At 69.4% G+C, this 113,589-nt stretch carries 105 protein-coding genes; 56 read left to right on the top strand and 49 right to left on the bottom strand.

What is annotated here, in order from left to right; translation table 11 throughout:
- Positions 1-163 precede the first annotated feature (163 nt).
- Genes AB0J09_RS00525 through AB0J09_RS00515 form a run of 3 tightly spaced genes read left to right on the top strand, consistent with a single transcriptional unit; the run spans position 164 to position 2,304 of the window.
- Positions 164-619 carry a MarR family transcriptional regulator gene (locus tag AB0J09_RS00525; RefSeq protein ID WP_360682923.1) on the top strand — a complete coding sequence of 152 codons (456 nt, stop codon included), beginning with the start codon at positions 164-166 and terminating at the stop codon, positions 617-619.
- Between the two features lie 46 nt (positions 620-665).
- Positions 666-1,484, top strand: coding sequence for an ATP-binding cassette domain-containing protein (locus tag AB0J09_RS00520; RefSeq protein WP_360682921.1), 819 nt, complete (start codon positions 666-668; stop codon positions 1,482-1,484).
- Positions 1,444-2,304: an ABC transporter permease gene (locus tag AB0J09_RS00515; protein WP_360682919.1), complete on the top strand. Its 861-nt coding sequence runs from the start codon at positions 1,444-1,446 to the stop codon at positions 2,302-2,304. Before AB0J09_RS00520 ends, AB0J09_RS00515 begins: the two co-directional genes overlap by 41 nt.
- 361 nt (positions 2,305-2,665) lie before the next feature.
- On the opposite strand, the gene AB0J09_RS00510 is transcribed toward AB0J09_RS00515, so the two are convergent.
- From AB0J09_RS00510 to AB0J09_RS00490, 5 genes are all read right to left on the bottom strand, one after another.
- The gene (locus AB0J09_RS00510) at positions 2,666-4,075 is read right to left on the bottom strand and encodes a DUF234 domain-containing protein (protein WP_360682917.1); all 1,410 of its coding nucleotides are present in this window, start codon (positions 4,073-4,075) and stop codon (positions 2,666-2,668) included.
- 149 nt (positions 4,076-4,224) lie between these two features.
- Positions 4,225-5,850, bottom strand: coding sequence for a phospho-sugar mutase (locus AB0J09_RS00505; RefSeq protein WP_360682915.1), 1,626 nt, complete (start codon positions 5,848-5,850; stop codon positions 4,225-4,227).
- A gap of 67 nt (positions 5,851-5,917) precedes the next feature.
- A complete protein-coding gene (locus AB0J09_RS00500; RefSeq protein ID WP_360682913.1) occupies positions 5,918-6,721 on the bottom strand; it encodes a purine-nucleoside phosphorylase in 804 nt (267 codons plus the stop codon).
- Between the two features lie 3 nt (positions 6,722-6,724).
- Positions 6,725-8,029 (bottom strand): M20/M25/M40 family metallo-hydrolase, encoded by a 1,305-nt coding sequence (locus tag AB0J09_RS00495; RefSeq protein WP_360682911.1) that lies wholly within the window; start codon positions 8,027-8,029, stop codon positions 6,725-6,727.
- Positions 8,026-9,018 (bottom strand): Lrp/AsnC family transcriptional regulator, encoded by a 993-nt coding sequence (locus AB0J09_RS00490; RefSeq protein WP_360682909.1) that lies wholly within the window; start codon positions 9,016-9,018, stop codon positions 8,026-8,028. Before AB0J09_RS00490 ends, AB0J09_RS00495 begins: the two co-directional genes overlap by 4 nt.
- Positions 9,019-9,129: 111 nt before the next feature.
- Between AB0J09_RS00490 and AB0J09_RS00485 the strand changes: the two genes are divergently transcribed.
- On the top strand, positions 9,130-10,431 hold the full coding sequence (locus AB0J09_RS00485; protein ID WP_360682907.1) for an MFS transporter: 1,302 nt from the start codon (positions 9,130-9,132) through the stop codon (positions 10,429-10,431).
- Here AB0J09_RS00485 and AB0J09_RS00480 read toward each other — a convergent pair.
- Positions 10,428-10,916, bottom strand: a complete 489-nt coding sequence (locus tag AB0J09_RS00480; RefSeq protein ID WP_360682957.1) for a gamma-glutamylcyclotransferase — start codon at positions 10,914-10,916, stop codon at positions 10,428-10,430. The genes AB0J09_RS00485 and AB0J09_RS00480 overlap by 4 nt on opposite strands.
- A 198-nt stretch (positions 10,917-11,114) precedes the next feature.
- On the opposite strand from AB0J09_RS00480, the gene AB0J09_RS00475 reads away from it, so the two are divergent.
- Positions 11,115-12,503, top strand: coding sequence for an NAD(P)H-quinone dehydrogenase (locus tag AB0J09_RS00475; RefSeq protein WP_360682905.1), 1,389 nt, complete (start codon positions 11,115-11,117; stop codon positions 12,501-12,503).
- A gap of 38 nt (positions 12,504-12,541) precedes the next feature.
- Here the strand turns inward: AB0J09_RS00475 and AB0J09_RS00470 are convergent, their stop codons facing one another.
- The 3 genes from AB0J09_RS00470 to AB0J09_RS00460 are packed head-to-tail and all read right to left on the bottom strand — an operon-like array spanning position 12,542 to position 14,767.
- Complete coding sequence (locus tag AB0J09_RS00470) at positions 12,542-13,027, bottom strand: GyrI-like domain-containing protein (RefSeq protein WP_360682903.1); 486 nt, start codon at positions 13,025-13,027, stop codon at positions 12,542-12,544.
- Positions 13,028-13,037: 10 nt separating this feature from the next.
- Positions 13,038-13,949 (bottom strand): sigma-70 family RNA polymerase sigma factor, encoded by a 912-nt coding sequence (locus AB0J09_RS00465; RefSeq protein WP_360682901.1) that lies wholly within the window; start codon positions 13,947-13,949, stop codon positions 13,038-13,040.
- Positions 13,949-14,767, bottom strand: a complete 819-nt coding sequence (locus AB0J09_RS00460; RefSeq protein WP_360682899.1) for a MerR family transcriptional regulator — start codon at positions 14,765-14,767, stop codon at positions 13,949-13,951. The genes AB0J09_RS00465 and AB0J09_RS00460 overlap by 1 nt, the downstream gene beginning before the upstream one ends.
- A gap of 82 nt (positions 14,768-14,849) precedes the next feature.
- Between AB0J09_RS00460 and AB0J09_RS00455 the strand changes: the two genes are divergently transcribed.
- The 3 genes from AB0J09_RS00455 to AB0J09_RS00445 are packed head-to-tail and all read left to right on the top strand — an operon-like array spanning position 14,850 to position 17,717.
- Positions 14,850-15,572, top strand: a complete 723-nt coding sequence (locus tag AB0J09_RS00455) for a TetR/AcrR family transcriptional regulator (protein ID WP_360682897.1) — start codon at positions 14,850-14,852, stop codon at positions 15,570-15,572.
- Positions 15,532-16,992 (top strand): AMP-binding protein, encoded by a 1,461-nt coding sequence (locus AB0J09_RS00450; protein ID WP_360682895.1) that lies wholly within the window; start codon positions 15,532-15,534, stop codon positions 16,990-16,992. Before AB0J09_RS00455 ends, AB0J09_RS00450 begins: the two co-directional genes overlap by 41 nt.
- Entirely contained in the window at positions 16,989-17,717 is a 729-nt protein-coding gene (locus AB0J09_RS00445) for an enoyl-CoA hydratase/isomerase family protein (RefSeq protein ID WP_360682893.1), read from the top strand. Before AB0J09_RS00450 ends, AB0J09_RS00445 begins: the two co-directional genes overlap by 4 nt.
- Here the strand turns inward: AB0J09_RS00445 and AB0J09_RS00440 are convergent.
- From AB0J09_RS00440 to AB0J09_RS00425, 4 genes are read right to left on the bottom strand one after another with little or no spacing between them, the layout of a single operon-like run.
- Positions 17,707-18,318, bottom strand: coding sequence for a PH domain-containing protein (locus AB0J09_RS00440; RefSeq protein WP_360682891.1), 612 nt, complete (start codon positions 18,316-18,318; stop codon positions 17,707-17,709). The genes AB0J09_RS00445 and AB0J09_RS00440 overlap by 11 nt on opposite strands.
- Positions 18,315-19,388, bottom strand: coding sequence for an adenosine deaminase (locus tag AB0J09_RS00435; RefSeq protein WP_360682889.1), 1,074 nt, complete (start codon positions 19,386-19,388; stop codon positions 18,315-18,317). Before AB0J09_RS00435 ends, AB0J09_RS00440 begins: the two co-directional genes overlap by 4 nt.
- Before the next feature lie 32 nt (positions 19,389-19,420).
- Complete coding sequence (locus AB0J09_RS00430) at positions 19,421-19,771, bottom strand: cupin (RefSeq protein ID WP_360682887.1); 351 nt, start codon at positions 19,769-19,771, stop codon at positions 19,421-19,423.
- 4 nt (positions 19,772-19,775) lie between these two features.
- Entirely contained in the window at positions 19,776-20,354 is a 579-nt protein-coding gene (locus tag AB0J09_RS00425) for a hypothetical protein (protein ID WP_360682885.1), read from the bottom strand.
- A gap of 112 nt (positions 20,355-20,466) precedes the next feature.
- Here AB0J09_RS00425 and AB0J09_RS00420 point away from each other — a divergent pair, with 112 nt between their 5' ends.
- Positions 20,467-22,092: a hypothetical protein gene (locus AB0J09_RS00420; RefSeq protein ID WP_360682883.1), complete on the top strand. Its 1,626-nt coding sequence runs from the start codon at positions 20,467-20,469 to the stop codon at positions 22,090-22,092.
- Positions 22,093-22,135: 43 nt separating this feature from the next.
- Here AB0J09_RS00420 and AB0J09_RS00415 read toward each other — a convergent pair whose 3' ends face one another.
- Positions 22,136-23,545, bottom strand: a complete 1,410-nt coding sequence (locus AB0J09_RS00415; protein WP_360682881.1) for an MFS transporter — start codon at positions 23,543-23,545, stop codon at positions 22,136-22,138.
- A gap of 87 nt (positions 23,546-23,632) precedes the next feature.
- Here AB0J09_RS00415 and AB0J09_RS00410 point away from each other — a divergent pair, with 87 nt between their 5' ends.
- Complete coding sequence (locus AB0J09_RS00410) at positions 23,633-24,019, top strand: MarR family transcriptional regulator (RefSeq protein WP_360682879.1); 387 nt, start codon at positions 23,633-23,635, stop codon at positions 24,017-24,019.
- A 242-nt stretch (positions 24,020-24,261) separates the two neighbouring features.
- On the opposite strand, the gene AB0J09_RS00405 is transcribed toward AB0J09_RS00410, so the two are convergent.
- From AB0J09_RS00405 to AB0J09_RS00380, 6 genes are all read right to left on the bottom strand, one after another.
- The gene (locus AB0J09_RS00405; protein WP_360682877.1) at positions 24,262-25,539 is read right to left on the bottom strand and encodes a thymidine phosphorylase; all 1,278 of its coding nucleotides are present in this window, start codon (positions 25,537-25,539) and stop codon (positions 24,262-24,264) included.
- Positions 25,539-25,937, bottom strand: coding sequence for a cytidine deaminase (locus AB0J09_RS00400; protein ID WP_360682875.1), 399 nt, complete (start codon positions 25,935-25,937; stop codon positions 25,539-25,541). Before AB0J09_RS00400 ends, AB0J09_RS00405 begins: the two co-directional genes overlap by 1 nt.
- Positions 25,934-27,214, bottom strand: coding sequence for an ABC transporter permease (locus AB0J09_RS00395; RefSeq protein ID WP_360682873.1), 1,281 nt, complete (start codon positions 27,212-27,214; stop codon positions 25,934-25,936). Before AB0J09_RS00395 ends, AB0J09_RS00400 begins: the two co-directional genes overlap by 4 nt.
- Positions 27,211-28,353 (bottom strand): ABC transporter permease, encoded by a 1,143-nt coding sequence (locus tag AB0J09_RS00390; RefSeq protein WP_360682871.1) that lies wholly within the window; start codon positions 28,351-28,353, stop codon positions 27,211-27,213. Before AB0J09_RS00390 ends, AB0J09_RS00395 begins: the two co-directional genes overlap by 4 nt.
- Positions 28,353-29,921, bottom strand: a complete 1,569-nt coding sequence (locus AB0J09_RS00385; RefSeq protein ID WP_360682870.1) for an ABC transporter ATP-binding protein — start codon at positions 29,919-29,921, stop codon at positions 28,353-28,355. Before AB0J09_RS00385 ends, AB0J09_RS00390 begins: the two co-directional genes overlap by 1 nt.
- 84 nt (positions 29,922-30,005) lie before the next feature.
- Positions 30,006-31,076 carry a BMP family ABC transporter substrate-binding protein gene (locus tag AB0J09_RS00380; RefSeq protein WP_360682868.1) on the bottom strand — a complete coding sequence of 357 codons (1,071 nt, stop codon included), beginning with the start codon at positions 31,074-31,076 and terminating at the stop codon, positions 30,006-30,008.
- 277 nt (positions 31,077-31,353) lie between these two features.
- Here AB0J09_RS00380 and AB0J09_RS00375 point away from each other — a divergent pair, with 277 nt between their 5' ends.
- Positions 31,354-33,240 carry a Xaa-Pro dipeptidyl-peptidase gene (locus tag AB0J09_RS00375; RefSeq protein WP_360682866.1) on the top strand — a complete coding sequence of 629 codons (1,887 nt, stop codon included), beginning with the start codon at positions 31,354-31,356 and terminating at the stop codon, positions 33,238-33,240.
- 139 nt (positions 33,241-33,379) lie between these two features.
- Here the strand turns inward: AB0J09_RS00375 and AB0J09_RS00370 are convergent, their stop codons facing one another.
- Entirely contained in the window at positions 33,380-34,603 is a 1,224-nt protein-coding gene (locus AB0J09_RS00370) for a M20 family metallopeptidase (protein WP_360682864.1), read from the bottom strand.
- A gap of 494 nt (positions 34,604-35,097) precedes the next feature.
- On the opposite strand from AB0J09_RS00370, the gene AB0J09_RS00365 reads away from it, so the two are divergent.
- Positions 35,098-36,489 carry a peptide ligase PGM1-related protein gene (locus AB0J09_RS00365; protein WP_360682862.1) on the top strand — a complete coding sequence of 464 codons (1,392 nt, stop codon included), beginning with the start codon at positions 35,098-35,100 and terminating at the stop codon, positions 36,487-36,489.
- On the opposite strand, the gene AB0J09_RS00360 is transcribed toward AB0J09_RS00365, so the two are convergent.
- Complete coding sequence (locus tag AB0J09_RS00360) at positions 36,461-36,709, bottom strand: hypothetical protein (protein WP_360682860.1); 249 nt, start codon at positions 36,707-36,709, stop codon at positions 36,461-36,463. The two genes, AB0J09_RS00365 and AB0J09_RS00360, sit on opposite strands and share 29 nt — an antisense overlap.
- Before the next feature lie 83 nt (positions 36,710-36,792).
- Between AB0J09_RS00360 and AB0J09_RS00355 the strand changes: the two genes are divergently transcribed.
- Positions 36,793-37,902, top strand: coding sequence for a D-alanyl-D-alanine carboxypeptidase (locus AB0J09_RS00355; protein WP_360682858.1), 1,110 nt, complete (start codon positions 36,793-36,795; stop codon positions 37,900-37,902).
- Here the strand turns inward: AB0J09_RS00355 and AB0J09_RS00350 are convergent.
- Both AB0J09_RS00350 and AB0J09_RS00345 read right to left on the bottom strand, forming a co-directional pair.
- Positions 37,891-38,934 (bottom strand): YihY/virulence factor BrkB family protein, encoded by a 1,044-nt coding sequence (locus AB0J09_RS00350; RefSeq protein WP_360682857.1) that lies wholly within the window; start codon positions 38,932-38,934, stop codon positions 37,891-37,893. The two genes, AB0J09_RS00355 and AB0J09_RS00350, sit on opposite strands and share 12 nt — an antisense overlap.
- A 30-nt stretch (positions 38,935-38,964) precedes the next feature.
- A complete protein-coding gene (locus AB0J09_RS00345) occupies positions 38,965-40,245 on the bottom strand; it encodes an amidohydrolase family protein (RefSeq protein WP_360682855.1) in 1,281 nt (426 codons plus the stop codon).
- Positions 40,246-40,306: 61 nt separating this feature from the next.
- Here AB0J09_RS00345 and AB0J09_RS00340 point away from each other — a divergent pair, with 61 nt between their 5' ends.
- Entirely contained in the window at positions 40,307-40,813 is a 507-nt protein-coding gene (locus AB0J09_RS00340; RefSeq protein WP_360682853.1) for a MarR family transcriptional regulator, read from the top strand.
- 43 nt (positions 40,814-40,856) lie between these two features.
- Here the strand turns inward: AB0J09_RS00340 and AB0J09_RS00335 are convergent, their stop codons facing one another.
- On the bottom strand, positions 40,857-41,765 hold the full coding sequence (locus tag AB0J09_RS00335) for a haloalkane dehalogenase (protein WP_360682851.1): 909 nt from the start codon (positions 41,763-41,765) through the stop codon (positions 40,857-40,859).
- 43 nt (positions 41,766-41,808) lie between these two features.
- Between AB0J09_RS00335 and AB0J09_RS00330 the strand changes: the two genes are divergently transcribed.
- The 3 genes from AB0J09_RS00330 to AB0J09_RS00320 all read left to right on the top strand — a co-directional run bounded on the left by AB0J09_RS00330 (position 41,809) and on the right by AB0J09_RS00320 (position 43,823).
- Positions 41,809-42,288 carry a MarR family transcriptional regulator gene (locus AB0J09_RS00330; protein ID WP_360682849.1) on the top strand — a complete coding sequence of 160 codons (480 nt, stop codon included), beginning with the start codon at positions 41,809-41,811 and terminating at the stop codon, positions 42,286-42,288.
- A 72-nt stretch (positions 42,289-42,360) separates the two neighbouring features.
- A complete protein-coding gene (locus AB0J09_RS00325; protein ID WP_360682847.1) occupies positions 42,361-43,551 on the top strand; it encodes a helix-turn-helix transcriptional regulator in 1,191 nt (396 codons plus the stop codon).
- A gap of 77 nt (positions 43,552-43,628) precedes the next feature.
- Positions 43,629-43,823 (top strand): hypothetical protein, encoded by a 195-nt coding sequence (locus AB0J09_RS00320; protein ID WP_360682845.1) that lies wholly within the window; start codon positions 43,629-43,631, stop codon positions 43,821-43,823.
- Positions 43,824-43,835: 12 nt separating this feature from the next.
- Here AB0J09_RS00320 and trpS read toward each other — a convergent pair whose 3' ends face one another.
- Together trpS and AB0J09_RS00310 are read right to left on the bottom strand one after the other, a co-directional pair.
- On the bottom strand, positions 43,836-44,840 hold the full coding sequence (trpS, locus tag AB0J09_RS00315) for a tryptophan--tRNA ligase (RefSeq protein ID WP_360682843.1): 1,005 nt from the start codon (positions 44,838-44,840) through the stop codon (positions 43,836-43,838).
- 14 nt (positions 44,841-44,854) lie between these two features.
- A complete protein-coding gene (locus AB0J09_RS00310; protein WP_360682841.1) occupies positions 44,855-46,168 on the bottom strand; it encodes a hemolysin family protein in 1,314 nt (437 codons plus the stop codon).
- Between the two features lie 86 nt (positions 46,169-46,254).
- On the opposite strand from AB0J09_RS00310, the gene galE (AB0J09_RS00305) reads away from it, so the two are divergent.
- Positions 46,255-47,205 (top strand): UDP-glucose 4-epimerase GalE, encoded by a 951-nt coding sequence (gene galE, locus AB0J09_RS00305; RefSeq protein WP_360682839.1) that lies wholly within the window; start codon positions 46,255-46,257, stop codon positions 47,203-47,205.
- A 220-nt stretch (positions 47,206-47,425) separates the two neighbouring features.
- Here the strand turns inward: galE (AB0J09_RS00305) and AB0J09_RS00300 are convergent, their stop codons facing one another.
- Both AB0J09_RS00300 and AB0J09_RS00295 read right to left on the bottom strand, forming a co-directional pair.
- Positions 47,426-48,397 carry a malate dehydrogenase gene (locus AB0J09_RS00300; protein WP_360682837.1) on the bottom strand — a complete coding sequence of 324 codons (972 nt, stop codon included), beginning with the start codon at positions 48,395-48,397 and terminating at the stop codon, positions 47,426-47,428.
- A gap of 56 nt (positions 48,398-48,453) precedes the next feature.
- Positions 48,454-50,388: a transporter substrate-binding domain-containing protein gene (locus tag AB0J09_RS00295; RefSeq protein WP_360682835.1), complete on the bottom strand. Its 1,935-nt coding sequence runs from the start codon at positions 50,386-50,388 to the stop codon at positions 48,454-48,456.
- Between the two features lie 180 nt (positions 50,389-50,568).
- On the opposite strand from AB0J09_RS00295, the gene AB0J09_RS00290 reads away from it, so the two are divergent.
- Positions 50,569-51,696: a saccharopine dehydrogenase NADP-binding domain-containing protein gene (locus AB0J09_RS00290; RefSeq protein ID WP_360682833.1), complete on the top strand. Its 1,128-nt coding sequence runs from the start codon at positions 50,569-50,571 to the stop codon at positions 51,694-51,696.
- 22 nt (positions 51,697-51,718) lie between these two features.
- On the opposite strand, the gene AB0J09_RS00285 is transcribed toward AB0J09_RS00290, so the two are convergent.
- The 4 genes from AB0J09_RS00285 to AB0J09_RS00270 form a co-directional block, all read right to left on the bottom strand.
- Positions 51,719-52,750: a polysaccharide deacetylase family protein gene (locus AB0J09_RS00285; RefSeq protein WP_360682831.1), complete on the bottom strand. Its 1,032-nt coding sequence runs from the start codon at positions 52,748-52,750 to the stop codon at positions 51,719-51,721.
- 140 nt (positions 52,751-52,890) lie between these two features.
- Positions 52,891-54,108: an NADP-dependent isocitrate dehydrogenase gene (locus AB0J09_RS00280; protein WP_360682829.1), complete on the bottom strand. Its 1,218-nt coding sequence runs from the start codon at positions 54,106-54,108 to the stop codon at positions 52,891-52,893.
- A gap of 53 nt (positions 54,109-54,161) precedes the next feature.
- Positions 54,162-54,464 carry a DUF3017 domain-containing protein gene (locus tag AB0J09_RS00275; protein WP_360682827.1) on the bottom strand — a complete coding sequence of 101 codons (303 nt, stop codon included), beginning with the start codon at positions 54,462-54,464 and terminating at the stop codon, positions 54,162-54,164.
- A 9-nt stretch (positions 54,465-54,473) separates the two neighbouring features.
- The gene (locus tag AB0J09_RS00270) at positions 54,474-55,595 is read right to left on the bottom strand and encodes a citrate/2-methylcitrate synthase (RefSeq protein ID WP_360682825.1); all 1,122 of its coding nucleotides are present in this window, start codon (positions 55,593-55,595) and stop codon (positions 54,474-54,476) included.
- A gap of 237 nt (positions 55,596-55,832) precedes the next feature.
- Here AB0J09_RS00270 and AB0J09_RS00265 point away from each other — a divergent pair, with 237 nt between their 5' ends.
- Positions 55,833-56,483, top strand: coding sequence for an FHA domain-containing protein (locus AB0J09_RS00265; protein WP_360682823.1), 651 nt, complete (start codon positions 55,833-55,835; stop codon positions 56,481-56,483).
- A gap of 169 nt (positions 56,484-56,652) precedes the next feature.
- On the opposite strand, the gene AB0J09_RS00260 is transcribed toward AB0J09_RS00265, so the two are convergent.
- The gene (locus tag AB0J09_RS00260) at positions 56,653-58,182 is read right to left on the bottom strand and encodes a family 10 glycosylhydrolase (RefSeq protein WP_360682821.1); all 1,530 of its coding nucleotides are present in this window, start codon (positions 58,180-58,182) and stop codon (positions 56,653-56,655) included.
- 88 nt (positions 58,183-58,270) lie between these two features.
- On the opposite strand from AB0J09_RS00260, the gene AB0J09_RS00255 reads away from it, so the two are divergent.
- Both AB0J09_RS00255 and AB0J09_RS00250 read left to right on the top strand, forming a co-directional pair.
- Positions 58,271-59,707 (top strand): glycoside hydrolase family 3 protein, encoded by a 1,437-nt coding sequence (locus AB0J09_RS00255; RefSeq protein WP_360682819.1) that lies wholly within the window; start codon positions 58,271-58,273, stop codon positions 59,705-59,707.
- Positions 59,692-60,564: a MurR/RpiR family transcriptional regulator gene (locus AB0J09_RS00250; RefSeq protein ID WP_360682817.1), complete on the top strand. Its 873-nt coding sequence runs from the start codon at positions 59,692-59,694 to the stop codon at positions 60,562-60,564. The genes AB0J09_RS00255 and AB0J09_RS00250 overlap by 16 nt, the downstream gene beginning before the upstream one ends.
- 8 nt (positions 60,565-60,572) lie before the next feature.
- Here AB0J09_RS00250 and AB0J09_RS00245 read toward each other — a convergent pair whose 3' ends face one another.
- Positions 60,573-61,343: an IclR family transcriptional regulator C-terminal domain-containing protein gene (locus AB0J09_RS00245; RefSeq protein ID WP_360682815.1), complete on the bottom strand. Its 771-nt coding sequence runs from the start codon at positions 61,341-61,343 to the stop codon at positions 60,573-60,575.
- Positions 61,344-61,444: 101 nt separating this feature from the next.
- Between AB0J09_RS00245 and AB0J09_RS00240 the strand changes: the two genes are divergently transcribed.
- From AB0J09_RS00240 to AB0J09_RS00215, 6 genes are read left to right on the top strand one after another with little or no spacing between them, the layout of a single operon-like run.
- Positions 61,445-62,386, top strand: a complete 942-nt coding sequence (locus AB0J09_RS00240) for an ABC transporter substrate-binding protein (protein ID WP_360682813.1) — start codon at positions 61,445-61,447, stop codon at positions 62,384-62,386.
- Positions 62,383-63,162, top strand: a complete 780-nt coding sequence (locus AB0J09_RS00235) for an ABC transporter permease (RefSeq protein WP_360682811.1) — start codon at positions 62,383-62,385, stop codon at positions 63,160-63,162. Before AB0J09_RS00240 ends, AB0J09_RS00235 begins: the two co-directional genes overlap by 4 nt.
- Positions 63,159-63,908 carry an ABC transporter permease gene (locus AB0J09_RS00230; RefSeq protein WP_360682809.1) on the top strand — a complete coding sequence of 250 codons (750 nt, stop codon included), beginning with the start codon at positions 63,159-63,161 and terminating at the stop codon, positions 63,906-63,908. Before AB0J09_RS00235 ends, AB0J09_RS00230 begins: the two co-directional genes overlap by 4 nt.
- Complete coding sequence (locus AB0J09_RS00225) at positions 63,901-64,671, top strand: ABC transporter ATP-binding protein (RefSeq protein WP_360682807.1); 771 nt, start codon at positions 63,901-63,903, stop codon at positions 64,669-64,671. Before AB0J09_RS00230 ends, AB0J09_RS00225 begins: the two co-directional genes overlap by 8 nt.
- On the top strand, positions 64,668-66,254 hold the full coding sequence (locus AB0J09_RS00220) for a thiamine pyrophosphate-dependent enzyme (protein ID WP_360682805.1): 1,587 nt from the start codon (positions 64,668-64,670) through the stop codon (positions 66,252-66,254). Before AB0J09_RS00225 ends, AB0J09_RS00220 begins: the two co-directional genes overlap by 4 nt.
- A 10-nt stretch (positions 66,255-66,264) precedes the next feature.
- Positions 66,265-67,725 (top strand): benzaldehyde dehydrogenase, encoded by a 1,461-nt coding sequence (locus AB0J09_RS00215; RefSeq protein ID WP_360682803.1) that lies wholly within the window; start codon positions 66,265-66,267, stop codon positions 67,723-67,725.
- A 118-nt stretch (positions 67,726-67,843) separates the two neighbouring features.
- On the opposite strand, the gene AB0J09_RS00210 is transcribed toward AB0J09_RS00215, so the two are convergent.
- The gene (locus AB0J09_RS00210; RefSeq protein WP_360682801.1) at positions 67,844-68,692 is read right to left on the bottom strand and encodes a bifunctional methylenetetrahydrofolate dehydrogenase/methenyltetrahydrofolate cyclohydrolase; all 849 of its coding nucleotides are present in this window, start codon (positions 68,690-68,692) and stop codon (positions 67,844-67,846) included.
- 224 nt (positions 68,693-68,916) lie between these two features.
- Here AB0J09_RS00210 and AB0J09_RS00205 point away from each other — a divergent pair, with 224 nt between their 5' ends.
- The 3 genes from AB0J09_RS00205 to AB0J09_RS00195 all read left to right on the top strand — a co-directional run bounded on the left by AB0J09_RS00205 (position 68,917) and on the right by AB0J09_RS00195 (position 75,201).
- Positions 68,917-73,215, top strand: a complete 4,299-nt coding sequence (locus AB0J09_RS00205) for an NEW3 domain-containing protein (protein WP_360682799.1) — start codon at positions 68,917-68,919, stop codon at positions 73,213-73,215.
- A 262-nt stretch (positions 73,216-73,477) separates the two neighbouring features.
- Positions 73,478-74,299, top strand: coding sequence for a hypothetical protein (locus AB0J09_RS00200; RefSeq protein ID WP_360682797.1), 822 nt, complete (start codon positions 73,478-73,480; stop codon positions 74,297-74,299).
- Positions 74,299-75,201, top strand: a complete 903-nt coding sequence (locus AB0J09_RS00195) for an ROK family protein (RefSeq protein ID WP_360682795.1) — start codon at positions 74,299-74,301, stop codon at positions 75,199-75,201. The genes AB0J09_RS00200 and AB0J09_RS00195 overlap by 1 nt, the downstream gene beginning before the upstream one ends.
- A 212-nt stretch (positions 75,202-75,413) precedes the next feature.
- Here AB0J09_RS00195 and AB0J09_RS00190 read toward each other — a convergent pair whose 3' ends face one another.
- Complete coding sequence (locus AB0J09_RS00190; RefSeq protein ID WP_360682793.1) at positions 75,414-75,536, bottom strand: hypothetical protein; 123 nt, start codon at positions 75,534-75,536, stop codon at positions 75,414-75,416.
- Here AB0J09_RS00190 and AB0J09_RS00185 point away from each other — a divergent pair, their 5' ends adjacent.
- Complete coding sequence (locus AB0J09_RS00185; protein WP_360682791.1) at positions 75,537-75,713, top strand: hypothetical protein; 177 nt, start codon at positions 75,537-75,539, stop codon at positions 75,711-75,713.
- Between the two features lie 339 nt (positions 75,714-76,052).
- Here AB0J09_RS00185 and AB0J09_RS00180 read toward each other — a convergent pair whose 3' ends face one another.
- The 3 genes from AB0J09_RS00180 to purN form a co-directional block, all read right to left on the bottom strand.
- On the bottom strand, positions 76,053-76,229 hold the full coding sequence (locus AB0J09_RS00180) for a hypothetical protein (RefSeq protein WP_360682789.1): 177 nt from the start codon (positions 76,227-76,229) through the stop codon (positions 76,053-76,055).
- Positions 76,230-76,958: 729 nt separating this feature from the next.
- Complete coding sequence (gene purH / locus AB0J09_RS00175) at positions 76,959-78,497, bottom strand: bifunctional phosphoribosylaminoimidazolecarboxamide formyltransferase/IMP cyclohydrolase (RefSeq protein ID WP_360682787.1); 1,539 nt, start codon at positions 78,495-78,497, stop codon at positions 76,959-76,961.
- A 17-nt stretch (positions 78,498-78,514) separates the two neighbouring features.
- Positions 78,515-79,123 (bottom strand): phosphoribosylglycinamide formyltransferase, encoded by a 609-nt coding sequence (purN, locus tag AB0J09_RS00170; protein ID WP_360682785.1) that lies wholly within the window; start codon positions 79,121-79,123, stop codon positions 78,515-78,517.
- A gap of 74 nt (positions 79,124-79,197) precedes the next feature.
- Between purN and AB0J09_RS00165 the strand changes: the two genes are divergently transcribed.
- Positions 79,198-79,617 (top strand): hypothetical protein, encoded by a 420-nt coding sequence (locus tag AB0J09_RS00165; RefSeq protein WP_360682783.1) that lies wholly within the window; start codon positions 79,198-79,200, stop codon positions 79,615-79,617.
- A 159-nt stretch (positions 79,618-79,776) separates the two neighbouring features.
- Here the strand turns inward: AB0J09_RS00165 and AB0J09_RS00160 are convergent, their stop codons facing one another.
- Positions 79,777-81,402, bottom strand: a complete 1,626-nt coding sequence (locus AB0J09_RS00160; RefSeq protein WP_360682781.1) for a DUF6350 family protein — start codon at positions 81,400-81,402, stop codon at positions 79,777-79,779.
- A gap of 309 nt (positions 81,403-81,711) precedes the next feature.
- Between AB0J09_RS00160 and galE (AB0J09_RS00155) the strand changes: the two genes are divergently transcribed.
- Genes galE (AB0J09_RS00155) through AB0J09_RS00140 form a run of 4 tightly spaced genes read left to right on the top strand, consistent with a single transcriptional unit; the run spans position 81,712 to position 83,775 of the window.
- Complete coding sequence (gene galE / locus AB0J09_RS00155; protein ID WP_360682779.1) at positions 81,712-82,689, top strand: UDP-glucose 4-epimerase GalE; 978 nt, start codon at positions 81,712-81,714, stop codon at positions 82,687-82,689.
- Positions 82,690-82,748: 59 nt separating this feature from the next.
- Entirely contained in the window at positions 82,749-83,180 is a 432-nt protein-coding gene (locus AB0J09_RS00150; protein ID WP_360682777.1) for a MarR family transcriptional regulator, read from the top strand.
- Complete coding sequence (locus AB0J09_RS00145) at positions 83,177-83,428, top strand: zinc ribbon domain-containing protein (protein ID WP_360682775.1); 252 nt, start codon at positions 83,177-83,179, stop codon at positions 83,426-83,428. The genes AB0J09_RS00150 and AB0J09_RS00145 overlap by 4 nt, the downstream gene beginning before the upstream one ends.
- Positions 83,425-83,775 carry a VOC family protein gene (locus tag AB0J09_RS00140; RefSeq protein WP_360682773.1) on the top strand — a complete coding sequence of 117 codons (351 nt, stop codon included), beginning with the start codon at positions 83,425-83,427 and terminating at the stop codon, positions 83,773-83,775. The genes AB0J09_RS00145 and AB0J09_RS00140 overlap by 4 nt, the downstream gene beginning before the upstream one ends.
- A gap of 57 nt (positions 83,776-83,832) precedes the next feature.
- Here the strand turns inward: AB0J09_RS00140 and AB0J09_RS00135 are convergent, their stop codons facing one another.
- Positions 83,833-84,630 carry a hypothetical protein gene (locus AB0J09_RS00135; RefSeq protein WP_360682771.1) on the bottom strand — a complete coding sequence of 266 codons (798 nt, stop codon included), beginning with the start codon at positions 84,628-84,630 and terminating at the stop codon, positions 83,833-83,835.
- 391 nt (positions 84,631-85,021) lie between these two features.
- Between AB0J09_RS00135 and sucC the strand changes: the two genes are divergently transcribed.
- The 8 genes from sucC (at position 85,022) to AB0J09_RS00095 (ending at position 91,653) form a co-directional block, all read left to right on the top strand.
- Positions 85,022-86,203: an ADP-forming succinate--CoA ligase subunit beta gene (gene sucC, locus AB0J09_RS00130; protein ID WP_360682769.1), complete on the top strand. Its 1,182-nt coding sequence runs from the start codon at positions 85,022-85,024 to the stop codon at positions 86,201-86,203.
- A 3-nt stretch (positions 86,204-86,206) separates the two neighbouring features.
- On the top strand, positions 86,207-87,082 hold the full coding sequence (gene sucD, locus AB0J09_RS00125; protein WP_360682767.1) for a succinate--CoA ligase subunit alpha: 876 nt from the start codon (positions 86,207-86,209) through the stop codon (positions 87,080-87,082).
- 493 nt (positions 87,083-87,575) lie between these two features.
- On the top strand, positions 87,576-88,976 hold the full coding sequence (locus AB0J09_RS00120; RefSeq protein WP_360682765.1) for a glutamate--cysteine ligase: 1,401 nt from the start codon (positions 87,576-87,578) through the stop codon (positions 88,974-88,976).
- A gap of 6 nt (positions 88,977-88,982) precedes the next feature.
- On the top strand, positions 88,983-89,618 hold the full coding sequence (locus AB0J09_RS00115; protein ID WP_360682763.1) for a neutral zinc metallopeptidase: 636 nt from the start codon (positions 88,983-88,985) through the stop codon (positions 89,616-89,618).
- Positions 89,619-89,739: 121 nt separating this feature from the next.
- The gene (locus AB0J09_RS00110; protein ID WP_360682761.1) at positions 89,740-89,997 is read left to right on the top strand and encodes a WhiB family transcriptional regulator; all 258 of its coding nucleotides are present in this window, start codon (positions 89,740-89,742) and stop codon (positions 89,995-89,997) included.
- A 97-nt stretch (positions 89,998-90,094) separates the two neighbouring features.
- The gene (locus tag AB0J09_RS00105; RefSeq protein WP_360682759.1) at positions 90,095-90,778 is read left to right on the top strand and encodes a CPBP family intramembrane glutamic endopeptidase; all 684 of its coding nucleotides are present in this window, start codon (positions 90,095-90,097) and stop codon (positions 90,776-90,778) included.
- Between the two features lie 249 nt (positions 90,779-91,027).
- Complete coding sequence (locus AB0J09_RS00100; protein WP_360682757.1) at positions 91,028-91,243, top strand: type II toxin-antitoxin system VapB family antitoxin; 216 nt, start codon at positions 91,028-91,030, stop codon at positions 91,241-91,243.
- Entirely contained in the window at positions 91,225-91,653 is a 429-nt protein-coding gene (locus AB0J09_RS00095; protein WP_360682755.1) for a PIN domain nuclease, read from the top strand. Before AB0J09_RS00100 ends, AB0J09_RS00095 begins: the two co-directional genes overlap by 19 nt.
- Positions 91,654-91,669: 16 nt before the next feature.
- On the opposite strand, the gene AB0J09_RS00090 is transcribed toward AB0J09_RS00095, so the two are convergent.
- Positions 91,670-92,389: a PIG-L deacetylase family protein gene (locus AB0J09_RS00090; protein ID WP_360682753.1), complete on the bottom strand. Its 720-nt coding sequence runs from the start codon at positions 92,387-92,389 to the stop codon at positions 91,670-91,672.
- 125 nt (positions 92,390-92,514) lie between these two features.
- Between AB0J09_RS00090 and pcrA the strand changes: the two genes are divergently transcribed.
- Positions 92,515-94,737 carry a DNA helicase PcrA gene (pcrA, locus tag AB0J09_RS00085; protein ID WP_360682955.1) on the top strand — a complete coding sequence of 741 codons (2,223 nt, stop codon included), beginning with the start codon at positions 92,515-92,517 and terminating at the stop codon, positions 94,735-94,737.
- Positions 94,738-94,786: 49 nt separating this feature from the next.
- Here pcrA and AB0J09_RS00080 read toward each other — a convergent pair whose 3' ends face one another.
- The 3 genes from AB0J09_RS00080 to AB0J09_RS00070 all read right to left on the bottom strand — a co-directional run bounded on the left by AB0J09_RS00080 (position 94,787) and on the right by AB0J09_RS00070 (position 98,143).
- The gene (locus AB0J09_RS00080) at positions 94,787-95,740 is read right to left on the bottom strand and encodes a L,D-transpeptidase (RefSeq protein ID WP_360682751.1); all 954 of its coding nucleotides are present in this window, start codon (positions 95,738-95,740) and stop codon (positions 94,787-94,789) included.
- A gap of 565 nt (positions 95,741-96,305) precedes the next feature.
- Positions 96,306-96,938, bottom strand: coding sequence for a response regulator transcription factor (locus AB0J09_RS00075; protein WP_360682749.1), 633 nt, complete (start codon positions 96,936-96,938; stop codon positions 96,306-96,308).
- Entirely contained in the window at positions 96,935-98,143 is a 1,209-nt protein-coding gene (locus AB0J09_RS00070; protein WP_360682747.1) for a PspC domain-containing protein, read from the bottom strand. The genes AB0J09_RS00075 and AB0J09_RS00070 overlap by 4 nt, the downstream gene beginning before the upstream one ends.
- A gap of 113 nt (positions 98,144-98,256) precedes the next feature.
- Here AB0J09_RS00070 and AB0J09_RS00065 point away from each other — a divergent pair, with 113 nt between their 5' ends.
- From AB0J09_RS00065 to AB0J09_RS00030, 8 genes are all read left to right on the top strand, one after another.
- On the top strand, positions 98,257-99,792 hold the full coding sequence (locus tag AB0J09_RS00065; protein ID WP_360682745.1) for a PspC domain-containing protein: 1,536 nt from the start codon (positions 98,257-98,259) through the stop codon (positions 99,790-99,792).
- Positions 99,793-99,906: 114 nt separating this feature from the next.
- On the top strand, positions 99,907-100,095 hold the full coding sequence (locus AB0J09_RS00060; protein WP_360682743.1) for a hypothetical protein: 189 nt from the start codon (positions 99,907-99,909) through the stop codon (positions 100,093-100,095).
- A gap of 71 nt (positions 100,096-100,166) precedes the next feature.
- Entirely contained in the window at positions 100,167-100,649 is a 483-nt protein-coding gene (locus AB0J09_RS00055) for a (2Fe-2S)-binding protein (RefSeq protein WP_360682741.1), read from the top strand.
- Positions 100,646-103,060, top strand: coding sequence for a xanthine dehydrogenase family protein molybdopterin-binding subunit (locus AB0J09_RS00050; RefSeq protein WP_360682739.1), 2,415 nt, complete (start codon positions 100,646-100,648; stop codon positions 103,058-103,060). The genes AB0J09_RS00055 and AB0J09_RS00050 overlap by 4 nt, the downstream gene beginning before the upstream one ends.
- Positions 103,057-103,911, top strand: a complete 855-nt coding sequence (locus tag AB0J09_RS00045; RefSeq protein WP_360682737.1) for a xanthine dehydrogenase family protein subunit M — start codon at positions 103,057-103,059, stop codon at positions 103,909-103,911. The genes AB0J09_RS00050 and AB0J09_RS00045 overlap by 4 nt, the downstream gene beginning before the upstream one ends.
- Before the next feature lie 77 nt (positions 103,912-103,988).
- Positions 103,989-104,693, top strand: a complete 705-nt coding sequence (locus tag AB0J09_RS00040) for an SRPBCC family protein (protein WP_360682735.1) — start codon at positions 103,989-103,991, stop codon at positions 104,691-104,693.
- Positions 104,694-104,785: 92 nt separating this feature from the next.
- Entirely contained in the window at positions 104,786-107,401 is a 2,616-nt protein-coding gene (locus tag AB0J09_RS00035) for a CDP-glycerol glycerophosphotransferase family protein (protein WP_360682733.1), read from the top strand.
- Positions 107,398-108,420, top strand: a complete 1,023-nt coding sequence (locus tag AB0J09_RS00030) for a glycosyltransferase (protein WP_360682731.1) — start codon at positions 107,398-107,400, stop codon at positions 108,418-108,420. The genes AB0J09_RS00035 and AB0J09_RS00030 overlap by 4 nt, the downstream gene beginning before the upstream one ends.
- Here the strand turns inward: AB0J09_RS00030 and AB0J09_RS00025 are convergent.
- From AB0J09_RS00025 to AB0J09_RS00015, 3 genes are read right to left on the bottom strand one after another with little or no spacing between them, the layout of a single operon-like run.
- Entirely contained in the window at positions 108,417-109,454 is a 1,038-nt protein-coding gene (locus tag AB0J09_RS00025; RefSeq protein WP_360682729.1) for a sulfotransferase, read from the bottom strand. The genes AB0J09_RS00030 and AB0J09_RS00025 overlap by 4 nt on opposite strands.
- Positions 109,455-109,475: 21 nt before the next feature.
- Positions 109,476-110,294 (bottom strand): CDP-alcohol phosphatidyltransferase family protein, encoded by an 819-nt coding sequence (locus tag AB0J09_RS00020; protein WP_360682727.1) that lies wholly within the window; start codon positions 110,292-110,294, stop codon positions 109,476-109,478.
- Between the two features lie 48 nt (positions 110,295-110,342).
- Positions 110,343-111,788, bottom strand: a complete 1,446-nt coding sequence (locus tag AB0J09_RS00015; protein ID WP_360682725.1) for a glycosyltransferase family 2 protein — start codon at positions 111,786-111,788, stop codon at positions 110,343-110,345.
- Between the two features lie 147 nt (positions 111,789-111,935).
- Here AB0J09_RS00015 and AB0J09_RS00010 point away from each other — a divergent pair, with 147 nt between their 5' ends.
- Positions 111,936-112,427: a GNAT family N-acetyltransferase gene (locus AB0J09_RS00010; protein WP_360682723.1), complete on the top strand. Its 492-nt coding sequence runs from the start codon at positions 111,936-111,938 to the stop codon at positions 112,425-112,427.
- Positions 112,424-113,467, top strand: a complete 1,044-nt coding sequence (gene pseI, locus AB0J09_RS00005; RefSeq protein WP_360682721.1) for a pseudaminic acid synthase — start codon at positions 112,424-112,426, stop codon at positions 113,465-113,467. Before AB0J09_RS00010 ends, pseI begins: the two co-directional genes overlap by 4 nt.
- Positions 113,468-113,589: the final 122 nt, after the last annotated feature.

Below are 113,589 nucleotides of genomic sequence, written 5' to 3'. Positions count from 1 at the left end.
GGGCGATGAGCGCTCCAGACGGCCGCCTCCACGAAACTGGAGCCGCCAGGCGACCGGCCGGCAGCGCGCGCAGGCGGTCGATGGCGCGGGGCAGGCGGCGGATGCGCCGCAGGTAGGGGGGACCTTATGGCTATAACTCGTTAGCAGAGGTAATATTCTAGGCGTGAGCCTATCGGATCTACCAGAGTCCTTGATCTCCGTCATATCCGGCATCCAGCGGCTTGTCCGGCGCAAGCTGCGCCCCGGTGTGACAGGCCCGCGGCTGTCCGGCGCCCAGGTCGAGCTGCTGCGCCTGGTCGCCGCCACGCCCGGCATCGGGGTGTCCGCCGCGGCCAAGGAGCTGTATCTGGCGGGCAACTCCGTGTCCACGATGGTCAACCAGCTCACGGCCGCCGGGCTGCTGCACCGCGAGCCCGGCCACGAAGACCGCCGCTCCGCGCGGCTGCTGCCGACCCCGCAGGGCGAGGCCCGGCTGCGCGACTGGCGCGAACGCCGCGCCGCGCTCGTCCGCGCGCACGTCGACCGGCTCGACGAGACCGACCAGCAGGCGCTCGCCGCCGCGGTCCCCGCCCTCCGCAGGCTCGCCGACGGCTTGCGCGAGGAGGTGGCCCGGCCATGAGAGACGCCCTGACCTGCGGCGGTCTACGAAAGGAGGTTGGCGAGCCATGAGTGACGCCCTGACCTGTGACGGCCTGCGCTACTCCTTCGGCCAGACCAGAGCCGTCGACGATCTGGACCTCTCGGTCACGTCCGGCGAGATCTTCGGCCTGCTCGGCCCGAACGGCGCCGGCAAGACCACCGCCATCCGCTGTGTGACCACGCTCCTGCCGGTCCAGCCCGGCATGGTCCGGGTCTTCGGCCGCGACGCGGCCACCGAGCCGATGGCCGTGCGCCGCCTGCTCGGCTACGTTCCGCAGCAGCTGTCGGCGGACGGCCGCCTCACCGGCCGCGAGAACGTGTCCCTGTTCGCCCGGGTCTTCGACATCCCCCGACGCGAGCGCGCCGCCCGCGTCGCCCAGGCGCTGGAGGCGGTCGGGCTCGCCGACGTCGCCGACCGGCTCGCCGAGACGTACTCCGGCGGCATGGTGCGCCGGCTGGAGTTGGCCCAGGCGCTGGTCAGCGCGCCGCGGCTGCTCATCCTGGACGAGCCGACGATCGGGCTCGACCCCATCGCCCGCGCCGGCGTGTGGGAGCACATCCAGGCGGTGCGCGCGGCCGTCGGCATGACGGTCCTGGTCACCACCCACTACATGGACGAGGCCGACCAGTACTGCGACCGGGTGGCGCTCATGCACCAGGGACGCGTCCGGGCGGTCGGCACGTCCGAACAGCTCACCGAGGAGCTGCGCGCCCGTCGCGGCGACGATTCCACGCCGACGCTGGAGGACGTCTTCAGGGACGTCGCCGGCAGCGGCCTCCACGAGGAAGGAGGTGAGTTCCGCGATGTCCGGCGTACCCGCAACACCGCCTCCCGCGTCGGCTGACCGCCCACGCGGCACGGGGCTGGACCTGCTCACCACCCCACCGCCCGAGCGCGCGCGATGGCGCGTCCTGCCCGCCAGGGTGGTCGCGATGTGCGTGGTGGAGTTGCAGAAGCTCCGTCACGACCGCACCGAGCTGTACACCCGCGCGATCCAGCCGGCCCTGTGGCTGCTGGTCTTCGGCGAGACCTTCACCCGCATCCAGGCGATCCCGACGAACGGCGTGCCGTACCTCGACTACCTGGCTCCCGGGATCATCGCGCAGTCCACGATGTTCATCGCCATCTTCTACGGCATCCAGATCATCTGGGAGCGCGACTCGGGTGTCCTGACGAAGCTGCTGGTCACGCCCACCCCGCGGTCGGCGCTGGTCACCGGCAAGGCGTTCGCGGCCGGGGTGAAGGCGGTGATCCAGGCCGTCGTGGTGATCGCCATCGCGGCGCTGCTGGGTGTGGCCATGACGTGGAACCCGCTGCGGCTGGCCGGGGTGATCGTCGTCGTGGTGCTCGGCTCGGCGTTCTTCTCCTGCCTGTCGATGTCGATCGCCGGGATCGTCCTGACGCGCGACCGCCTGATGGGCATCGGCCAGGCCATCACCATGCCGCTCTTCTTCGCCTCCAACGCCCTCTATCCCACCACCGCCATGCCCGCCTGGCTGCAGGCCATCAGCACGGTGAACCCGCTCAGCTACCAGGTCGACGCCCTGCGCGGCCTGCTGCTCGGCACCCCCGCGCACCTACCGCTGGACGCCGCGGTCCTGCTGGCGGCCGCCGTGCTCGGCATCGCGGCCGCCTCCCGCCTGCTACGCCGCCTCGCCCGCTGATCCACCGAGATCTGCTGGGCGGCGTGGTCCGGACCGTCCGGGCCGCGAACGACCTGCCCAACCCCCCTTTGACCTGGGCACCTTCCAAGGGCACCTGGACGACCTCACCGTCCCTCCCGACGCTCCTGACCGGCTGCGCGCCATCCTCCAGGCCCCGCGCAAGCAGGCGCTGCGACTACAGCTGGACCTGCTCGCACTGGTCGAACCCCACCTGCCGCTCGCTCCCGGACCGCGCCACGCGTAGGCCACGCGGTCTCTCGCAGGGTCTCATCGTTGAGACTAATTAAAGAAGCTGGTCTCAAGACACTCACTTCGCGGACCTCGCCCGAGCTTGGTCTCATTGATGAGACCAGGACTGTGCTTATCGCCAGACGTCGAGCAGTTCCTCCGGGGCGATGTGCCGGACGCCGTCCACGCTGCATCCGCTGCGGGAGATCGCATAGAGAGGCGTGGAAGAGTCCGCTCCAGGCGTCTTGGAGCGGTGGACGATGAGTTGGCTCAGGTCGTGATGGTCAAACGGTCGGTCCTCGAGCCATTTCACAGAGCCCACCATGGTGATCGTCTTCGCAACCGACTCCCGATCGGCACCTATGATGTCGATCTCGGGGTCATTGGTCCTGGTCCAGTATCCGCCGATTGCCCCAGTTCGCTCAGGTAGGTCGTCCATGCGGCGGAAAGACTCCTGGATCAAGGGCTCGATGGCCATTCCTCGCCACGATGTCCATGACAGGCGGATCCGCTCCAGGACTTTGTCTCCGCGGCCGCGTTCGATGTCGGTCAGCCGGGATCCGATGAAGGGAATCCAGAACCGCAGATGCGAGTCGATCACGCGATATCGCGAGTCCCGCGATGGGCGCGTCGACAGCGGTCTGTCCACGGCGATCATGCGCTTTTCCAGGAGGAGTTGGAGTGCGCGATTCATCGTCGCACGGGGGATGTCCTGGGTGGCGGTCGCGATATTGGAGTGCGTGCGCTGCCCGGAGCCGATGGCGTTGAGGACTTGATGAGCGTGCGCTTCAGGCGGGCACTCAGCAGCCAGGGCGCGCTCTCCGCTGACTATCAAGGCCGAGAGCGGGTCATCGAGTGCCTGCTCCAAGTACGTCCAGAGAGAACCGCCCTTGGGCCACTCTTCACAGATCATCGGCAGTCCGCCCCAAACCAGATGTGCGTCGAACGCCTCTGCGGGAGGAAGGTCGAGCGCCTGTCCGACGTCATATGGCGTCAGAGGGTTGACCACGAAATCGGCGGCCCGCTGGTAGAAGGGGCGGCTATAGGTGTTGATCGCCTCCATCATGGATAGATCGGAGCCGATGAGGAGCAACAGGACAGGCCGTCTGGAGAACTCCTTGTCGAAGAGCTTCTGGAGCACGCCCTCCAATGTGGGGTCCGCCTTGATGAGGTAGGGCAGCTCGTCGATGACCACGATGCTGGGAGAGCCCTCTGGCAGGGCCCGGGCCAGGAGGGAGAGAGCGTCATGCCATGAGCTGGGTTGCTTGTCATCGAAGACGGACGCAGCGGGCAGGCTCGACGCGCGCACCTCCTCGATGAAGGTGCGAAGTTCCTCGCCGAGCGTCTGGCCGGTGGCTGTGTAGTAGACGTAGGGCAACTGTGCTTGCCGGATGAACTCCTCTGCCAGCCTGGACTTCCCGACTCGGCGGCGCCCCCGTATGAGCAGCGCGCGCCCAGGTCGGTCGAACCGCTGACGCTTCGTCTTCTCGAGGGCCCGCCGGAGGACGGTGAGCTCTCGTCGCCTGCCGATAAACGGTTCCATCGATCCTCCAGAAAGTCTCATGAATGAGACTAACTGAAGCGCTGGTATCAGCACATGGCCTTCATGGCCCTCATCCGTGTATTAGTCTCACGAATGAGACTTAAGGAGCCGTGTCCCGGGGGCCGCGGCCAGGACGCCTCGAGAACGGGCTACAGACCCAGAGAGGCGGAAAGGTCGGCCTTCAGGGCGTCGAGGTCGCGGGCGGCCTGTGCCCGGGCCTCCGCCACCTCACCAGTCACCGGAACGACGACCTCCAGGTAGCACTTCAGCTTGGGCTCCGTGCCCGAAGGGCGGACCACCACGCGGGCGTCGCCCGCCAGCCGGTACCGCAGCCCGTCCGTCGGCGGCAGCCCCCCGTCGCCCTTTGTCAGGTCGTCCGTACGCACGACCGCCCGGCCGCCCAGTTCGGACGGGGGACGGGTGCGCAGGCGGTTCATGGCGTCGGCGATCAGGGTCAGGTCGCTCACGCGGAAGGAGAGCTGCGAGGTCGCGTGGAGGCCGTAGCGGCGGGCCTGGTCGTCCAGGAGGTCCAGCAAGGTACGGCCCGAGCGCTTGGCCGCCGCGGCGATGCCGGCCACCGTGAGGGCGGCCCCGATGCCGTCCTTGTCGCGGACAGGGAGGCCCGCGTCGGAGCCGATGCTGTAGCCGATGGCCTCCTCGTAGCCGAAGACCAGCCCAGGACCCGCCTTGATGATCCACTTGAAGCCGGTCAGCGTCTCGCCGTAACGGACCCCGTGCGCTTGGGCGATCTTGCTCAGGAGGGTCGAGGAGACGATGGTGGTGGCGACCATGCGGTCGCCGGTGGTGTGGGTGATCACGTGCTCGGCCAGCAGGCCCCCGACCTCGTCCCCGGTCAGCATGCGGCACGTCCCGTCCGGCAGCGGCACCCCCACCGCGCACCTGTCGGCGTCCGGGTCGTTGGCCAGGACCAGGTCCGCGTTCAGCTTGGCGGCCAGCGCGATGGTCAGGTCCATCGCCCCGGGCTCCTCCGGGTTGGGGAAGGAGACCGTGGGGAAGTCGGGGTCGGGGTTGCGTTGTTCCTCGACGGCCACCGGGTTCTCGAAGCCGGCGGCGAGGAAGGCGCCCGTGAGCGTGGCGCCGCCGACCCCGTGCAGGGGCGTGTACGCCACGCGCAGGTCGCGGGCATCGCCCAGGGGCAGGGAGGTCACCGCGGAGATGTAGTCGTCGACGATGCTCTCGCCCAGCTCCGTCAGCGTGCCGGGACCGTGCAGGGGAAGCAGGTCGACGCGGCCCACGGTGTCGATGGCGGCCGAGATCTCGCGGTCGATGGGGGACACGATCTGGGAGCCGTCGCCCCAGTAGACCTTGTAGCCGTTGTCCCGCGGCGGGTTGTGGCTGGCCGTGACCGTCACCCCGGCGTCCGCGCCGAGGTGACGTACGGCGAAGGCCAGGACGGGGGTGGGCAGCGGGCCGGGCAGGAGAGAGGCGTGCAGTCCGGCGCCCGTCAGCACGGCGGCCGTGTCGCGGGCGAAGACGTCGGACTTGTGGCGGGCGTCGTAGCCGATGACCACGTGCTTGCCCGGCCCCAGCACCTTAGCCAGGCCGGCGGCGGCGCGCATGACGGTGACGCGGTTCATCCGGTTGGGGCCCGCCCCCAGCTCGCCGCGCAGGCCCGCCGTGCCGAACTCCAGCTTCGCCCCGAAGCGGTCCTGCAGCGCGGGAAGGTCCCAGCGTTCGAGCAGGTGGGAGAGCTCCGCCCGGGTCTCCGGGTCCGGGTCCTGGGCCAGCCACTCCCTGACGGCCCTCTCCAACATCACAGGCCTTCCTTCGTCAGGCCTGTGATGAACATGCTGTGTCCATTGGTTCGCTCGCTACGCTCACTCACAGCGAGTCCACCACCTTGGCCAGGAGGACCCCCATGCGGGCCGCCGTGGCGCGGCCGACCTCCAGGACCTCCTCGTGGTTGAGCGGCTCGCCCGACAGCCCCGCGCCCGGATTGGTGACCAGGGAGACGCCGAGCACCTCCAGGCCGGCCTCGCGGGCGGCGATGGCCTCCAGGACGGTGGACATGCCCACCATGTCGCCGCCCAGCGTGCGCAGCATGCGGATCTCGGCCGGCGTCTCGTACGTGGGCCCGCGGAAGGCCACGTAGACCCCCTCGGCCAGGCTCGGGGCGATCTCGTGCACCAGCGCCCGCAGGCGGCGCGAGTAGACCTCGGTGAGGTCGATGAACGTGGTGCCGGTGATCGGGTTGGCCCCGGTCAGGTTGATGTGGTCGCTGATCAGGACCGGGTCGCCGACGTTCTGCGTCTCGGGGCGCAGGCCGCCGGCGGCGTTGGTGAGCACGAGCGTGCGCACGCCGGCCGCCGCCGCCGTGCGTACGCCGTGCACGACCGCGTCCACCCCGAGCCCCTCGTACAGGTGCGTGCGCCCGAGGAACACAAGCGCGTGCCGCTCCGCCGAGGTGCGCACGACGCGGATCTTGCCGCCGTGCCCCGCCACGGCGGGCGCGCGGAAACCGGGCAGGTCGGTGAACGGCACCTCGCTCACCGTCTCACCGATCGCGTCGGCGGCGGGCACCCACCCCGACCCCATGACGAGCGCCACGTCGAAGGTGTCGAGGCCGGTCGCGTCCCGAAGAGCCGCGGCCGCCTCGGAGGCCAGGGTGTATGCGTCGATGGTCACAGCTCAGTAGTTTAGGAGGAGCCTGTCCAGCACCCGCACCCCGAACTGCAGGGCGTCCACCGGCACCCGCTCGTCCACACCGTGGAACATCGAGGCGAAGTCCATGTCCGCGGGAAGCCGCAGCGGCACGAACCCGAACCCGCGCACCCCGAGGTCGGCGAAGAACGTCTTGTTGTCGGTGCCGCCCGACATGCAGTACGGGATCGCCCGCGCCGCCGGGTCCTCGGCCTTCAGCGCCGCGATCATCGACTCGACCAGCGCCCCGTCGAACGAGGTCTCCAGCGCGATGTCGTGGTGCACGAACTCCCGCCGCACCTTCGGCCCGAGCAGCGAGTCGACCGTCTTGAAGAACTCCTCCTCGAACCCCGGCAGGAACCGCCCGTCGATAACCGCCGTTGCCTGGCCGGGGATGACATTCGACTTGTAGCCGGCGTTGAGCTGGGTCGGGTTGACCGTGTTGCGCAGCGTCGCACCGACGAAGCGCACGAGCGGCCCGATCTTGTCCAGGACGGGCTGCGGGTCGTCCTCGTCGAACGGGATCCCGAACGCGTCCGCGACCTCGGTGAGGAACTGCCGCACGGTCGGCGTGTAGGTGAGCGGCCAGTCGTGGTCGCCGATCCTGGCCACCGCCTTGGCGACCTCGGTGACGGCGTTGTCGGAGTTCAGCATCGAGCCGTGCCCTGCCGTGCCGTCGGCGATGAGCTTCATCCAGGCCAGGCCCTTCTGGGCGGTCTCGATGAGATAGAGCCGCAGCGACGGGTCGACCTCCAGCGAGTAGCCGCCGACCTCGCTGATCGACTCGGTGACGCCCTCGAACAGCTCGGGGTGGTTCGCGGTGAGGTACTTGGCGCCGTACACGCCGCCGGCCTCCTCGTCGGCCACCCACGCGAACACGATGTCCCGGCGCGGCTTGCGCCCCTCGCGCTTCAGCTGGCGCAGCACGGCCAGCATCATCGCGTCCATGTCCTTCATGTCCACGGCGCCGCGGCCCCAGATGTAGCCGTCGCGCACCTCACCACCGAAGGGGTCGACGGACCAGTCGTCGGCGTTGGCGGGCACCACGTCCAGGTGCCCGTGTACGAGCAGCGCGGGCAGTGAGGAGTCGCTGCCCTCGACGCGGGTGATCACGTTGCCGCGGCCGGGCTCGCTCTCGATGTACGTGGACTCGATCCCGACCTCGGCCAGCCTGGCCATGACGACCTCGGCCGCGGCCCGCTCGCCGGGTCCGCTGCCGTCCCCGTAGTTGCTGCTGTCGGCGCGAATCAGCTCCACGCAGAGGTCGGCGACTTCCTTCTCGGCGGGTGTCATGGCGTTTTCTCCCAACGGTGATCCAACGTGAGCAGTCCGGACTTATGGAGATGACCGCGCTTGTAGGCGCGGGTGATCAGGGTGAGGTCGCTGTCGGTGATCTCGTCGTACTGTCCGACGACGCGGGTCATGAAGCGGTAGAGGTCGGCCTCGTGCGCGGCCACGACCTGCACGATCAGGGAGTGGTTGCCCGAGGTGGCGGCGCAGTAACGTACGTCAGGGTGCGCGGCCAGCCGCTGGCCGACCAGGTCCAGCGCGTACGGCCGGACCTTCAGCCAGAGCATGGCCTCGACCTCGAGCCCGAGCAGCGCGGGCTCCACCTCGGCGCGGGGCAGCAGCAGCCGCCGCTCGATCAGCGAGGTCACCCGCCTGCGCGCGGTCGGCACGGAGATGTCGAGGCGCTCGGCGACGGTGGTGAACGCGATCCTGCCGTCGGCGGCGAGCAGCTGGGCGATCTCCTCCTCCAGAGGTGACAGGCCCTCCTCGTCGGGCAGGCCCTCGGGGGGCGGCGCCGGCCGCAGCTCGGCCACCTCCTGCTCGCTGAGGTACGGCGCGTGCCACTCGGCCACGGTCCTGAACGTGTGGAGCACGACTTGAGCCTGCGTCTGCCGCACACCGTCGATCTCGGAGACCTGCGCGGACAGGATGTGGTGCAGCTGCTCGCGGGACGGCGAGACCAGCTCGCAGCCGATGTCGGCGGCCCCGGTCAGCGCGTAAACCGATCGCGTGTCGGGCCGGTCGGCCAGGGCCTCGGCCACCTTGCCCGCCGTGCCGGGGCGCACCTGGACGTGGAGGTGCACCGGACGCCCGTGCCCGGTGCGCAGGTCGTCGTAGATGGCCGTGACCCCCACGATCCCCTCGGAAATCAGGCGCTGCAGCCTCCTGGCGACCGTGCGCTCATGCTCGCCGACAGCCCTGCCGATCTCGCCCCACGAGGCGCGCGGGCTGACTTGGAGCGCGGCGACGAGGCGCCGGTCGAGAACATCCACCTGCAACCTGTTCTATGTCGGGTTTGTAAATATCTGGCCAGAGATTTGACTGTTTCGGTCGTCCAACTGCACAGTAAGCCATCTCCGCACTTTGCAGCAAAGGAGCCCCCCGTGGCGACCTCCCCCGTGACACATTCGCCAGTCGGCATCCCCAAGAGCCGCGTCCGCCAGCTCATGGCGGCCAGCATCGGCAACGTCGTCGAGTGGTACGACTGGTACGCCTATACGTTCCTCGCGACGTACTTCTCCGCCCAGGTCTTCCCCAAGAGCGTCGGCGGCCTGGTGGCGCTGCTGAGCGCCTACGGCGTGTTCGCGGTGGGCTTCTTCATGCGCCCGCTGGGCGGCCTGCTGGTCGGCGCGTTCGCCGACCGGTTCGGGCGCAAGGCCGCGATGACGTTCACGATCGTGCTGATGGGCGCGGGGTCGCTGCTGCTGGGCGTGACTCCGACATACGAGTCCGTGGGCATCCTGGCGCCGATCATCCTGACCCTCGCCCGCCTCATCCAGGGCCTGTCCGTCGGCGGCGAGTTCGCCGCCGCGACCACGTTCCTGGTGGAATCGGCCCCGCCCGGGCGGCGCGGCCTGTTCTCGAGCTTCCAGTACGTCAGCACCACCATCGGCCAGCTCGTGGCCTCCGGGCTGGCCGCGCTGCTCGCCTCGGGCCTCGCCAAGGAGGACATGGGCTCGTACGGCTGGCGCATCCCGTTCATCGTGGGCGCGGTCATCAGCCTCGTGGGCCTGTGGATCCGCAAGGGCGCCGACGAGACCTCGGCCGTGGCGGAGGAGATCCAGCGCGGCGAGGTCAAGCGGCCGCGCCTGTTCGAGTTCCTGGTGAGCTACCCCAAGGCGGCCGCCACGATCGTCGGGATCACGATCGCGGGCACCGTGGCGTACTACACCTGGACGAGCTTCCTGCCGATCTACGCGCAGATCACGGTCAAGTTCGACGTGGCGGAGTCGCTCCAGGTCGGCACGATCTCGCTGTTCTTCTTCATGCTGCTCCAGCCGCTGCTCGGCCTGCTGTCGGACCGCATCGGCCGCAAGCCCATGCTGATCACCTTCGGCGTCGCCTTCGTGGTGCTGCCGGTGCCGCTGCTCGGCATGCTGTCCAACTCGTTCGCCAGCCTGCTGGTCGTGCAGCTGATCGGCATGCTGTTCCTCGGCTGCTTCACCTCGATCTCCGCCGCGGTGAACTCCGAGCTCTTCCCGACCAGGGTGCGCGCGGCCGGGGCGGGCTTCCCGTACTCGCTGACCGTGGCGCTCTTCGGCGGCACCGCGCCGCTGCTCGGCACCGCGCTCAAGGACGCCGGGAACGTGCAGGTGTTCCCGTACTACATGTCGGCGCTGGCGCTGATCTCGACGCTGGTCTACATCTTCGTGCTCAAGGAGACCAAGGATCAGCCGCTGAGCTAACCGCCGTAAGAGGTGCAGGGGCGCTCCCGCAGCTCCTTGACGTAGTCGTCGGGGGCGCCCGCCCGCTCGGCCGCCTCGGCCAGGCTGCCGAGGTAGCGGGCCGAGGGCAGGCCGCCCTCGTAGCCGTCGAGCACGTAGAACCAGGCCACTACCTCGCCCTCGAGGGTCTGCACGCGCAGCCGCACCTTGTGGTAGGCCCCGCGCACCGCGCCCTCCCACTGGTCGAGCGAGGTCTCCTCCCAGTCGGGCACGTCGTAGAGCACCACGAACACGTGCTCGTCGGGATCCTCCACGATCGTGGCGAGCGCGCCGTCCCAGGCGAGGTCATATCCGCCGAACGTCAATCGCCAGCCGGTCAGCCAGCCGATACCCCAGATCGGAGAGTGCGGGGCACGCATGGCCATCTGCTCCGGGTCCATGTTCGAGCCGTACGCGGCATAAAGCCGAAGCTCACTCGGCTTGCCTGAAGGACCTGAAAGCCACACCACGATCCACCCCTCTCACCGGGTGCCGCTCGCCATCCAGCTACCGCGCCATCCTGTCACGCTGGACAGCCGTCTCCGTCCATCGGCCTCAGACCGAAGGACGACGTGTCATCCTTCGTCACCAAAGCTCCATGCCCTCTCTTGACACCCGATGGGCCAGTTGCAGCCTTACCGAGCTCATGCGGAACAATGGGTTATGTGACGAGGATCGTGATCATTGGTGGCGGACCAGGCGGCTACGAGGCGGCGCTGGTGGCCGCCCAGCTAGGCGCGCAGGTCACGATGGTCGAGCAGGACGGCCCGGGTGGCGCGTGCGTGCTGACCGACTGTGTGCCGTCCAAGACGCTGATCGCGACCTCGGTCCGTAAGCAGGCCCTGCTCGACGCGCCGTCGCTGGGCATCTCCTTCGACGGGGGGCCCGACGGCGAGGCAGGCACGGTCGGGATCGATCTTCCCCTGGTCAACAAGCGAGTGAAAGAGCTGGCCCAGGCCCAGTCGGCCGACATCGCCACCCGGGTGGAGGCCGAGGGCGTCGAGATCATCAGGGCGCGCGGCCGGCTGGTCGATCCGCAGGTGGTCAAGGCGGGCGACCGTACGATCAGAGCCGATGTGGTGATCGTGGCCACCGGTGCGACGCCGCGTGTGATGCCCACCGCCGAGCCCGACGGCGAGCGCATCCTCACCTGGCGCCAGCTTTATGACATCGAGGAGCTGCCCGAGCACCTGATCGTGGTCGGCTCGGGCGTGACGGGCGCGGAGTTCGCGGGCGCGTACCGCTCGCTGGGTTCGGAGGTCACGCTGGTCTCCAGCCGCGACCGGATGATGCCCAACGAGGACGCCGACGGCGCCGAGGTGCTCGAAGAGGTCTACCGCCGCCGCGGCATGAACGTCATGGGCCGCTCGCGTGCCGCCGGCGTCAAGCGCACGGCCGACGGCGTGGTCGTGACCCTGGAGGACGGCCGCACGGCCGAGGGGTCCCACGCGCTGATGACGGTCGGCATGATCCCCAACACCACGGGCATCGGCCTGGAGGAGGCCGGGATCCAGCTCGACAAGGGCGGCTTCGTCAAGGTCGACAAGGTCTCGCGCACGTCCGCGCCCGGCGTCTACGCGGCCGGTGACTGCACGGGCGTGCAGATGCTGGCCTCGGTGGCCGCCATGCAGGGGCGCATCGCGGTCTGGCACGCGCTAGGGGAGGCCGTCCAGCCGCTGCGGCTGGCCACGGTGGCCTCCAACATCTTCACCGACCCGGAGATCGCGGCGGTCGGCGTCGCGCAGCGGGTGATCGAGGCGGGCGAGGTCGAGGCGAACGTGGTCAAGCTGCCGCTGGCCACCAATGCCCGGGCGAAGATGCAGGGGTTCAACGACGGGTTCGTCAAGCTGTTCTGCCGGCCGCACACCGGGATCGTGCTGGGCGGCGTGGTCGTGGCGCCGCGGGCTTCCGAGCTGATCCTGGCGGTGTCGGTGGCGGTGCAGCAGCGCCTGACCGTCGACCAGCTCGCCCACACGTTCGCCGTTTACCCGTCGATGTCCGGGTCGATCACTGAGGCGGCCCGCCGCCTGATGCAGCCGGGCGTGGCCATCTGACGGCGCCGAGGCCCCGGGGGCCCCGGCGCCGCTGAACGTCAGGCCAGGCGGAACTGCAGGTCGATGTCCCAGTTGTTCATGTCGGGCTCCACCAGCGGGTTGGTCTTGTAGAACTCCAGGCGGCAGCCCCAGTGCTCCGTCCCGTCCTTCTCGGTCATGTCCCAGGTCAGCCCCTGCTCCTCCGCCCACTTCAGCAGCGAGGAGATGACGCCGGCCAGCTGGTCAGGGTGGCCGTGGTGGGAGACCGTGACGTAGCGGCCCGCGGGGAGGACATCGGTGAAGATCTCGCCCTCCCCCTCCACCGTCGCACCGACCGGCACTCCGGCCTGCACCACGAGCCGGTCCTCGGCCATGTTGATGCTGTCGTACCTGAAGAACGGGGCTTCGGCGGGGGCTGCCCCGCGTTCGGCGAGCCAGCCGATCAGGCCCGCGATGCGGTCTCCGACCAGGCCGAAGCTGGTCATGGTGATGGTCTTGCGGATCCCGATGTAAGGACGGTCCGGGAATTCAATGATTTGTGGCATGTTTCCTCCTTCACCCCTCAGTACGAAGCGCGTGCGCGAAACTCATCGGCAGGTCGAAGAAGGGGAACAGGCCGGGGTCCAGGTACGTGGTCGTGCCCGCGATGCGACCATCCACGATGTCCAGGATGACCAGGGCGAACGGCTTGCCGTCCATGTACTGGCCGAAGGCCGGGGAGCCGTTGGCCCAGGCCGGTAGGAGGCGGGTGCCGGCGCACGGCGCGTCCGACGCGAGCAGGACCGCCCGGATGCTCTCGCGGCCCCGCAGCCACCATGTGAACGGCGGCATCGACATCGTGGCGTCCTCGTGCAGCAGCGACACCAGGGCGTCCACGTCGTACCGCTCGAAGGCCGACACGTAGCGGGACAGCATTTCCTCGTCCACCTCCAGGTCGCTGGGTCCCACAGCGGGGAGCTTGGCGCGGGCCCGTTGCAGAGTGCTGTTGACGGACGTGACCGTGGTCGACAGGAGGCTTGCGGTCTCGGCGGCGCTCCATTTGAGGACGTCGCGGAGGATGAGAACGGCGCGCTGCCGGGGCGGGAGGTGCTGCAGGGCCGCCACGAAGGCCAGGCGGATGGTCTCGCGGGTCACCGCCAGGTCCTCGGGGCTGACGCGGCTGTCCGGGATGGGGTGGATCCAGCGCTCGGGAGGGAGTGGCGCGCCCAGGTCGGCCCCCGGTGTGGCGGCGGGGCCGAGGTCCATGGCGCGGGCGCGGCGTTGCGGACCGCGCAGCATGTCGAGGCAGATGTTCGTGGCCAGGTGGAACAGCCACGAGCGCAGGGGGCCGCGCGCGGCATCGTACGTGCGCCACGCCCTGACGAACGCCTCCTGCACCGCGTCCTCGGCCTCGAACCCCGAGCCCAGCATGCGGTAGCAGTAGCCGGTCAGCTCGCCCCGGTGCCACTCCAGCTCCGTCGCGTCCACTATGCCGACGTCACCTCGATCTGCAGCTCGGTGACCCATTCGTCCTTGTTCTCCGGGCAGTGCAGGGAGATCTCCCTCGCCAAGCCCAGGGACTGGTAGCCGTTCTCCTCGATCCAGTGGGCCAGCGCCTGGAACGTCGGCAGCGCCGAGTCCATCGACCCATGGTGGATGATCGTTGCCGCCGTCGGCATCGCGGGCAGGTCCACGATCTGGAAGTCGTACGAGTCGCCGGGCGGCGCGGCGACCGGCATGCAGGCGTGGATGATGACGGAGCCGTCATCCTCCGCCTGGTAGTAAGCGAGCCCGGGGCCGGTGATCCGCACGGCGGCGGCCTCCACACGCCGGCAGAGCTCGCCGAAGAGCGGCGTGATCACGGGGCCGATGTGCTCGCCCTCATAGCCGGCCGCCCGGGCGCTCAACTCCCCGACCCGGACCGGGCTCACGGCCTTCAGGACAACCTCCGCCGTCTGCAAGTGACCCTCCCGCTCGATGGTGCGCAATCGCGCCTCGACGCCTCGGAGCCTGGCCAGGTCGGCGTTGATCTGGGCCTCGAGCTGGGCACGGCGCAGCCGTACCATGCCGTGCAACTCCTCCGCGCTCACCTTCTCGTCCAGGATCGCCCTGACCTGCTCCAGAGTGAAGCCGAGGTCCTTGATCGCGACGATCCGGTTGAGCCTGGCCAGCTGCGCGGCCTGGTAGGAACGGTAGCCGGTGGCCGCGTCCACGTGCGCAGGGCGCAGCAGGCCGATGGCGTCGTAGTGGCGCAGCATGCGCACGGACACCAGCCCGAGCCTGGCGAAGTCTCCGATGTTGAACATGACGCCTCCAGGTGTGGGGCCTGACACGGTGTCAGGGTCAACCTAATGGCGATTTAGGGATTCATGAGGTATTTTTTCAGGCATGGGCGACCGAACGTTCGGTAGGTCCGTTCTGGACCTCACTGACCGGGACGCGGATGCGAGCCGGCGGATCAGGACGGCGGCGGTGCTGCTGTTCGCCCGGCAGGGCTACGCGGCCACGAGCATCCGCGACCTGGCCAAAGCCGTCAACATGACTAATGCCGGGATTTATCACCATGTGTCGAGCAAGGAGGCCCTGCTCGCCGACCTCATGCGCGTCGCCCAGCAAGGGCTGATCGACGCCACGGAGCACATGCTGCGCGACGTCGAAAGCCCCGCCGACCGCCTCGCCCTGCTGATCAGCTCGCTCACCGCCGTCCATGCCCTCAGCCCCATGACCACGCGTGTCATGGACGACGAGCTGCGCTCTCTGACGCCCGGCTCAGCCGGCCGCGACGAGATCATCGCCCTGCGCGACGCGTACGAGGACTACTGGAAGGACACCCTCGCGCGAGGCGTCGAGACCGGAGCGTTCCGCGTCGCCGACCAGAAGCTGACCCGCCTGGCCCTGATGTCCATGTGCACCGGCACCAGCGAGTGGTACCGCCCCGATGGGGACTCCTCGCTGGAGCAGGTGTGCGCCGAGTTCGTCACGATCGGCCTGGCCGCCGTCCGCGCGCCCGCCCAGGCCACGACAGCCCTCGATCTCTCACTGCTGCCCGACTTCCCGTGGGAGCCGCCGGATGCGCCAAACGATCCCCGACCTGATGAGGCACGCCGCTAGCACGTACGGCACGCGCGAGTTCCTCCGTTTCCCCGACACCTCGCTCACCTTCGAAGACGCCGACGCCCGGTCCGACGGCCTGGCCGCCGCCCTGATCGACAAGGGCGTCCGGCCCGGCGACCGCGTGGCGATCATGATGGACAACGTCCCGGACTGGCCGCTGAGCTGGCTGGCGATCCTGAAGGCGGGCGCGATCACCGTGCCGGTGAACGTCCGGTATCGGGCCGCCGACCTGGAGCACGTCCTGCGCGACTCGGGCGCCGTGGCCACGCTGACCACCGAGGACCACGCCCCGCACATCCCGGGTACGGTCTACGTCCTCGATTCGGCCACACCCGCAAGAACCCCGGCCAGGACCCACGATGTCGCGAATTTTCAGTACACGTCGGGGACGACCGGGTTTCCCAAGGCCTGCATGCTCACCCACGACTACTGGCTCAGGACCGCCCAACTGGTCGCCGACCAGGTCCGCCTGCGCGACGACGACGTCATGCTGATCGCCCAGCCCTACTCCTACATGGACCCGCAATGGGTCACCCTCCTCTGTCTCATCGGCGGCATCCCCCTCGTGGTGCTCCCCCGCTTCTCCGCCTCCGGCTTCTGGGCCTCGGCCAGGGAGCACGGCGCCACGCTCACGTACGTGCTGGGCTCGATGCCTCTCCTGCTGCACAAGCAGCCGCCACACGCCGACGACGGCGCCGGCCGGATGCGTCTCGTGCTCTGCTCGGGCATCCGGCCGGACCTGCACAGGGCGTTCGAGGAGCGCTGGGGCGCGCCGTGGCGCGAGCTGTACGGCTCCACGGAGAGCGGCCCCGACCTGGGGGTGCCCATCGACGCCGAAGAGACGGTCGGCACCGGCGCCATGGGCCTGCCGTACCCGGGCAAGGAGGTCACGCTGGACGATGAGACCAGCGAGATCCTGGTCAGAGGCGAGCCCATGATGAAGGGCTACTGGAACCATCCGGAGGCCACCGCTCATGCCTTCAGAGGCGGCTGGTACCACACCGGCGACCTGGGCTTCCGCGATGAGCACGGCTACATCCATCACGCCGGTCGATTGAAGGACATGGTGCGCAGGGGCGGCGAGAACATCTCGTGCGCCGAAGTGGAGAGCGTGCTCACCCAGCACCCCGCGGTTCTCCAGGCGGCCCTGGTGCCCATCCCCGACGACCTGTGGGGCGAGCTGCCGAAGGCGTTCCTCCAGCTCCGCCCTGGCCACGCCGCCGACGCGGACACGGCCATGAGCGTGATCGAGCATGCCAGGGAACACCTGGCCCGCTTCAAGATCCCGGAGTACGTGGAGTTCGTCGTGGAGTTCGCGCTCACCCCGTCGGCCCGCGTCGAGAAGCGCCACCTGCTCCACCCGGACCGCGACCAGCGCGCCGCCCCAGCCATCGCAATCCCCAAGGAGAGACCGTGATCGAAGTGACCGAACGCGACGAGGTGGCCGTGATCACGCTCGCGCGTCCCGAGAAGCTCAACGCCCTCACCGCCGGCATGCGCAGGGACCTGGCGGCGGCCATCCGCGCACATGGCAGGAGCGTCAGGGGCATCGTGGTCACCGGCACCGGCCGGGCGTTCTCGGCCGGTGAGGACATCCACGAGGCGGCCGGCAAGTCGCTGGTCGAGGAGGTCGAGCTCTTCCACGACATGACCAGGGCAGTCCTGGAGACGCAGGTCCCGGTCCTGGCGGCGGTCAACGGCCTGGCCGTGGGCGGGGCCGCCGAGTGGACGCTGAGCTTCGACGCCCGCATCGGCACCCCGGCGGCCGAGTACTTCCTCCCGGAGAACCACATCGGCCTGTCGATCTCCAACGCCTCCAGCTACCTGCTCCCCCGCCTGGCGGGCGCCAAGGCGCTGAGGCTGGTGCTCGACTCCACCCGCATGACCGCCGAGCAGGCCCTGGCCACGGGCCTGCTGGACGAGATCGTCGCCCCGGAAACGCTCCTGGACACGGCGATCGAGCGCGTGCACCACTGGACGCGGCCGGGCTCCGCCACTGCGGTGCACCTGGGGCTGCTGCGGCCGCCCGTCGACGAGGTCGAGCGGGCCTTCGCAAGGGAGACGGAGGCCGCCAAGCAGGTGGAGGAGTCGGGGATCGCCCAGGCGGGCATGTCCCGCTTCGTCAACAGGCCTAGGCGATGACGATCGCCGCGACCACCAGCACCACGGCCGCCACCAGCACCGCGATCGAGTCGTAGGACCACGTGACCCGGCCCGGCGCCGCCTCCTGCTCACGGTGCCTGGCCGACTCGGCGCGCTCGCGGATCTGCTCGCCCACCCAGTCGGCGTGCGTCTTGCCCGCGAACGCCTCCACCGCCGCCTGCTCCGCCTTCGACAGCGTGGGCTCGGCGCTGAGGCGCCCGCGCTGCTGCCTGGGCATCCCGCGCCGCTGCGCCCTGGCCCGCTCCCGAGCGCTGCTCATCGGCGTCCAGAGCCGCAGCACCTGCCCGTCGCCGTACTGGACGTTGATCGAGTGGGACACCGTCACATCCTCGACCGAGGCCCACGGCAGGAACGTGGTGCGGAGCGGGTTGCGACCCACCAGCCCCTCCTCCGTGAACACGGTGGCGGGGCGCAGCGCGATCACGTAGACCAGCGCCGTGATCGCGCCCAGCACGGCCAGGGCCACCAGCGACGACTTGCCGGTGTAGTGGGCGATCAGGTCCCACACGTTGAAGGCGACGAAGGCCAGCCACACCCACGCCAGCACGAACGCGGTCCTGGACCGGTAGGTCTGCTTCACGGCTGCCACTTGAGCTGCGCGAACCCCGGCTTGATCACGCCGTTGATCAGCGCCAGCCGCTCGTCGAACGGGATGAACGCCGACTTCATCGCATTGACCGCGAACCACTGCAGGTCATCCCAGCCGTAGCCGAACGCCTCGACCAGTTTGGCGAACTCCTGCGACACACTGGTCGAGCTCATCAGCCGGTTGTCGGTGTTGACCGTGACCCGGAAGTGCAGCCGCCGCAGCAGCCCGATGGGGTGCTCGGCGATCGACGCGGCGGCCCCGGTCTGCAGGTTGGAGGTGGGGCACATCTCCAGCGGGATGCGCTTGTCACGCACGTACGCCGCCAGCCTCCCCAGCTTGGCGGACCCGTCCCCGGACACGGAGATGTCGTCGATGATCCGCACACCGTGCCCGAGCCGGTCGGCGCCGCACCACTGGATCGCCTGCCAGATCGACGGCAACCCGAACGCCTCGCCCGCGTGAATGGTGAAGTGGGCGTTCTCCCGCTGGAGGTACTCGAACGCGTCGAGATGCCGCGTGGGCGGGTAACCCGCCTCGGCCCCCGCGATGTCGAACCCCACCACGCCGACGTCGCGGTAGCGCACGGCCAGCTCGGCGATCTCCATCGAGCGCGCCTGGTGCCGCATGGCCGTCAGCAGCGTGCCGACCCGGATGCCGCGCCCCTCGGAGCCCTGCCTGAACCCTTCGAGCACCGCCTCCACCACCTCGTCGAGACTCAGCCCCGTGGTGGTGTGCTGCTCGGGTGCGTAGCGCACCTCGGCGTAGACGACGCCGTCGTCCGCCAGGTCCTGAGCGCACTCGGCGGCCACGCGCACGAGCGACTCGCGCGTCTGCATGACCCCGACGGTGTGCTCGAACGTCTCCAGATAGCGCTCGAGAGAGCCCGAGTCGGACGCCTCCTCGAACCACTGGCGAAGGTTGTCGGGGTCGGTGGTGGGCAGCCGATCGTAGCCGGTCTCCCTGGCCAGCTCGACGATCGTCTCGGCGCGGAGCCCGCCGTCGAGGTGATCGTGCAGCAGCACCTTGGGAGCCCGCCGGATCTCGTCAAGCGTGGGACTCATCTCGCCATGATAGGGCGTCCGTCCCGTACGGCTCAGTCGCGACCGGCGCTCTCCGGTGAGAAGGCGGGCAGGCACACCGCGATGTACTCGGCACCCTCGGGACCCACGCTGTAACGGACCTTCTCCCCCGGCGACGTCACCACCGACTGCCCGGCCGCGACCTCCGTCGTGCCCTCGGCGTGCTCCACCAGCACCAGGCCGCGCAGGACCACGGTGTACTCGGTGAACCGCGGCGTCTGCGGCGGCTCCTCCCACCCGGGCGGGGCCGTCATGTGGGCTATGGAGATCGCGTCGTCACCGCTGCTGACGCGTCCGATGTGCTCGTCGATGAGCTTGCCGCCGGGAACGGGTATGCGGGCCGGGGCCTCGATCTTTCTCACCACGAGGTCAGTGTGCCACGTCGATGATCAGGCGGCTGGGACCGCCCTGCTCGTTGAGCTGGAACGCCGCCTGCCTCGCCAGCACCAGGCCGACGCCGACGTGGCCCTCGAAGTCGCCGGTCCTGACCACCTCGGTGAGGTTGCCCAGGTCCGCGGAGAAGACGGGGCCGCCGGCCCATGTGGGCTTGCCGTTGTCGTCGTGCGCGTTGGCCGGGGAGAGCATGACCTGGAGGTACGCGCCGCCGCGCACGTCGATGGGCTTGCCCGAGCCCTCCTCCAGGAACTGCTCGACCCACCTGACGTTGTATCCGGGAACCTCGCCCTTGAGGTCGACGACCACACGGTCGTACGTGTCGTGGCCGGCCCACCGCACCCCGGTCACGATGGCGGGCTCCATGCCGTCGCGCTGCACGTCCACCTCGGCGGTGCTCGTCGGCGTGCCGGAGTCATGCCGGGTGGCGGACGGGGTGTCCGTCAGAACGGCCCGGGTGCCCGTGCCGCAACCGGTCAACAGGGCCAGGCAGACGAGCGGGACGACGGCGCGGCAGCGCGGCCAACGGCGCGCGGGCGGGGATGACGAGCGCATGCCCGGTAGATGCCCAGGTTACGGGCCTGCAAGCGGCGGATCGGCGCGGTTTCCCGGCCTTCCGCGGAACCGAGGCGCCCTCTACGCTGAACTGCCACAAGGAGTCATATACGTGAAAAAATCCGATGATTTACCGATCTTTCTGGCCGATTACGCGCCCTCGTTCGCCCGGACCGCGTACCTGCTGACGGGCGACGCCGACCAGGCACGCGAGCTGGCGGTCGGCGCGCTGGCCGAGGTGGGCCGCCGGTGGTCCTCCGTTCGCTGGAGCCACCCTGTCCACGCGGTGCTGCGGGAGCTGTACGGCCGCTACCTGGGCGTCACGGCGGCACCCGCACTCGGCGGGCACGCGCTGGCCTCGCTACCGCCCAAGTCGCGGGCCGCCCTCGTGTCGCGCTTCCACGACGGGCTGCCGGCGGAGCAGGCGGCCACGGTCACGGGGTTGTGGATCGCCGTACTCGACGAAGAGGCGCGCCAGGCCCACGCGCACCTCCGGACCACGCACCCCGAGCTCTTCCCCACCCCGCCCCAGGAGACGCCCGGCGAGGAGCGGCCCCAGCCGGATGAACCGGCGGCGGACCAGGAATCATGGGCGCCGCCTTCGCAGGCGCCGGGGGCGGCCCCGGCATGGGACGCGGCCGACGAGCCCGAGCTACGGGCCGCCCTGGTACGGATCGCGGCCGAGATGCCCCACACGAACCTCTCCGGGCCCGTCCTGAGAATCGTCGCCAGGCGGCGCAGGATCCGCAGGTCCGCGTGGACGGCCGGCACCCTGGGCGCGGTTGGCGTGTTCGCGGCCCTGACCCTGATCGGTGTGAGCGCCATCGCCCGCAACATCGACCGCCTACCCACCACCACCGCGGACATGGACCCTCAGGAGATCCCTGAGGCGCTGCCCGCCAAGCTGAGCGAACCAATCACCTCCGCCTACCTGGGCTGGTGCGAAGGCGGCGGCGAAGATCCGAGCGATCCGGAGCCCTGCGACCAGTGGCGGCTGACGACCACGTCAGGCGAGGAGTGGCGGCTGGACGGCGCACAGGCGGGCTACGACGAGCCCCTCGCCATCAGCCAGGACGGCCACCGCCTCGCCTACAAGGACCTCAAGGGCTCGTACGTCGTCCGCGACCTGCCCACGGGCGCCGTCAAGAAGATCGACATACGGCACCAGCAGGCGCTCACGCACATCACGTCCTCGCCCAACGGCCGCTATTTCGCCATCGACTTCGGTGCCGCCGACAGCGCGATGCTCGACTTCGACACAGGCGTGACCCAGCACGCCAAGGGCAGCGAGGTCAGGATCCTCGCCGTCGGAAACGACGGCACGCGGGTGGTCAGCAACCAGAGGGACGTGAACGACCTGCCCGGCCACGCCTCCGTCACCACTCTCACGGTCCAGAAGGCGCAGAGCCGCGCGGGCGGCTACTCCATAGACCCCGGCCTCATCGAGTACGGCGCCGCGCTCTCCCCGGACGGCCGCACGCTGGCGCTGGTGGAGGAGGGGACCAGGCTCATCACCATGAACCCCCGTACCGGCCGCGTCACCGGCACCCGCGCGCTGCTCGACGACTACGACGTGATCGCGATCGAGCGCTGGCTGAGCGCCGACGACGTCCTGGTACGCCAGTCGGAGGAGGACGACGCCTTCCTGACCAAGGTCAACGTGCGGACGGGCATGAGCGAGTCCGCCGACTATGACCTGGAGCTGGACTACGACGCCCCGATCGGCGCGCTGAACTGAACGAGGGCCCGCCGGACTGGCGGGCCCTCGCGGTGAGAGACGGTCAGACGGTCTCGTAGACCTGCACGTTCTCCTCCTCGACGACCGCGGCCTTGCGGGCGCGCAGGCCCGTCGCCGCGATCACCAGCCCGACCAGGGCCAGCACCAGCGACACCACGATCGCCGAGCGCAGCGAGCCGATGGAGAGCGTCTCGCCACCGCCGGAGGTGAGCACGGCGGTGACCACGGCCAGCACGATCGCGCCGCCCACCTGGCCGGAGGTGTTGAGCAGCCCGGAGGCCAGCCCCTGCTCGTCGTCGTGCACGCCGCTGGTGGCCTGGATGTTCAGCGAGGGGAACGACAGCGCGAACGCGATACCCATGAGGATCATGCCCGGGATCACCATGCCGCCCAGGCTGGGCGTGCGGTCGATGCCGAGGAAGATCGCGTACCCGCCGGCCAGCGCGGCGGAGCCGATCACGATCAGCTTGCCGGTCCCGAACCTGTCGGCGAAGTCCCCCATCTTGGTCGAGGTGACCGCGACGAGCACGCCCGCCGGCAGGAACGCCAGGGCGGTGCCCAGGGCCGACCAGCCGAGGAGGTTCTGGAAGTACTGCATGGCCACGAACTGGAATGCGACGTACGAACCCATGAGGATCAGCAGCCCCAGGTTGGCGCGCACGATGTGGCCGGAGCGCAGGATGCCGAGCCGCACCAGCGGGTGGCGCATCCGCAGTTCGGCGAAGACGAACAGACCGAGCAGCACGGCCACGCCCACCAGCGAACCGATCGTCTGCAGCGAGACCCATCCGGCCTCGGGCGCCTGCACGACGGTGAACACGAGCAGCAGCATGGAGGCGGTGATCAGCACGGCGCCGATCAGGTCGTGGCCGCCCTCCGCCCGCTCGTCACGGCCACGCGGCAGCACCTTCAGCGCGGCGACCAGCGCGATGATCGCGACGGGCACCGGCATCAGCAGCGTCCACCGCCAGCCGATCTCAGTGAGCAAGCCGGACAACACGAGGCCGAGCGAGTAGCCGCTGGCGCCGCAGGCGGTGAAGATGCTCAACGCCCTGTTGCGCTCCGGCCCTTCAGGGAAAGTCGTCGTGATGATCGACAAAGCCGCCGGCGCGGTGAAGGCCGCGGCCACACCCTTGATGAACCGGGCCGCGATCAGCAGACCCCCGTCGTCCACAACACCACCGAGCAACGACGCCACAGCGAAGACACCCAAGGCGACCAGGAACACCCTGCGCCGCCCGAGCAGGTCGGCGGTCCTGCCCCCGAGCAACAGAAGACCGCCGTAGCCGAGCACGTAGCCGCTGACCACCCACTGCAGAGAAGAGGTACTCAGGCCCAGGTCGTGCTGGATGGCGGGCAGTGCGACACCCACCATCGAGACGTCCAGGGCGTCAAGGAATATCACTGCGCAGAGCACGGCGAGCGCGCCCCAACGGGATGAGGAAGAGGACATGGGACAGAACAATACATGCAGACGCATCTTATGCAAACGCATTTAATTCCGTTGCATGAGATTTAGCGAGGTGGTAACCTCCGCGACATGGACGAGGAGTTCGTGGTCGACACCTGGCATTACGTCCTGGCCAAGCACGCCAAGGCCATGTGCGCGCTGGAGCGCGAGCTTGGCGATCGGCACGGGCTGGGACCCAGCGAGTTCGAGGTGCTCGATCGGATCGTCCATCACGACAGACAGCTGCGCATCCAGGAGCTCTGCGACGAGGTCCACCTGAGCCAGAGCGCACTGTCCCGGGTGGTGGCCCGCCTGGAGAAGGCCGCGCTCGTGTCGCGCGGGGTCTGCGACGTGGACCGGCGCGGGGTGTTCGTCTGCATCACCGACGAGGGCCGCGCCCGCCACGCCGAGGCCCTGCCCACGCAGCGGGCCGTCCTGGCCGAGATCTTCGCCGACGCCCCTGCCCTGGCCCACTGACGACTCCTGGGGTTACACCCCACTCCCGCCGATCGGTGCTGGGGTCCCTTCAGGGGAAGACGGCGCGCCGTCAACGCCCGCCGCCCCGCAAGCCGCCGCGACGCGACGCCCCTTGGAGGCGCGTCCCTTCAGAGGGACGCCCGCGCACGTCGGCGGCATGCCCCCTGCGACGGCCAGACGGCCTCCTCTGGCCCGCGTCCCTCTCCCCCTCAAGAGGGACGCCCGCCGCGTGGCAAGGGACGCTAGGAGGCCGTTATGCGGTCGATGACCAGGGGAAGCAGCTCCTCGCCGGCCGCGCCCACCGCGTAAGCGCCCTCCAGCGCCTCCAGCGCCCGCGAGAACCGCGACGTCTCGTCCGCGTGCAGCGTCATCAACGGCTGCCCCTCGCGCACCAGGTCACCGGGCTTGGCGTGCAGCGTGATGCCGGCGCCGAAGGACACCGGGTCCTCCTTGCGCGCCCGCCCGGCCCCCAGCCGCCACGCCGCCTGCCCCACCGCGTACGCGTCCAGCCGGGTCAGCACCCCGGACGACGGCACCTCCACCGTCAGCGTCTCCGCGGAGCGGGGAAGCAGCGCATCGGGATCGCCGCCCTGGGCGAGGATCATGCGACGCCAGGCGTCCATGGCCGACCCGTCCGCGAGAGCCTTGGCGGGGTCCTTGCCGGACACCCCCGCGGCCTCCAGCATCTCCTGCGCCAGCCGTACGGTGAGCTCCACCACGTCGGCAGGCCCTCCGCCCGCGAGCACCTCGACGGCCTCCGCCACCTCCAGCGCGTTCCCCACGGCCCGGCCCAGCGGCCGGTCCATGGCCGTCAGCAGCGCCACCGTGCGCACCCCGGCGTCCGTCCCCAAGGCGACCATCGTCTCGGCCAGCTCCCGAGCCGCCGAAGGGGTCTTCATGAACGCGCCGGAGCCCACCTTCACATCGAGGACGAGCGAGCCGGTCCCCTCGGCGATCTTCTTGGACATGATCGACGAAGCGATGAGCGGGATGGACTCGACCGTGCCGGTGACGTCGCGCAGGGCGTACAGCTTCTTGTCAGCCGGCGCCAGCCCCGCACCGGCCGCGCACACGACCGCGCCCGCCGAGCGCAGGACGTGCAGCATCTCGCCGTTGGAGAGCGAGGCCCGCCAGCCGGGGATCGACTCGAGCTTGTCAAGCGTGCCGCCGGTGTGCCCGAGGCCGCGCCCCGAGAGCTGCGGCACGTACGCCCCGCAGGCCGCCACCAGCGGGGCGAGCGGCAGCGTGATCTTGTCGCCGACGCCGCCCGTCGAGTGCTTGTCGGCGGTCGGCCGGTCGAGCGCGGACCAGTCCATGCGCTCGCCCGAGCGGATCATGGCCTGCGTCCAGTCGGCGATCTCGCGCCGGTTCATGCCGTTCAGGAGGATGGCCATGGCCAGCGCGGACATCTGCTCGTCGGCCACGCCGCCGTGGGTGTACGCGTCGATCACCCAGTCGATCTGGGCCGTGGTCAGCTCCCCGCCGTCACGCTTGGCGCGGATGACCTCGATGGCGTCCATCAGGAGCTCCGGCTGAGATCCTGCGGGCCGAACGCGTACGGCAGGATCTCAGCCATCCGCTTCGGCCCGTCCACGGTCTCGACCAGCAGGTCGTCGCCGCCGAACTCGTAGAGGAGCTGGCGGCAGCGCCCGCACGGCATCAGCAGCTCGCCGTGCCCGTCCACGCAGGTGAAGGCCACCAGCCGGCCGCCGCCCGACGACTGGAGAGCCGACACCAGGCCGCACTCGGCGCACAGGCCCACGCCGTAGGAGGCGTTCTCGACGTTGCAGCCCGTGACGACCCTCCCGTCGTCGACCAGCGCCGCCGCTCCCACGGGGAACTTCGAGTACGGCGCGTACGCGTTACGCATGGCCTCCGCGGCCACGTCGCGCAGGCCGTCCCAGTCGATGGTGCTCAATGTTGCTCCCCCCGGCGATAGCGCACGCCGTCGGCCTTGGGCATCCGCAGCCGCTGCGAAGCCACCAGGAGCACGAGCAGCGTGAGCACGTGTGGTGTGATGAAGACGAATTCGCTCGGCAGCTGGTCGACGGTCCGCCAGAGCCAGAAGAGCACGATCATGCCCGCGGCGGCGACCGCCATCAGCGTATATTCCCTGACGCCCCTCGCCGCGAGCTCGGCGGGCCGGTCGGGCGACAACATCCGGCGGACCCTGATGATCAGGTAGATGAGCAGCAGCACGGCGCCGAACAGGAAGAACGAGGTGATCGCCCCGGTGCTGCGCAGCTGGAGCCCGCTGGCGTAGCCGAACAGCGAGGAGCCGATGGCGAGCCCGCCGGGGCGCCAGTTGCCGAAGATCATGGCGGCCAGGCCGATGAAGCCGCGCCCTTGCGTCTGGCCCTCGACGTACTTGTTGGAGACGAAGACCAGGAACACGCCGCCGAGCCCGGCGAACGCGCCGGAGATGACGACCGCGATGTACTTGATCCGGTAGACGTTCACGCCCAGCGACTCGGCCGCCCACGGGTTCTCGCCCGCCGAGCGCAGCCGCAGCCCGAACGCGGTGCGCCAGAGCACGAAGTACGTCAGGGGCAGTAGCAGGACCGCCAGGATGATCAGCACGTTCACATTGTGCGTGAGCCCGCGCAGAATGCCCGCGAGGTCCGAGAGGAGGAACCAGTGGGTCCCTTCCAGCTTGCCCAGGAGGTCGGGCCCGTCGGAGAGCAGCGGCAGGCTGGGCTCCGGCGCGCGCGAGGTGATCGCGGGCGAGCCGGTGAAGCCCGCGCCCGCGTCCGCCGCGGCAGTGCCGTCCTTGTAGAACACCTCGGACAGGAAGCGGGTGACACCGGGGCCGAGCAGGTTGATCGCGACACCGCTGATGATGTGGTCGACGCCGAACGTCACGGTCGCGATGGCGTGGATGAGCCCGCCGAGCGCGCCGCCGAGCAGCCCCGCCAGCAGCGCGGCCCAGGCGCCCCACTGGTATCCGGCCCAGCCGGCGAACCAGGTGCCGAGCACCATCATGCCTTCGAGGCCGATGTTGACCACGCCGGCCCGCTCGGCCCACAGACCGCCGAGGCCGGCCAGGCCGATCGGCACCGCCAGCAGCAGGGCGGCGGCGAACGTGCCGGACGAGGTGATGTCGTTCTGGCCGGACACGACGCGTACCAGCGACATCAGCAGGATGAGCGCGGCGATGCTGACGAGCACCAGGTGGTACTTGGTGAACCTAGTCATGCTGCCACCTCAACCGGGGTGTTCGTACCGAGCTTCTGGGCGGCCCGCCGCTCCTCGAGTCTGAGCGCGAGCCGGTTCGTCACCTCATTGGCCACGACGACGAGCAGGACGATCACGCCCTGGATGATCGTGACCACGGACGCCGGCACGTTCGCGAACTGCAGCGCGCCCTGCGCCCTGTCGAGGAAGGCGAACAACAGCGCGGCGACCGCGATGCCCACCGGCTTGTTCCTGCCGAGCAACGCCACCGCGATGCCCAGGAAGCCCAGGCCGGCGGTGAAGTTGGAGTTGAAGGCGCCCTTGTCGCCCAGGATCTCCGGCAGGCCGATGAGCCCGGCGATCGCCCCGGACAGGACCATCGCCGCGATGACCATCTTCTTCGGATCGACGCCCGAGGCGAGCGCGGCCGGGCCATTGAGGCCGCTGGCCTTGATGTTGAAGCCGAAGCGGGTGCGTTCGAGAACCACCCAGATCGCCACGCCGAGGACGACCGCCAGGAGCAGGAAGCCCCACACGCCGCCACCTCGGGTCGGCGAGGGCTGTCCGAACCAGTCGAAGATGAAGTTGAGATTGGGGAACATGGCCGAGTCCCCCAGCGCGGGCGTGGTCGTGGTGAGCTGCCCCTGGGCGCGTTGTCCCGCGAACGGGCCGCGCACGAGATAGGCCGCCAGATTGATCGCGATGTAGTTGAGCATGATCGTGGCGATGACCTCGTTCACGCCCCTGGTCACCTTCATGACCGCGGGGATCAGCGCGTAGAGGCCGCCGACGACCGCCGCGACCAGGATGATCACTGCGATCTGGATCGGCTTGGGCGCTGTGAACGTCGAGCCCACGTATGCGGCGCAGATGGCCGCGAGCCGATATTGGCCCTCCACGCCGATGTTGAAGAGGTTCATGCGGAAGCCGACGGCCACCGCCAGACCGGCGATGAACAGCGGCACCGCCCGGTTGAGGAATGTCGCGACGCCGTTGACCACCGCCCGTGGGGTCTCACCGAAGTTGAAGAAGGCGGCGAACGCGTCCAGTGGGCTGCCGCCCGCGGCGATGATGGCCACACTGCAGATCGCGATGGCCAGGACGATGGCGACGACGGCGCCGGCGACGGTGAGCAGCGCCCGGTTGAGGCCCGCGGGCATCACGACTCCTCAGTGCCGGCGATGGCGCCGGTCATATAGCCGCCCAGCCGCTCGGGCGTGATGTCGGAAGGATCGAGCGTGGCCACCAGCCGCCCCCGGTAGATCACCCGGAGCGTGTCGGACAGGCCGATCAGCTCGTCGAGGTCGGCCGAGATGAGCAGCACGGCCAGCCCGGCCGCCCTGGCGTTGCGCAGGTGGTCCCAGATGGCGGCCTGCGCGCCGACGTCCACACCACGGGTGGGGTGCGCGGCGATGAGGAACTTCGGCTCGCCGCTCATCTCGCGGCCCACGATCAGCTTCTGCTGGTTGCCGCCCGACAAGGCCAGGGCCAGCGTGTCGACGCTGGGCGTGCGTACGTCGTAGTCCTTGACGATGCGCTCGGTGTCGGCCTTGGAGGCCCGGCGGTTGATCCAGATGCCGCTGCGGGCGGGCTTCCTGGTCTGGTGACCGAGCACGCGGTTCTCCCACAGCGACGCCTCGAGCAGCAGCCCTTGTCTGTGCCGGTCCTCCGGGATGTAGCCGATTCCGGACTCCCTGCGCCTGAGCGTGGACCAGTCGCTGATGTCCTGCCCGTCCAGCCCGATGCCACCGCGCGCGGGCCTGATGCCCATGATCGCTTCGATCAGCTCAGACTGCCCGTTGCCCTCGACCCCGGCGATGCCGAGGATCTCACCTCTGTGGATCTCGAACGAGACGTCGTCGAGGAGCAGCCTCTTGCCGAGGTCGGCGCCCTCGTGGTGGCCGTCGGCCTCAACGGTGAGGTGCTCGACCTTCAGCGTCACGATGTCGGTCACCGTGGACTCGCGGGTCTCGGGCGTGGGCAGCTCACTGCCGACCATCAGCTCGGCGAGCTGACGCGCGGTGACCTCGCCGGGGTCCACGCTCGCGACCGTGGTGCCGCGCCTGATCACGGTGATCGCGTCGGCGATGCCGAGCACCTCGTCGAGCTTGTGCGAGATGAAGATGACGGTCAGGCCGTCGGCCTTGAGCTCGCGCAGGTTCTGGAAGAGCTCCTCGACCTCCTGCGGCACCAGCACGGCCGTCGGCTCGTCGAGGATCAGAATGCGGGCGCCGCGGTAGAGGACCTTGAGGATCTCCACGCGCTGGCGGTCGCCGACGCCGAGGTCCTCCACGAGCCTGTCGGGATCGACCCGCAGTCCGTGGCTCTCGGCCAGTTCGGTGATGCGTTTCCTGGCGGAGGCGGTGTCGAGCCTGCCGCCCTTCTTCGGCTCGGCGCCGAGGACGATGTTCTCCAGCACGGTGAGGTTGTCGGCCAGCATGAAATGCTGGTGGACCATGCCGATGCCGACGCCGATGGCGTCGCTGGGCGTGCGGAAGCTCACTTCCTCGCCGTTGACCCTGATGGTGCCCTCGTCCGGCTTCTGCATGCCGTACAGGATCTTCATCAGGGTGGATTTGCCCGCGCCGTTCTCCCCGACGATGGCGTGCACGGTGCCCTGTTGGACGGTGATGCGGATGTCGTGGTTCGCGACGACACCGGGGAAACGCTTGGTGATGCCCTCCAGCTCTACGGCGGGTTTCACCGTGGCCAGGGTGTCAGCACTCATTTCGCCTCTCCTAGCGGGGGGCGGGGGATAGACAGAAGGCCCGAAGTGGGGACTCCGGGCCCTCAGCTGTCACTCCTACCCCGATTACGGCTTCGACGGAACCGTGATTTTGCCGTCGACGATGTCCTTCTTTGCCGCGTCGAGCTTGTCCTTGATGTCGTCGATCTCGCCGCCGGTGGTGGACAGGCCCACGCCATCGACCTTGAGGTCGTACGTGGTGTTGGTGCCGCCCTTGGCGCCGCCCTGGAAGGCCTTGATGAACTCGAAGACGCCGACGTCGACGCGCTTGAGCATCGAGGTCATGATGACGCCCTGCAGGTCGGTCTCCTTGACCGTCTGGCGCTGGTCGGAGTCGACGCCGATGGCCTTCTTCTTGGCCGCGGCCGCCGCCTGGAACACGCCGAGGCCGGAGTCGCCGGCGGCGTGGTAGACGATGTCCGCGCCGTCCTGGTACATCTTCTCGGCCGCGACCTTGCCCTTGTCGGGGGCCTTGAAGCCGGAGAAGTCACCGTCGGGGGTGAGGTACTTGATGTCGATCTTCTCGTCCGGCTTGACGGACTTCACGCCCGCCACGAAGCCCGCCTCGAACTTCTTGATCAGGTCGTTCTCGACACCGCCGACGAAGCCCACGTGGTTGGCCTCGGACTTGGTGGCCGCCGCGACGCCCGCCAGGTAGGAGCCCTGCTCCTCGGCGAACAGCAGGCCGGTCACGTTGGGCCCGTTGGAGGCGGAGTCGACCACCGCGAACTGGATGTCGGGGTATTCGGCCGCCGTCTTCTTGATGTCGTCGCCGTAGGCGAAGCCGACACCGATGATCGGGTTGTAGCCCGCGTCCGCGAGCTGGCGCAGCAGGTCACCGCGGTTGGAGCCGTCGGCCGCCGGGCTCAACTCCTTGATGTCCGCGCCGAGGTCCGTCTTGGCCTTCTCCAGGCCGGCGTAGGCGGCGTCGTTGAACGACTTGTCACCCCGGCCGCCGACGTCGAACGCCAGTCCTACCTTGAGACCGCCCTTCGGCGCCTCACTGCTCGCACCGGCGCTGCTGGGCGCCTCGCTGGCCGTGGTACCCCCACCACTGCCGCCGCAGGCCGCCGCTGCCATGAGCATGACGCCGGCCACGGAGCCGATCGCCACCCTGTTGAATCGCTTGCTGAGCAAGGCGACTCCCTTCCATTTCCCCGTCGTCCTCGCCGCTGTCAGGCCCAAAGAACGTACGGCACCTGCACGGAAGATAGTTGCTTGACCAGGGCGAACCAAACTGGCACACAGGGTCGAAACCGCTCCGTTATCGACATCACTCGCGTCCGTGACCTGAAGCACGATTCGGACACACGTTGCGACACAGGGAAAGATTTGCCCAACTTTGACCTCTTGTGTCGGCGCGAATCATGACGGAGATTCCGACAGACGGTGGAAGTCTCATTTCGGAGCCCGCATGCGCCCTTGGAAGTCACTGACCATACCTCTGGCCGCCCTGCTCGTCGTGGCCTTGAGCGGAACCACGCCCGCCACGGCCGGCACCCCGGCCATCAAGATCGAGAACAACGCCACCCAGCCGGTCTTCTCCAGGGCGGACGCCGTGAAGCAGACGGTGTTCGTCGAGGTCGCGGGGACCGACAGCGACAACGACGGCAAGCCCGACCGGGTCGCCGTGGACATCCTGCGGCCCAAGGAGACCGACCAGGGGCTGAAGGTCCCGGTCATCATGGAGGCCAGCCCGTACTTCGCCGGCGGCAACGACGTCGCCAACCACCCCGTGGACGTGGACGAGAGCGGCAACCCGCTGCCCGCCATGAGCGCATTGGCGAACAAGCTGGTCGCCGAGCCGTTCGACGGCTACTACGACAACTACTTCCTGCCCCGCGGGTACGCAGTCGCGCTGGTGGAGAACCTCGGCAGCGGCCGCGCCACCGGCTGCCCCACCTCCGGCGACCGCAACGAGACGGCCGGTCCGAAGGCCGCGATCGACTGGCTGAACGGCCGCGCCAAGGGCTTCGACGCCGACGGCAACCCGGTCGAGGCCACCTGGTCCACGGGCAAGGTCGGCATGATCGGCGTCTCGTACAACGGCACGCTGCCCAACGCGGTCGCCACGACAGGCGTCGAGGGCCTGGAGACGATCGTCCCGATCGCCTCCATCTCCAGCTGGTACGACTACTACCGCGCCAACGGCGGTGTCCTCGCGCCCGGCGGGTTCCAGGGCGAGGACCTGGATGTGCTCGCCAAGTACGTGCTGACCAGGGAGAACGGCCAGGAGGCCTGCGGCGCCCTGGTCGACCAGATCAGCGCCGCCCAGGACCGCGTCACCGGCGACTACAGCCCCATGTGGGACGCCCGCAACTACCTGAACGACGTCGGCAAGGTCAAGGCCAGCGTCTTCCTCGTGCACGGGCTCAACGACTGGAACGTCAAGACCAAGCAGTTCGCGCAGTGGTGGTACGCCCTGGCCAAGCGGCACGTGCCCCGCAAGATCTGGCTGCACCAGGGCACCCACATGAACCCCTTCAACCTGCGCACGGTCGAGTGGCTGCGCCAGCTGCACGGCTGGTTCGACTACTGGCTGTACGGGATCGACTCGGGCATCATGCGCGAGCCGCAGGCGGACGTGGAGATCGCGCCCGGCCAGTGGGCCCAGCACGCCTCCTGGCCGCTGCCCGGCGCGACCACCGTGTCCCTCTGGCCGGGCTCGGACTCGAAGCTGGGGCCGGCGCCGAGCCCGCGATCGGCCAAGGAGACGTTCACGGACCAGAAGGTCAGGACGGCCGAGCAGCTGGTGGAGGCCACCGGGGCCGATCCGAACCGGCTGGCGTATGTGACCGGTGACCTGCCCGCCGACGTGCGGATCTCCGGCACGCCCACGGTGTCGGTGCGGGCCTCGCTCAAGGACGGCGCGTCACCGTACCTGACGGCGTTGCTGGTGGACTACGGCACGGACGTCCGCGCGAACGGCACCCTGCTCTCGACCGGCCAGACCTACTGCTACGGCCAGGGCATCCCGGGTGACACGGGCTGCACGACGCTCAGGACGCTCGGCACTGCCACGACCCCGTACAAGATCGTCACGAGGGGGTGGCTGGACGTCCGCAACCGGCACCGCCCGGACAGGACGGAGGCCCTTCGCCCCGGCAAGGAGTACACCTTCACCTGGGACTTCCAGCCGACGGACTACCTGTTCAAGAAGGGCCACCGGCTGGGCCTGGTGATCATCTCGACCGACTACGACTACACCCTGCGGTACCCGCCGGGCACCAAGATCACGGTGTCGCCGGGGCAGTCGTCACTGCGACTGCCCGTGGCCCTCGGCAGAATGCCGCAGGTCTAGGCCCGTAATCCGCAAAAGGCCCCCCGCCGAAAGCACGGCGGGGGGCAGGAGCGCCGCGACCACCCAGGCCCCGTCCCGCCCCTCCCCCAAAGAACCCCGCCGAAGTACGGCGGGGGGCGGTGAGGGGCGTAAACGGGGTTCAGGCCATCGCGGTGGTGACCGAGTCGAGCGGGCCGACCTCCCACAGCGCGGTCAGCGCGGTGGCGGCCATGACGCGCACGCCCATCGCGATCGCCTTCTCGTCCACGTCGAACGTGCCCTGGTGGATGTCGTACGTCAGACCGCCAGGCGAGCGGGTGCCCAGGCGAGCGAAGGCGCCGGGGATCGACTCGAGGTACCACGCGAAGTCCTCGCCGCCGAGCGACTGCTGGGTCGGGACCACCGCGCCCGCGCCCAGCACGCGCTCGGCGGCCTCGGCCAGCATCTCGACGCTGACCTCGTCGTTGACCACGGGCGGCACGCCGCGCGTGTAGTCCATCGTGGCCTCCACGCCGTAGGCGGAGGCCACCGACTCCAGGAGGGACTTGATCAGGTCGGGCGCGGCGTGCCAGGCGTTCTCGTCGAGGCAGCGGACCGTGCCTTCGGCGACGCCGTCGTCGGGGATCGCGTTGGCCGCCGAACCCGCCTCGACCCTGCCCCAGACGAGGCTGAGCGAGGAACGGGGGTCGACACGGCGCGACAGGGCGGCGGGCAGCTCGGTGAGGATCTTGGCCAGGGCGAAGACCAGGTCGGCCGTCAGGTGGGGGCGGGCGGTGTGGCCGCCGGGGCCGGAGACCCTGACGGTCAGCTTGTCGCAGGCCGAGGTGATCGGGCCGGGCTTGAGCCCGACCTGGCCGACGTCCACGCGCGGGTCGCAGTGGAGACCGAAGATACGGTCGACGCCGCTGATGCCGCCCTGCGCCATGACCTCGAGCGCGCCGCCGGGCAGCTCCTCGGCGGGCTGGAAGATCAGGCGCACGCGGCCGGGCAGCAGGCCCGCGGCGGCCTGCTGGGCGAGGAAGAGCGAGGTGCCGAGCAGGACCGTGGTATGCACGTCGTGGCCGCAGGCGTGGCAGGCGCCGGCCGCGGTGGAGCGGTAGGACACGTCCTTCTCGTCCTGCAGGGGCAGCGCGTCGATGTCGGCGCGCAGCGCGATCGTCGGCCCGTCGCCGCTGCCCACGTCGCAGATCAGGCCGGTGCCACGCGGGAGCACAGAAGGGGTCAGGCCGGCGGCGGTGAGCCGCTCGGCGATCCGCTGCGTCGTGCGATATTCGGCGAAGGCCAGCTCAGGGTGCGAGTGGATGTCGCGGCGGAACGCCACGAGGTCCTGTTCGGTCTCCGCCAGGAACGCGTCGAGTTCGCCCCGCAGCTCACGTCCCCTCATATGTCACCATCCCGTCCATGCCGCGCGCCCCAATATGTCCGACCACCGCGGCTCGTGCGCTGTGAAAGCTCGTACGCCCGCCGTGGCCCCCCGGTCGAGCGGCCGCTCGGCGAATCAAAAAACACACCCACTTGTCGGGGTGCGCGAGATCGTCAGCATGGGCTTGCGCGTCGTCAGGCGCGAGTGCCGCTGCAGCCCGGGAGCACAGCGGTCGGCCGTGAGCCCGATGGCGATGCTTCGACTTTATCGCCCTCACGGGAGTTCTCGGCGACGGATATGCCAAAAACTCCCCCCAGCATGGCCCCTAAACCTCAGGTGACCATGCTCGCGAGCACACGCCGGATCCGAAAATAGTTACAACGGATCAGTAGATCGTGACCCGATGTCGCCACTTCCAAACGTGGTCAGCGATTCCGAATCCTGTCACCTTCTGTCATGGTCATCACACTTCGGCGGTGGCTGCATTTGAGAAGAATGCGTGTTTCACTCGCTATATGATCACTAATATCCCGTTCGGGGAGAAGTATGCTGGGTTGAGCATCTTCAAGCCGGGCGAGGGGACCATGGTGGTCGTACCCTCGCTCTCCCTTCCGCAGGATGAGCTTCGCCGGATCACCGGAGCCAGATCGTACGAGGAGCGCCTGCTCTTCCTGCTGCTCACGCTGCGCGAACCCGGGATCAAGGTGGTCTACCTCTCCACCGCGCCCGTCGATCCCGACATCGTCGAGTACTACCTCGGGTTCCTGCCCGATCCCGATGACGCCGCCAAGCGGCTCACGCTGATCAGCCTCGACGATCCCTGGTCCCAGCCGCTGACCAAGTCCCTGCTCGCCCGACCCGACGCGCTGGAGCAGTTGCGCGCGGCCGTCGAGGGCGACGCCTGGCTGGTGCCGTTCGTCCTGAGCGAGCTCGAGGAGGAGCTCGCCTCGTTACTCAACGTCCCCCTCTACGGCCCGGCCACCTCTCTGGCCTATTACGGCTCCAAGAGCGGGTCGCGCGAGGCCGGTCACGAGGCGGGCGTGCCAATGGCACGGGGCTTCGGCGACGTGCGGAACGTGCTGGAGATCGAGGAGGCGATCGAGGCCCTGCCGGGTGAGCGGGTGATCGTCAAGCTGAACGACGGCTACTCCGGACTCGGCAACGCGATCGTCCCCAAGGCCGACAGGTCGCAGACCAGCTTCTCGGCGGCCGACGAGACCTGGGACAGCTTCACCGCGAAGATCAGGGACCGCGGGGCGGTGGTCGAGGAGTTCATCGAGCACCGGCCGCTGTACTACCCGAGCGCGCTGGCCCAGATCACGCCCGGTGGCGACGCGCAGGTCCTGGCCACGCACGACCAGGTGCTCGGCGGGCCGAACGGCCACGTCTACCAGGGCTGCACGTTCCCTGCCGCGCCGGAGTACCGCGCCGAGGTGGGCGCGGCGGCCGAGAGGATCGCGCGGGTCCTGGCCGGGCGGGGCGTGGTGGGGCTGTTCGGCATGGACTTCTTCGCGCTGAAGGCCGACGCCGGGTACGTGGCGCTGCTGTGCGAGATCAACCTGCGGATCGGCGGCACCACGCATCCGCTCGGCGCGGCCGTGCTGACGACCGGCGCCTCGTACGATCCGGCCACCGGCCTCCTCATGTCCGGAAATCAGCCGAAGTTCTATACGGCGACCGACAACTGCTCCTCCTCCTGCCTGCGGGGGCGCGCCCCCGGCGAGATCATGCGTACGGCCGAGCGGCTCGGGATCGGCTTCGACGCGGAGCGGCGCACCGGGAACGTGTTCCACCTGCTCGGGGCCATCCCCGAGCACGGCAAGCTGGGGTTCACCTCGATAGGCGACTCACGTGAGGAGGCCGACGAGCTGCACGCCCTCACCCGGCGTCTCCTGTGCGGCCCTTGACGGGCTGCTCACCCGGTGCCTTCTTCGTGGCGCCCTGGAAGCCACGCCAGCCGATGATCCCCAACACGACGGCGAGGATGATGTTCACCACGATCAGGATGCCGTGGACCACGTAGAAGCTGGTCGGATGCCCGTCGGCCAAGTTAAAACCCAGGTTCACCCATTCAAAGATCATGAATACGCCCAGGATGATTAGGAATCCGGCGATCTTTCGCGACATTAGTGCCTCTCTTGTATCAAAGGTGGATCTTCGGGGGATGTGTCGCCACATGGGCATTCACACGAAGCTACGCTGAGACCGCCATGTGGACGAAAATCCTGCCGGTCACGGCACTCATCGCCTCGGTCTCGCTCACCGGGGGGACCGCATATGCCGCGCCGGCGACGCCGGTCGGCGGCCAAGCGCTGGGCAGCCACGGTCTCGTGGCGCCCGAGGGCGTCAAGGAGCCGCCCAAGACCCAGGCTACGTCGTTCGTCATCGCAGACGTGGAGACAGGTGATGTGCTCGCCGCCAAGGACGCCCACGGGCGATACCTGCCGGCCAGCACGCTCAAGACGCTGACCGCGCTCACCCTCATTCCCAAGCTCGACAAGAACCGCAGCATCCGCCCCAGCGACAACGCCTGCAACCAGGAGGGTACGGCGGTCGGCCTGTCGGTCAAGACGACGTACAAGATCGACGACCTGTTCAGGGCGCTGATGATGTCGTCGGCCAACGACGCGGCCATGGCACTGGCCGAGACGAACGGCGGCCTGGCCAAGACCATGCGTGACATGAACGCCGAGGCCAAGCGGCTGCAGGCGTACGACACCGTGGCGAAGACACCCAGCGGGCTGGACAAGCCAGGGCAGAGCAGCTCGGCGTACGACCTGGCGCTGATCGCCCGCGCCGGCCTCGCCAATCCCGCATTCCGCAGATATATCAGTACAAAGACCGCCAACTTTCCTGCCCCCGAGGGCCACTACGAGATCAGCAACCACAACAAGCTGCTCTGGCGCTACAAGGGCATGATCGGCGTCAAGAACGGCTGGACCTCGAAGGCCCTGGGGAGCTTCGTGGGTGCGGCGAACCGCGACGGGCACACGATCGTGGTGAGCATCATGCGCCACGAGGGCTACTTCTGGGACGAGGTGGCCAAGCTGCTCGACTGGGGCTTCTCCGTCAGAGGCAAGACCCAGCCGGTCGGGAAGCTCGTGGACCCGATCCCGGACGCCCAGGCCGCCCCGCGGGCTTCGGCGCCTGGCTCGCACGTCACGCCGGCCGCCCAGCCGCCGCTGCTGGACAGGGCCGCCAAGCAGAGTGACTCCACCAAGCTCATCGGGTCCGTGGTGATCGGTGGAGGGTTGCTGTTCGGGCTGATCTGGCTCGGCTACGGCATCCGCCGCCGTCGCCGCGGCAGGTCACGCGTCTGAGGTCGTCGCAGGCCCGGAGGCCTTGCCGTCCGGCCGGGATCGCGTACCCGGCTCTGACGCCCGCTCCGGGCCGCACGCCTTGTGCGGCTCCTGCCCCTCGTCCGGCCGCACGCCCGAGGACGGGATCGGAGAGGGGGACGGCGGAGGGCAGTAGCCGGCGGTGGCCGTCCAGGCGGCGACATAGAGCACGAGCCTGGCCGAGAAGTTCATCCAGATGAGCAGCCCGACGATGACGGCGAACGTGCCGTAGACCGGGTTGCTCAGCGTATGCCCGAGCAGCAGCGTCGCCACCTGCTTGAGCAGCCCGAACCCGATCGCGCCCAGCAACGCCCCCTTGGCGATCACCCGGAACGGCTGACTCGGCCTGGCCACCCAGCCGAGCAGGATCACGAACAGCAGCCAGTCGGCCCCCACGCTCGCCGCGACGGCCGCCGCCCGCAATCCCCAGGTGGCCATTTCCGACTCGCTGCCGAAGATGAAGTGCATGACCTTGTCCGTGGCCGTGGTGGCGAACCCCGCGACCAGCACGGACGCGATCATCGTCACCCCGATCAGGATCAGCGAGGCCAGGTCGCGCAGCTTGCCCAGGAAGAAGTCGAGCGGCGGCGCGGTGGTCATCGACATCTCGCGCAACGCCCCGCGCAGCGCGTCGAGGGCGCCGAGCCCGGCGTAGAGGAGGCCGAGCAGGCCGATGATCCCGGCGGTCTCCTTGGCCATGCCGATGGCCTCGAGGTTGAGCTGGCCGGCGATGCCGGGCAGCCGTTCGACGATGGCCTGCTCCAGGGCCTTCCTGGTGGTCTCGCTGGTCGCCACCACGAACCCGAGCACCGCGTACGAGAGCGAGATCAGCGGGAAGAACGACAGGAACGCGAAGTACGTGACCGCGCCCGCCAGCCGGTCGCCGTTCTGGACCTGGTAGCGCTGGATCGCCCTGATCAGATGGTCGAACCACCGCCGGCGGACCCGCCAGGAGTCCACCTTGCCGCGGCCCCAGGCCTTGATCGCCTCGATCCGCTCCATCAAGCTGGCCATCACGCGCCTCCCGGCGACCCACTGCGGCGGTCAGGTGGCGACGACCGTACCAGCCGATTCGATGAGGGCCGCGAGGACCGCCGCCACGTCATGCTGGAGCAACTGCCCACCACGCTTGACCACACGCCCCGCGACCAGCACGGTGTCCACCGAGCTGGTGTCGGCGTTCAGCACGACGGCGCCGATCGGGTCGTGGGCCGCCGCCATGCCGAGGGTGTCGGTACGCAGCAGCATCAGGTCGGCCTGCTTGCCCGGCCGCAGCGAGCCGACGACGTCCGCCAGTCCGAGCACCTCGGCGCCTTCGATCGTGGCCATGCGTAGCGCGTCGCGGGTGGTGAAGCTCATCCCCGCGCCACCCGGGCGGCCGCGTTCGAGCAGGTGGACGGTCCGCATCAGGCTGAACATGTCTCCGGGCGCGCACACCACCGTGTCGGCGCCGAGGCCTGTCGGGATGCCCGCCGCCCTGGCGCGGCCCGCGGCCGGGTAGCCGAGCCCCAGGTTCATCTCGTCCACGGGGGCGAGCGAGGCCGTGCCGCCGGCGGCGGCGATGCGCTTGAACTCCTCGTCGCTGTAGTGCAGCGCGTGCACGAATGTCGTGGGGGTGGCGAGCAGCCCGTTCGACTCCAGGAACGCGAGCCCCTGAGCGGCGCTCTCAGGGCCGTGGCCGCCCAGGTGCGCGGTGACCGGGAGGCCGAGCTCGGCGGCCACGCGCCACTCCTCCAGCGCCCGCTCCTCCCCCGCGATCTCCGGGCCTAGGGCGGCGACCGCCATCGTGACCAGGCCGGATGCGCTGGAGAGCAGGTCGTGCACCCTCCGGGTCTCTCTGGTCAGCTCGCCGGGCTGACCGCCGTGGCAGTAGCCGAACACGGCCCTGATGCCGGATTCGTGCAGCGCCCGCACGACGGCTTCGGTGTGGCCGGGGCTGAACTGGATGTGCGACCAGTCGAGCAGCGTGGTGATGCCCGCGTCCAGGCACTCCAGCGCGCCCGCCAGGTTGCCCGCGTAGACGTCCTGAGGGCGGTAACGGGGGGCGAGCTCGGTGAGGACCCGGCGGAGGTAGCCGTCGAACGCGATGTCGGGCGCGACGGCCCTGATGCCGGCCTGCCAGGTGTGGCGGTGGGTGTCGACGAACCCGGGGAGCACGATCCGTCCGGTCGCGTCGATGACCTCGGTCCCCGGGACCTCGGGCAGGCCGGGACCCACTTCGGCGATGGCGCCGTGCTCGATCCGTACGTCCACCCGGCCCAGCACGACGGGCTCGGGCTCGGTGTCGACGACGACGCCGTTCTTGATCAGGATGGTGGATGCCATGGCGAAAAGCTTAATGAGAAGCTTTTCTAAAAGCAATCTGCTGCTCGGTATGCTCGATGGCGTGAAGCCCGACGAGATCGACGCGATGGTGCCCCGGTGGGAGGAAGCAGGCCTGTCGCCGTCGCTCATCGCCGCGCTGGAGCTGGGGAAGCGGATGTCGCGGCTCCATCTGATCTTCGACCAGGCGGTCAAGGCCGAACTGGCCGAGCTGGGGCTGACATACGCCGAGTTCGACGTGCTGGCCGCACTGAGCCGGGCGGCAGCGCCGTACCGGATGAAGCCGAGTGAGCTGTCGAAGGCGCTGTTCCTCACCTCCGGAGGGATCAGCAACGTGCTGCAGCGCCTGACGGCGGCGGGATACGTCGAGCGCGAGGCCAACGCGGGTGACGCGCGCAGCCGCTGGGTCCAGCTCACCGACGAGGGACGGCGCGTGACAGATGCCGCCCTGGAGGCCTCCGGGCGGGCTTACAGCGAGGTGACGGCCGGGATCCCTGACGAGGTCGTACGGGGGGCGGCCGACACGCTCCGCGAGGTCCTCTCGCACGTCGGCCGCCGCCGCTACCGTTAGCTGCCGCTTCCCCCAGCGTCGCCGCCGGGTCCGTCAGGACGCGCTACCCCCGGAGTCCGTGGCGGGCCGCCCAGGTGTTGAGCGCGGCCGCGATGGCCTCGGGGCGGTCCTCCGGGGCGTGGTGGCCGGCCGGGCCACAGTGCTCGACCTCCAAGGCGGCGATGTTCTCCACACACCAGGCCGCCATCTCCTCACCGATCAGCAACGTCGGCGAGGAGTCGAAGGTGAGCAGCAGCTTGGGCACCTCGAAGCTGCCGGCCAGCCACTTCCCGTACCCATCCACCCGATCCGCCACGTCGGCGGGCTCGCCGTCGAGCGGGAACGACCGGGCCCACTCCAGCAGCGGCCGCCGGCTCTCCCGGGTGGGGTACGGCGCCAGGTACGACTGCTTCTCCTCCTCGCTCAAGCTCGACAGCACCCCACCCGTGAACGCCGTCTCCACGAGGAAGTTCTGATCGAGCGCCAGCGCCTCCCCCTTGGCGCTCCTGATCAGCTCGGCACGGGCACGCGGACCTTCGCCCAGGTCATCCCAGCTCATCGTGCGGACAAAGGTCTCCATGAACGCCACGCCACGCACCCGTCCCGGATGCCGGGCCGCCCAGTCGAACCCGAGCGCGCCGCCCCAGTCATGCCCCACCAGCACCACCTCGTCCAACCCGAGCGCGTCGAACCACGCGTCGAGGTAGCGGGCGTGGTCGGCGAACCGGTACGGAATGTCGGGCTTGCCCGAGCGCCCCATGCCGATGAGGTCAGGAGCCAGCAGCCGCCCATCCACCTCCGGCAGCACGTTTCGCCATAGGCGGGAGGATGCCGGGTTCCCGTGCAGGAACACGAGGGGCAGTCCGGAACCGCTGGAGTCCTCGTAGTGCATGGTCGAGTCGAGCACGTCGATCTCAGGCATGACGATCCTTCTTTCGTGAGTCGGACTAACGTTCGTCGCACTAACGAACATACATCGTTAGTGGCACTAACGCAACGGGATAGGATCGGGAAGCATGAACATGACGGACGACACGCCGGCCACCCCCGCCTCGCTACGCCTCCTGCCCAGCAGGATGTTGTCGCTGGTCGCGATGCACTCCGACCGGCTCGTGAGCGAGGGCCTGGCCGGCGCCGACGCCCGCAAGTGGCACTACGCGGCGCTCGTAGCGCTGCGCGAGGCCGGCCCGGCGAGCCAGTCCGAGCTGAGCAGACGCACCGGCATCTACCGCAGCGACCTGGTCGCCGTCATCAACGAGCTGGCGGAGCGCGGGTTCGTGGAGCGTGCCCCCGACCCCGCCGACCGCCGCCGCAACGTCATCACCATCACACCGGAGGGCCTCCGGCACGTCCGACGACTGCACACGCTCATCGCGGGCCTTCAGGACGACGTTCTGGCCCCTTTGAGCCAACCGGAACGCGAGCAGTTCTCGGCTTTCCTGGCCCGCCTGCTGGAGCACCATTCGGGCCGTGGCAGCTCCCCTGAGCAGGGCTGAATCCATGGCAGGCGATCTCCGGGAGCCCTAGCCTGAGGGAACGTTGAGAGCGACCCAGGAGGCGCCACGCCTATGGCCGAAATCAGCACCGGACAGATGATCAGGCTCCAGCGCGAGCGAAGGGGCATGAGCACCACCGCGCTGGCGACCCAGTCCGGCTGCACCCCCAGGCACATCGAGCTGGTCGAGCACGGCAAGCGAACACCCTCACTCCCCCTGCTCCGGGAGATCGCCAAAGTGCTGGGCGTGCGCACGGCCGTGCTCTTAGGCGAGGCCCCGCGCGACTCGCACGAGCCCAGCAGGCCGCAGATCAGCGACATCGAGCGCGCCCTGTTCACCTGCCGCTCGATGGAGCCCGACATCGAGCCGCCCGACGCCGACCAGCTCGCCGAACGCGTGGCGGCGGCGCGCAACGCCTGGTTCACCTCGACGCGCCGCTATTCGATCCTGATGTCGGCCCTGCCGTCCCTGATAACCGACGCCGAGAACCTTGCGCTCGAGGGCACGCCGCAGGCGCACAGCGTGGCGTCGGACGCGTACATACTGGCCAGGGGTGTGCTCAAGCATCTGCGACGGGTGGATCTCGCGCATCTCGCGGCGGACCGGGCCATGCGCTTCGCGGAGGAGACGGCGGATCCGCTGATCCGCGCGTGGGCGTACTGGAATCTGGGACAGTCGATGCTGGCCGACGACATGCACCAGATCGCGTACGACGTCGCCCGGCGTGGTCTGGAGATCCTGGAGCCGCACGTCGCCGACGGCGATGACCGCCATATCAAGGCGCTCGGCGCGCTGCACCTGCTCGCCGCGGTCAGCGCGGCCCGCGGGGGCAACGACGACGAGGCCAGGGAGCGGGTACGCGGACCCGCCGCGCAGCTCGCGCAGCGCGTAGAGGACGGGTCCGGCGTCTACGACCTGGCCTTCTTCGGGCCCACCAACGTCGCCATCCACATGGCCGGCATCGAGAGCGACACCGGCCGTCCGGAGGCGGTGCTGCAGATCGCCGACGACATCGACCTGCGGCGGACACCGTCCATCGAGCGGCGCACCACCCATCTGTGCCAGGTCGCCCGCGCCTGCGAGGACGTGGGCGACGACGCCGCCAGCCTGCTCCACCTGCTGCGGATCGAGCGCGAGAGCCCGGAGGAGCTGGATCACAAGCTGCTGCTGAGGGAGATGGTGCGGTCGCTGGCCCGGCGGGCGCGGCCGTCGTGGGCACCGGAGGTCCGCTATCTCGCCGAACGCCACGACATCACGAACTAAGAGTTCGGTCGCGGCGAACAGGGAGATCTCTTGCTCGAGTTCGTCACGGAACGGGGCGAGAGTGACACGCTGCGCTCATGACCAGTGCGCCGAGTGCCGATTTCGTCATGGAACGACTGCTCCAGGAGGCCACGAGGGAGTTCCCGGGGTGGTCGTTCCAGCGGGATCATTCGGGCTGGACCGCCATCCACGGCGACACCCGGCTCACCCGCCCCAGCCTGGCGGCCCTGCGCGCCCTGCTACGGCTCCACCGGCCCGCGCGGACGGGGTGAGCCCCCGCCCACCTACAGCGTGGGGAGGAAGCCGACCTTGTCGCGGACCTCGGCCATGGTCTGCTTGGCCACCGCCGACGCGCGTTCCGCGCCGATGGCCAGCAGGCGGTCGAGCTCGGCCTCGTCCGACAGCAGCTTCTCCGTACGCTCCCTGATGGGCGTGAACGTGCCGACCACCGCCTCCGCCACGTCCTTCTTGAACGTGCCGTACCCCTGCCCCTCATACCGGGCCACCAGCTCGGGAATGGGCGTCCCGGTCAGCGCGGACTGGATGCGGAGCAGGTTGGAGATGCCGGGCTTGTTCTCCTCGTCGAACAGCACCTCGGAGCCGGTGTCCGTGACCGCCCGCATGACCTTCTTGCGCAGCGGGCCCGGCTGCTCGAGGACGTCGAGGATGCCGGCGGGGCTCGAGGAGGACTTCGACATCTTCGCCGTCGGGTCCTGGAGGTCGGTGATCTTCTCGACCTCCTTGAGGATGTACGGCTCCGGCAGCGTGAACGTCTCGCCGAAGCGGTGGTTGAAGCGCTGGCCCAGGTCTCGGGTGAGCTCCAGGTGCTGCTTCTGGTCGGCTCCCACCGGGACCCGGTTGGCCTGGTAGAGCAGGATGTCGGCGGCCTGCAGGATCGGGTACGTGAAGAGGCCGACGCTGGCCGCGCTCTCACCGAACTTGGCCGACTTGTCCTTGAACTGGGTCATCCGGGCCGCCTCGCCCATGCCGGTGAGGCAGATCAGGATCCAGGCGAGCTCCGAGTGCTCGCGTACGTGCGACTGCACGAAGACGGTGGACCGCTCCGGGTCGAGGCCGGCGGCGAAGAGCTGGGCGGCGGCCACGCGGCTGCGGCGGCGCAGCGCGTCGGGCTCGGTCGGCACCGTGATCGCGTGGAGATCGACCACGCAGTAGAAAGCGTCGTGGGTCTCCTGCAGGGTGACCCACTGGCGGACGGCACCCAGGTAGTTGCCCAGGTGGAAGGAGTCCGCTGTGGGCTGGATGCCGGAGAGAACACGAGGTCTGGCCATAGCAGGCAATTGTGTCAGGAATCCCGCTCGGGCGGCGACTCGACTGCCGGACGGTGTTTCACTCTCACCCTGGAGATACGGCGCCCGTCCAGCTCGGTTACTGTCATCTCAAATCCCGTTATTTCCACCTTTTCCCCTACAGCTGGCACATGCCCCAGCATCGCCATGACGAATCCAGCCAGGGTCTCGTACGGACCGTCGGGCAGCCGGATGCCGGTCTCGGTGGCGAAGTCGTTGAGGTTCGTGAGGCCGTCGATCTCGATCTCTCCGGCGGGCAGGACCACGACGTCCTCCTCGACGTCGTACTCGTCCCTGATGTCCCCGATCAGCTCCTCGACGAGGTCCTCCATGGTCACGATGCCCGCCGTGCCGCCGTACTCATCCACCACGATCGCCAGGTGCTGCCCCTCGTCGCGCATCTCGTTCAGGGTGCTGAGCAGCCGCTTCGACGCGGGCACGAACTTCGCCGCGCGGATCGGCACCACCGCGCTGATCGGCTCGGTCTGGCCGGTGAGCTCGGGGTCCAGCAGGTCACGTACGTGCACGAACCCGATGACCTCGTCGTACGTGTCGCGGTAGACGGGGAAACGCGAGTGCGGCAGCCCGGCTGCGAGGCGGGCCGCCTCGTCCAGCGGAGTGTCGGCGTCCATGAACTCCACCTCGGTACGCGGCAGCATCACCTCCCTGAGCTGTCGCTTCCCCGCCGCGAACACCTCGCCGATCAGCTTGCGCTCGTCGGCGGTGAGATCGGTGTGCCCGACCACCATGTCGCGCAGCTCCTCGGTGGTGACCTCCTCACGGCCGGCCTCCGGGTTTCCGCCGAGCAGCCGGACCACGAGGTCGGTGGACTTCGACAACATCCAGATGATCGGCCGCGACAGCGACGCGATCCGGTCGAGGAACGGGGCCACGTACAGCGACAGCCCCTCGGCCCGCTGCAGTGCCAGCCGCTTGGGCGCCAGCTCACCCAGCACCAGCGACGTGTACGAGATCGCCAGCGTCACCAGCACGAGCGCGAGCACGGGAGCGACGGCCTCGGGCACCCGCCAGCGTTCGAGCAGGGGCACCAGTTGCCCGGAGAGCCGGTCGGCGCCGAACGCGGCCGACAGCATGGTGGCCACGGTCACGCCGATCTGGACGGCGGACAGGAAGCGGTTGGGGTCGCGGGCGAGCTTGGCCACCCGCTCGCCCCGGCGGCCCCGCTGTGAGAGCTTGCGGACCTGGCTGTCCCGGAGGGAGACCATCGCGATCTCGGCGGCGGCGAAGAAGCCCCCGATCAGGATGAACAGCAGAACCAGGGCGACGTTGGCCGCGACGGTGTCAAACATGGTGGTTGGCAGCGTACTCGGCGGCTTTCCCGCGTATGCTGAACGGCAAGCCGTACAAAATCAAACATATTTGAACAGGAGTGCACATGAGGCTATTGGTGACCGGGGGTGCCGGGTACGTCGGCAGTGTCGTCGCGGCGCAGCTCATTGAGGCAGGACACGAGGTGACGGTACTCGACGACCTGTCAACGGGGCATCAGGACGCGGTGCCGGAAGATGCCAGATTTGTCCAAAAAAGCATCACCGAGGCCCATGACGTGCTCGACGGCATGGACGCGGTGCTGCACTTCGCGGCCAAGTCGCTGGTCGGTGAGTCGGTGGAGAAGCCGGGACTCTACTGGTCCAACAACCTCGGTGGCACGCTGGCCCTGCTCGACGCCATGCGGGACAAGGGGGTGGGCAGGATCGTGTTCTCCTCGACGGCAGCCACGTACGGCGAGCCCGAGCGCTCCCCGATCGAGGAGGACGACCCGACGCGCCCGACCAATCCCTACGGTGCCACCAAGCTGGCCGTCGACACCGCACTGAGCGCGTACGCGCAGATCCGCGGCCTCGGCGCGGTGAGCCTGCGGTACTTCAACGTGGCCGGCGCCTACGGCCGCTACCGTGAGCGGCACACGATCGAGACCCACCTCATCCCGAACGTCCTGAAGGTCGCGACCGGTGAGCGCGAGTCCGTGAACGTCTTCGGCACCGACTACCCGACGCCCGACGGCACCTGCGTGCGCGACTACATCCACGTGGCCGATCTGGCGCGGGCGCACCTGCTGGCGCTGGACGCGATCGTGCCGGGCGAGCACCAGGTCTACAACCTGGGCAGCGGCAGCGGCTTCAGCGTGCAGGAGGTGATCTCGGTCTGCCGCGAGGTCACCGGCCACGAGATCCCGGCCGTCGTCGCGAACCGCCGCCCCGGCGACCCCGCCGTGCTGGTCGCGTCGTCCGCGAGGATCCAGCGAGAGCTGGGTTGGAAGGCCGAACGGCCCTCGCTGCACGACATCGTTTCCGACGCGTGGGACGCGCTTTCCGCAAATGCGTGATACGGCGCCGCGAAATGTGCTGTGATACCCAAATGTGAGGAACTTTTCACCAAGGGTCACGAAGCTGCTCTTCGGTGTCCTCATTGTGGCGGGTTGCCTTCTGGCAGCCGCAGGCGTGACCTTTGCCACGCCGCAGGCCGCTCCCGCCGTGCAGCAGGTGTCCTGCCCGCCCTGAAGCCCCCCGCGTGAAGCGGGGGGCGGGCAGGCCGGACTCGAGGACTCAGATGAGGCCGAGGTCCTTCACCGCGTCGCGCTCCTCCGCCAGCTCGCGCACGCTGGCGTCGATCCGGTCGCGGGAGAACGCGTCGATCTCGAGACCCTGGATGATCTCGAACTTGCCGTTGGCCGCGCGCACGGGGAACGACGAGATGAGCCCCTCGGGCACCCCGTAGGAGCCGTCGGAGACGACCGCCGCGGAGGTCCACTCGGTGCCGTTGACCCAGTCGTAGACGTGGTCGATCGCCGCGTTGGCCGCCGAGGCGGCCGAGGAGGCGCCACGGGCCTCGATGATGGCGGCGCCGCGCTTGGCCACCGTCGGGATGAACGTCTCGCGCAGCCACTCGGGGTCGACCTGCTCGGCCGCCACCTTGCCGCCGACCTCGGCGTGGAACAGGTCCGGGTACTGCGTCGCGGAGTGGTTGCCCCAGATCGTCATCTTCTTGATCTCGGTGACCGGGACCTGCAGCTTGGCGGCCAGCTGGGACAGCGCGCGGTTGTGGTCGAGCCTGGTCATCGCGGTGAAGCGGTCGGCCGGCACGTCGGGCGCGTTCTGCTGGGCGATGAGCGCGTTGGTGTTGGCCGGGTTGCCCACGACCAGGACCTTGATGTCGTCGGCGGCGTGGTCGTTGATCGCCTTGCCCTGGGGGCCGAAGATGCCGCCGTTGGCGCCGAGCAGGTCGCCGCGCTCCATGCCGGCCTTACGCGGCATGGCGCCGACCAGCAGGGCGACGTTGGCGCCGTCGAAGGCGACGTTGGGGTCGTCGGTGATCTCGATGCCGGACAGCTGCGGGAACGCGCAGTCGTCGAGCTCCATGGCCGTGCCCTCGGCCGCCTTCACCGCCGCCGGGATCTCCAGCAGGCTGAGCTTGACCGGGACGTCGGCGCCGAGCAGCTGCCCCGACGCGATGCGGAACAGCAGTGCGTAGCCGATCTGACCGGCTGCTCCGGTGACGGTGACCTTGACGGGCCCCATGGCCTTCCCCTCACTCGCGGGATATTCGCTGACTTTGGGATGTTACCCGCTCGTCATCAGCAGGTTTCCATCGCGGGCACCTTCAGCTCAGGTTCGAAGTCGACCTTGGCGAAGTGCCTGGTCAGGAGCTGCTTCATGAAGCCCGTGCGGTAGAGGTCGGCGATCACGGCCTTGACCGCCTTGCAGGTCTTCACGTCGCCGTTCCTGATGCCGACGGCGTAGCGCTCGTTGTTGAGCTTGGCGCCGAGGACCTTGTAACGCATGTTCTCGCGGGCGGCGAACCCCGCCAGGATCAGGTCGTCGCCGGGGACCGCGTCCACTTTGCCACTCCTGAGCAGTGCCATGCAGACGGCGTAGTCGGGGGCGCCGACCGGCTCGACCGACACCTTCTCCTGCACGTCCCCGACGGACGGGCTGTCCGGAGCGCAGAGCTTCTTGCCCTTCAGGTCGTCTACGGACTCGATGCCGCTGCCTGCACGCACGAGGACGTCGTGATGGGCCAGGTAGTACGGCCCCGCGAACTGGGTCTCGGACTTGTCGACCGAGTACGTGGCCACGACGAGGTCGGCGGTGCCGTCGGCGAGCGCGCCCGCCCGATCGTCCCTGCTGACCCGGACGAACGCGGTCTCCTTCGCCCCTAACTCCGCGGCGAGGCGCTTGGCCACCTCGATGTCGAAGCCCTGGAAGTCCTCGCCGTTCTGCAGCCCCACGCCGGGCAGGTCGCCCTTGACGCCGATCACGATCTTCCCCGTCTGCGCCACCTTGTCCACCACACTGGCGAAGGTGTTCGGGGGCTGCGGCCCGGCCGTCCCCGTGGGCTCGGGCTGCGCGCCGAACGCCAGCGGCGGCCAGCCGTTCAGCGCCAGCGCGACGGCCGCGGCTGCGAGCAGGACGATCGCGGTGACCAGCCCGATCCACACCTTCGCGCGGCGCGACCGCGCGGGCGCGGCGGGCTCGGTCACCGGGTACGGCGCCTCGGGCGGCGCCGTCACGGCCGGCTCGTTCCGGAAGGGCGGCGCCGCCGGGGCCACGTCCTTCTGGGAAGGCGGCACCGTCGGGGCAGCCTCCTTCCGAGCGGGCAGGTCCGTGATCGACCCGGCCGACACCCTGCTGAACGGCGTGGTGTCGTCGCTGGCCACCTGCACACCCCGGGTGAGCACCGCCGTGGACGCCCCAGCGGTGGACGGCTGGCCGAGCAGCCGCAGCAGGATCTGGTCGGCGGACGGCCGGTCGGCCGGCGACTTGGCCAGCGCGGAGCGCACCACGCTCTGCAGCGGCTCCGGCATCATGCCGACGTCGACCTCGTGGTTGAGAATGCGGTTGAGCACCACCGCGATGGACTTGCCCTCGAACGCCTGTTTCCCGGTGGCCGCGAACGCGATGGTGGCGCCCCACGAGAACACGTCCGTATAGGGCCCCACGTCGTCGCCCGCGATCTGCTCGGGCGCCATGTAGGCGGGCGTGCCGATGGCCCGGCTGGTGATCGTGCCGGTGGAGTCGATGATCCTGGCGATGCCGAAGTCCACCACGCGCGGCCCGTCGGCGGCGATCAGCACGTTGTCGGGCTTGAAGTCTCTGTGGACGATCGCGGCGTGGTGGATCGCGGTGAGCGCGGTGGCGGTGCCGATGGCCAGCCGGTCGAGCACGGTGCCGGTGATCGGCCCGTCGGTGTCGACGATCTCCCTGAGCGGCCGGCCGTCGATGTACTCGCTCGCGATATAGGGCGTGTTGCCGTCGAGATCGGCCTCGATCACCCGGGCCGTGCAGAACGACGCCACCCGCTGCGCCGCCTTGAGCTCCCTCGCGAAACGCGACCTGGCGATCGTGTCACCGCTGAACTTCACATGCAGGAGCTTGATCGCGGCATTCTCCCCCTTGTCGTTGACGCCCAGGTAAACGATGCCCTGACCGCCTTCTCCGATCCGTCCGGACAACCGGAAGGACCCCAGGTGGGCGGGATCGCCGGCGACCAGCGGCGAGATTTGCGGCATTCGTCATCCCCACGTGTGCTGAACCCCAACCACGCAAACTTTACGACGGTCAGCAACTCCTCAGGGAACCGTTAACCGTTCGTGACGTCACGGTTTTACCCACCGGCTTGCCCGCGCCTGCGGCAATCCTGGCTCCGCGCCGAGTTGCGCGCGCGGCCCTTCACGTGGAGGCTCGGGATCATGGATCGCCCCTTCGACATCGTGCTCTTCGGAGCCAGCGGCTTCACCGGCGCGCTCACGGCCGCCTACCTCGCCGAGGCCGCGGGCCCCGGCACGCGGTGGGCACTGGCCGGGCGCGACCGCGCCAGGCTGGAGCGCCTCGGGCTCGACGTGCCGATCCTGCTCGCCGACGCCACGGATCCGGCCTCGGTGGCCGGGCTGGCCCGCCAGACGCGCGTCCTGGCCACGACGGTCGGCCCCTACGTCACGTACGGCGAGCCGCTGGTTGCGGCCTGCGCCGAGGCCGGCACTCATTACCTGGACCTGACGGGCGAGGCCGAGTTCGTGGACCTGGTCTACGTCCGCTACCACGACAGGGCGGCCAGGAGCGGCGCCAAGCTCGTGCACGCCTGCGGCTTCGACTCCATCCCGTTCGACCTGGGCGTGCTCCACACCGTCGGCCACCTCCCTGAAGGCGTCCCGCTCAAGGTGGGCGGCTTCCTGCGGGCGAGCATGAGCCCGTCGGGCGGCACCCTGGCCACCATGATGTCCATCTTCGGCCGCGCCCGGCAGATGGTGGAGCAGGGCACACAGCGCCGCTCCGCCGAGCCCAGGCCCGCCGGTCGCAAGGTGAGTTCCCTGCCCGGCGGCGTCCGTTACGTGGGCGGCTGGGCGCTCCCGATGCCGACCGTCGACCCGTTCATCGTCGGCTACTCCGCCCGGCTCCTGGACCGCTACGGCCCGGACTTCACCTACCGCCAGCACTACGCCGTCAGGACGTTGCCCGCGGCCCTGGCCACGGCGGCGGGCGCGGGCGCCTTCGCCGCGCTCGCCCAGATCCCGCCCGTACGCGGCTGGATCCAGAACCGGGTGCGGCCCGGCGACGGCCCTTCGGCCGAGCGGCGCGCGCGGAACTGGTTCAAGGTCACGTTCTTGGGCGTGGGCGGGGGCGAGCGCGTGGTGACGGAGGTCGCAGGCGGCGACCCGGGCTACGGCGAGACCGCCAAGATGCTCGGGGAGTCGGCCCTCTGCCTCGCCTTCGACGACCTGCCGGACCGCGCGGGCCAGCTCACGACGGCCTCCGCCATGGGACAGCCGCTCATCGACCGGCTGCGCGCGGCAGGCATGACGTTCGCCAGGAAGCAGTGATCCGGCAGGCGCCGGGCACGCGTCAGTAGGGCAGGCTCCACTTCACGAAGGCCTTGCGCAGGTACGGGGTCTTGAACTTCGGATACGCCACCGTGCTCACGTCCCCGTCCGAGGTGTAGATCATGTCCGGGTTGGTCTTGAGCCAGTCCAGCCAGGCCTCCGAGCAGAACTGCTTGCAGTCGCCCTTCTTCTCCATGACCTTGATCCGCGGGATCCCCACCGGATCGAACGCCTTGCTGAAGGGCGACGCCGCGGGCGTGTACCCCGCCAGGAACGCGCCCTGGTGGTTGTAGAGCTTGCCGCCGTGCAGGGCCCACTCCCTCTTGCTCGGCTGGTTGCCGTACGGCAGGGCGATCGTGACCGGGTTGGTGTGGGTCAGGGAGTTGATCTGCTTGCCGATCGAGCCGATCTGCTCCTCGACCTCCTTCTGCGAGCGTCCGCGCAGGTTGATGTGGTCGCGGGTGTGGTTGCCGATGTCGAAGCCGTTGTCCTTGAGCCAGACCAGCGTCTGTGCCTGCTCCTCGGGCACGGTCTTGCCGAACATGTCGCGGGTCACATAGAACGTGGCCTTCGGGCGGAAGCCCGGGTGCTTGGCGGCCACCTCCTGCAGGATCGCGACGGCCGTGTTGGGTGCGGGCACGCCCACTTCGTTGAGGGTGAGCTGCGATGGGGAGGAATCATCAAATGTCAGGACCACCGGGTGCTTGCCGGCCGGGATGTCGATCTTGCCGGTCACCATCTCGGCGGCCGTGATCGGCACGTACCCCTCCCTGGCCAGCCGCTCCAGGTCCGCCCGGAACTGCTGCGGCGTCCTGTCGTCCGTCGAGCCCGGCTTGTCGATGATCCGGTGGAACATGAGCACCGGGATCTGCCCCAGCTCGTTGGCCTTGACCTTGGCCGCGAACTGGGCCTTGGCCACCTTGCTCGCCTTGAGCTTGGCGGCGGCGTCGGCCTTGGTGTCGGCCAGCTTGACGGTATTGGGCTGCGAGTCGCAACCGCTCAGGATCGTTGCGGCGGCCAGTAGGCCGAGTCCACTGAGAATACGCAGTCGCATCCGAACCCCCCGAGACGCGTACGACTGTTACGAGGAGGCTCTTACCCAGCTGATCAACTACGGCACGCCGCCGCACCGTCAAGAGATGGTCTGGGAACAACGAAAGGGCCGCCCGCGGGCGGCCCTTCGAGGTGGAACGGTCAAGAGGCCATCTTCTTCTTGAGGTTCTCGTCCAGCGCCGCCAGGAAGTCCTGGGTGGTGAGCCACTTGGCGTCGCCGCCGACCAGGAGCGCCAGGTCCTTGGTCATCTGGCCGCCCTCGACGGTCTCGACGCAGACCTCCTCCAGCTTGCCGGCGAAGTCGGTCACGGCGGGGGTGTTGTCGAGCTTGCCACGGTGGGCCAGGCCGCGCGTCCACGCGAAGATCGAGGCGATCGGGTTGGTGGAGGTGGGGTTGCCCTTCTGGTGCTCGCGGTAGTGGCGAGTCACGGTGCCGTGCGCGGCCTCGGCCTCGACGGTCCTGCCGTCAGGGGTCATCAGGACCGAGGTCATCAGGCCGAGCGAGCCGAAGCCCTGGGCCACCGTGTCGGACTGCACGTCGCCGTCGTAGTTCTTCGCGGCCCAGACGTAGCCGCCCTCCCACTTCAGCGCCGCGGCGACCATGTCGTCGATGAGGCGGTGCTCGTACGTGAGACCGGCCTTCTCGAAGTCGGCCTTGAACTCCGTCTCGAAGATCTCGGCGAAGATGTCCTTGAAGCGGCCGTCGTACGCCTTGAGGATCGTGTTCTTCGTGGAGAGGTAGACCGGGTAGTTGCGGGCCAGGCCGTAGCGCATCGACGCGCGGGCGAAGTCGCGGATCGACTCGTCCAGGTTGTACATCGCCAGCGCGACGCCGCTGCTGGGGAAGTCGTACACGTCGAGCTCGATCGGCTCGGAGCCGTCCTTCGGCGTGAACGTCAGGGTCAGCATGCCCTCGCCGGGGATCTTCAGGTCCGTGGCGCGGTACTGGTCACCGAACGCGTGACGGCCGACGACGATGGGCTTGGTCCAGCCGGGCACGAGGCGCGGCACGTTGGACATGATGATCGGCTCGCGGAAGATGACGCCACCGAGGATGTTGCGGATGGTCCCGTTGGGGGACTTCCACATCTTCTTGAGACCGAACTCCTCGACCCGTGCCTCGTCCGGGGTGATGGTGGCGCATTTCACACCGACGCCGTACTTCTTGATGGCGTTCGCGGCGTCGATGGTGACCTGGTCGTCCGTCGCGTCTCGGTGCTCGATGCCGAGGTCGTAGTACTTCAGATCGACGTCGAGGTAGGGAAGGATCAACTGGTCCTTGATGAACTGCCAGATGATCCGGGTCATTTCGTCGCCGTCAAGCTCGACGACGGGACCCTCCACCTTGATCTTGGGCATGCGAATGGTTCCCCTTCAATGAATTGATGCGTTGAGGCTATCGGACCGTCCGGTCATCGGGCGAAAAGGGACAGGATCAGCGCCTTGAGCTCGTTGTTGTAAAGCAGAAGCGAGGTCAGGACCAGCACGAACCCGAACCCGGCAAGCGTGATGACGTCGACCCTCTGGCTGCGTACGGACAGCTGCCCGCCGTACCCGGCGAAGCGGAGAGCGGCGGCCATCATGATCACGCCGCCCAGCACGAACCCGCCCCAGCGCAGGTCCGCGAGAAGGATCACGAGCACGCCGATGACCGCACCCGCCAGTATCAGCGGGTACGGTCCCCAGCTCTCACGCTCAGTCCGATGATCGCTCAACGCTCTTGCTCAACGCTCGTCGATCGGCTTCCACTTCTGGTCGGTCTCCCCGATGTACTCGCTGTCGGGCCGGATCAGCCTATTGTCCGCGTGCTGCTCGATGACATGGGCCGTCCAGCCGGCCATGCGGCTGACAGAGAAGACCGGCGTGAAGAGGTCGGTCGGGATGCCGAGATAGTGGTAGACCGAAGCTGCATAGAAGTCCACGTTCGGATAGAGGCCCTTCGTCTCGAAGACGACCTCCTCCATTTCCTTGGACATCCGATAGTAGGTGTCATCGCCGCTCGCCTCAGCCAGTTCGGCGGACATCCTGCGCAGATGAGTGGCGCGCGGGTCCTCGGTCTTGTAGACGCGGTGGCCGAAGCCCATGATCTTCTCGTGCGCCGCGAGCTTGTCGCGCACGGTCTGGGCCACCTGGCCAGGCGGGATCGACTCCAGCGTCTTCATGACCTGCTCGTTCGCGCCGCCGTGCAGCGGGCCCTTGAGCGTGCCGATGGCGGCCACGATCGCGGAGTGCATGTCGGAGAGGGTCGCGGCGCAGACGCGGGCGGCGAACGTGGAGGCGTTCATGGTGTGGTCCGCGTGCAGCACCAGGCACTCGTCGAAGATCTCGACCTCGCGGGGGCCGGGGGCGCGGCCGGTGATCTCGTGCAGGAAGTTCGCGGCGATGCTCAGGGACGGGTCCGGCTCGGGGACGCTGCCGCCGGTGCGGGCGGCGTGGTAGCGGGCCACCAGGAGGGGTTGCTGCGCGGTCAGCCGGGCCGCCTTGCGCAGGTTGGCGTCGGGGGCGATGGAGTCCTTGTCGGGGTCGTCCGCGCCAGAGAGCGACACCAGCGACCGCAGTGCCTCCATCGGTTTCTGTTTCTCGGCGATTTCGGCGATGTTCGCGGACACGAGGGCGCCCAGCTCCCGGCCCTGCGCCAGCTCCTCGCTGTAGGCGTCGAGCTCGGACCGGGTGGGCAGCTTGCCGCGCTGAAGCAGGTGTGCGGTCTCCTCGAACGTCGCGCGGCCGGCCAGGTCGTGGATGTCGTATCCACGGTAGAAGAGCCGACCGGCCTTTCCGTCGATGTCGCTCAGCGCTGTGGACGCCGCTACGACATCGGCCAGACCTTTCGTGGGCTTGTCCGCCATGAGTGTTTCCTCCGCTTATCTTCGACCGAAGTCTACCCGTGAGCAGGCAAAACCGTCCGCAAAGGTCCAGACCAATTTCACGTCGGATTCTCCTTTCAGCAAAGGAGATTCCGCATCCCCTCGTTTGGGTAAGCCGGAGCTGTAGTAATAGTTACGGCGGGCTACCTGGGGAGGAACTGCCGTGCCCAGGAGGAGGCGTGCCGTTCATACGCTGCCTCACAAGGGGAGGAACCGCCAGTGGAGGGGCCGTTCATACGCATCGAGGACACTGGCGAGGTGGTCCCGTTGCGCCCCGAGATCACGACGGTCGGGAGGGGCCGGGGAGTCGACATTCGGCTCACCGATCCCAGCGTGTCCCGGCTCCATGCCGAGTTCGTCAGACGAGGACCCTACCTGTACGTCGTCGACCTGGGCCTGTCCAGGAACGGCACACGGGTGAACGGCAGGCCGATCGCCCGGAGGGTCCTTGACGACGGTGACGTCGTCTCGTTCGGCGCGGCGCGGGGTCGCATCGGTGGAGTCCCCCGTGAGGACTTCACCCCCGAGGTCGAGCTGCGCAGGGCGGCCGCGCCCGAGCTGACCAGGCGCGAGGTCGACGTGCTGACCTCGCTCTGCAGGCCGGCGCTGTCCGATGAGGCGTTCGTCGCCCCGGCGACCGCACGCGAGATCGCCGACGACCTGGTCGTGACCGAGGCCGCGGTCAAGCAGCATCTGCTGCGGCTCTACCAGAAGTTCAGGATCCCCGAGGGCACCAACCGGCGCACGCGCCTGGCCAACGAGGTCGTCGCGCTCGGTCTGGTACGCCCGACCCCGGTGGTGCCACCACAGCGGTCGTCGGGCGCCCCCGCCGAGCAGCCGTCGACGACGGCTGGGCGAAGGGCTTCATAGGGGACGGAGCTTCTTAGAGACGGCTCTTGGGGCCTGATCGCGACCGGGGCTTCGGCGAGGGGTTCCGGCAGCGTCGGAACCTCAGTGCCACAGTGCCCGCGACCACGGGAAGCGGGCACGTCGCCGGCCGGGAGGACCGGCCGGCGACGCGAGCAGGCGTAGCACGCCCTCAGATCACCCTGAAGCCGTTGCTCGGCTCGCTGGTCCGGTTGGCCCGGTCCACCGCCATCACGTAGTAGTGGTCGCCGCGCTTCCCGTCCGGGTCCGTCCAGTGGACCTGCCGGTCGCCGGGCACGACCGCGACGAGGTTGCGCGCGTCGGCGAACGCGTCCGAGGAGGCGTGCCCGTCGAAGCGGAAGATCGCGAACAGGAACGGCTCGTCCCTGCCGGTGGCCACGGCCCGCACCTCGACGCCGCCGGAGCGGCGCAGCGCGTACGCCAGCACGGGCCTGTGCGGCGGCTCGCCGTTCGCCAGCCTGGGCAGCACGGGACCGAGCGCCGGCCGCTGGTAGTGGTCGTTGACGGCGGTCGAGATTGAGCCGATCCTGTCGACCTTGACGTCGTTGGCGTTGTACCAGATGTCGCCGCTGACCTCGGGATGGTCCCTGTTGAGCGTCAAATGGGCGGACAGCTCGCCGGGGGCCTGCCACTGGGCCACCTGTGCCGGGTCGCCCGCCTTGTAGGCGGCCTGGCCGATCCACAGCAGGGTGTTCGTGCCGCTCGCCACGTCGGACCACCACGGGACGAGCTTGGAGTAGTCGGCCGGCGGCTGCCCGATGTACCAGTAGAGCTGCGGCGCGATGTAGTCGAGCCAGCCCTTCTTGACCCAGCCGCGGGTGTCGGCGTGCAGGCTGTCGTACGACTGGCCGCCGTTGGTCTCCGAGCCGAGCGGGTCGGTGGCCTTGTTGCGCCAGATGCCTGACGGGCTGATGCCCCACGCGATGTCCGGCTTGGCTTCGAGGACCCGCTGCTGCATCTCCTGGACCATGAGGTCGACGTTGTTGCGCCGCCAGGAGGCCAGGTCGGGGAAGCCGGCGCCGTACTTGGCGAACGTGGCGCTGTCGTCGAAGGCCGTGGTGTTGGTCGGGTAGAAGTAGTCGTCGAAGTGCAGGCCGTCGATGTCGTAGCGGGTGACCGCGTCCATCATCGCGTCCTGGCAGAACTTCCGTACCTCCGGCAGGCCCGGGTTGTAGTAGAGCTTGCCGCCGAACGGCAGGATCCAGTCGGGGTGCTTGCGCCCGGGGTGGTCGGGGTGGAGCTTGGCGGGGTCGGACTGCATCGAGACGCGGTACGGGTTGAACCAGGCGTGGAAGGCCAGGCCGCGCTTGTGCGTCTCCTCCACGGCGAACCCGAGCGGGTCGTAGCCAGGGTCCTGTCCCTGGGTGCCGGTCAGGTACTGTGACCAGGGTTCGAACGGTGACGGCCAGAACGCGTCCGCGGTCGGCCTGATCTGCACGAACACCGAGTTGAGCTTGCGCTGCACCGCCACGTCCAGCCAGGCGAGGAACTCGGCTTTCTGTTGCTCCGCGGTCAGTCCCGGCTTCGAGGGCCAGTTGATGTTGACTACGGAGGCGATCCACATGCCGCGCATCTGGTGCAACGGCGGAACGTAGTCCGCCTGCGCTAAGGCGGGCAGCGGCACCGCGGAAGCGGCGGCGGCGAGGGCGAGACCCTTGAGGAGAGTCCTTCTGCTGGGCATTGGGGGGTGGCCTCTCGAAAGTGGTTGTATCGAAGGCGACGATGACAGAAAATTACCTTCAGATCAACAACTGTGAAGGAAAATGCCGATGAGCGGAGACCTGTCCAGGCTCGCGATGACCGTGCTGCATCCAGGGTACGAGGGGACCTCCGCTCCCGACTGGTTGCGGCGCGCCCTGAGCGATGGTCTCGGCGGGGTCGTCCTGTTCGCCCGCAACGCCATTGACGCACAGCTCGTACGGCATTTGCGCGCCGAGAACCCGGGCGCCGTCATCTCCATCGACGAGGAGGGCGGCACGGTCACCCGGCTGGAGGTCCTGGCCGGCAGCTCCTTTCCGGGCAACAGGGCGCTGGGCGTGGTGGACGACGTGGCCCTCACCGAGCGGGTGGGCCGCCAGATCGGCAGGATGCTGGCGGAGCTGGACATCACGCTCAACTACGCGCCCGATGCCGACGTGAACTCCAACCCGGCCAACCCGGTCATCGGCGTGCGTTCGTTCGGTCCTTCCCCCGATCTGGTGTCCCGCCACACGGTCGCGTACGTGAACGGGGTGCAGGGCGCGGGCGTGGCCGCGTGCGCCAAGCACTTTCCCGGCCACGGGGACACGGTCACCGACTCCCACCTGGCGCTGCCGACCGTGCACGCCTCCCGCGAGGTGTTCTTCTCGCGCGACCTCCCACCGTTCCAGGCCGCGATCGGTGCGGGGGTGCGCGCGATCATGTCGGGCCACCTGCTCATTCCCGCTCTCGATCCGTCGATGCCGGCGACGCTGAGCCGTACCGTGATGACCGAGCTCCTGAGGGGCGAGCTCGGCTTCGACGGGATGCTCACCACCGACGCGATCGAGATGCAGGCGGTGGCCGCCATGTTCAGCCCCGGCGAGATCGCGGTGAGAGCCCTGAACGCGGGCGCGGACGCCATCTGCGTGGGGATCTGCACCGAGGAGATCGTCCACGAGATCCATGACGCGATCGTCGCCGCCGTGCGCGCCGGGGAACTGCCCGAGGAGCGGCTCGCCGAGGCGGCCGGGCGGGTGCTCGCGCTGTCCGAGTGGTACGGCGCACAGGCGGCGCTGCGCGACAAGGCCCGGGGCGACGTCGACCGGCGCGTGGGCCTGGAGGCCGCCAGGGCGGCGCTGACCACCTCGGGCACCGCCACGCTCGACCGGGGGCCGCTGGTCGTCGAGGTCAACACCCGCCTCAACAAGGCCGTGGACCCCTCCACGCCGACCGGCATCACGGCCGCGCTCACCTCCCTGCTGCCGAACACGGCCCGGCTGCAGCTGGAGCCCTCGGGCGAGCTGCCGGATCTCGCGAACGACGAGCGACCGGTCGTGCTGGTGGTGCACGACGCCGCCCGCCACGACTGGGTGCGCTCGACGGTGGCCAAGGCACTGGAGATGCGGCCCGACGTGATCGTGGTGGACACCGGCGTCCCCGCACCCCCGGGCAAGGCAGTCCACGTGGCCACTCACGGGATCTCCCGCGTGTCCGCGCAGGCCGCCGCTGAATGGCTGACTCAGTGACCGCCGAATCCGCCAACCCGGTCGCCGCCGTACGTGCCGTGCTGCCGTCGCTCACGCCGGCGGCGCAGGGCATCGCCCGCATCATCCTGGACGATCCCGGGCTGGTGGTGCGGAGCACGATCACCGAGTTCAGCGCGGTCTCCGGCACCAGCGAGGCCACCATCGTGCGGACCGCTCGCGCGCTGGGCTTCACGGGGTACTCGCAGATGCGCTTCGCGCTGGCGGCGGCCGTGGCCAAAGAGCCGGAGCGGCTGGTGCCCGGCGACCTCGGGCCCGACGACCCGCTGACGGACGTGATCGCCAAGGTGGCCCGGGCCGAGTCGGAGGCGCTGGCCGACACCGCGGCGCAACTCGATCCCGATCAGCTGGGCGAGGTCGTGAAGGCCATCTCGGTGGCGCGGCGAGTGGACGTCTATGGGGTCGCGGCCTCGGGACTGGTGGCGGCGGACATGTCGCAGAAGCTGCTGCGGATCGGGCTGTCGAGCCATCCGTTCAGCGATGCGCACCTGGCTCTGACCAGCGCCGCGCTGCTCAGGGAAGGCGACGTGATCGTCGCGATCAGCTGCAGCGGGGAGACGCCCGACGTGCTGGTCCCCGCCCGTACGGCCGCCGAGGCCGGGGCGTTGGTCGTGGCGATCACCAACAATCCGCGCTCTTCGCTGGCCGAGCTGGCGGACCACACGCTGGTGTCGGCGGGACGGGAGACGGCCTTCCGCCCTGGGGCGCTGGCCAGCCGGATCAGCCAGCTGCTGATCGTGGACTGCATCTTTGTGGGGTTGGCGCAGCGGACGTACGACTCGGCCGACGCCGCCATCCGCGCGACCCGCGACGCCACGGACCGCTACCGCAACCGCTGAGGGGCCGGTCAGGCGCGGGCGACCGACAAGGCGGCCAGGTCGGCTTCGATCTTGGCGGCCGTGGCCAGCAGCGGGGGGAGCAGGTCACGCCGGGCCGCCTGGAGGGTCGTGCGGCTGGCGTGGGTCGAGACGTTCACCGCGGCCACCGTGCGACCGGACCGGTCGCGGACGGGCGCGGCGATCGAGCGCAGCCCCTCCTCCAGCTCCTGATCCACCATCGCCCGCCCCCGCTCGCGCACCTTGTCCAGCTCCGCGCGCAACGCCGCGGGCAGCACGATCGTGCGGGAGGTGAGACGGCGCAGCTCGGCCCGCTCCAGGTAAGCGTCCAGCTCGGCCGGAGGGAGTGCGGCGAGCAGCACCCGCCCCATCGACGTGCAGTAGGCGGGGAACCGGGTCCCGATGCTGATCGTCACGCGCATGATCCGGGCCGTCGCCACCCGGGCCACGTAGACGACGTCCTCCCCGTCCAGCACCGCCACCGAGGCCGACTCGTGCACCTCGGCCGCCAGGCGTTCCAGGTGCGGATCGGCGACCTCGGGCAGCGACAGGCTCGACAGGTACGCGTACCCCAGCTCCAGCACCCGGGGCGTGAGCGCGAACAGCCGCCCGTCGCTGCGCACGTACCCCAGGTCCTCGAGCGTGAGCAGGAACCGGCGGGCCGCCGCCCTGCTGAGCCCGGTCGCGCGGGCCACCTGGCTGAGCGTCAGCTGGGGCTCCGTGGCGCTGAACGCCCGGATCACCGCGAGCCCCCGGGCCAGCGACTGCACATGATCAACCATCGTGATCCCCTTGACATGGGCGGACAAAGGCGTAAGTTCCGCGATACGGGGCTGTTCGGTCAGAGAATACATGTGCGCATTGCGAACAAATAGGAGCAACCGTGCGTCGCTCTCTCATCGTCCTCGCCGCCTTACTCGTGGCCGCCTGCGGCGGCACCCAGCCCGCCACCTCGCCAGGACAGGCCAAGCAAGCAGACAAGGTCAACGCCGGAGTGATCGCGATCGTCGACACCGCCCCGATCCACCTCGGCAAGGCCAAGGGCTTCTTCAGCGAGCAGAACATCGACCTCACGATCACCCCCGTCCAGGGTGGCGCGGCGGCGATCTCGGGGGCGGTGAGCGGGCAGTTCCAGTTCGCCTTCGCGAACACGACCTCGCTGCTGACCGCCAAGCAGCAGGGCCTCGACGTCAAGGTGGTCGCCAACGGCGTCTCCTCCACCGGCCAGCAGGGCAAGGACTTCAGCGCGGTGCTGGTCAAGCAGGACAGCCCGATCAAGACGGCCAAGGACCTGGCGGGCAAGAAGATCTCGGTCAACCAGCTCAAGAACATCGGCGACACGACCGTACGCGCTTCCGTGCGAAATGCGGGAGGCGACCCGACCGGCATCCAGTTCGTGGAGCTGCCCTTCCCCGACGCGCCCGCGGCGCTGCAGAGCGGCCGGGTGGACGCCATCTGGGTGGTCGAGCCGTTCGTCAGCCAGGCCATCAGTCAGGGGGCGCGCCCCGTGGCCTGGAACTTCGCCGACGCCGCGCCCAACCTGACCGTCGCCATGTACTTCACCACGAGCCGGACCGACCCCGACCTGACCAGGCGGTTCACGGCGGCGATGCGGAAGTCGCTGGAGTACGCCGACTCGCATCCGGACGAGGTCAGAGAGGTGCTGAAGACGTACACCAAGATCGCTCCTGAGGTGATCGCGAAGATCTACCTGCCGAAGTGGCCCGTCGAGGTGAACAAGGCGTCCGTGCAGACCGTGGCCGACCTGGCGCTGGCGGACGGGGTGCTCAAGCAGAAGGTCGACGTATCGGCGCTGGTGCCGTGACCGGTGCGCTGACGAGGATCGGGTACGGCCTCGCCGGGCTCGGCGGGCTGCTGGCGCTGATGGAGGCCGTGCCGCGGCTCGGCCTGGTCGACGAGCGGTTCCTGCCGCCCGCCTCGCGCATCCTGGGCACGCTCGCCGCGGAGCTGGCCACGCCCGAGCTGTGGATCGCGCTCGGCGAGACCATGCGCGGCTGGGCGCTGGGGCTGGCGCTGGCGTTCTGCGCGGCGGTCGCGGCGGGGGTGGTCATCGGCATCGTGCCGGGGCTGCGCGCGCTGACGAACTCCACCGTCGAGTTCCTGCGGCCCATCCCGTCGGTCGCGCTGGTGCCGCTGGCGACGCTGCTGTTCGGGCCGTCGCTCGGCTCGACGCTCATGCTCGTGGTGTACGCGTCGTTCTGGCAGGTGCTCATCCAGGTCCTGTACGGCGTCGCGTCGGTGGACTCCGTGGCCTTCGACACCGCCAGGTCGTACGGGCTGTCGGCCTGGTCCAGGGTCAGGCACCTGGTGTGGCCGACGGCGCTGCCGTACGTCATGACGGGGCTCAGGCTGGCGGCGGTGGTGGCGTTCATCCTGGCAGTGACGGCGGAGCTGGTGATCGGCAGCCCCGGCCTGGGTGCCGAGATCCAGGTGGCGCAGAGCAGCGGGGCCGTGCCGGCCGTGTACGCGCTGATCGTCCTGGCCGGACTGGTGGGTATCGGGGTGAACGTGGCCGTGCGGCTGCTCGAGCGCAGAGTGCTGGCCTGGCATCCGAGCGTCCGGTCGGAGGTGGCCGCATGAGAGTCGTCAGGCTCCTCGCCCTGCCCGTGCTGCTGGTGCTGGTCTGGTGGGCGGTCAGCGGCAGCTCGTTCTATCTGCCGAACCCCGGCCTGGTGGGGCGGGCGTTCGCCGAGACCTGGTTCTCGGAGCGCCTGGTCGAGGACGTGCTGCCGAGCGTCGGGCGGCTGCTGGCGGGGTACGCGGTGGCGGGGCTGCTCGGAGTAGGCCTCGGCGTGTCGATCGGGTCGTCGTGGCGGCTGCGGGCCACGCTGGAGCCGGTGCTGGAGTTCTTCAGGGCCATCCCGCCGCCCCTGCTGGTGCCGCTGATCATGTTGCTGGCCGGGATCGACACCCCCATGAAGGTGCTGGTCATCGTGTCCGGCTGCGTGTGGCCGATCCTGCTGAACACCGTGGAGGGCGTACGTGCGCTGGACGAGGTCCTCGCCGACACCTGCCGCATGTACGGCGTGCGCGGCGCGTCCAGACTGCGGCGGTTCGTGCTGCGCGGCGCCAGCCCGCAGATCATGACCGGGCTGCGGCAGGCATTGTCCATCGGGATCATCCTGATGGTCATCAGCGAGATGTTCGCCAGCTCCAGCGGGCTGGGGTTCACGATCGTGGTGTTCCAGCGGCAGTTCCAGATCGCCGAGATGTGGAGCGGGATCCTGCTGCTCGGGCTGCTCGGCCTGGCGCTGTCCTTCCTCTTCCGCCGCGTGGAGCGGCGGGTGCTGTCCTGGTACTACGGCAGTGGAGCCGCCCGTGCTTGAGATCTCCTCCTTGAACAAGGTCTACGAGAGCCCGGGGCGCCGGGTGGAGGCGATCCGCTCGATCACCTTCGGCGTCGGCGCCGGTGAGCTGGTGTGCGTGGTGGGGCCTTCCGGATGCGGCAAGACCACGTTGCTGAGGTGCGTCGCCGGGCTGCTGACGGTCAGCGGGGGCGAGGTGCGGGTGGACGGCGCGATCGTGACCGGGCCGCCGCCGCGCATGGCCGTGGTCTTCCAGGAGTACGGCCGGAGCCTGTTCCCGTGGATGACCGTGCGGCAGAACGTCGAGCTCCCGCTGAAGGAGAAGAAGGTGCCCGCCGGGCGGAGGCGTTCGCTGGTCTCGGACTCGCTCGAGGCCGTCGGACTCGGCGACGCCGCCGACGCCCATCCCTGGCAGTTGTCGGGCGGCATGCAGCAGCGGGTGGCCATCGCCCGGGCGGTGGCGTACGAGCCGCATGTGCTGCTGATGGACGAGCCGTTCGCCGCCGTGGACGCCCAGACCAGGGCCGACCTGGAGGACCTGATCCTGCGGCTGTGGCGGGACCTCGGGGTGACCACGCTGTTCGTCACCCACGACATCGACGAGGCCGTGTACCTGGGGCAGCGGGTGATCGTGCTGTCCTCGTCGCCGACCGTGATCATGGAGGACCTGAAGGTCGACCTGCCCCCAGAACGCGATCAGCTCACGACCCGGTCGCTGCCTCGCTTCGGGGAGCTGCGCGGGCACGTCTACCGGCAGATCCAGCGGGCGAGGGGCGAGCGATGACCACGGTCAGGGATGCCACGTTCGACGTGCTCAGGCAGTACGGGCTGACCACGATCTTCGGCAATCCCGGCTCCACCGAAGTGACGCTGCTGACCGGGCTGCCGGACGACCTGCGTTTCGTGCTCGCCCTCCACGAGGGGTCGGTCGTGGGGATGGCCACAGGGTGGGCGATCGGGCATGAGGCGCCCGCGCTGGCCGTCCTGCACACCACGGCAGGGCTGGGGAACGCGGTGGGGGCGATCGCCACCGCCCGGGTGAACCGGGTGCCGCTGGTGCTCCTGGTCGGGCAGCAGGATCGGCGGCATCTGGCGCTGGAGCCGTTCCTGACCGGGCGGCTTGCCGGGCTGGCCGGGGAATATCCGGTGTGGGTCGATCAGCCGGTGCGGGCGCAGGACGTGCCGGGAGCGGTGGCGCGGGCCTTCCACGAGGCCACGACCTTCCGCGGGCCCGCGCTGGTGGTGGTGCCGATGGACGACTGGGAGGCGCCCTTCGCCTCGACGACAGTGGCGGCGCCCGTTCGGGTGGCGCGGCCTGCCGGCGTCTCGGACGATGACCTGGCGCCGCTGGTGGAGCTGTTGTCGGGGGCCCGGTCCCCGGCGATCGTCGCGGGCGCGAGGGCGGACTGGGAGTCGCTGGTCCTGCTGGCCGAGCGGCTGGGGTGTCCGGTGTTCCAGGAGTCGTTCGGCGGGCGGGCCGGGTTCCCACAGGACCATCCGCAGTACGCCGGGGTGCTGCCGGCCGACCGGGGCCGGCTGCGGGAGGTGCTGGCCTCGCATGACGTGGTGCTCGCGGTGGGGGCTCCGGTGTTCCGGCAGTACCCGTACGCGCCCGGTCCGTTGGTGGCGCCGGGGACGTCGGTCGCGGTGGTGACGGACGACCCGGCCGAGGCGCATCGGAGCCCGGCCTCCCTGGCCTACCTCGCTTCGCCGTCGGCCGTCTGCGCTCGCCTGGCCGCCCTGCTTCCTTCTCGGTCTCCTGTCGTACGACTGGCGGACGTACCCGACATTCCCGAATTGCCAGCGGCAGGGCGGCCGTTGCGGGCGGCGCACGTGCTGCGCGAACTGGGCCTGCGGCTGCCGGCCGACACCGTGCTGATCGAGGAGACCCCGTCCTCCCGCCCCGACCTGCACCGGCTCGTGCCCGCCAGGACCCCGCTCGGCTTCCTGTCGGCGGCCATGGGCGGGCTGGGGTTCGCCGTACCCGCCGCGGTGGGCCTGCGGATGGCGCTCCCTGGCCGTCCCGTGGTCGCGGTCGTGGGCGACGGGTCGGCGCTCTACGGCATGCACGCCCTCTGGAGCGCCACGCACTACCGGGTGGGCGCGCTGTTCGTCGTTCTCGCCAACGGCCGGTACGCGGTCATGGACCGGCTGGCCGACAAGCAGGGCGGCAAGGCGCCGTGGCCGCCGTTCACCGAGGTGGACATGGGCGGCCTGGCCAGGTCGCTGGGGTGCCCGGCCAGGCGGGTGGACACGTACGACGAGCTGACGGCGGCGCTGGACGAGGTGCTGCCGTCGCTCTCCACCCGCGAGGAGCCGCTGCTGCTCGACGTGACTGTGACCGTGGATCCGGATTTCCAGCCTTAGGAGGCTCACCATGACGTTCCTTGACCCCAAGATCTGGACGGGACAGATCTTCGACGGCGGATGGACCGCCTCGCGGGCCGGTGATGCCCCGGTCATCGAGCCCGCTACCGGCAACGAACTCGGCCGCGCGGGCACGGCCGGCGCCGACGACGTGGCGGCGGCCGCCGTACGGGCTCGATCCGCGCAGCGGGCGTGGGCCGCGACGCCGTACGAGGAGCGGGCGGCGCTGCTGCGGCGGGCCGGGCGGCTGTTCGAGGAGCACGAGCAGGAGATCCAGGACTGGATCGTCCGGGAGTCCGGCGGCGTGCCGGGCAAGGCCGGGTTCGAGACGCACGTGGCGGCGCAGGAGTGCTACGAGGCGGCGGCGCTGGCCTCGCAGCCCCTCGGCGAGGTGCTGCCGACGGCCCGCAAGCGGCTCAGCTTCGCGCGGCGGGTGCCGGTCGGGGTGGTGGGGGTGATCGCGCCGTTCAACTTCCCGCTGATCCTGGGCATCCGGTCGGTCGCCCCGGCGCTCGCGCTGGGGAACGCGGTGGTGTTCAAGCCGGACCAGCGTACGGCCGTCTGCGGCGGGTTCGCGATCGCGCGGATCTTCGAGGAGGCCGGGCTGCCGAGCGGGCTCCTGCACGTGCCGCCCGGCGGTCCCGAGGCCGGTCAGGCGCTGGTCGCCGACCCGAACATCCCCGTGATCTCCTTCACCGGCTCCACCGCCGCCGGGCGCAAGGTCGGCGAGGCCGCGGCGCGCCTGCTCAAGCGGGTGCACCTGGAGCTGGGCGGGAACTCGGCACTGGTCGTGTTCGACGACGCCGAGCTCGGTCCGGCTGTGTCCGCGGGCGCGTGGGCGTCGTTCTTCCATCAGGGGCAGATCTGCATGACCTCAGGGCGGCACCTCGTGCACGAGGCCGTGGCCGAGGAGTACGTCGAGCGCCTCGCCGCCAAGGCCGCGGGGCTTCCGGTCGGCGATCCCGCCACCGGGCAGGTCGCGCTCGGGCCCCTCATCGACGCCGGGCAGCGCGACCGGGTGCATCGGCTGGTCACCTCGAGCGTGGAGGCCGGGGCCCGGCTCGCCGCCGGAGGGACGTACGAGGGGCTGTTCTACCGGCCCACCGTGCTGGCCGGGGTGCCGGTGACCGCGCCCGCGTACGCGGAGGAGGTGTTCGGGCCGGTGGCGCCGGTGACGACGTTCTCCACGCTGGAGGAGGCGGCGGCGCTGGCCGCGGACTCCGAGTACGGGTTGTCGCTGGGCATCCTCACCCGCGACGTGATGAAGGGGCTGGCGCTGGCCGACCTGGTGCCGACGGGGATCGTCCACATCAACGACCAGACCGTGGACGACGAGGCCGTGGCGCCGTTCGGCGGGGTGGGGGCCTCGGGGACGGGGGCTCGGTTCGGCGGGACCAGGGCGAACGTCGATGCCTTCACTGAGACGCAGTGGGTCACCATGCAGGGGGACGTCGCCGTGTACCCGTTCTAGGTCTTGGACTCGCGGACGATCCAGTCGTGGAACTCCTGCGCACCCTCCTCGAACAGCCAGGCGGCGGAGTCGTGGTCCGCTGGAGCCGTTCCGCCGCCCGCTGGAAGCATTGCGTGGCTCAGTGGAGGCGCTCGGCGGCCTCCACCACGTTGGACAGGAGCAGGGCGCGGGTCATGGGGCCGACGCCGCCCGGGTTGGGGGTGAGGAAGCCCGCGACCTCCGCCACGTCCAGCGCCACGTCACCGGCGATCTTCCCGTCCACCCGGGAGACCCCCACGTCGAGGACGGCCGCGCCGGGCTTGACCATGTCGCGGGTGATCAGGCCGGGCACCCCTGCCGCGGCCACCACGATGTCCGCCCGGCGCACGTGGCCGGCCAGGTCCTGGGTGCCGGTGTGGCAGAGGGTCACGGTGGCGTTCTCGCTGCGGCGGGTGAGCAGGAGGCCCAGCGAGCGGCCCACCGTGATGCCGCGCCCGACCACGGCCACCTCCGCGCCCTTGATCGGCACGCCGTACTCCTGCAGGAGCAGCACGATGCCGTGCGGGGTGCACGGGAGCGGGGCGTCGACCATGTGGACGAGGCGGCCGAGGTTGACCGGGTGGAGGCCGTCGGCGTCCTTGGCCGGGTCCATGCGCTCGAGCAGGGCCATCGTGTCGAGGTGCTTGGGGAGCGGAAGCTGGACGATGTAGCCGGTGCACTCGGGTGAGGCGTTGAGCTCGTCGACGGCCGCCTCGACCTCGGCCTGGGTGGCGGTCGCCGGGAGGTCGACGCGAATGGAGGCGATGCCCACCTCGGCGCAGTCGCGGTGCTTGCCCGCGACGTAGATCTGGCTGCCGGGGTCGTCGCCCACCAGCACGGTGCCCAGGCCGGGCGTGATGCCGCGTTCCTTGAGCGCGGCCACCCGGGCCGTGAGGTCTGCCTTGATCTTGGCGGCGGTCGCCTTGCCGTCGAGTTTCACTGCGCTCATGCCGCAATCCTTCCATGTCCGCTTCCACCTTCTGCACGCCACCCGACCGACACCGCCATCGTCAGGCGGCGTGTCTCAGACCAAGAGTTATCCACAGGCGCCAGGCAGCCCCGGTCAAGTTATCCACAGGCAATCGTTGACATCGTTGTCATTGATCTTTGAAGGGCTTAGTGTTGCGGGCGCCAGCAACATGCTCAGGAGGTTCCCCCTTGCCTTGCCGCCTGTTGTCCGCAGAGTCGACCGACCTGTTCGTGGGCTCCCAAGACGTGCCCCGACAGGTGCTGAGAGTCACCGTTGCCCAGGGAGATCACGAGTCGCCGCTGGAGCTGCGCGGCGAGGGCGTGCGACTGGCCGAGCCGGTGACCGTGCCCGCGGCCGCCGCCGTTCTCGAAGTGCCCCTGGCCGTGTCCGTGCCGCCGGGCAGCGCCGTGCCCTGCGTGATCACGCTGGCCGATGAGTCGCTGGAGGTCACGGTCACGGCCGAGGAGCCGGGCTGGACGATGTACATGGTGTCCCACTTCCACTACGACCCGGTGTGGTGGAACACGCAGGCGGCCTACACCAGCCCCTGGGAGCTGCTCTCCGGCGACGACACCACCAGACCGCTGTGGGAGCGAAACGCGTTCGCGCTGGTCGAGGCCCACATCGAGCTGGCGCTACGCGACCCCGACTACCGTTTCGTGCTGGCCGAGGTCGACTATCTCAAGCCGTTCTTCGACACCCACCCCGAGCGGCGGGCCGACCTGCGCGCGCTCATGGCCGAGGGCAGGGTCGAGCTGATCGGCGGCACGTACAACGAGCCCAACACCAACCTGACCGGTGCCGAGACGACGATCCGCAATCTCGTCTACGGCATCGGCTACCAGCGCGACATCCTGGGCGGCGACCCGCGCACCGCTTGGCAGCTCGACGTGTTCGGCCACGACCCGCAGTTCCCCGGCTACCTTGCGGCGGCCGGGCTGACCGGCAGCGCATGGGCGCGCGGGCCGTTCCATCAGTGGGGTCCGATCAGCAAAAACTTCAAGCAGGCCAAGAACGACGCCGCGCTGATGCAGTTTCCCAGCGAGTTCGAGTGGATCTCGCCGTCCGGCCAGGGGGTCCTGACGCACTACATGCCCGGCCACTACTCCGCGGGCTGGTGGATGGACTCCTCCCCATCCCTGGACGAGGCCTGCCAGGCGGTTTACGACCTCTACCGCTCGCTCAAACCGGTGGCCGCGACCAAGAACATCCTTCTCCCTGTCGGCACCGACTACACCCCGCCCAACAAGTGGGTCACCGACATCCACCGCACGTGGGCGAGCCGTTATGTCTGGCCCAGGTTCGTCTGCGCCACCCCCCGGGACTTCCTGAACGCCGTCCGCGCCGACATGTCGTCATTCAGTCCTCAGACCCGCGACATGAACCCCATCTACACCGGCAAGGACGTGTCGTACATCGACACCAAGCAGGCCCAGCGCGCCGCCGAGGTGGCCGCGCTGGACGCCGAGCGGCTCTCGACGTTCGCGACCCTTCTCGGGCTCGGCCGCTACCCGCACACGGCGCTCGACAAGGTGTGGCGTCAGCTGGCCTACGGCGCCCACCACGACGCGATCACCGGCTCGGAGTCCGACCAGGTCTACATCGACCTGCTGACCGGCTGGCGAGAGGCATACGACCTGGCCACGACCGCTCGGGGCAACGCCCTCGCCGCTCTGACGGGCCGGATCGGCGTGGACGCGCCGAGCGTGGTGGTGACCAACACCCTCCCCTTCGCCCGCGACGGCCTGGTCCGCGTGCCCCTGCCGGCCGGGCAGACCCTGGCCGACCCCTTGGGCGCCGAGATCCCCGCCGTCCGGGAGCACGGCACGCTGACCTTCCTGGCCCGCGACGTTCCGTCAATGGGCTGGCGCACGTACCAGATAGTGAACGGCTCCCCCGCCACCTGGCGTCCGACCCGAGCCGACGACCTCACCACCACTCCAGACGAGGACCTCACCACAAGCACGGCCGACGGCACCACCAACACTGCCGACGGCGCGCGGGCCACCGACCCGATCACCATCCAGAACGACCGATGGCGGGTCACGGCCGATCCCTCCCGAGGCGGTGCGCTCACCTCGATCCTCGACCGATCATCCGGCCGGGAGCTCCTCACCGGGCTCGGCAACGAGCTCCGTCTGTACGACGAATATCCCCAGCACCCGGACATGGGCGAGGGCCCCTGGCATCTCCTTCCCACGGGCCGGGCCGTAGGCTCAGCCGACACGCAGGCAGTCACCGCACGCACCGACGCCAGCCCGATAGGTCGGCGCCTGACCCTCACCGGCCAGGTCGGCGAGATCGCCTACGAGCAGACCGTCACCCTGCTGACCGGCTCCGACCGGATCGACTTCACCACCCGCGTGCTCGACCACACCGGCGCCGACCGCCTGCTCCGCGTCCGCTTCCCGGCCCGCGTCGAAGGCGCGCTGCCGGTGTCCGACGTCTCCGGCGCCGTGGTCGGCCGCGGCTTCGCGCTCCCCGACGTGGACTCGGCAGAGCACCCGTGGACGCTCGACAACCCGGCCAACACCTGGTTCGGCCTGTCCGCCACGGCGAAGGTCGATCTCGGCGAGGCGGGTGCCCGGGCATTGGGCGTGGCCGAGGTCGTGGTGCCCACCCTGGAGGACGCGCCGGAAGCCCGCGACCTGGTGGTGGCCCTGGCTCGCGTGGGCGTGACCGCCACCACCTCCTCCGCTCCAGGCACGAGGTACGGCTGGCTCGACGTCGACTCGAACCTCCCGGACGTACGCATCATCCTGGGCGGCCCCGACACCAACCCGCTGGCCGCCGAGGTCCTCTCCCGAGCAGACCCGGCCTACCTGGACGCCCTGAAGTCAGGCGCGTCCCGAGTGTGGGTCCCGGCCGAACGCCCCCTCGCGGAGGTCTGGCAGCCGAGCGCCGACCTACGCGACGTACGCGCCCTCCCGGCCCTGATCGTCAACGGCCCGGTCGCCGACCTGGTGGCAGATCTGAACGACGCGACAGTCGAAGCGGTGTGTCCCCTGGGCACGGAGAGCCTCGACAACCGCACGGTCGCCCTGCTCGCCTACGGTCTTCCCGGCTTCGCGGTCGACCCGTCGGGCGCACTACACCTGTCGTTGATGCGCTCCTGCACGGGCTGGCCATCCGGCATCTGGCTGGACCCACCTCACCGCACGACGCCAGACGGCTCAGGCTTCCAGCTCCAACACTGGACGCACGAATTCTCGTACTCGCTGGTCGCCGGCGAGGGAGACTGGCGAGCTCAGCAACTCCCCGCCAAGGCCCAGGAGCACATCACGCCTCTGCTCCCGCGCGCCATCACAACCCCCCAAACCGGCGGTCTCCCCCAAACCCACTCCCTCCTGACCCTTACCCCCGCCCGAGACGTCCTCCTGGGCACCCTCAAGGCCACCGGCAACCCGCACGCCCACGGCCACACCACCGGGCCCGACCAAGGCGTGACGCTCCGTTTGGTCGAATCCACCGGCCTGGGCTCCACCGCGGAGATCACCTCCCCCCTCCTCCCTCTGCACTCCCTGACCCACTCCGACCTCCTGGAACACCCCGGCGCCCCGGTCGCGGACCCCGCCCTCCCCCTGACCGGCTCCGAAATCGCCACTTACGTGGCCACCACTTCACCCACCAAGCCGGACACCCCTGCGGACCGCGGCACCGTGCTTCCGGAGTCGACCCCGGATCTCGGCCCCACAGCAGAGCAGGCCCAGCCGGTCTTCACCCGCTACTGGCTCCACAACAAGGGCCCGGCACCGCTCGGCTACCTGCCGATCTCCCTGGCGATCAGCCCTGGACTGGTCACCCCGTCGGACGGAGAGCCCTTCGACGTGGACGTGGTGCTCTCCTCCCACCTGACGGACGAGCCCCACGAGGGTCTAGTCACCCTTCGCGTCCCGGAAGGCTGGAGCGCCACCCCGGCACAACGCGCCTTCCGCCTCCCCCCGGGCGGCCACCTTCGCTTCCCGGTCACCGTGACTCCGCCCACCACTCCCGCGGCCGACGGAAGCGCCCATCCGCCCACGGGCCTGCACTTCATCTCCGCCCGCACCTCGGTAGGCGGCCAGCTCATCGAAGACGTCACCACAGTGGCCCTCGGCAGCACCCCCGAACTCCCGGTCCAGGGCACACCGCCCTCGTCCGCAAAGGCCGACCGCGGCACCAAGTCCGCCGAGGCCCGCCCAACCGGCCTGTCCGTCTCCCCCCTCACCGACGCTCTCGCCCTCCGCCCTGGCACCAGCACCTCCCTCGTGCTGAGGCTCACCAACACCACCTCCGACGAGATCCGCGGCGAGTCCCAACTCGCGTCCCCCTGGGGGACGTGGCACCTGCTCCCCGAGGTCATCCAGGGCTTCACGGTCGCGGCGGGCGAAACGGTGGACGTGTCGTTCCCGGTGGAGGTGCCCGAGGACGCACCAACCGGCCACGCCTGGGCACTGGCCAAGGTCATGTGGTTCGGCCGCTGCCAGTACAGCCCAGCGATCCGCCTGGAGGTGACCCGGTGACGACCCCATACCTCCGGGAGGAGGTGACCCCGTGACCACCCGCACACATCCGGAGGGAGACGGCCGGGTGACGGTTCCCGCGCACGCGCCAGGAAGTGACCCCCTGAAGAACCCTGCGGCAGATGGGCGGGTGGCGGCTCCCGCGCACGCGCCGAGAGGTGACCTGGCAACCACGCACGCACACGCATCCGGAAGTGGCCCGGTAGCGGTACGTGTGCGCCCGCCTGCCGCCGGCGCGGCCTCGGCGCCCGGCGTGGGTGCGGTGGCCGGGTGGGTCGACGGTCGTCCGATTCCCCGTGAGCGGCTCCAACGACGCATCGCCGAACTGCGCAACGGGCCCTTCCGCGCGACGCTGCCCGTGCCCGGAAGCTCGGAAGACCGTCAACTAGCCAGGTGGCTGACCCAGGTCATCCTCACGGAAGCGCTGTGCGAAGCGCTGGCATCGGACCTGGGGCTCGATCCGGTGGAGGCCGAGCCGTTCGAGGGCGTGGCCGCCGTCGAACTGGGCTCCATCAACACCGCCGCCTACAACGGCAACCCGTGGGTGCGCGCCGTGTTCGAGCACGTCACCGCCGCTGCGGAAGCCCCACCGGAGTGGCGATCCCCCGCCTCCGCCGAGGGCGCCCCGCAGCACCTCATCCGGCACCGCCTCTTCCCTGACCACTCGAGCGCCCACCGCGCGACGCCCGATGCCCTCGACTCGCTCGGCCCGGCATCGCTCGACTCCCTGCCTGCGGCAATTGCCGATGCGCTCCAACGCCATCCATACGGCACCCTGGTCGGCCCGGTGCAGGACACTTTGGGCTGGCACGTCGCAATCGCCACTCCCTTCGAAGAGCGAGGAGCCGCCCTACGGCCAGCACCAAGGCCTCCCCTACCGACCGCATGCAACACACCCACCTCAGCGAAGCAAGCCATCACCCCGACCCAACAGGACCGGAGTGGAGCGACGCTGCTGGATGCCGCGCGGCGGAGGATCTTCGCTCGCTGGCTGGATGACATGCGCGCCAAGAAGGTCGAACTCGTGCCCGGACTGGAACACCCTGGCGATCCTCGCCAGCCCGACAACCACCACAAACATTGATGACCTACGTACTTGCCATTGACATCGGAGGAACCAAACTCGCCGCCGCATTGGTGGACGAGGAGGGTTCCGTGTTGCGTTCCGGTACGCGGCCCACGCCACGTACGGACGTCATGTCCGCCCTGACGGCGCTCATCGCGGAAGTGACCGAGGGCGGTCCGCCACCGGAAGCCGTCGGGATCGGGTGCGCCGGGCCGCTGGACCTCGCCACCGGGACAGTGAGCCCCGTGAACATGCCCAGCTGGCGCGGCTTCCCCCTGCGCGAGGAGGTGCGGAAGCTGACGGGGCTGCCCACCGTTCTCGCAGGCGACGCGCAGTGCTTCGCGCTCGGGGAGCACTGGCTGGGGGCGGGACGTGACAGTGCCTCGTTGCTCGGGATCGTGGTGTCCACCGGGATCGGCGGTGGGCTGGTGATCGACGGCATGCCGCTGCTGGGGCCGACCGGAAACGCGGGACACGTCGGCCACATGTCCATCGATCCCAACGGCGAGCGGTGCGAGTGCGGCGGCCGGGGTTGCGTCGAACGCTACTCCAGCGGACCTAATCTCGCCCGCTGGGCCCTGGACAACGGCTGGTCGCCAGCCCCAGATGAGAAGGCGGACGCGCGAGCGCTCGCCAGGGACGCCGCGGCGGGCGATCCGGTCGCGGTGGCGGCGTTCGAACGCGGCGCGCGGGCGCTGGCCGGGATGATCGCCTCCACGGCGGCCGCAGTCGAGATCACCACGGTGGTCATCGGGGGCGGGGTGTCGGCGGCGGGAAAGGTGCTGTTCGACCCGCTGGAGCGCATGCTGGACGACGTGGCGGGGCTGGCGTTCGTCCGGGCGGTACGGGTCCACCAGAGCACGCTCGGCGTGCACGCGGCCCTGGCGGGAGCCGCCCGCCTGGCCTGGCAGCACACGTAGCCCGGCAGCGCGCGTCGCCGGCCCGATGGTGCTGTGACCGGAAGTGGTGGCCGGGTTCGGGCCGGGGGTGGACCTCATGCACAGCGGATCACGGCTCTTGTTCGGTAACGAGAAGTGGGAGATCCTTGCGGCCGATGATCCTTCAGGGACAGAGACGATATGCACTCTCCCTACGGAGGTCCTGACCCCCGCCCTCCGGCACCGCAGGGTCATCAGCCGCCCCCGCCGCCGACGTCAGGCGTCGCCGTCGCCAGCCTCGTCTTCGGGATCATCGGACTTTTCGGCAGTTGGTGCTTGTTCGGCATCCCGTCCATCGTGGCCGTCGTCTGGGTCATGTGGCCACCACGAAGACCAAACGTGGCCTCAGGCCGGGGCACGGCCTGGCGGTGGCCGGACTCATCCTCGGCTACCTCGTGGTCGTTCCGGCACTCATCGTCTCTGGGCTCATCCTCACGCACCCTGTGACGTTGGCCCAATGGATCAACACCTTTTTCGATGGCATAGATCCCTGATGAACACTTAGCGCTGTGAACCCGACGTGCCTGCCGATTGGTGGCGCACCCAGTGCCTTGACCCCGCCAGACGAGAACTTGTCCTTCCGAGGAAGCGCCTGCCAAACGGCCACGTCCCTCCCTGCCAGGGGAACCTGTCACAGGGCTGTACTTGTCCCTGAGAGGGACGACGCGAGGCAGGGCCGCAGGCCTCGAAAGGGGCACCTGCCACAAGGGCACGGATCCTCGCCAGGGAGAACCCCGCCCTAGGGTCGCGGGCCGTACCTTCAAGGGAGACCCTCGACGGCCCGAGCAAGCCACCGGTGGGAATGGGCAGCACACCGGCCGCGGGGCTTTGTGCTACTCGCGCTCGGCGGCTTGGGCTTCGCGGCGCTCGATGATCCGGCGGGTGAACGGGATGATCTCGACGACACGGCTGCCGAGGTAGGCACCGATGAAGGCGAGCACCACGAGGATGAAGGGGCTGGTGGCGAAGCCGTTCACGGTGACGAATGCCTGCAGGATCGGATCGAGCAAGGGGAACTCCGTGGGGGATCAGCAAGGTAGAGGGGCCATCAGGCTAACCGCATCTCACGAATGCTTGCCTCTAAAACGGCTAAAGAGCGACATGATTGGCTATGTCGCCCCTTAACGGACGATCAACGCACCTTGGACAGGCGCTCCTTTGAGCGGGCGAGGCAAGCGTCTTGCACCGGATGCATCGGCCCCACCCGAAACGGCGGTCGGCCGGCCTTGTCCCGCGTGGCGGGTGGAGAGCGGACAGGCCCTTGGCGGGCATGCCCGGAGGCTCGTCATGGGCCCCGAGCCCCCTGCGGAGGGCCGCCGCCTTGGTCCGAGTGCCTTGTGGGGGGCGGGTCGGGGCGCCACGTAACGGCAGCCCGGGTCTCCCATAGCGCGCAACCCAGGGGCCCACGGTGGCGCACCCACACACACCCCGGGTCCCCGTAGCGGGTCGCCGAGCGCAGCCTAGGCACGACCGGGATAATCCGCTGCCCACCGACCCGTCTCCCCGTGGCACGCCGGCACGCCCCAGTCCCCGTAGCCGATCACCCAAGCGCCACGCAGCCACAACCCGCGGCCCGCGACCCGTGTCCGTGATGGCGGGCCAGCCCCGGTCCAGCGCCCCCGTAGCGGGCGACCCGAGGTCCAAGTGGGTGGCCCGCGTCCCAAGTGGTGGGACGGCGGCCTGAGTGGCTGCGTAGCGGCGGCCCGGGTGCCCAGGTAAGGGCGGCCCGGTGCCTTGGGTTAGTGGAAGAAGTGGCGGGTGCCGGTGAAGTAGAGGGTGATTCCGGCCTTCTCGGCGGCCTCGATGACCAGTTCGTCCCGGATGGAGCCGCCGGGCTCCACGATGAACCGTACGCCGGCGTCGATCAGCACCTGCGCCCCGTCCGGGAACGGGAAGTACGCGTCCGAGGCCGCGACCGCACCAGCCGCCCGATCCCCCGCCCTGGCGACCGCCAGGCGGCACGAGTCCACCCGGTTGACCTGGCCCATGCCCACGCCCACGGTCGCCCCGTCGCTGGCCAGCAGGATGGCGTTGGACTTCACCGAGCGGCAGGCGCGCCAGGCGAACTCCAGGTCGGCCAGCTGCTCGAGCGATGCAGGCGCGCCGGTCTTGAGCTCCCACTGCGCGGCCGAGTCGCCGGTCGCGTCCACCTTGTCCACGGTCTGCGCCAGGAGGCCGCCGTCGATCTCGCGGAACTCGGTCTGCCGCGACGGCCCCTCCGGGCAGCCCAGCAGGCGCAGGCTCTTCTTGCCCCGCAGCACCTCCAGCGCCTCCGCCTCATAGGACGGCGCGATGACGACCTCGGTGAAGATGTCGAAGATCTGCCTGGCCAGCTCGACCGTGACCTCGCGGTTGACGGCGATCACGCCGCCGTACGCCGACACGGGGTCGCACGCGTGCGCCTTGCGGTGTGCCTCGGCCACGTCGGCGCCGACGGCGATGCCGCAGGGGTTCTGGTGCTTGATGATGGCCACGCACGGCTCGGCGAAGTCCCAGGCGGCCCGCCAGGCGGCGTCGGAGTCGAGGTAGTTGTTGTACGACATCTCCTTGCCGTGCAGCTGCTCGGCATTGGCCAGCCCGCTCGCGCCACCCGTGTAGAGCGCGGCGCGCTGGTGCGGGTTCTCGCCGTACCGCAGCGTGGCCTTGCGCTCGTACGTGGCCCCCGTGAACTCGGGGAACTCGCCGTCCCCGTGCGTACGCGCGAACCAGTTCGCCACAGCCACGTCGTACGAGGCCGTGTGCGCGTAGGCGATGCCGGCCAGCCGCCTGCGCTCGGTCAGCGTGAAGCCGCCCTCGGCCAGCGCGTTGCGCACGTCGCCGTAGAAGGCGGGGTCGACCACGACCGTGCAGGTGTTGTGGTTCTTGGCGGCGCCCCTGATCATGGCGGGCCCGCCGATGTCGATCTGCTCGACGCACTCCTCATCGGACGCGCCGGAGGCCACCGTCTCCTGGAACGGGTAGAGGTTCACCACGACGAGCTGGAACGGGTCGATCTCCAGCTCCTCCAGCTGGGCGACGTGGTGCGGCTTGGTGACGTCGGCCAGCAGCCCGGCGTGCACGCGCGGGTGCAGCGTCTTGACCCGCCCGTCCAGGCACTCCGGGAACCCGGTCAGCTGCTCGACCTTCGTCACTGGGATCCCGTACGACGAGATCGCGGCGGCGGTGCCACCGGTCGAGACGATCTCCACCCCTGCGCCGTCGAGGGCCCTGGCCAGCTCCTCGAGCCCGGACTTGTCGTAAACAGCGATCAGCGCGCGCCGGATGGCGATGCGAGTCACGTGCTTTCCCCTCCTGTTTAGTTGCCGATGCGGACGATACGTCCGCTGACCGTCCAGCCCTCGCGGACCATCCGGCCGACGATGTCGACGAGCAGGCGCCGCTCGACGGTCTTGATGCGTTCGTGCAGGACCGTCTCGTCGTCGTCCGGGAGTACGGGCACCGCCTCCTGGGCGATGATCGGCCCGCTGTCGACGCCCTCGTCGGCCAGCATCACCGTGCAGCCGGTCACCTTGACCCCGTGGGCCAGCGCGTCCCGCACGCCGTGCGCGCCGGGGAACGACGGCAGCAGCGCCGGGTGGGTGTTCAGCACGGGAAAGGCGTCAAGGGTCGGCGGACCCAAAATTTTCATGAAGCCCGCCGACACCACCAGGTCAGGCTCGTATTCTGCGATCCTGGCCGCGATGGCGGCATCCCACTCCGCCCGCGTCGCGTAATCGCCCAATTTTTCAACAAAAGTCGGTACGTTCGCCCTCGCTGCCCTGTCCAGCCCCTCAATCCCATCCCTGTCCGCGCCGACCGCGACCACGCGTACCCCGTACGACGGGTCGGCGGAAGCGTCCAGCAGGGCCTGTAGGTTGGTTCCAGAGCCGGAGACGAGGACGACGAGCCGCCCAGCCTTAGACACGCACACTCCAAAAAGGAAACAGGGTGGGGGTCACAGGGTATCTGTTCCTCGCCCGGCGACGCAGAGGAGGTCAGGTGTCGACACCGGTGAAGGCACCGGCAGGCCAGCAGCCCGCTGATTCGGCGGGCCGCCGAGCGATCTGGTTGTCCATCGCAGCGCTGGCCATGACGTTCATGTTGCCGCTCGCCGGACTGGTCATGGCGTTGTTCGCGCTGATGGCCGGGATCCGGGCGTTCCCGCTGCTGAAGGCCTCGGGCCGGTCCATGGGCGCCGCCGTGGGCGGCATCACCATCTCCTCGATCGCGCTGGCGCTGTCGGCCCTGGCCACGGGGATGCAGCTGTACCTGATGGACGAATACTCGGCCTACCAGGAGTGCATGAAGGGCGCGGGGACCGTTTCCGCTCAGGGCGAATGCTTCGCGCAGTTCAGGGAGGCGGCCCAGCGCAAGCTCCCCGCCGACGTGCTGGAGATGCTCGGGGCCATGCAGCCGTAACCGGGGCACGTCCCGGGGGCAAATGCCCCCGGGCTCGGGTCCGTGGGGCAGGACGACGTTCGCGGGGCGCGGAAGAGGCGACGTGCGGGCGCCCGGGTGTGTCGCCGGGCACCGACTCGGATGTGCTGGCGCGCTGAGCGTACGTGGAGGACGTGCGGCCTAGTCGCGGTCCCAGGCGTACGGGTCGACGTAGATCACATGGCCGCCGCGGTCGTCCGACTCGTCCACGATGTCCTTGCGCGGTGGGCGGGCCGACTCCGGGGGACGCGGGCGGGCCTGGGCCAGGGTCTCCGCCTCGGCCGAGGCGTGCTCGTCCTGCCAGTCGTCCCTGATGACCGGGATCTCCTGGGTGTCGGCCTCGGTGGCGTCCATCCAGTGGCCGGGCAGCGGTCGCGGGTCGGACTCGGCCAGACCCACCTTGCTCGCCGCCTTGGCGATGGCGGCCCCGGCCTTGCGCACCGGAGCGGCCGCCCTGTCGAGCGGCGCGCGAGCGCGCTTGTTGAGCAGCAGCAGGTTGGTCACGCCGGCGGAGATGCCCGCGGCCACACCGACCTCGAGCGCCACCGACAGCGCCACCTCCCAGGGCGAGGGTCCCACCGTGGCCAGCCGGCCGCCGCCGATGGGCCCGCCGGACAACGCCGCCAGCACCCCCGCCACGAGCCCGGTGACGACCCCGCTGAGGAACCCCCAGAGCGGCGCGGCCTCATAGGACGGCGACGGCGAGATCCTGGCCACCATCACCCCGGCTACGGCCCCCGCCGCGAACGGCAGCGCGATCACCGCCATCATCCACCCCGGCACCGTCCCGCTCTCCGGCAAGGCCCCCAGCAGCGGCAGGCTCGGCACCGTGCCGAGCTGCACCCCGGTGGGCGCGACCAGGGTGTCGGCCCCGATGGCGAACCCAGGCCCGGCGATATAGGAGGAGGCCCAGATGACGGCGTTCAGCAGATAGAGCACCTGCAGCAACAGCAGCAGCACCCCGCCGACGAACCCGGGCGAGAGCACGCTGGACAGCTCCTTGACCTGCCCGAAGTTCAGCACGACGGCGACCAGCACCAGCGCGAGCCCGGCCACGAGCAGCACGGTCGTGGCGACCGCCGTGCCGACGGTGAGCGCGCGTATCCGCTCGGGCAGCAGCCGCAGCATCACCCGCCAGGGGCCGATCATCCGCGCCGTCGCCAACGCCCCCGCCAGGAAGGCCAGCACGAAGTGGCTGAGCAGCGCCTCGCCGATGTACGGCTGGGTGATCTCGTTGCTCGCCGCGAGCGCGATCAACCCCGCGAGCAGCGCGTACGGGGCCGCCAGCGACACCCCGGCCTGGACCACCAGGGCGAACTGGGCCCGCCGGCGGGCCCCGGCCTGCTCCTTCGGGCTGTTCTTCGGCAGCCGGGCGGGCAACCGCAGCCGCAGGTCCGCATCGCGTGCCATCCACCGGCCGGCGCGATAGAGCAGCACAGCGGGCAGGATCATCAGCCCCAGGGGCAGCAGCCCGACCCGTCCGGAGGGTATCGCGAACCCGGCGTGGTGCGCCGCCAGCCAGAGCTGCGCCGCGGTGCGGAACACGCCCGGCAGCCCCGCCCCCAGCGTGCCGCGCGGCGCGGCGATCCAGCCGACGAGGGTGAGTGTGGTGAGTGCGGCCAGCCCGACGCCCAGTGTGCAGGCGGCGGCCAGCATCCCCGACACGGGCAGCGGCCGCCTCGTCTCGTCGTCATCGCTCGAGACCCCGGGGAGCTTGCCGAGCACCGACCGGGGGGCAGTACGCAACTGGTCGAGAATCGCCGTCACAGTAGGCGATTTTCTCAAGGTTTCACGACCAGCGCTTGGTTGACGCGCCGCCCCTCGCCCACTTTGTGACCACGAAAGCTCCCGATTCACGGGTACGGAGGCGGCTCAGGGGTGCGGCCGCCGCGGGAGACGGCCCACGGAGTCACCACGGAGACGGCCCAGGGTGCGCCGTTACGGTGGCCTGCCGCGTGCGGGTCAGCGAGCGTCACCCTGGAGGCCCTCAGCCACGTGCGGTGGGTGGGGCCCACCGTGCTCCGCCGTACAAGATGATGGTTTTCAAAACACAGACCACCGACGCAGGGAGCTGGGATGCGTGTATTGGTTACTGGTGGGGCCGGATATATCGGGAGCACAGTCGCGTCCGCGTGCCTCGACGCCGGGATCGAGCCTGTCATTCTGGACAGCCTCGTCACGGGCAGGCGGGAGTTCGCGCAGGGGCGGGTGTTCTATGAGGGGGATATCAGCGACGGGCCGCTGATCGACAAGATATTTGCCGAAAATCCGGATATTGAGGCTGTCGTCCACTGCGCCGCGCTCATCGTGGTACCGGACTCCGTGGCCGACCCCATCGGTTACTACCGCGCGAACGTCACCAAGAGCCTCGAGTTGGTCGATCACCTGCTCCGCAACGGCTGCACCCGGATGATTTTCAGCTCTTCCGCGTCCATCTACCGCACGGGTGACGACCACACCGTGAACGAGGAGTCCCCGCTCGACCCGCAGAGCCCTTACGCGCGGACCAAGGCGGTGTGCGAGTCCATGTTCGCCGACATCGCCGCCGGTCACGCGATCAAGATCCTCTCCCTGCGCTACTTCAACCCGATCGGCGCCGACCCCCAGATGCGCACCGGCCTGCAGTTGCGCCGCCCCAGCCACGCCCTCGGCAAGATGATCGAGGCGTATGAGGAGGGTGTGCCCTTCCAGGTCACCGGCACGAACTATCCGACCAGGGACGGCACGGGCATCCGCGACTACGTCCACGTCTGGGACCTGGCCACCGCCCACGTCGCGGCCCTGCACCGGTTCGACGCGCTGGAGGCCGACGTGATCAACCTGGGCACCGGCGCAGGAACCACCGTCCGGGAGCTGGTCGATGCGTTCAACCGCGTCGTCGACCGGCCGATCGAGGTCGTCGAGGCGGCCCCGCGCCCCGGCGATGTGGCCGGCGCCTACACCCGCAGCGACCTGGCCGGCCGCCTGCTGGACTGGCAGGCGAGCCACTCCGTCGAGGACGGCATCAGGCACTCGCTCGAATGGGCGCGCATCCGGGAGTCCCGGCTCGGCTAGACCGGGACCGGCCGCCGGAGTACGATTCGCATACGAACAGTTCGTACACGAAAGAAGCGATGGAAGAAGCGGAGGCGGCCCGTGAGGTCGCGCGGCTCTACCCAGCGATCTACCGGCGGTTCAAGGCGTCCAAAAGACCGATCGCGGCCGGGCTGACCGCCAGGATGCACGCCGTGCTCGGTCACCTGCAGGCCGCCGGGCCGCTCGCCCTGAGCGAGCTGGCCGAGCACCTCCAGCTGTCCAAGGCCGCGACGACCGAACTGGTCGACCGGGTCGAGGAACGCGGCCTGGTGGCAAGGATCAGGGACGAGCGCGACCGGCGGCGGGTGTTCGTCTGGGTCACGGACGAGGGGCGGACGGCCTTCGCCGCGGCCTCACCGCGGGTGCTCGAGGACGACCTGCTGGCGCGGGCCGTACGGAACATGACGCCGCAGGAGCGCGAGGGGCTCGTGACCGGGCTCCGCGCGCTGCTCAGAGAGGAGGAGCCATGAACTGCGAGAGCTGCGGAATGCCGATGGAGGCCGCCGACGACCACGCGCCGGGACACCCGGACAGCACGTGGTGCCGGCTGTGCTCCAAGCCCGACGGGACGCTGCAGGACTTCGACGAACGGTTCGAGCGCATGGTGCAGTGGCAGACCCAGCGCAACGGCCGGCCCAGGGCCGAGGCCGAGGAGGCCACCAGGGCCTACATGCGCTCGATGCCCCTCTGGCCTGACCACCCGAAGCTCGTGTCATGAGGATCCTCGGCGTCGACAACATCCTGGTCGGGGTGGGCGACCTGGCGCGGGCCAAGGAGTTCTACGGCGGCGTGCTGGGGCTGGAGGAGAAGTTCTCGACGGAGGAGATGGCGCTCTTCGCGATCGGGGAGGAGACCCCGGGGCTGCTGGTACGGGTCCAGGAGGGCAGACCGGGATCCATGCGCGTATGGCTGGAAGTTCCCGACGCCCGCGCGGCGGCAGATGAGCTGGGGATAGAGCCGTTCGAGGTGTTCACGGGCTGGACGGTCGAGGTTCCCGACCCCTGGGGGAACGTCATCGGCCTGACCGACTACACCAAACAGCCTCACCTGGCCCGCGCGGGCTGAGATTCCTATGAATGATCTCCTCCCGCCCCAATGAGCGGGAGGAGGGCCGGACAGGAGCTAGTGAGCGACGTCGCTCAGGGCGTTGCTCGGGATCTCCTGCGGAACGTCGCTGTCTTCACCAAGGTCGTCCACGTCGACCCACTGGTCCTCGGCCGGAGCCTTGATCTTGACCTTGGATCCCCACCCGAGGTATCGGGTCTCGCTGGTGGAGCGGGTCTTGCCGAGGACGCCGAAGTCCATGGTCCAGCCCGACGTCAGCTGGGTGGGCAGACCCTTGGAGTTGACCTTCAGCGCGTAGTCGATCTTGATCTTGCCGAGCGGGCCGCCGAGCTTCTCCCCGTACACCTTGGCCAGCTCGCTGTAGGTCAAGGACCCCTTGTACGTGCCGCCCTTGAAGCTCTTGGCGTGCGAGACGATCACCTTCAGCACCTTCGGCTCGAAGATGTCGATGATCTGGTTGTAGGTGCTGCCGGTGGCCTGCCCGGTGTAGCGCACCCACTTCTTGCCTTCGGGCAAGTCCTCACTGTACAAGCCGCCCTGGACGTAGCTGTGGCCGCCGACCGTGATGACGCGCGGCGGGGCGAACAAGGAGCTCTTCCCCGGCTTGCGATTCCGGAAGTCGGATGCGACGACCCCCGATTTGCCGAACTCGATGCCCCCGGTCGTCGTGGAGGTTCCCATGCTCTTGCCGTCCACGGTCATCCAGGATTTCTCGGAGATCCGCACCCCGTGCCCCGCGACGTACTGGCTCTTCAGCGCCTTCACCGGATCCACCGGCGCGGCCTGCGCGGGAGGCGTTGCGGTCACGAGCGCGGCGGCCGTGGTTAACGCCAGGCCCGCGAGAATTCGCTTCATTCGTTTTCCTTCGGATTCAAAAGGAGAGGGAGCAGAAGCCTGCCAATTGAAGATCACGAAAATATATCGAGAGCCGGGTCGTACGCCGCCAAAACGGTGCACTTTTCGTGCAGAGTGTGTCCTGGAGAAGTGAGATGACCGTCACACAGCGGGAGAACCATGCCCCGATGACCTGGGCAGGTCAAGCTTCGGGCTAGGCTTCACTGGCGGAAACGCCCGGCACGCACTCCCGAGCGCAGGAGCTCGCCGCGAGAGAGCGAGGAACGATGCCATCGAGCGGCGAAGCGGACGCGACCACCAGCGCAGTTGCCCGGGCCGTCGAACATCAGTCGGAAAAGCAGGGCGCGAACCCGGCAGAGGGCGAGCGACCAAGGGAAGAGGACGGACCCTCGTGGACCTGTTCGAACATCAGGCGAAGGAGCTCTTCGCCGACTACGGCATCCCGGTGCCACGCGGCATCGTCGCACACAACGTGGAGGAGGTGCGGTCGGCCGCCGAGGAGCTGACCGGCCGCGTTGTCGTCAAGGCCCAGGTCAAGACCGGCGGCCGTGGCAAGGCCGGCGGCGTGAAGGTGGCAGACGACGCCGCCGACGCGGTCACCAAGGCCGAAGCCATCCTCGGCATGGACATCAAGGGCCACACCGTTCACAAGGTGCTCGTGGAGGAGGCCAGCGCGATCGCGGAGGAGTACTACTTCTCCTTCCTGCTCGACCGCGCGAACCGTACATTCCTCGCCATCTGCTCCGCCGCGGGCGGCATGGACATCGAAGAGGTCGCTCACACGGCGCCCGAGAAGGTCGCCAAGGTGCCGGTCTCGGCGCTGACGGGCATCGACCGTGCCAAGGCCCGCGAGATCGCGGTCGCCGGTGGCCTGCCGGAGAAGGCGCTCGACGGTGCTGCCGAGCTCATCGAGAAGCTCTGGTGCTGCTTCGTCGACGAGGACGCCACCCTCGTCGAGGTCAACCCCATGATCCTGTCGGCCGACGGCCAGGTGAAGGCCCTCGACGGCAAGGTCACGCTCGACGACAACGCCACCTTCCGCCAGGCCGACCACGAGGCGCTCGCCGACAAGGCGGCCGAGGACCCGCTCGAGGCCAAGGCCAAGGAGAAGGACCTCAACTACGTCAAGCTTGACGGCAACGTCGGCATCATCGGCAACGGCGCGGGCCTGGTCATGTCCACCCTCGACGTGGTGGCCTACGCGGGCGAGGAGTTCGCCGGCAAGCCGTCCCCCGCCAACTTCCTCGACATCGGCGGTGGCGCCTCGGCCGAGGTCATGGCCGCCGGTCTGGAGATCATCCTCTCCGACCCGAGCGTCAAGTCGATCTTCGTGAACGTCTTCGGCGGCATCACCGCCTGCGACGCCGTCGCCAACGGCATCGTCTCGGCGTTCAAGCTGCTGGAGAGCCGTGGCGAGGCCGTGACCCACCCCCTTGTGGTCCGCCTCGACGGCAACAACGCCCTGCTCGGGCGGCAGATCCTGGCCGACGCCGCACTCCCGCGGGTCGAGCTGGTAGACACGATGGACGACGCGGCCAAGCGGGCCGCCGAGCTCGCTGCGGTAGGTGCGTGACCCATGGCCATCTGGTTGACTGAGAACAGCAAGATCATCGTTCAGGGCATGACGGGTGGCGAGGGCACCAAGCACACCCGCCGCATGCTCGCCTCCGGCGCCCGCGTCGTCGGCGGCGTGAACGCCCGCAAGGCCGGCATCACGCACGAGGGCCTGCCCGTGTTCGGCACGGTCAAGGAGGCCATGGAGAAGACCGGCGCGGACGTGTCGGTCGTCTTCGTGCCCCCGGCGTTCACCAAGGACGCGGTCAAGGAGGCCATCGACGCCGAGATCCCGCTCTGCGTGGTGATCACCGAGGGCGTGCCGGTGCACGACTCGACCGAGTTCTGGGCCTACGCCGTCGCCAAGGGCAACAAGACCCGCATCATCGGCCCCAACTGCCCCGGTATCGCCTCCCCCGGCGCCTCCAACGCGGGCATCATCCCGGCCGACATCACCACCGCCGGCCGCATCGGCCTGGTCTCGAAGTCGGGCACGCTCACGTACCAGCTGATGTACGAGCTGCGTGACTTCGGCTTCTCGACCGCGGTCGGCATCGGCGGCGACCCCGTCATCGGCACGACGCACATCGACGCGCTCCAGGCGTTCCAGGAGGACCCGGGCACGGACGCGATCGTGATGATCGGCGAGATCGGCGGCGACGCCGAGGAGCGGGCTGCCGCCTACATCGAGCAGCACGTCACCAAGCCGGTCGTGGCCTACGTCGCGGGCTTCACCGCGCCGGAGGGCAAGACCATGGGGCACGCGGGCGCGATCGTGTCGGGCTCCGCGGGCACCGCCCAGGCCAAGAAGGAGGCCCTGGAGAAGGTCGGCGTCCGCGTCGGCAAGACCCCCTCCGAGACCGCCCAACTCATGCGCGAAATCATGCAGGCTCGTTGATCGCTTGAGTTTCAAAGCCCCGTGCGGTTCTCCCCGCACGGGGCTTTTCCATTTCCATCCATTTACGCTTGCGGCTGCCCGTCCACCCGCCGCACGCCGTCTCGTCCTCCATGTCTTACGGCAGAGCACGGGCGACCCACCCGCCGCCCGGGGCCGGGCTCTGTCCAGGGAGACGGTCGTGTGGTGTGCGGGGCCGGCCGCCGTTACGCCGCCCCGTGGGCCCACTCCGTGGCGACAAGCTGACCAACTCCGCACGGCACACTCTGGGTCGACTCCGCATGGCATGCCGTGGGCCATTACGGTGGCCACAAATTCTGGGCCCTTAAGCCGTCAGCCCTCCAGTGCGCCCGCTTCCCGACCCGGAGGTCTGGGGCCCTTCACGAGCTCTTTGCTCTGGTCTTGTTGGCGTTGGCGTGCGACATTTCCTGGTATGGGCAGGGACGTGCCAGTCGTCGTTTTCAGCCGAGATGACCGCCGGAAATATCGGGAAAAGGTGCGTCGATGTCTCGACGTCTTCGCCCAGATGCTCCGCGAATCCCGCTTCGAGTTCGAACGCCCCCTCGCCGGCCTGGAGATCGAGCTCAACATCGTGGACGCGTACGGCGAGGCCGCCATGCGCAACGCCCAGGTGCTGGCCGCCATCGAACAGCCGGACTGGGCGACGGAGCTGGGACAGTTCAACATCGAGATCAACATCGAGCCCCAGGAGCTGGGCGGCGACGGCGCGCTGCGCCTGGAGGACGACGTCAGGGCGCGGCTCAACCACGCCGAGGAGCGCGCCCGCTCCCAGGACGGCCATCTGGTCCTGATCGGTATCCTGCCGACGCTGCGCGAGCAGGACATCGGCGAGGGCACGCTCTCCGCGAACCCCCGCTACCGCCTGCTCAACGAGCAGATCTTCGCGGCCCGCGGAGAGGACCTGCACCTGGCCATCGAAGGCGTCGAACGCCTGGACACGCACGCCGACAGCGTCGCTCCCGAGGCCGCGTGCACCAGCGTGCAGCTGCACCTGCAGGTCAGCCCCGAGGCGTTCGCCTCGCACTGGAACGCCGCCCAGGCCATCGCGGGACCTCAGGTGGCGGTGGCGGCCAACTCCCCTTACCTGTTCGGCAAGGAGCTGCACCGCGAGACCAGGATCGCCCTGTTCGAGCAGGCCACGGACACGCGACCGGCCGAGCTGAAGGCGCAGGGCGTGCGGCCGAGGGTGTGGTTCGGGGAGCGGTGGATCACGAGTGTTTTCGACCTCTTCGAGGAGAACGTCAGCTACTACCCCGCCCTGCTGCCTCTCTGCGAGGACGAGGACCCGCGTACCGAGCTCGAACAGGGACGCATCCCGCACCTCCACGAGCTGACCCTGCACAACGGCACGATCTACCGGTGGAACCGGCCGGTGTACGCGGTGGTGGACGGAGTGCCGCACCTGCGCGTGGAGAACCGCGTGCTGCCTGCCGGGCCTTCCGTGGCCGACGTCGTGGCCAACGCCGCGTTCTACTACGGGCTGATGCGCGTGCTGCCGTACGCCGAACGGCCGATCTGGAGCCAGATGTCGTTCCAGGCGGCGGAGGACAATCTCAGCGCGGCGGCCCGGCAGGGGCTGGACGCGCGGCTGTACTGGCCGGGAATGGGGGAGGTGCCCGCGTCCGAGCTGATCCTGCGCCGCCTTCTGCCCATGGCGCACGAGGGGCTGACCAAGTGGGGCGTGAACGGTCCCATCGCCGACCGGCTGCTCGGCATCATCGAGGGCCGCTGCCTGACGGGTCGTACGGGGGCGAGCTGGCAGGTGGAAAGCGTACGCGCGCACGGAGGAGATCGGCACGAAGCGTTGCGATCCATGACACTTGGGTACATCGAGCGCATGCACGCCAATGAGCCCGTCCACACGTGGGACGTGTGATGCCCCGTGAAGCGTATCCTGATCATCGGCCTCGTCCTGCTGCTCGGCGCCTGCGGCCTCGCGAGGACACGGTCCATGGACGCGCAGGGGGCCGATTCGTTCGAGGGTGACGTGCGTGCCGCTCGTACGCTGACGGAGGAGTTCTGGAAGCAGAACTTCCAGCAGCTCGGTCTGACTTATCGGCCCATCACCGATTTCGTTCCCTATTCCGGGAAATCCGGCCCCAACTGCGGCAACCAACCGGCCGCCCCGAACAACGCCTTCTACTGCCCCGCCGGCCACTTCATCGCCTATGACCAGGACTGGATGGAGTCGCTCTGGAACGAGATGGGCGACGGGTCTGTCTACGTGATCATCCCGCACGAGTTCGGGCATGCCGTGCAGGCGCAGCTCCAGACCAATTTCGAGCTGAACGTGCAAAAGGAGCTCCAGGCCGACTGCTACGCGGGCGGCACCCTCTCGGCCCTGGTCAGCTCAGGCGCGCTCAAGGCACAGTCGGGCGACGAGGACGAGCTGCTCCTGAGCCTGGACTCCGCCGGCGACCCAACGGACGACTGGCTGAACCCGTCCGCGCACGGGACGGCCGAGCAGCGCCAGGCGTCGTTCGCGACCGGCTGGAGGAACGGAGTGGGCACCTGCTGAGCAGGGCGGCTGGGACCTCCGCGGATGTACACACCTGTGCACTGATCGGACTCGAGGATGTATCCACGGGTCAACCCAGAGGATGATGTGTCTGATCATGACCACGCTCTACCTTTGACCCATGCCTTCGGAGGAGATCGGCTGGCTGCGCAGGGGCGCATGCAGGTCCAGCGACCCAGACCTCTTCTTCCCTCTCGCCCCCACCCCCCTGCAGGAAGCCCGCGCCAAGGCGGTGTGCGCGCGCTGCCAGGTCATTGACGAGTGCCGCTCGTACGCGTTACGCGCGGGCGAGTCGGAGGGCATCTGGGGCGGCCTCACCCCAGAGGAACGCCGCCGCACTCGCTTCCCCACCGGCTGGCGCCGCCCCGCCGCCTCCTAACGCTCTCGCCCCTCGCCACTCTTCGGCAGGAGAGGTCGGACTCTGGCATGCCGGAAAGCGGTGACCGCGCGGGAGTGGCTCGACGTAGCCTGCAAGGGTGTTGTTCCGCTCGATCGCCGTGCTCACCGCCGCCAACATCATGAACAACAAGGTCGCACCCCGCCTGGCGCCCCTGACCTCGGCCGCCGCGACCGCCGCTCTGGTCGCGATGGCTCGCCGGTCCGGCCTGTCGTGGCAGGAGCTGGGGTTCGAGCACGGCCGCCGGGGCGCCGTGGCGGGAGGTGCCCTAGCGGCGGCGGTGGCGGCCGTTTACACCGTCGGCATCACCAACCCCCGCACCAGGCCGCTCTTCCGCGACGAGCGCGCCCTGTCGCTCTCGCGCGCCCGCGCCCTGGAGGAGGCCCTGCTCCAGGTCCCGATGGGCACCGTCCTGCTGGAGGAGGTGGGCTTCAGGGGCGCCCTGTACGCCATGCTGCGCCAGCGCCACGGCACGGTCGCCGCCACGGCGATCTCCTCGGCGCTGTTCGGCCTGTGGCACATCCTCCCGGCCATCGACATGGCCCGCGCCAACCCCGCACTCGGCGCCCTGACGGCCGCCGAGTCCCCCAGCCACCTCGACACCGCACGGGTGGTGGCGGGGAGCGTGGTGTCCACGGCGGCGGCGGGGGTGCTGTTCTGCGAGCTGCGCCGCCACGGCGGCCTCCTGACCCCGGCCATGCTGCACTTCGCCACCAACTCCCTCGGCTACCTCTTCGCCCGGATCGCCGCCAAGCGAAAGTAGGGCTTTGCCCCGATTGGCTACACAAAGTGAGCAGCATCCGGTGGATCTTTGGCCCGCCGCGCGTGAAATCTCCCCCGCCAGTGGAAGATCCTCCACCCACTTCTGGAGCGTTCCATACACGTCTCTTCCTGGTGCTTTACCGTCTCTCTCGCACACTCCTCAGGCCGGTGCCGTCTCGAGGAGTGGGTATATCAAGATCACGATTCCTGATATACGATGGGAGCACGGAGGTAGTGCCGAATGCGTACAGTGATCGACATCGACAAGGATCTTCTGGAGAAAGCACAGAGGAAGCTGGGCGCGCCGACCATGAAGGAAACGGTTCGCGCCGCGCTTCAGGCGGTCGTCGACAGGGACGCGGAAAGGGCGAGCGCAATCGAGGCGTTCGAGTTCTGGCGCACGGAGGGGAGCCCGGACCTGCTGGATCCGGAGATCATGAAGCATGCGTGGCGGCGACTGGAGTGACGTATCTCCTCGACAAGAGCGCGCTGGCCCGCATACGCACCAGCGATGTGGTTGCCAAGGCCCTCCATCCGCTCTACGCGGCGCGGGTCGTGGCGACCTGCGCCATCATCGACCTGGAGGTGCTCTACAGCGCCCGCGACTATGCGCACTATCAGCGCATCCTGCACGCCCAGCGCCAGTGCATATACCTCCCGGTGGACCAGGAGGTGCAGGCGAGGGCCCTGGACGTACAGAGGCAGCTCGTGGAGAAGTCTCAGCACCGGGGCCTCGGGCCGAACGACCTGCTGATCGCCGCCTGCGCGGAGGTGCACAGCGCGACGATCCTGCATTACGACCGCGACTTCGACGTCATCTCCGAAGTCACCGGGCAGCCGTCGCTCTGGGTCGTGCCCCCAGGGTCAGTGCCCTAACTGCCCAAGCCAGAGGTCAAGCCGTCGGGACGACCTGGAACCCCTCCGCGTAATGGCCGGCGGGGAAGCCGGCCTGTTCGGCCCAGGTGGCGAAGCGGGTCTTGACGAAGTCGATGAAGCCCTCCACATGGGAGATCTGGCTCACATGTGACTGCAAGGCCGCGAGCTTGCGGTCCATGGCCTCGGTGATGTCCACCCAATGGTTGGGTGTCGAACCACCGGTCAGCCACACCTCGCGTACGGTCCACGCCTCCAGGCCCTCATCCTTGATCAGCTCAGGGAAGGCGTAGGGGTTGCGGGCGTCCGGGTAGACGGCGTCCAGGGCGGAGCCGCCCACCGCGCGATGGTCGGGGTGGCTGGGGGCGACGTGCTGGTAGTTGCGATCCGGATGATGGGTGATGACCAGATCCGGTCTGACCTGACGGATAACGCGCGAGATGTCGCGCCTGAGCTCCAGCGAGGGCACCACCTGCCCGTCCGAATAGCCGAGGAAGCGCACGTCCGTGACGCCGACCGCCTTGGCGGCGGTGCGCTGCTCGGTCCTGCGGAGCTCGGCCATGCCGGAATTGTCCAGAGTACGTTCGTTGCCGCCCGCATCACCATCCGTGACCAGCAGGTACGTGACCTCGACACCCCTGTCGACGAACAACGCCACGCTGCCCGCCGCTCCGAAATCGACGTCATCTGGGTGGGCGGTCACCACAAGGACCCTGTTGATCTCGGCTTCCGGCAGCATGGCTCCCCTTTCTGATGTTCCATGAAGGACAACCGCGCGCCCCTCGGATGGCATTCCGGGCAACGATTGTCGGTGGGGCGTCTTAACCTAGGTACGTGCCCACCCAAGTCTCTGTAGACCACCCCCTGCTCGACGGCCTCAACCCGCAGCAGCGCGAGGCCGTGATCCATCATGGCAGTCCGCTGCTCATCGTGGCAGGGGCGGGATCCGGGAAGACGCGGGTGCTCACGCATCGCATCGCGTACCTGCTGGCCGAGCGCGACGTGCATCCGGGCGAGATCCTGGCGATCACGTTCACCAACAAGGCCGCCCGCGAGATGAAGGAGCGCATCGACAAGCTGGTCGGCCCGCGGTCCAAGGCGATGTGGGTGATGACGTTCCACAGCGCCTGCATGCGCATCCTGCGGCGGGAGGCCAAGCGGCTGGGGTTCCCGTCGAGCTTCTCGATCTACGACCAGGCCGACTCGCAGCGGCTGATGGCGATGGTCTGCAGGGAGATGGAGCTCGACCCCAAGCGCTACCCGCCGCGCTCGTTCTCGGCGCAGGTCAGCAACTTCAAGAACGAGCTGATCGACTACGAGACCGCCCTCGACAAGGCGGGCTCGCACCTGGAGAAGACGCTCGCGCAGGCGTACAAGGCCTATCAGCTCAAGCTGACCGAGGCCGGCGCGATGGACTTCGACGACATCATCATGAACACGGTGACGTTGTTCCAGCTCTTCCCCGAGGTGGCCGAGCACTACCGGATGCGGTTCAGGCATGTGCTGGTGGACGAATATCAGGACACCAACCACGCCCAATACATCCTGATCAGGGAGCTGGTCGGGCATCCCGAGCTGCGCACGACCGACGGCGAGCTGGTCCGGTCGGGCGGCGGCATGTCCGAGCTGTGCGTGGTGGGCGACGCCGACCAGTCCATTTACGCCTTCCGCGGCGCGACGATCCGCAACATCCTGGAGTTCGAGCGCGACTATCCGGATGCACGGACGATCCTGCTGGAGCAGAACTACCGCTCCACCCAGAACATCCTGGCCGCCGCCAACGCGGTCATCGCCCGCAACGAGTCGCGCAAGCCCAAGAACCTCTGGTCCGACCAGGGCGACGGTCCCAAGATCGTCGGGTACGTCGCCGACAACGAGCACGACGAGGCCATGTTCGTGGCCCAGGAGGTCGACCGGCTCAGCGACGAGGAAGGCGTCAAGCCAGGCGAGGTCGCCGTCTTCTACCGCACCAACGCCGCCTCCCGTGTGTTCGAGGAGATCTTCATCCGCACCGGGCTGCCGTACAAGGTGGTCGGGGGCGTGCGCTTCTACGAGCGCAAGGAGGTCAAGGACCTGCTTGCCTACCTGCGCGTGCTCGCCAACCCGGCCGACGTGGTGTCGCTGCGGCGCATCCTGAACGTGCCCAAGCGCGGCATCGGCGACCGCGCCGAGGCGATGATCGAGGCCCTGTCGTCCCGCGAGCGCATCTCGTTCTGGGACGCGCTGCGCCGGGCCGACGAGGCGTACGGGATGGCCACGCGCTCGCTCAACGCGGTACGCGAGTTCGTCGCGATGCTCGAGGAGCTCATCGCCAAGGGCGAGGGCATGCCGCCGTCGGCGCTGGCCGAGGAGGTGCTGGTGGCCACCGGCTACCGCGCCGAGCTGGAGGCGTCGGAGGATCCGCAGGACGAGTCGCGTCTGGAAAACCTCAACGAGCTCATCTCCGTCGCCTCCGAGTTCGAGGAGGCCAATCCGGAGGGGACGCTCGTGGAGTTCCTGGAGCAGGTGTCGCTTGTGGCCGATGCCGACCAGATCCCCGAGGCGGACGGGGGGCAGGGGGTCGTCACCCTGATGACCCTGCACACGGCCAAGGGGCTGGAGTTCCCGGTCGTCTTCCTGACGGCCATGGAGGACGGGGTGTTCCCGCACATCCGGTCGCTCGGGGAGCCCAAGGAGCTGGAGGAGGAGCGGCGGCTGGCGTACGTCGGGATCACCCGGGCGCAGCAGCGGCTCTACATCACGCGGGCGGCCGTACGCAGCTCGTGGGGGGCGCCGTCGTTCAACCCGGCCTCGCGGTTCGTGAACGAGGTGCCGGTGCAGCTCATCGACTGGCGTACGGACCCGGAGAAGTCCGCCTGGAGCGCGGCCACCCGCCGGGAGCCCGCCGCCCGCCCCGCACCCGCCAAGAGCGGCGGGCGCAAGGTGCCCTCGCTGGCGCCTGGTGACCGGGTGACGCACGACGCGTTCGGGCTGGGCACGGTGGTGTCCGTGGACGGGGTGGCGGAGAAGACCAAGGTGAAGATCGACTTTGGCAGCGGCGGGGAAAAGACGCTGCTGCTGGCGTACGCCCCGCTCGAGAAGCTCTGACCTGTCATGCTCCGCCCTCCCCGATAGGAGAGGGCGGGGTCCGGCGGGATCAGCTCTTCAGGGCGCTGCCCTTCTTCCACTGGGTCCAGTTGAGCTGCCAGTAGCTCCAGCCGTTGTTCCACTGCAGCTTGCGCTTCGTGCCGGTGATCTTGACGACGTCGCCGCGCTGGGCGATGCCGTAGAACCACTTGGCGCCGGCAGGAGTGGCGCGTACGCAGCCGTGGCTCTGGTTGGAGCGGCCGAGGAACTGGTAGTAGCCGGCGCTCTGGTGAACGTACTCACCGCTGTCGGAGATGCGGACCGCCCACGGGATCTCCTCCTTGTAGTAGCGCGGGTCCTTCGGGTCCGTCACGCCCATCCAGGAGGAGGTCATGGTCTCCATGGCCTTCTTGCCCATGGTGAGGTGGACGCCGCTGGTGGTGAGGTAGACGTCCACGCCGTTCCTCATCAGCCCGCCCCGGCCGGCGCTGATCGGGATCTTCTTGGTCAGCTTGCCGTCGCGGTACACCCTCATCTGGTGCTTGCCGGCGTTGACCACGGAGATGTTCTGCGTGCCCACGGCGAAGCGGCGGGAGACGTCCTTGGCGCCGGTGTTGCCGGGGAGCTGCGACAGGTGGGCGGTGAAGAGCACCTTCTGGTGAGGCTTCCAGTACGTCTTCGTCCGGTAGATGACCTTGCGCGCCGACACCCAGCGCCAGGCGCCCTCGACCGGCTTGTCCGCCTGCACCTCCAGCAGTTCCTCCACGGCCGCCTTGTCTTTGACGTCGCGGTCGAACGTGACGATGATCGGGAAGCCGACGCCTACCTTCTCGGACTTCTCCCCCATCGGGGTTATGTCGTCAATATCAAGCGTGACCTTCTTCACCGGCGCCGTGACGCCTGCCGCACCGACGGCTCTCACCGCCGGGGCTTGCGCTTGCGGGACGTGGACGCTCTCCGCCGCACAGGCCGTCAAAGCGGCCAATGCGACCAGGGCCGGCAGCATCCGGGGGACGCGATTCAAAGGGGCACTCCTGGACTATGTGTTTTTCTCCTTTATGTGTGACAACTGAGACGGGAGATTTGTAGGCGGATCAGTGATAACTATCCCGTAACGGTCCAACCTCCTCACGGATGACCAACCACCCTCAGGGGAAACGGCCGCACCACCCGCCACGCCACGGTGGCAACGCGGCACGCACCATGCGGGCGCGCGGCACGCCGCATGTCGACGCAGCGCACGGGCTAAGGCGCGTAACCGGAGGAGCGTCGCCCCGCACGGTGCACCACGGGCGGGAACTCGCGGCGCGGGCGGGCACAGCGCACGGCACGGCACGGGGCGGGGCGGGGCGGGGCGGCACGGGGCACGGTGCGGGGCAGGGGCGCAGGCCGCGATCTCCGGGCCAGAGCGCGAGCGCAGGGAGCGGAGCGCGGAGCGGCACGGAGCGCGACACGGCACGGCGCACGGCGCGGGGCGGGGCCGCAGGGGGCTCATGGGCCCGTTCGCCGAGGGCGGCCTCGGCCGTCAAGGGTGCGGAGGTGGGAGGGCCGGGGTGAGGTGGGAGGGCCGGGGTGAGGTGGGAAGGGAGTTAGACCAGGCGGCGGGCGGTGGCCCAGCGGGAGAGTTCGTGGCGGTTGGAGAGCTGGAGCTTGCGAAGGACCGACGAGACGTGGGTCTCCACGGTCTTGACCGAGATGAAGAGCTCCTTGGCGATCTCCTTGTACGCGTACCCGCGCGCGATCAACCGCAGCACCTCGCGTTCCCGCTGCGTCAGCGAGTCCAGCTCCGGATCGATGGACGGCGCCTCCGACGAGGCGAACGCGTCCAGGACGAACCCCGCCAGCCGCGGTGAGAAGACCGCGTCGCCCTCGGCCACCCGGCGGATGGCGTCCGTCAGCTCCTTGCCGCTGATGTTCTTGGTCACGTACCCCCGCGCCCCGCCCCGGATCACGCCGATGACGTCCTCGGCGGCGTCCGAGACCGACAGGGCGAGGAAGCGCACCTGGGAGCCCGAGCCCAGCACGCGGCGCAGCACCTCCTGGCCACCGCCCCCGGGCATGTGCACGTCCAGCAGGACCACGTCGGGCTTGTGCTCGGCGATCGCCTTGACGGCCGTCTCCACGTCCTCGGCCTCGCCGACCACCTCGATCGAGTCGCCCAGCTCCGCGCGTACGCCCGAACGGAACAGCCGGTGATCGTCGACGATCAACACGCGCGTCATGCCTTCTCCACCTTCATCGTCAACATCACTTCCGTGCCCTCGCCAACCGAGGTGCGTACCCTGGCCACGCCCCCGTGACGCTCCATTCTCCCGATGATGGACTCTCTGATGCCCATCCTGTCGAGCGGCACCGCCTCGAGGTCGAAGCCCTTACCCCGATCCTTCACGAAAATCGTGACCTCTTCACCCTCTACTTCCGCATAGACGGAAATGGAAGGACTCTCAGAGTATTTGGCCGCGTTGACCATCGCCTGCCGGGACGCCTTGAGCGTGGCGGCCAGCTTGCCCGCCGGGTCGAGGGCGATGTCGCCCACACAGACGACCTCGATGGGGACCCCGTGCGCGTCCTCCTCCTCGGCCGCAATCCTGCGTACGGCGGCCGCCACCGTGGCGTCGGCGTCCTGGGCGGGCTGGTAGAGCCAGTTGCGCAGCTCGCGCTCCTGGGAGCGGGCCAGCCTGGTGACCTCGCGCGAGTCGTGGGCGACGCGCTGGATGAGCGTGAGCGTGTGCAGCACCGAGTCGTGCACCATGGCAGCCACCTCGGCCCGCTCCTCCTGCCTGATGCGCTCGCGCCGCTCCAGCTGCAGCTCTTTCCACAGACCGGCGAGCCAGGGTGCGGCGATGACCGCCAGGCCGCCGACCACCACGACGGTGAACAGCAGACCGGGCCTGGCCTGGGCCAGTTCGCCCTGGACGTACAGGAAGCCGGCCGCGCCGATCACCACGAGCGCCACGCCGAGCAGCGTGCGAACCCGGTTCTTCCTGATGCTCGTGGTGGCCCCACGTACCCAGTTCTTGCGGCGTTCCGGGTCGGCCTGCTGCCAGAGGATCAACGCGCCGATGCCGCCCACGGCGAACGGCAACATGCCGATCCCGCCCTTGGAGGCCCCCGTGAGCCAACCGAACGCGAACAGCGCCACCCCGATCGCGCTGAAGGCCGCGAGCTGGCTCCAGTCCCGCTGCGGCGGCTGTCCCTGGTGCGGCTGCCGCGGCGTGACCATCCACAGCACGGCGTACGCCACCATGCCGACCCCGTCGACCACGCTGAGCAGCACGAACATCAGCCTGATCACCACGGGATCGAGCGAGAGCTGTGCCGCAAGCCCTTGGGCGACGCCGCCGAGCAGGCGGCCCTCCATTGGGCGCATCATGCGCCGGTAAGGCGCGTCGCCGGTCGGCTCGGCGAGAGTCTTCTGGTCAGCCATAACATGGCCATAGTCACATGTCCGGGGCACTGCGGGCATCAGGGAACAACCCCCGGGTCGGGTCAGGGGTGTCCCGGATGCGGGCACACCGCGCATAGGTCCACGATGGTTCCATGACAGAAGCTCCGCCCAGAGAACCGGCCGCCCCGCCCCGGGCGCTGCGACGCAGCAGCGAAGGGCGCTTCCTCATGGGCGTCTGCGCCGGACTCGGGCGGCACACCGGCATCGACCCCGTGGTGTTCCGCGTGGGCTTCGTCGTGCTCATGGTCGGCTCCGGCATCGGGCTTTTCCTCTACCTCGCGGCGTTCCTGCTGATGAAGGAGCCGAACGGCAAGCCGGGGATCATCGAGCAGTGGACGCGCCGCGACTTCGACGCCGAGACCGTCATGGCGCTGCTGACGGCGGTGCTGGCGTTCGGGCTCGCGCTCAACCTGGCGACGGTCTGGCTCAGCACCGGCTCGCTGGTGGTGGGCGTCCTGCTCGCCGTCTCCCTGCTCGCCGCGCACTCGAGTGGAGTGGACCTGCTGGGGTTGGCCCGCTCGATGCCCGAACGCCTGAGCAGGAGACGCAGCACCCCTGCCAGTGCGGCTCCTCCCGGTGCCTCTCCCCCCAGTGCCTCTGCCTGGGCAGCGCCGCCGGTCAAGGGACCCGAGCCGGTCAAGGAGCCCACCGCCTCGGAGCCGGTCCACCAAGCCGCCGTCCCGGAGACCGCAGTCCCGGAGCCGGTCCAGGAGCCGGTTGAGGAACGTACTCAGGAGCCGCCGGCCCGGGTGGACGAGGCCACCGAGCGGGCGCACGCAGCCGAAGCAAGAGCCGCCGAAGCAAGAGCTGCCGAAGACGCCAAGGCGACCGCCCAGCATCCCGTCCCGCCGTACCAGCCACAGCCCAAGACCCGAGTCGACTACGCCTCGCACGGCGAGCCCTTCGCGCCGAACGGCCCCTTCCGGCCGCTCGACCCGGCCAAAAGGGCCGGCTACTCGCCATACGACCCCGTCCTGTACGGCCGCCCGATCCCCAAGACGGAGCGGAAGCCGCGTCCGAGGTCGTTCATCGGCGGCATCACCATCCTGCTGGCATTCATCATTGGAGGGATCGTCGTGGCGGTCCAAGCCAGGTCGGCCGCCGGAGTGAGCCCGACCATCGTCGGCGGCGCCATGCTCATCACGATCGGCGCCGGACTGTTGATCGCCGCCTGGTGGGGGCGCGGCGCCGGTCTGGTGGCCTGGGGCACCATGGTCGCGGTCATCGTGGGCCTGGGCCTGTTGCTCGGCGGCGTGCCGCGGAACCTGGGCGATTCGGAATGGGCTCCGACGAGCGTGGCAGAGGCGGGCAGGCTGTACGACGTCGGCGTCGGCGACGGCAAGCTGGACCTGTCCGAGATGGCGCTGGCCCCGGGGACCACGGTGTCGTTCAAGGCGTCGGTGACGATGGGCGAGCTGGTGGTGATCGTGCCGCCCACGGCACGGGTGGAGGTGCACGCCACCAACAAGGTCGGCGACATCAAGCTCGACCACTCGATCAAGGGCGGCGTGGACGTACGCTGCGACAAGGTCCTGGAGCCCGAGATCAAGCCGGACGGCAAGGTCTCCACCATCGTGCTCAAACTGAGGGGCGGCGTCGGCGACATGGAGGTGCGGCGTGCCGCATGAGGTAGAGCGCCTGCGAGGGAGCGCCGTCGCCTGGAGGAGCGGCGGGAGCGAAGCGACCAGAGCGGGGGAAGGCGGCGGCATCTGGGCGACCGAGCCGCCGAACGGAGTGAGGCCATGAACAGGGGGCGCCTGCACAGGACGGACTGGATGGCCCTGCTCAGCGGTGTGCTGTTCATTGTTCTGGGCATCTTGACTGTGACACACGCGATCACGGATTGGCTGGTTCTGATCGGGGTCTTGGTGCTGGGATTGGCGTTCGCGGGGCTGGTGGCGATCATCGCCAGGGTGTTCCGCGGTAAGTAACCCTTGACCGGGATAAACACCGGCGTAGGTTCGGGTGTGTCCGCCAATCCCCTGCTCCTGAGGGAGGACGTATGCCCCGAATCACCGTCACCGTCGACGGGATCAAGTACGAGGAGGACGTGGAGCCGCGGCTCCTTCTCGTCCATCTACTACGAGAACGGCTGGGCAAGACCGGCACACCGGTCGGCTGCGACACCAGCAACTGCGGCGCCTGCACAGTCATGCTCGACGGCAAGAGCGTCAAGAGCTGCTCCGTGCTCGCCGTGCAGGCCGACGGCTGCGACGTCGTCACGATCGAGGGCCTGGGCGTCAACGGCTCGATGCACCCGATGCAGCGGGCGTTCCACGAAGAGCACGCTCTGCAGTGCGGCTACTGCACGCCCGGCATGGTCATGGCAGCGATAGACCTGCTCAGGGACGATCCCGAGCCGTCGGAGGAGGCGATCAGGGAGGGCCTGGAAGGCAATCTCTGCCGCTGTACCGGCTACTGCAACATCGTCAAGGCCGTACGCCGAGGCGCGCAGGAGATGGGGCAGGGGGTGACCACGTCATGAGCGAGATAGACGCCGGCATGGTCGCCGAGCAGATAGCGCAGAGCGATCAGATCAGCGAGCCGGCGGGCACGTCCGAGGTGGGCAGGCCGCGTCGGCGCAAGGAGGACGCGCGGCTGCTGACGGGTCGCACCCAGTGGACGGACAACCTCTCCCGGCCGGGCCTCCTGCACGTGATGTTCCTGCGCAGCCCGATGGCGCACGCCAGGATCACCAGGGTCGACGTGTCGGGGGCGCGCGAACTGCCCGGGGTCGTGGCCGCGTTCAGCGGGCAGGACTTCGCCGCCGAGCAGGGCAGCCTGCCGTGCGCGTGGCCGGTGAGCGAGGACATCGTCATCCCCGACCACCCGCCGATGGCGGTGTCCGAGGTCCGGTACGTCGGCGAGGCCGTGGCCTGCGTGGTCGCGACCGACCGTTATCGCGCGGCCGACGCCCTCGAGGCGATCGACGTCGAGTACGAGCCGTTGCCCGCGGTCCTCGACATGAACGAGGCGCTGGCAGCCGGCAGCCCGAAGGTGCACGAGGCGGGCAACAAGGCGTTCAGCGTCAAGATCAACTCCGGTGACATCGAGGCCGCGTTCAGGGACGCTCCCGTCGTCATCGACCGGACGTACCGGCAGCAGCGGCTCATCCCCAGCGCGATGGAGCCGCGGGCGGTGCTTGCCGACACCGACGGCGAGGCGTTCACCATCTGGTCGTCCACCCAGATCCCGCACGTCCTGCGGGTCATGCTGGCGGTGGTGACCGGCATCCCCGAGCACAAGATCCGCGTGATCGCCCCCGACGTGGGCGGCGGGTTCGGCTCGAAGCTGCAGGTCACCGCGGAAGAGGTGCTCTGCCTGCTGCTCGCACGCAAGCTCGGCAAGCCGGTCAAGTGGACCGAGTCGCGCTCCGAGGGCAACCTGACCGTGCACCACGGCCGCGACCAGATCCAGCACATCCGGCTGGCCGCCGACGCCGACGGGCACATCCGCGGGCTCCAGGTCGATCTACTGGCCGACATGGGCGCGTACCTGATGCTGGTGACACCTGGCATCCCGATGCTCGGCGCGTCGATGTTCAACGCGATCTACAAGATGGACGCGTACGAGTTCGGCTGCACGGGCGTGTTCACCACCAAGATGCCCACGGATGCCTACCGGGGCGCGGGGCGTCCCGAGGCCACGTTCGGCATCGAGCGCGTGATGGACGAGCTGGCCGCCGAGCTGAAGATGGACCCGGTGGAGGTGCGCAGGCGCAACTGGATCAAGCACGACGAGTTCCCGTACACCACGATCTCGGGCCTGACGTACGACTCGGGCAACTACGAGGCGGCCACGGAGAAGGCACTGGCGCTGTTCGGCTACGACAAGCTCCGCGCGGAGCAGGCCGACCGGCGTGACAGGGGCGACCCGGTGCAGCTCGGCATCGGGGTCAGCACGTACACGGAGATGTGCGGCCTGGCGCCGTCGAGGATGCTGGGCGAGGCCAACTACGGCGCGGGCGGCTGGGAGCACGGCGCGGTGCGCATGCTGCCCACCGGCAAGGTCGAGGTCATCACCGGCACCTCGCCGCACGGGCAGGGGCACGTGACGTCGTGGAGCCAGATCGTGGCGGACGCGCTCGGCGTGCCGTTCGAGGACGTCACGGTGCTGCACGGCGACACGGCCATCGCGCACAAGGGCATGGACACGTATGGATCCCGCTCGCTGGTCGTCGGCGGCGTGGCCATCGTGAAGGCCTGCGACAAGGTCAAGGAGAAGGCCCGCAAGCTGGCCGCGCACGTGCTGGAGTGCTCGCCCGACGACCTGGAGTTCCGGGCTGGGGCGTTCAAGGTGCGGGGCACGGACCAGCAGAAGACCATCCAGGAACTGGCCTACGCCGCGTTCACGGCCCACGACCTGCCGGAGGGCGTGGAGGCGAGGCTCGACTCCGACGCCACGTTCGACCCGGAGAACTACTCCTTCCCGCACGGCACCCACCTGTGCGCGGCGGAGGTAGACACCGAGACGGGCATGGTCAAGATCCGCTTGTACGTGGCCGTGGACGACGTCGGCAAGGTCGTCAACCCGCTGATCGTCGAGGGCCAGGTGCACGGCGGCATCGCGCAGGGCATCGCGCAGGCGCTGTTCGAGGAGGCCGTCTACGACGCCGAGGGCAACCTGCTGACCACGACGATGGCCGACTACCTGCTGCCGTCGGCGGCGGACCTGCCGACGTTCAACCTCGACAGGACCGAGTCCCCGGCGACCAGCAACCCCTTGGGCGCCAAGGGTGTGGGCGAGGCGGGCACCATCGCCTCGACCCCGGCCGTCGTGAACGCCATCGTGGACGCCCTGCGCCCGCACGGCATCCACGACGTCGAGATGCCGTGCACGCCCGAACGCGTCTGGCGGGCCCTGAAAGAGCGGGCGCAGGAAGGAGTACGGCAATGATCCCCGCGCAGTTCGACTACGTGCGTCCGGAATCGCTGGACGAGGCCTGCCAGGCGCTCGCCTCCGACGAGGACGCCAAGGTGCTGGCGGGCGGGCAGTCGCTGCTGCCGCTGCTGCGGTTGCGGCTGGCGTACCCGTCGACGCTGGTCGACGTGGGCCGGCTGCCCGATCTGAAGGGCGTGCACGACCGCGGCGACCACGTCTTCATCGGCGCGATGACCACGCACGACGAGGTCGTGCGCTCCGGCGTCGTGCGCGCCGACTGCCCGCTGGTGGCGCTGGCCACCGCCACGGTGGCGGATCCGGCGATCAGGCACCGGGGCACGTTCGGCGGCTCGCTGGCCCACGCGGACCCGGCAGGCGACCTGCCCGCCGTGGTGCTGGCGCTGGACGGCGTGTTCGTGGCCAGGTCGGCGCAGGGCGAGCGGGAGATCCCGGCCGCGGAGTTCTTCGTCGACTACCTGGAGTCGTCCCTGGACGCCGGCGAGATCCTGGTCGGGGTGAAGATCCCGAAGCTGGGCGCGGACTGGGGCTTCCACTACGAGAAGTTCCACAGGACCGCGCAGGCGTGGGCCATCGTCGGCGTGGCCGCCGCCGTCAAGCGCTCCAACGGGTCGATCGCCGAGGCCAGGATCGGGCTGACGAACATGGGCCCGACTCCGCTGCGCGCCCGCGCCACGGAGTCCGCCCTGGAGGGCATGGAGCTGGGCGACCAGGTACGCCAGGCGTGCGAGGAGGCGGCGGCCGGCACCTCACCCGCGGCCGACCTGCACGCCCAGCCCGACTACCGAAGACACCTGGCCAAGGTCCTGACCCACCGAGCGGTACGCACGGCGGCCGGATCACCTTGAGCCGGTAAGAGGGGGCGCCTCTTCCGGGGCGCCCCCGTCCAGACGTAGTGTCGCAAGCACCGGGAAGGAGCGTATCGATGGCGATGCGGTTCGAGCACGAGTTCACTGTTCCAGTCCCGATCGAGCAGGCGTGGGCGGTTCTGCTCGACGTCGAGCGGGTCGCGCCGTGCCTGCCGGGGGCGACGCTGGACATCTTCGAGGGCGACGAGTTCACCGGCAGGATGAAGGTCAAAGTCGGCCCGATCGTGGTGACCTACAAGGGCTCGGCCAGGTTCGAGGACGTGGACAAGGACTCCTACTCGCTCACCATCCAGGCGTCGGGCAAGGAGGCCAGGGGCTCGGGCACGGCCTCGGCCACGGTCAAGGCGCGGATGACGCCGAGCGATGGAGCCACGACGGTGAACGTGGAGACGACGTTCAACGTGACCGGGCGGCCGGCCCAGTTCGGGCGCGGCGTGATGGCCGAGGTCGGCGGCAAGCTCATCGACAAGTTCGCGGCCAACCTGGCCGAGCTGCTCTCCGAACCCACGGTCGAGCCCGTCCCGGCGCCCGCCCTCGCGCCGAGCCACGAGGAGGAGCGGCACCTGAGCGCGGTGCCGGCGCCGCCCGAGCATGAAGCGCGGCCCGCGGGCACGACACGTACCTCGCGCACACCTGAAGAGGAGGCACTCGACCTGCTGGAGATCGCGGGCCAGCCGCTGCTGAAGCGCCTGGCGCCCATCGCAGGCGCACTAGCCGCCCTGTTTGTCATCGCTTGGGTGATTCGTCGGCTTATGCGCTGATTTTCCAGCAAACACTCCATCAAGTCCGGACACTTCCCCCGGCCTGGGGGAAGTGCCATTCCCGCAGGTGATTGGACCAGCGGGGGGTTGAGATGCCGGACTGCACCGTTGTCGTGATCTCGTACAACGACGCGGCCCGCCTGCCCAGGGCCGTGCGTTCCGTGCTCGGCCAGTCGCTGCGCGACCTCGAGGTGATCGTCGTCGACGACGCCAGCACGGACGGCACTCCGGACGTGGCCGCCCGGCTCATGGAACACGATCGCCGGGTGCGGTACCTGCGCAGGCCCGTCAACAGCGGGGGCTGCGGCGCGCCCAGGAACGACGGGATCGACGCGGCGACCTCGCCGTACGTGATGTTCCTCGACAGCGACGACGAGCTGCCCAGGCACGCGTGCAAGAGCCTGCTCGCCGAGATCGAGCGGACCGGGGCCGAGTTCGTGTCGGGGCAGATCTCGCGGCTGTTCGAGCCGAGCGGGCGGTTGAAGCCGTACTATCCCTCGCTCTTCGCCGGACGGCGGGTCGTGGAGGGGATCCGCCGGGAGCCCGAGCTCTTCCTGGACTGCTTCAGCACGAACAAGCTCTACGACGTGCGCCGGCTGCGGGAGCGCGCCGTGCGCTTCCCCGAGGACATCCTCTACGAGGACCACGTCTTCGCGGCCGAGCTGTACGCGGTCTCGCGCAGGTTCGCGATCGTGCCGTGGGTGGTCTACCACTGGCACCGGGCACCGACGAACGACTCGATCTCGCAGCGCATCGGCGACATGGACAACGTGCGGCAGCGGGTAGTCGCGGCCCGGCTGAGCGACGACATACTGCGGGAGCGCGGGGCCGAGGACCTGGTGCCGCACAGGCAGCGCCGGTTCCTCCGGCAGGACCTGCGGGTCTACCTCAATCCACTGCCCGCGCGGGATCTGGTGTGGGTCAAGGAGTTCGCCTCGGTCGTGCGGCCGTACCTGGAGGAGATCCCCGGCTGGTTGCTGGACGGGATCGAGCCGCTGGACCGGGTCTGCTGCCGGCTCATCCTCGACGACCGGCCCGAGGAGCTGCGCGTGGCCGCGGGCTCGCTCACCGGAGTGAGGGCCGCGCCGCGGGCGGCCGTGCAGCTCGACGGGCACACGTACTGGGGGACGTCGGTCTCGTCCGGCATGGACATCACGAAGCTCCGCCTGGCCGAGCTGCCCTTCTCCGAGTCCAGGCTGCGGCACGAGGTGTCGGACCTCTCCTCGGACGGCGAGCGGGTGCGGATGGTCGTGCGTACGTACGACCCGTTCGGGGCGCTGCCGCTGGACTGGATGGCGTTCCTGCAGCTCGGAACCCGAAAAATCCCGATAAAACCGGAGCCGTCAGGCGCGGGCGGATACGTCAGCGAGGTCACCTTCACGCCCACAGGCAAGTGCGAGCCGCGCATCGGCTTCACCAGGACGTCCGACGGGCACACCACGACGGACCGGCTCATCGCCGACCCGGGTACCAAGCCCATCGAGCTGCCCGGGTGCACGGTGACGGTCGAGGGGTACGCCGCCTACCTGTGCGTGCGGCCCGGCCCCCGGCCGATCTTGTGGCGGGCCGCGTGGGCGCTGGTGAGGCGGCTCAGCACGCCGGAGAACAAGCTGCGTGCCTACAAGCTGCTCATCAAGGTGCTGCCGCCGCGGCGGAACCTCGCGCTGTTCGAGTCGGACGTCGGCAAGGGCTGCGGCGGCAGCCCGCGGGCCATCTACGACGAGCTGCGGCGGTGCGATCTGCCGATCGACGTGGTCTGGTCGGTGGCCAGGGGGCGCGGGAACTTCCCGCCCGGCGCCCGGCTCGTACGCAGGGGAAGCTGGGCCTACATCTGGACGATGGCCAGGGCCGGGATCTGGGTGGACAGCCACGGCTTCCCGTTGGACTACCCGAAGCCGCGCGGCACCCGTTACCTGCAGACCTGGCACGGGCAGGGCATCAAGTCGATCGGGTTCGACGCGCCCGACCTGCGTAGCGACTTCGACCAGCCACGCGCGCAGTGGCGGGCCGCGGTCGCGCGGTGGGACGCGCTGGTCTCGCCGAGCGCGGAGTTCTCGCGCCTCTTCCTGCCCTCCAACGGGTACACGGGCAAGGTCTACCGGTGCGGGACGCCCCGCTGCGACGCGCTGGTCAGGGGCGAGGCGGTCGGGGAGGTGCGGGAGCGGTTGGAGATCCCGCGTGGGCGGAAGATCCTGCTCTACGCGCCCACTTACCGGGACCGGGAGAAGGGCAGCGGCAAGTCCGTACGGGTCGATCTGGAGCTGCTGGCCGCCGAGCTGGCCGACGAATGGGTGCTGGTGCTGCGTACGCATCCGATCGAGCGCTACTGCCCGCCCGAGCACCTCAAGCACTTCGTACGGGACGCCGGGTCGTATCCCGAGATCAACGACCTGATGCTGGCCTCGGACGCGCTGCTGACCGACTACTCGTCGGTGATGTGCGACTACGCGATCATCGGTAAGCCGATGGTGTTCTTCATCGACGACTGGGACGACTACCGGCTGTCGGAGCGCGGCGTCTACCACGACCTGCCCGCCATCGCACCTGGCCCGTGCGTCACGACCACCGAGGAGCTGGTGGCCGTGATCAGGCGGCTGCCCCAGGCCCACGCGGCCTTCGCCGGACGGTACGCGGCCTTCCGCGCCCTGTGGTGCGCCGACGAGCGCGGCGACGCGGCCGCGCGCATAGTGGAGGACTTCTTCCAGTGAGTGTCGTCTTCGTCTGCTTGAACGCCGACACCCTGGGTGGCGTCCAGCAGGTGACCCACACGCTCGCCCAGGGGCTGGCCGGGCGCGGGCACGAGGTGCACGTGATCGGGCTGGAGCGGTCCCGCTCCCCGTTCCGGTACGTGGACCGGCCGCTGTACCACCGCTATGTGATCGGGGCGGGGCGGCGGCTGAGGAGGTTGCTCGGCGCCATCGAGCCCGGCTACGCCGTCATGACCTCGCCGTCCGTGGTGGCCCGGCTGTCGGAGCTGCTGCCCCCGGGGTTCCGGCCGATCGGGCAGTACCACGGCTCGTACGACCACGCCCGCGGCTGCTGGCATCTCGCCTCGATCAGGCGCCACTACCTCCAGCTGGACCAGGCGGTCTTCCTCAGCGAGGACGACGCCCGGCTGTTCTCCGAGCACGCGCTGCTGCCCAACACCTGGACGCTGCCCAACCCCCTGCCCTACTGGCCGGATCAGCTCTCCTCGCTCACCGCGCCCCGCGTGCTCGGCGTGGGCCGTTTGGAAGGGGTCAAGCGGTTCGACCGGCTGATCAGCGCGTTCGCCCGCTCGGGCCTGCCGCCGCCGTGGGAGCTGCACCTGATCGGCGACGGCGCGGAGCTGGAGCGGCTGCGCGAGCACGCGCGCGAGGAGGGCGTCGGCGATCGTGTGGCCTTCAGGGGGCGGGTGCCGGCGGCGCGGATGCCCGCCGAATACCTGAACGCGTCCATCCTGGGCCTGACCAGCGAGCACGAGGGCCTGCCCATCGTGCTGCTGGAGTCGGCCGCACACGGAGTGCCGTCGGTGGCGTTCGACGTGTCAGGCGGCGTGCGCCGCGCAGGACCCGTGCTGGTGCCGCCGGGGGATGTGGACGCGTTCGGCGCCGTGCTGGGCGAGCTGGCCGGTTCCCCCGATGAGCGGCGGCGGCTGGGGACCGACGCGCGCGCACGGGCCGAGGCTTTCCGCCTCGACCACGTGCTGGATGGCTGGGAGCGGCTTTTCGCCCACATCGAGCGTTAGACGGGCTCGGCCATCTCCGTGCGCTGCTGGGGCACGCCCGCCAGGGACCGCTGGCCCGAGGTGAGCATCGCGGCCACGGGGCTGGGCTCGCGCAGCCGGTTGAGCCGGTCGCGCACGTGCTTGCGCATGCGGCTGGCCTTCCGCTTCTGCATCGTCCTCTGGCCGGCCGTCACGTGCTCCTTGGACGGCTTGGGCGCGCCGCTCAGCTCGTACCCCATGGACTCGAGGCGATCGCCGAGCATGTGCTCTGCCAGCGCGATCTCCCAGTCGTCCAGCCGCTTGGCCCAGCTCCCGACACGGCTCCTGGTGACCTCGCCGTGGGTGTTGCTGTGCCAGACCTTGTGCTGCGGCACCGCCACGCTGGCCGCCTCACGCGGGGAGACCATCGCCGGCGAGTAGTCCTCGTCCAGGAAGTGGCAGAGCTTCTTCAGCTCGGTCGACGGGTCGTCGGTGAGGTCCTCGTAGCGCAGCTCGTAGTAGGTGTCCTCGCTCAGCGTCCGCCTGAGCCGGCCGCCCGCGTCGATGGCCTCGGCCCAGGTGGAGATGGCGTGGAAGGAGTCGAGCGTGTACCAGGGCATCTCCTTCAGCGAGGCCACGCAGTCGCGGCCGTCCCTGATGAGGTGGATGAACTGGGCGTCGGGGAAGAGCCTGAGCAGCAGGTCCACCTGCTTGACGTAGCTGGGCCGCTTGTCGCCCCAGCGGGCCTTGTCGAACCGGTCGGCGTACATGCGGAAGGCCGTCCCGAACACCGATCCCAGCGAACCGGGACCCTCCACGACCTGCCTGACGAACTCGTCCTTGTCGATCTTGAGCTCGCGGAACTTCGTGCTGCGGTCGGTCGCGATCCACTGCGCCAGCGCGCGGCGGCGGGAGGCGATCCGCAGGTCCCCCCACGTGCGGCGCCGGTAATAAGCGGGAATGAGGAAGCGCGTCTCCGGAGGCACCGCCATGCGGGGGTGCGAGTGGAGCATGAGCTGGAGCATCGTGGTGCCGGACCGCGGACATCCAATGACGAAGACTGGCCGGTCGGACATTTCGTAGTAACCCCCGAAAACTTAGACGAGAACGTGCTCTCGGCTCTCCTGAGAGGAGGGCACGCCGTGCCTGCGTGTGAAGCGCCACATCCGGTAGACAAGGAAGATCTCGTTGACCAGCAGCAGCACCCCCGCCAGCGCGGCGAGCGGGATCAGCGCCCATGCCCCCGCAAGGGGCGCGACCACGAACACCGCCGCGTGGAACTCGATGCCGCTGATCAGGTGCGAGCGGACCCGGTGCCGGGCCAGGAACCTGTTGAACCGCCTGGAGAAGCTGCGCGGCCGCCGAGTCCTCTCGACGAGCGACACCCGGTCCAGGGGATCGATGAGGTCCTCGTCGGGCTCCCGCTCCCCTCGCTCCTCCCTGACCGCCTCGCGTACGCGCTTCATCTGCGGGGCGTTGACGTACCTGAACAGGTCCAGCACGGCCACCGCCGCCCCGAGGAGGATGTAGCGCACATCCGATGTGAGGGCGTACTGCCCGTATGCCAGCCCTCCGGCACACAGGACCACCCTGACCCGGTCCCCCACGTAGTCGAGCCAGAGGCCGAACGGCGTGCCCGTGCCCTTGAGCCGGGCGATTTTGCCGTCCACGCAGTCGATCATGAAGCTCAGATAGAAGACGATGGCGCCCGCCATGAGCTGGTTCGTCGCGAAAGAGATGGCCGACACCGCGCCGAGGACCAGCGAGAAAACGGTGAGACCGTTGGGCGTCAGCTGGGTGTGGTTGGCGACGGGGAGGGTGACCCGGCAGGCGACCGGGTCCACGAAATACACGGTCCACCAGGAGTCTCTCCGCTTGCGTGTCTCGTAGACGTCATCGAGCGAATAGGTCCTCATGGACTCCAGCATGACGACGCGACGCGCCCGAGCGATTACTCTCTGGAACTACTGGGGCATGTCCATGCCGCTTCTTGACCATCCCGGCACGGTGAACCGCCACGCGGAGTTCGCGTCGCCGTCCCTGGCCCAGGCCTTGAGCACGAGGCCGCGGGCCTCGGCGCGCACCTGAAGGCGCCAGCTCGGCCCACCTCCCTCGAGCCGCTCGGGGTCGATGGCCGCTGCCATGCCGTAGCGGCCCGTGCGGCGCACCTCCAGCGGCACCCGGCGGCGGCCGTCACTGAGCCACAGGTTGACCTTGTCCACCTTGCGGTCGACCCGGTGGATCGCGACCTCGCCGCGCAGGCGGTACTCGGCGCCGGTCCAGTCGCACTCCTCGACCCTGGCGATCAGCTTGAGCTCGTCACGGGCGTCGAACACCTCGTCGGGGATGCGGAGCCGGCGGCGTTTGCGGAAGAAGGGGTAGTCGCCGTACCAGTTGGTGTTGCGCCATCCACGCGGCACGACGCGGGTGCCGTCCTCGCAGGTACGCCGGAACTCACGCACCTCACACAGCTCGCTCACCATGCCGTGCCTGAGCAGGTGCAGCTCCAGGCGGCGCAGCGACGGCGCGGTGGCCAGCGACTTCGGGCTCAACTCGGCCAGCCACGCGTGGGCCAGCTCCAGCAGCGGCCCGCTCCCCTCGCACTCCTCCAGAGCCTGGAACAGGAACACGATGTCCTTCTCCAGCACCAGCGCGTCGAAGCCGTCGAGCAGCTCGGGCGCTCGCTCGTCGAGGAAGGCGCGGACCGCGCGGATGGCGGCCAGCCGCTCGTACAGGTTGGACAGCTCGGCCCGGCGCTGCGTGATCGAGGCCTCTCCCGCGTCGCGCTTGCGCCAGTGGTAGACCACGTCGCCGATCATGTCCACGCTGGTGGCCAGGACGTGTGCCTGCATGGCGACGGGCACGTCCTCGTAGATCCCCGCGGAGAACGCCAGGCCCCCGCGCTCCCAGAAGTCGCGCCGGTAGACCTTGTTCCAGACCGTGCGATCCCTGATGAGCACCTGTTTGTCGGTGATGTGGGTGCACAGCTGCGGCCGTCTGAACGCCTTCTCGTGCAGGATCGACTCCTCCAGCACGCCGTCCACGAGCCGCCCCACCGCGCCGCACGCGAGGTCGGAGCCGGTCTCCGCGAGCGCGCCGACGAGCAGCCGGTACGCCTCGGGCGGCACGACGTCGTCGCTGTCGGCGAAGGCGAGGTACATGCCGCGGGCCTGCCGGATCCCCAGGTTGCGCGCCGGCCCCGGCCCCATGTTCCGCTGGCCGACGAGGACGAAGCGGCCGTCCATCGCGGCGAAGTCCTCGGCGATGCGCCGGCTGCCGTCGGAGGAACCGTCGTCCACCAGGACGACCTCGATGTCGTCCAGCGTCTGCGCGGCCAGCGACTTCAGGCATTCCGTGATGTACGGCTCCACGTTGTAGACCGGGACGACCACACTGAGCAGGGGGATCATTCCGATTTGCTCCTTGGCTCTCGGGACGGGTTCCAGGGGCAGCATGCCCCGGCCGCCCGGCGGATTCCGCAGCCCTGATCAGCTCTTTACCGGACGCATAATCCGCTACGTTGAGCAATGAGGTGAGCACGAGCAGTAGGGGGAGCAGTGCTGAGAAGCGTCCAGGACGACGATCTGCCGGTCATGCGCCGATGGCGCAACCATCCACGCGTGCGGGCGGCCAGCTTCACCACGCACGAGATCTCCGAGTACGAGCACGCCCGCTGGTGGGAGGCCACCCGCGCCGACACGCGCAAGCGGGTGCTGATCTACGACCACGAGGAGACCGCCGCGGGCGTGGTGACCTATTCGGGCCTGTCGCCCGAGAGCGGCACCTGGAGCTTCTACCTCGACCTGGACGGGCTGGAGCAGTCGGGCACGCTGCTACGGGCGTGGATCGGCTTGGAGCAGGAGGCCATCGAGTACGCCTTCGGGCCGCTCGGGCTGACGACGCTGCGCGGCGAGGTGCTGGCCTGCAACGAGCCGGTCAGGCGGCTGCACAGGCGGTTCGGGTTCGTGGAGGTCGGGGCCTACCTGCGGGACGTCGACGGCGTGCCGCGAGACGTTGTGACCATCCGGCTCAGGAAGGAGCACACATGATCTCCATCGCGGGGCGGGCGATCGGGGCGGACCATCCGCCGTTCGTCGTCGCCGAGATGTCCGGCAACCACAACGGGAGCCTGGATCAGGCGCTGGCCATCGTGGACGCGGTGGCGGCGAGCGGGGCGCACGCGCTGAAGCTGCAGACGTACCGGCCCGACACGCTGACCATCGACTGCGACGGGCCCGCGTTCCGCATGGGCGACGGACACGAGCTGTGGGGCGGCGAGACCCTCTACCGGCTCTTCGAGCGCGCCCACACGCCATGGGAGTGGCACGAGCCGATCTTCGAGCGGGCCCGCGAGCACGGGCTCATCGCGTTCTCCTCGCCCTTCGATCCCACGGCCGTCGAGTTCCTGGAGAAGCTGGGCGTGCCCGCGTACAAGATCGCCTCTTCGGAGATCGTGGACCTGCCGCTGATCCGGCTCGCGGCCGCCACCGGGAAGCCGCTCGTCATCTCCACGGGGATGGCGTCGATCGGCGAGATCCACGCCGCGCTGGGGGCCGCCCGCGAGGCGGGCTGCACCGAGCTCGCCGTGCTGTCCTGCACGGCCTCCTACCCCGCCTCCCCTGCCGAGAGCAACCTGCGGTCGCTGCCGCTGCTGGCGGCGCTCACGGGCGAGGTGGCCGGGGTCTCCGACCACACCCCGGGCATCGGGGTGCCGCTGGCGGCGGTGGCGCTGGGGGCGTGCCTGATCGAGAAGCACGTCACCCTGTCCCGCGCCGAGGGCGGGGTGGACTCGGCCTTCTCGCTGGAGCCCGCCGAGCTGGCGGCGCTCGTGGTGGAGAGCGGGCGGGCGTGGCAGTCGCTGGGGAGCGTGGCCATCGGGCCGCGGCCGTCCGAGCGGGAGGGGCTGCGGTTCCGCCGATCCCTTTACGTGGTGCGGGACGTGCGCACGGGCGAGGCGGTGACCCCGGAGAACGTACGCTCGATCCGGCCCGCGGGCGGCCTTCCCTCCGACGCGGCCGGAGAGGTGATGGGGCGGCGCTTCACCCGCGATGTGCCGTTCGGCACGCCGCTCAGCTGGGATCTGATCTGAGGAGGGCGTCGGCGACGCGTTCCCTGCCTCTGCCGTCCACGAGGCCGCTGCCCCGCCGCCCGTGCTCCTCTCTGGCGGTGGGGTCGGTGAGCAGGCGGGCCAGCATTCCGACGGCCTGGGCG

Origin of the sequence: Nonomuraea sp. NPDC049784 (genome assembly GCF_040659615.1) — a bacterium.
Taxonomy (GTDB): Bacteria; Actinomycetota; Actinomycetes; order Streptosporangiales; family Streptosporangiaceae; genus Nonomuraea.
This window is presented reverse-complemented; position numbering and strand designations above follow the sequence as displayed.

Excerpts from the sequence above, each read along its gene's own strand:
- AB0J09_RS00520 (WP_360682921.1), top strand. The coding sequence starts at position 666 with ATGAGTGACGCCCTGACCTGTGACGGCCTGCGCTACTCCTTCGGCCAG.
- AB0J09_RS00515 (WP_360682919.1), top strand. The coding sequence starts at position 1,444 with ATGTCCGGCGTACCCGCAACACCGCCTCCCGCGTCGGCTGACCGCCCA.
- AB0J09_RS00510 (WP_360682917.1), bottom strand. The coding sequence starts at position 4,075 with ATGGAACCGTTTATCGGCAGGCGACGAGAGCTCACCGTCCTCCGGCGG.
- AB0J09_RS00505 (WP_360682915.1), bottom strand. The coding sequence starts at position 5,850 with ATGTTGGAGAGGGCCGTCAGGGAGTGGCTGGCCCAGGACCCGGACCCG.
- AB0J09_RS00495 (WP_360682911.1), bottom strand. The coding sequence starts at position 8,029 with ATGACACCCGCCGAGAAGGAAGTCGCCGACCTCTGCGTGGAGCTGATT.
- AB0J09_RS00470 (WP_360682903.1), bottom strand. The coding sequence starts at position 13,027 with ATGCCACAAATCATTGAATTCCCGGACCGTCCTTACATCGGGATCCGC.
- AB0J09_RS00460 (WP_360682899.1), bottom strand. The coding sequence starts at position 14,767 with ATGTTCAACATCGGAGACTTCGCCAGGCTCGGGCTGGTGTCCGTGCGC.
- AB0J09_RS00455 (WP_360682897.1), top strand. The coding sequence starts at position 14,850 with ATGGGCGACCGAACGTTCGGTAGGTCCGTTCTGGACCTCACTGACCGG.
- AB0J09_RS00450 (WP_360682895.1), top strand. The coding sequence starts at position 15,532 with ATGCGCCAAACGATCCCCGACCTGATGAGGCACGCCGCTAGCACGTAC.
- AB0J09_RS00435 (WP_360682889.1), bottom strand. The coding sequence starts at position 19,388 with ATGAGTCCCACGCTTGACGAGATCCGGCGGGCTCCCAAGGTGCTGCTG.
- AB0J09_RS00425 (WP_360682885.1), bottom strand. The coding sequence starts at position 20,354 with ATGCGCTCGTCATCCCCGCCCGCGCGCCGTTGGCCGCGCTGCCGCGCC.
- AB0J09_RS00415 (WP_360682881.1), bottom strand. The coding sequence starts at position 23,545 with ATGTCCTCTTCCTCATCCCGTTGGGGCGCGCTCGCCGTGCTCTGCGCA.
- AB0J09_RS00410 (WP_360682879.1), top strand. The coding sequence starts at position 23,633 with ATGGACGAGGAGTTCGTGGTCGACACCTGGCATTACGTCCTGGCCAAG.
- AB0J09_RS00405 (WP_360682877.1), bottom strand. The coding sequence starts at position 25,539 with ATGGACGCCATCGAGGTCATCCGCGCCAAGCGTGACGGCGGGGAGCTG.
- AB0J09_RS00395 (WP_360682873.1), bottom strand. The coding sequence starts at position 27,214 with ATGACTAGGTTCACCAAGTACCACCTGGTGCTCGTCAGCATCGCCGCG.
- AB0J09_RS00390 (WP_360682871.1), bottom strand. The coding sequence starts at position 28,353 with ATGCCCGCGGGCCTCAACCGGGCGCTGCTCACCGTCGCCGGCGCCGTC.
- AB0J09_RS00385 (WP_360682870.1), bottom strand. The coding sequence starts at position 29,921 with ATGAGTGCTGACACCCTGGCCACGGTGAAACCCGCCGTAGAGCTGGAG.
- AB0J09_RS00375 (WP_360682866.1), top strand. The coding sequence starts at position 31,354 with ATGCGCCCTTGGAAGTCACTGACCATACCTCTGGCCGCCCTGCTCGTC.
- AB0J09_RS00370 (WP_360682864.1), bottom strand. The coding sequence starts at position 34,603 with ATGAGGGGACGTGAGCTGCGGGGCGAACTCGACGCGTTCCTGGCGGAG.
- AB0J09_RS00365 (WP_360682862.1), top strand. The coding sequence starts at position 35,098 with ATGATCACTAATATCCCGTTCGGGGAGAAGTATGCTGGGTTGAGCATC.
- AB0J09_RS00360 (WP_360682860.1), bottom strand. The coding sequence starts at position 36,709 with ATGTCGCGAAAGATCGCCGGATTCCTAATCATCCTGGGCGTATTCATG.
- AB0J09_RS00355 (WP_360682858.1), top strand. The coding sequence starts at position 36,793 with ATGTGGACGAAAATCCTGCCGGTCACGGCACTCATCGCCTCGGTCTCG.
- AB0J09_RS00350 (WP_360682857.1), bottom strand. The coding sequence starts at position 38,934 with ATGGCCAGCTTGATGGAGCGGATCGAGGCGATCAAGGCCTGGGGCCGC.
- AB0J09_RS00345 (WP_360682855.1), bottom strand. The coding sequence starts at position 40,245 with ATGGCATCCACCATCCTGATCAAGAACGGCGTCGTCGTCGACACCGAG.
- AB0J09_RS00335 (WP_360682851.1), bottom strand. The coding sequence starts at position 41,765 with ATGTTCGTTAGTGCGACGAACGTTAGTCCGACTCACGAAAGAAGGATC.
- AB0J09_RS00330 (WP_360682849.1), top strand. The coding sequence starts at position 41,809 with ATGAACATGACGGACGACACGCCGGCCACCCCCGCCTCGCTACGCCTC.
- AB0J09_RS00325 (WP_360682847.1), top strand. The coding sequence starts at position 42,361 with ATGGCCGAAATCAGCACCGGACAGATGATCAGGCTCCAGCGCGAGCGA.
- AB0J09_RS00320 (WP_360682845.1), top strand. The coding sequence starts at position 43,629 with ATGACCAGTGCGCCGAGTGCCGATTTCGTCATGGAACGACTGCTCCAG.
- trpS (WP_360682843.1), bottom strand. The coding sequence starts at position 44,840 with ATGGCCAGACCTCGTGTTCTCTCCGGCATCCAGCCCACAGCGGACTCC.
- AB0J09_RS00310 (WP_360682841.1), bottom strand. The coding sequence starts at position 46,168 with ATGTTTGACACCGTCGCGGCCAACGTCGCCCTGGTTCTGCTGTTCATC.
- galE (WP_360682839.1), top strand. The coding sequence starts at position 46,255 with ATGAGGCTATTGGTGACCGGGGGTGCCGGGTACGTCGGCAGTGTCGTC.
- AB0J09_RS00300 (WP_360682837.1), bottom strand. The coding sequence starts at position 48,397 with ATGGGGCCCGTCAAGGTCACCGTCACCGGAGCAGCCGGTCAGATCGGC.
- AB0J09_RS00295 (WP_360682835.1), bottom strand. The coding sequence starts at position 50,388 with ATGCCGCAAATCTCGCCGCTGGTCGCCGGCGATCCCGCCCACCTGGGG.
- AB0J09_RS00290 (WP_360682833.1), top strand. The coding sequence starts at position 50,569 with ATGGATCGCCCCTTCGACATCGTGCTCTTCGGAGCCAGCGGCTTCACC.
- AB0J09_RS00285 (WP_360682831.1), bottom strand. The coding sequence starts at position 52,750 with ATGCGACTGCGTATTCTCAGTGGACTCGGCCTACTGGCCGCCGCAACG.
- AB0J09_RS00280 (WP_360682829.1), bottom strand. The coding sequence starts at position 54,108 with ATGCCCAAGATCAAGGTGGAGGGTCCCGTCGTCGAGCTTGACGGCGAC.
- AB0J09_RS00270 (WP_360682825.1), bottom strand. The coding sequence starts at position 55,595 with ATGGCGGACAAGCCCACGAAAGGTCTGGCCGATGTCGTAGCGGCGTCC.
- AB0J09_RS00260 (WP_360682821.1), bottom strand. The coding sequence starts at position 58,182 with ATGCCCAGCAGAAGGACTCTCCTCAAGGGTCTCGCCCTCGCCGCCGCC.
- AB0J09_RS00255 (WP_360682819.1), top strand. The coding sequence starts at position 58,271 with ATGAGCGGAGACCTGTCCAGGCTCGCGATGACCGTGCTGCATCCAGGG.
- AB0J09_RS00250 (WP_360682817.1), top strand. The coding sequence starts at position 59,692 with ATGGCTGACTCAGTGACCGCCGAATCCGCCAACCCGGTCGCCGCCGTA.
- AB0J09_RS00245 (WP_360682815.1), bottom strand. The coding sequence starts at position 61,343 with ATGGTTGATCATGTGCAGTCGCTGGCCCGGGGGCTCGCGGTGATCCGG.
- AB0J09_RS00230 (WP_360682809.1), top strand. The coding sequence starts at position 63,159 with ATGAGAGTCGTCAGGCTCCTCGCCCTGCCCGTGCTGCTGGTGCTGGTC.
- AB0J09_RS00220 (WP_360682805.1), top strand. The coding sequence starts at position 64,668 with ATGACCACGGTCAGGGATGCCACGTTCGACGTGCTCAGGCAGTACGGG.
- AB0J09_RS00215 (WP_360682803.1), top strand. The coding sequence starts at position 66,265 with ATGACGTTCCTTGACCCCAAGATCTGGACGGGACAGATCTTCGACGGC.
- AB0J09_RS00210 (WP_360682801.1), bottom strand. The coding sequence starts at position 68,692 with ATGAGCGCAGTGAAACTCGACGGCAAGGCGACCGCCGCCAAGATCAAG.
- AB0J09_RS00195 (WP_360682795.1), top strand. The coding sequence starts at position 74,299 with ATGACCTACGTACTTGCCATTGACATCGGAGGAACCAAACTCGCCGCC.
- AB0J09_RS00190 (WP_360682793.1), bottom strand. The coding sequence starts at position 75,536 with ATGACCCAGACGACGGCCACGATGGACGGGATGCCGAACAAGCACCAA.
- galE (WP_360682779.1), top strand. The coding sequence starts at position 81,712 with ATGCGTGTATTGGTTACTGGTGGGGCCGGATATATCGGGAGCACAGTC.
- AB0J09_RS00150 (WP_360682777.1), top strand. The coding sequence starts at position 82,749 with ATGGAAGAAGCGGAGGCGGCCCGTGAGGTCGCGCGGCTCTACCCAGCG.
- AB0J09_RS00145 (WP_360682775.1), top strand. The coding sequence starts at position 83,177 with ATGAACTGCGAGAGCTGCGGAATGCCGATGGAGGCCGCCGACGACCAC.
- AB0J09_RS00140 (WP_360682773.1), top strand. The coding sequence starts at position 83,425 with ATGAGGATCCTCGGCGTCGACAACATCCTGGTCGGGGTGGGCGACCTG.
- AB0J09_RS00135 (WP_360682771.1), bottom strand. The coding sequence starts at position 84,630 with ATGAAGCGAATTCTCGCGGGCCTGGCGTTAACCACGGCCGCCGCGCTC.
- sucD (WP_360682767.1), top strand. The coding sequence starts at position 86,207 with ATGGCCATCTGGTTGACTGAGAACAGCAAGATCATCGTTCAGGGCATG.
- AB0J09_RS00110 (WP_360682761.1), top strand. The coding sequence starts at position 89,740 with ATGCCTTCGGAGGAGATCGGCTGGCTGCGCAGGGGCGCATGCAGGTCC.
- AB0J09_RS00090 (WP_360682753.1), bottom strand. The coding sequence starts at position 92,389 with ATGCTGCCGGAAGCCGAGATCAACAGGGTCCTTGTGGTGACCGCCCAC.
- AB0J09_RS00075 (WP_360682749.1), bottom strand. The coding sequence starts at position 96,938 with ATGACGCGCGTGTTGATCGTCGACGATCACCGGCTGTTCCGTTCGGGC.
- AB0J09_RS00070 (WP_360682747.1), bottom strand. The coding sequence starts at position 98,143 with ATGGCTGACCAGAAGACTCTCGCCGAGCCGACCGGCGACGCGCCTTAC.
- AB0J09_RS00065 (WP_360682745.1), top strand. The coding sequence starts at position 98,257 with ATGACAGAAGCTCCGCCCAGAGAACCGGCCGCCCCGCCCCGGGCGCTG.
- AB0J09_RS00060 (WP_360682743.1), top strand. The coding sequence starts at position 99,907 with ATGAACAGGGGGCGCCTGCACAGGACGGACTGGATGGCCCTGCTCAGC.
- AB0J09_RS00055 (WP_360682741.1), top strand. The coding sequence starts at position 100,167 with ATGCCCCGAATCACCGTCACCGTCGACGGGATCAAGTACGAGGAGGAC.
- AB0J09_RS00050 (WP_360682739.1), top strand. The coding sequence starts at position 100,646 with ATGAGCGAGATAGACGCCGGCATGGTCGCCGAGCAGATAGCGCAGAGC.
- AB0J09_RS00045 (WP_360682737.1), top strand. The coding sequence starts at position 103,057 with ATGATCCCCGCGCAGTTCGACTACGTGCGTCCGGAATCGCTGGACGAG.
- AB0J09_RS00040 (WP_360682735.1), top strand. The coding sequence starts at position 103,989 with ATGGCGATGCGGTTCGAGCACGAGTTCACTGTTCCAGTCCCGATCGAG.
- AB0J09_RS00035 (WP_360682733.1), top strand. The coding sequence starts at position 104,786 with ATGCCGGACTGCACCGTTGTCGTGATCTCGTACAACGACGCGGCCCGC.
- AB0J09_RS00025 (WP_360682729.1), bottom strand. The coding sequence starts at position 109,454 with ATGTCCGACCGGCCAGTCTTCGTCATTGGATGTCCGCGGTCCGGCACC.
- AB0J09_RS00020 (WP_360682727.1), bottom strand. The coding sequence starts at position 110,294 with ATGAGGACCTATTCGCTCGATGACGTCTACGAGACACGCAAGCGGAGA.
- AB0J09_RS00015 (WP_360682725.1), bottom strand. The coding sequence starts at position 111,788 with ATGATCCCCCTGCTCAGTGTGGTCGTCCCGGTCTACAACGTGGAGCCG.
- pseI (WP_360682721.1), top strand. The coding sequence starts at position 112,424 with ATGATCTCCATCGCGGGGCGGGCGATCGGGGCGGACCATCCGCCGTTC.